This window comes from Corynebacterium nuruki S6-4 (assembly GCF_007970465.1).
GTDB lineage: Bacteria > Actinomycetota > Actinomycetes > Mycobacteriales > Mycobacteriaceae > Corynebacterium > Corynebacterium nuruki.
Window position 1 is genome coordinate 1843499 of record NZ_CP042429.1, and the last position, 115343, is coordinate 1958841.

Below are 115343 nucleotides of genomic sequence, written 5' to 3' on the forward strand. Positions count from 1 at the left end.
ACAGAACCGCCGCCCGGCTCCACGGTGTTGATGTGGGCCGGAAGACGGCGGAGAAGTCAAGGATGTATGAGTGGGTTCCCCGCCGTCAGCGGCGGGTCCAGGGCCTCACGGCGTACTGTGCGGCGTTCGCGTACATGACGACCACTGTAGCAGCAGGCCCCCTCACCCCCGTGGCAGACTGGTCCGGGTCAGCAGCACCACTACAGAAAGCAGCACCGACGTGGGACGCCACCATGCCGCCCCGGAGCCGGCACGCCGCGCCGCAGCGGCCGCCGACCGCACCCCCGACGACCCGCACAGCGGGCCGCACAATGACAGTCACGACGACAGTCACAGCAACAGTCACGGCGACCCGCTCGCCGCCGCGGCCCACAGCCACGGCCACGCGCACTCGCACGACACGGGTCCGTGGTTCTCCGACCCCCGGAACATCACGTGGACGCCGCCGCGCATCATCCTCGCCGTCTTCCTCTTCCTCGGGGCAGTCGCCACCGTCATCGCGGTCGTCGTCCAGTGGCCCAGCGGCGGCGCCACCACCAACGACGGCTTCCACCAGACCTCCAGCCTCGGCCAGGAGGTGGAGACCGGCACCGTCGCGGTCCGGACCAGCGGACCGTGCAGTTCCCCGACCGTCGGCACCGTCTTCGACACCGCCCCGCCCAGCCTCCAGCCGGGCGCGGTGGACACCGGCCAGCAGTGTCAGCAGCTCATCACCGACATCACCTCCGGCCCGGACAAGGGGAAACGCACCCTGTTCACCGACACCGATTCCGCCGGCTCCGCCGACCTGTCGGTGGGTGACGACATCCGCCTGGCGACCACCACCGGCCCCGACGGGTCCCGCTCCTACGCCTTCCAGGATTTCGAGCGCACCACCCCGCTGTGGATCTGGCTCATCGTCGCCCTGGTGGGGATCTGCATCGTCGGCGCCTGGCGCGGCGTCCGGGCGGTCATCGGTCTGGCACTGACACTCGGTGTGATCGGGGTGTTCCTGCTCCCCGCCCTGGCGCGCGGCGGCGACCCGGTGATGCTGGCGATCACCGCCTGCGCCGCCGTGCTCTACCTCGTACTGTTCCTCGTGCACGGGATGAACTGGAAGACGGCGTCCTCCCTCGGCGGGACACTCGTCGCCATGCTGCTGGGGACCGGCCTCGCCGCGCTGGCGACCAGCACCAACGAGCTGCGGGGGCTGGCCGACGAGAACAACCTGCAGATCATCCTCTATCTGCCGGGTGTGGAGGTGGCGGGGCTGCTCGTCGCCGGGTTCATCCTCGGCACGCTCGGTGTGCTCAACGACGTCACCGTCGCCCAGGCGGCGACGATCAGCGAACTGCGGGACGCCGCCCCCGACGCCTCCCGCTGGCGGCTCTTCACCACCGCGATGCGGGTCGGACGCGACCACCTGGCTTCGACGGTGTACACCCTGGTGCTCTCCTACGCCGGTGCGGCACTGCCGCTGCTGGTGCTGCTCAGCGTCTCCGGGCGGTCACTGGGTGACATCCTCACCTCGGACATCATGGCCACCGAGGTCCTGCGGTCCGTGGTCGGTGCGCTGGCCCTGGTCGCCGCCGTGCCGTTGACCACGGCCATCGCGGCGGTGACGACGTCGGCGTCCCGGGCTCCCGCGGTGGCCGGCTCCGGCCCCGACTCCGGCCCCGACATCCCGGGTGCGTGACGACCGGGTGGTCTGACCGCCGGATCCCACCCCCTCGACGGACACCTGTGGCGGGGACGGCAGGTGGCCGACGCACGTTGCCCCGGGGTCAGGTCCCCATCAGACTCGGCAGTACCGTCACCAGCCAGGGGAAGATGCAGAGAATGAAGACCACGGTGAGGTCAGAGATGATCCACGGCACAGCAGAACGGTAGATGGTGAACATCGACAGCCACGGCGCCGTCGACTTCATCACGAACAGACTCATTCCGAACGGCGGCGACACATTGCCGATCTGCAGAGTGACCAGCACGATGATGGAGAACCACACCGGATCCCATCCGAACGCGGAGACGATCGGCATCAGAAGAGGGGCAGTGATCAGCATGATCGACGCCTGGTCGATGAAACAGGACAGGATGACCAGCAACAGGACGATCAGGAACATCATGAGGACGCCGTTGGTTATGCTGCCGGAAACCCACTGGACGAGACCTGCTGTGGCACCCATGTAGGCCATGATCTGCGAATAGAGCGTCGACGCCATCACCAGGATGAAGATGGTACCGGTGATCCGCAGTGTGGACAGGGCAGAGTCCAGCAGGTCCCGAAGCGAAAAGCTGCTGCTCGCGAACGCCAGGATCAGGGCTACCAGGGCGCCGAACGCGGCCGCCTCGGTCGGGGTACCGAGGCCGGCGAAAATCACGACGAGAATCGCCACGCCGAGGATGGCCGGCAGCAGGATGTTCTTGCCGATGCCCCGCAGGATCTCCGTCCCGCTGCGCTTCGGTGGGCGGTTCTCCTCTGTGTCGGGGGAATCGGCTCCCATCACCGACGGTCGGCTCTTCCACAGGACGATGAAGACGTAGCCGAGAGCCATCAGAACGCCCGGAATGATACCGGCGATCATAAGTGGGCCGATGGACACATTGGCCACACCACCCCAGAGGATGGCGAGCGCACTCGGGGGGAACACCATGGCCAGACCACCGGCGGCGAGGATCGACCCGGCGGAGAGTCTGGTCTCGTAGCCCGCCGACTTCATCTGCGGGAGGAGCGTCCTGCTCAGCAGCGCCGTATTCGCCAACGTGGAGCCGGAGAGGACACCGAAGACACTTCCGCCGGCCACGGCGACCATCGGGAGCCGGCCCGGGACGCGCCGGAGCAGGAGGGAGATCTCACCGATGGCTTTCTGCGCGATCTGGGACCGGAACAGGATCTCACCCATCAGGACGAAGAGAGGGATCGCGGTAAATGTGAAACTGTTGACTGAGCTGATGACACTGAGACTGACGAGACTGGAGACGGTCTCCAGGTTTCTGAAGATCAGGAACGCCGATCCGATACCCACCGCAAAAATACCGAATGCGACAGGAATGCGGAGGAAGAGAACGACAATAAGGGCAACTATAAACAGAGGTAGGAATATATACCAATCCATGGCCTATTCATCCCCTTTCCGAGTCTGACGCAGGCGGGAAATATCACGGATAAGGTAGAGGACCGACGCATGCAACATGCAGACAAATCCGACGAAGACGCAGATCGACAGGTAGTACCGGGGAAGCGACAGCTCACCGGCCATCGTGGTCTTCGTGTCCAGGTCGCTGAGCATGAGGTCCATGGAGCTGAAGGTCAGGAAGACCGCCACGATGAGCTGCACCACGGCACCGAGAACCTGGCATGCTGTCACCCATGTCGGCCGGTTGAACATGTCGACGATCTCGACCTTGAAGTTGTCGTCGGCACCCACCGCGGCCGGTGCCACCAGCACGGTGATGACGACCATCGCCAGCGCCGACAGCTCAACCGAACCGAGCACCCCGTGACCGATGTAACGCATCACCACCGTCACGGCGATGAACACCGTCAGCACCAGGATGACGACGGCGCCGAGATGTTCGAGGATCCGCTCGGGAATCCATCTCCTCCCCTGCAGGGACGACGTCTCATCGGGCGCCTCCGGAAGACCGTCGATCAGGTCCGCCGCGGCGGCGGAGTTCGAGGACGCCTCATCCAGGGTGCTTTTCACCGACCGGTCTCCCCGGTCGTCCGGGGAATCGCCCCGTGATGCCGTCATGACGCATCCTCCTTGAGTAGCCGCTCCGTATCGGCCATGTAGGCGCCGCCGGGCACGCGGTCGAAACCGCCGTTCTCCAGGGGAACGTCGTAGGCGTCGCGCAGTTTCGCCGCAGCCGGCGAGGTCTCCAGGATGCGGTCCCAGTCCAGCTCATCCCATGCGTCCTTGTAGGCCATGCGGATCAGCTCCGCGGCGTCGTCGTCATTGAGCCGGGACTCGCGGACCCCGGCCTCGTGCCACTGCCCGGTCTCCTCGATCGTGCGGGAAAGGTAGTGGTTGAAGACCGGCATCTCCATGTCCGCCACTGTGTCGGAGAGGGCGTTCCGTGTCCGTTCATCGAGCGCGTCCCAGGTCTTCTCGTTCATGACGAGATTGGCGAGGGATTCGTAGAACCTCGGCGCCATGTCGTAGCTGACGACGTCCTGCAGCCCCAGGCTTGAGGGACCCACGGATGCCCAGGTCGCCCCGGAGATGACATTCCTCTCGAGTGCCGTGTAGACCTCGTTGCCGGGAATATCCACCGGCACACCGTGCAGTTGGCTGACCATGTCCGACGTCGCTGCGGACGTCCGGAAAGATTTTCCGTGGAGGTTCAGCGAACTGATCTCATTCCGGCTCAGGACAACCATCGGCATCCCCGACACCGCGCGGCCCAGGTACGTGACCCCGAGCTGTTCCCGGTGGATCTCGTCATAGATGTCCGCCACCCCGTTCTCACGTTCTTCGGCCGGCGTAAACGGGGTGAACCGCGCCAGATAGAGAGCCGGAACCTGGTCGACGTAGTAGTCGCCGGGCAACATACCCAGATCGAAGACTCCCCCGGAGACTCCCTCGATCAACAGATTGGGGGCCATCACCTCGGGCCCGCCTTTGTAGTCGATATGGATCCACGGCGCCCTCTTTTCCAACTCGTCGAGGATCATCAGAAGACCCTCATTGTTGGAGTGATTCCTGGCAAAACTGCTCGCCAGGGTCAGCGTCACTTCTCCGTTACTGTCATTCGGGGGACGCGACGCGCACCCGGTAACAACTAAAGGCACCAGCAGCAGCGCCAGAAGCCTTTTCATGAATCGTTGTGACATTCTACCTCCTCCGGTCTCCCCGTCGTCGTCTACGACGGTTCTTCGGTAGCCATGATGGTAGAGCGGCACACTACTCCGGAGAATAAGGTAAAACTTTAGCCCAGTGCAGAATTATGCATAACGGCAATACAGTTGCCCGGTTCCGGGAAACCATATTGCCGTGGTGTGAATTCTATGTTTCTGAAGCCGTCCCTGACTATCTGAACAGAACCGACTGCTCCGGGTAGCTTTCCGCGAAATTATCCGGCAGATCAGCAATGAACACGTTCTCAGTCCGGGTCCGCGACACCTTCCACTCCCCGTCAACCCGACGGAATGCATTGTTCAGTCGACTGGACCGCAGCAGAGCCGTCCCGTCGTCATACAACCAGGGCTGCATGTGGATCCATGTCCCCTCGGCGCGGTCACCCTCCACAGTGATGTTCTCCGACGTGAGGTAGTGGGCGTTGAGAATCCGCCGGGGGTTCTGGTCCGCAGGCCAGAAGCGGTTGAAATGGGCCCGCACCGCATCCTTTCCCTCGGCCCGGCCGAACTGGCCCGTGTAGTAGTCGCCGACCCCTTCCCACACCGCGTCCTCGGTGTACAGGTCGAGAATCATCTCGATACGCTCGGCATCCGTGACCGGAGGGTAGACTGGACACGGCGTATCGCACAGCAGCATGTACCTGGACTGCACCTTCCTGATCGCAGCCTCCGATTCCAGGATGTCGAGGCGCTGAGCAAGCTGCTCGATAGTGTATTTTCCGTCGATGGACATGTCGGACTCCTGTCTGGTCAATTTCCGGTAGTAAATTCCTGCAGTGACCTGATGAGGTCGCCGGGTTTCTGAACCATGCCGTCTAATACGGCATCCGGGATTCCTGTTCACTCACCTCGGCGTCACTGATCACCCTCGATCAGCGCCACAACTTCTTTCGCCTCATGGATCCAGGCTTTCACCATCGCGCCACTGACATGTGACGGCAACTGCGCCAGGCGAAGCGTCATCGTCGTCTCCCCCTGCGGATCCCGCATGGGGAACACGAGCGAGCCGATATCGTAGTATTCGTCGTCGATAATGTCGCGCTGATTGTAGTCAATGGTCGTCCCCTTCATGAGGTCCGTGACGATACGTTCCTCGGACGGAATCAACCTGCGGTCCAGGAATTCCCGGGTGGCCTCGATCATTCCCCGGTAGGCCCGGCTCCCCTCGTCCGGAAGGAAACAGACTCCGTACCGGTTCCGCTCAAGAAACTCCAGCCTCCGGAGATGATCCGTCCGAACGGTGTCGTCGGTTTTCCCGATTTTCCTGATCCACCGGTCCCGGACCTCCTGACTCTTGTCGAAAACGTACGTGTCGCCGATCGGAGGAATCGTGGGTACCCGGGTCGCCAGCTGTCCCTCCGTGGACACACCGGGCCCCAGTGCCGAGAAGATGGTGGCGAATTCGTTCTCACTGAGCGCAGCCCAGACCACCACCTCGCACCGGACGGCGTCGGCGAGTTCCTGCAGTTCGTCGTGTGCGGAGTGCGTCGAATGAATCGCCGGAAGAGCATCGTGCCGGGGATGCGGCAGTCGGGAGTTTCCGACGAAAGTCCCGTATCCGCCCTGGAAGAACAGGAGCGGCGGAGCTGACTTCGTGACATCCAGGTCCTTCACCAGACATAGGACGATCCAGTGGTCGCCGGCTTCCACCAGGTCGTAGATCGTGGTGTCGATCCAGGCGAGGGAGTTGCAGAGGACCGGGTCACCTGCCGGCGAGGGCGCCCACCGGATTCCGTCAAGTTTCTGCTCCCAGCGCTGCGCGATAGACATCAGCTCCTGTTGCTGGTCACCACCGATGATGTTGATACACAGGCTGTCGCAGTTCTGGAGGCGTTCAAAGGTCTTCGACGTCTTCATCGGCATGAAGGACACCAGTGGCGGATCGATGGATACGGAGGAGAATGTGCCGACAACCATGGCCAGAGGTTCGCCGTCCGGCGCCCTGCCGGTCACGACGGCGACTCCGGTCGGATAGTGTGACATGACTGACCTGAATTGTCCGGCATCAAGGACTGGAGCTTCTGCGATATCAGATTTCATGATATACGGATTTCCTGTTCCTGTTCTCTGTCACTCACCTCCTCCCGAATAATTCTGGGACCGCGAGGGAATCGAGTGATTTATGTTTTGATGTGACTCCATTTTCGCCCCGTCCGTCACGGGGAGACAATGGGAGTTTTCCTTAGTCACGCCTAGCGCATCTCGTTTCCGCCGTCCAGATCCCAGCAGGCCCCCGTGACGTAGGCTGCTTCCGGTTTCGCCAGATGGGTGATGACCTGCGCAAGGTAGTCTGCCGACCCGAGTCGTCCCACTGCGATCCCCTTCAGTGCGGTCGGCATGTCGTCCCCTATCGTCCTGCGGACAATCGGCACGTCGAGGGGCCCGGGTGCGACAGCGTTGACGGTGACGCCACTGCCGGCGAAAATTTTCGCGAACAGTTTGGTGATCGTGAGCGTCGGCGCCTTGGAGACGGCATAATGCGCTCCGGGGCCGATTCCACCGTTGTGGGCGGCCAATGACGCGTGGTTGATGATCCTCCCGTATCCGGTAGTACGCATTGCCGTACCGAAAACCTGTGTACCGTGAAAAACCGATGCCGAGTTGACCGACATGATCCGGTTCATCTGTTCGGTTCCGACATCCTGCCAGGGATCATCCTCGGTGATCGCCGCATTGTTGACGAGGACAGCCGGTGTGCCCCAGGTGTCGGTGACGCTGTCGAGGACCTGTTGCACGCTACGACGGCGCGAAAAGTCGCACCCGACCGGAAGACAGGTTCTCCCCGAGGGATCGATTGCGGCAGCCATGGCCACGACATCGGATTCCGGCAGATCCACCAGGAGCGTCCGGTATCCGCCGGCACGGAACCGGCGGACGATGTATCTTCCGACATCGCCGCCGGCACCCGTGATCACGGCGACCGGACCGTCCGCGGGAACCGGGCGCTTCGCGGGATTCGTCACGGGAACGCCGGAAGAGCGGGCTTCATACCCATCAGTACCGCACCGGCATTTTCCAGGGTGTTCTCCTGGAGTGCGGCATGCTGCGCCGGAACCACCGCATCCTGGAGCAGTTGCTGAAGGGGGTGCGTGGCGAATATCGCGGACGTGCCGGCCATCCGGAACGCCTGTTGCGCCACCGACGCGCCGGTCTGGGCGGCATGGGTCGCAGCAACCCGCAGGAGTCCCGCATCTTCCAGCGGGATCTCCTCATTTCTGACGGCTTTCTCCCAGGTCTGCTCCGTCGTCTCGTAGAACAGAGCCCGCGCCGAACGAAGCTCGGCTTCCGCATGCGCCAACGCCAGCTGGAAGTCCGCCCGGTCTCCCCTGGAAGGCTTCCCCGGCTGTGCACTGCTCCCGGCTTCGATCATGAGGTCGAGCGCGGCCCGCGCAGCACCGAGCGCCGTTGCAGCATGGACCTGTGCCGCGTAACCCATGACCGGGTACCGGGTGACCGGTTCGTCCACTGTTGCGGCCGCACCCCGGAGAAAGGTCATCTCGTCCGGAATGAACAGATCCTCGGCCTTCACCCCGAAGGACCCGCTCGCTCTCATTCCGGTCACGTCCCAGTCCTGGATGAACTCGACGTCCTGCGGTGGGACCATCGCAACAAGCGGCTTGCCTTCGGCCTCCGGGCCCCCGTCCAGACCGAGGCCGATGATGTCGGCGCCCATGCAGCCGGATGCGAAGGTCCAGGTCCCGGTGGCGACCCACCCGCCGTCGACGCGCTGCGCCCGGCAGAGCGGGTAGAACCCTCCTGCGAAAACGATGTCCAGGCCCTTCGCGTACATCTGCTGCTGAGTCTCCCGGGGCAGTGCAGTCAGATAGGTAAGAGCGGAACCGAAAGCCGCCACCCATCCCGTCGAGGGATCCACTTCGGAAATCCGCTCCAGTCGGCGCATGAATTCGGCAGGAGGCTCCGGGTCGCCACCGAATGTGGCGGGCGTCGCCGACCGGTAGATGCCGGCTTCTTTGAGGAGATGAACGAAATCACGTGGAACATATCCCTGCTCCCGGAACTCTTCCCGCCGTTCCACGAGCTCCGCGAGCGCACGGTCAAATGCCGCATCGCGCTCCTTTCCTGCCGGTGCGGCCACGGATTCAAGAGAGAATCTGTCAAAGAGCATGGGATCTCCGATCGGTCGAGTGACGCGTTATCGGCATCGACGCTAGTGGGCGTTCACTATTCCAGACAGATAGAAATTCCTTTACTCATGATAATTCCACATCCAATCCTCCCCTGTGCGCACAACGAACGGAATTTGCACTAGCCAAGCCTACCCTTACGCTCGGCGCTAAACCTACCTTTACGTGATTCACCCTGCAGGCGTGGGCGAACTACATTACCCTGACACCTAAGAAAACTGCATTCACATTCCCGATCATATTTATAAGATATGAAATTAGCGACATGTCTGCGCTCGCGCCGGAAGGACTGCCAATTGACTACCGAATTCCGAATCCGCTCGGCGGTGGAACGGCATGCCGCCGTCGTCGAGGGGTCCGTCTCCGTCCACACTCAGGTCCAGGAGGACCGACGCGAAATCCTCCGCTACGAGCCCAGGCTCGAGGCCTGGACCGAACTGGCTGAACTCACCGATTCTGACGCGGCGGATCTTCGTGGCGGGGATGCCGCTTCCTCCTCCCGTCCACTCGCCGGCATCTCGGTGGGAGTGAAGGACATCATCGATGTCGGGGGAATGCCGACCCGGTGCGGTTCACACACCTCCGACCCGACCCCGGCAGCTGCCGACGCCACCTGTGTCGCCCGTCTCCGGGAGTTGGGCGCCACCGTGCAGGGCAAGACGGTCACCACGGAATACGGGTACTTCGCCCCCGGCCCGACGACGAACCCCTACAGCACGTCCGCCACACCCGGCGGATCATCCAGCGGTTCCGCTGCGGCCGTCGGCGCCGGCACCGTACAACTCGCGCTCGGGACGCAGACGGCCGGATCGCTGACCCGCCCCGCCTCATACTGCGGTGCTGCCGGACTCGTCGTGACCCACGGCAGCATCCCCCTGGACGGCGTGACCGGGCTCAGCGGCACGCTGGATTCACTCGGATTCCTCACCCAGACGGTCGAGGATCTCAGCTACATATGGCATGCCTACCACGACCTGCCTGTCCCCGGAGACGACTCGACGCTTCCCGACACCGTGTACCTCTGGGAGGGCACCGGAGTCCTCAATGTGGAGAGCACCATGTCACAACTTCTCCACGAGGTCCCGTCCCTCCTCGAGGAACTCGGGATCGCGTCGACACCCCTCGACTGGGACGACCACGTCCGTTCGCTGTGTGAGGACCACCGGACCGTGATGTCCTACGAAGCCGCCCGCGGTATCGGTTTGGCGCTCGGTAACCGGACGGTTGAACTCAGCACCCAACTGCAGGAACTGCTGACCGACGGAACGGAAGTCACCGACAGTGACGCCGCTGCAGCGCTGTTCCGTCGCGACAATTCCTCCGCCTCACTGTCCCGGATGCTCGGCGACCGTGACGTGATCATCGGCCCCGCCGCGGGCGGACCCGCCCCTGACCGCACCACCGGTACCGGGTCCCCCGAGCTCAGCCGCCCCTGGCAGTTGATGGGTCTCCCGGTGCTCACTGTCCCCGGCGCCCGGACCGGCCACGGTCTCCCCCTGGGTCTCCAGATCATCGGAGGAAAACATTCCGAGGACCTTCTCCTGGCGCTCGGTTCGGCCCTGGAACCCCGCCTCAGGGCACTCCCTTCCTTCACCGGAAACACCACAAGCCCCACACTCAAGGAAATGACATGGTAGCCACACCACACACGCCAATTCCCCCTCGTCCCGTCAACCAGTACCGGATGTTCCTGACCTGCTACGGAGACGAGTTCATCTACGGATGGCATCACGTCGACCTTTTCGTCCACGATGAACTCGGTCGTGAGGTCAACTGGGTCCACTGGACCGTCCAGGCGGACGGCCCGGATGAGGCGGATGCCTCCGTCCGCCTCGAGGAACCGGATCTGCGCAGGACGACTCCCTGGGAACACCACGTCAGCGATTTCGGTATGGAGTACTGGACAGCAGAAGCGGAATGGGCCTGATGACCACCAACGCACACAGAGACCCATCCGCACGGTCGGTTCCGTCCACGTCACAGCGGGTGCGGGTCTACATCGTCGACGACAACCCCGGCCTCCGTGACTCCGTCGCCTGGCTTCTCGACAGCGCGGAGATCGAGAGCACCCCCTGCGCCAGCGCCGCGGATTTCCTCGAGAAGTTCGCTCCGGAAGAACCCGCCTGCATCATCCTGGATGTCCGCATGCCGGGTATGAGTGGCCCACGGCTCCAGGAGAAGCTCGCGGAGATTTCCCCGTCAGCGAGCATCATCTTCGTCTCCGCCCACGGAGACATCCGGATGACGGTGCGCGCTCTGAGAGCCGGCGCCCAGGACTTCCTGGAGAAACCCTACGAACCGCAGAAGCTCCTGGACGCCGTGCAGCAGGGTATCGAAGACGCTGCCGAGTGCTTCGCACGGCAACGTCAGATTTCCGAGGTCGCGGACAAGGTCGAGCTGCTCACCCCGAGGGAACGGGAGGTTCTCGACCTGGTCATCGAAGGGCTTCCGAGCAAGACCATCGGCCGGCGGCTCGGGATGAGCGTCAAGACCGTGGATGTCCACCGCACCCGGATCAAGGCGAAATCGGGCGCAGACAGTATCGGAGGCTTCGTCCGGGACATCCTCCGCTACGGGATCGCCTCCTGACCACCGGGGCATCAGTCCCCATCCCGCCCCCTGCGCCCCGCTCAGAGGGGTGCGGGCCGCCTGTGACCCCTGTGGACCTCAGTAGTAGTCGAGTACCAGTTTCGGGCATGCGGCCCGCGAGACGCAGGTCGCGATCGTCTCATTCGCTTCCTTCTCCGCGGCGGTCAACACATTGTCCCGGTGTTCCGGGGTCCCCTCCAGGACTTCCATGATGCAGGTCCCGCAGATCCCCTCGCGACAGGAGGTGTCGATCTCAGCGCCGTTCTCGTTGAGTACGTCCACGATGCTGCGGTCGGCCGGAACATCGTAGGACTCCCCGTCCAGTTCCACCACGAAGGGAGTGTTCTCGACATCATCCCCGGGTTCTGCCGCGTGGAAGTTCTCCATGTGGATTTCTTCCGGGCCGAAACGGGCTGAGCAGATCGAGACGACTTTCTCCATGAACCCCTGCGGTCCGCAGACGTAGACGTGACTGCCTTCCGGAGCTGCCCCCGTCATCCGCTCGATGATCTCGTTCTGTGCATCCCGCTGTACACCCATGTGGGCATGCAGTTTGTCAGGGCATTTCTCCATGAGCACGGGGAGAAACGCCGCCTGTTCCTCCGACGACGCGAAATAGTGCAGCTCAAAACTTCCGTCCCGGACATCCAGGTAGCGGGCGATGCTCAGCATCGGTGTAATCCCGATGCCGGCCGCCACGAGGATGTGATGGGAGGCCTCCGGCGCGATGGTGATCAGATTCCGGGACTCCGAGATCTTCAGCGCGTCCCCGACCTTCAGGTCATGCAACGCCGCCGACCCGCCGCGGGAGTCCGGCTCGCGCTTCACCGCCACCATGTACGCATCGTCACCGTCCGGTCGACCACATAACGAATACTGCCGGGTGATCGCGGTGGGCCCCTCCACATCGATATGGGCACCCGGCGTGTAGTGCCCGATCGGGGTACCGTCCGGCCTACTCAGGTAGATCGAGATGATGGACGGGGTCTCATGGACGATGTCCGAGACAATGACTTCCTTGAGGGCCATGGCGTTTATCCTGTCGCTGTGAGTCAGGGAGGTGGAACAGAGAGTTCGAGTTCGGAGGGCACTCTGACGGTGGACGGCACGTGATCACCGTGCCGGCGCTGCCCTAGCGGACGTACAGCCCACCGTTGAGGTCCCAGCACGCCCCGGTCACGAAGTAGGCGTCCGGGCGGGTGAGAAGTTCCACGGTGTCGGCGAGGAACCCGGGGTTCCCCAGCCGGTGGACCGGAATCCCCGCGATGACCGACTCAAGCTTCTCGCCGACGGTGCGGTGGACGATGTCCACATCGTGGGGACCGGGGGACAGCGCATTCACGGTGACGCCCGACGCCGCGAACTCCTTGGCGAAGATCTTGTTTGCCGTGATGATCGCACCCTTCGAGGCTGCGTAGTGCGCCCCGGTGGCTGTACCACCGTTCTGCCCTGCAAGGGACGCCATGTTGACGATGCGTCCGTACCCCTTCTCCGCCATTGCGGCACCGAAGACCTGGCAGCCGAAAAAAATGCTGTTGACGTTCGTCGTCAGCACATCATCGAAGTCTTCGGTGTCCAGGCTCATGGCATCCGCCGCTCTGGTCACGGCGGCGTTGTTGACCAGAATCTCCGGGGTACCCCAGCGGCCGGTGATCTCGGCCAGGGCATCGACGAAACCCTGCCGACCCGACACATCGAGGGACAGCCCCAGGGCCGTCTCTCCGTCCGGGGACAGCTCGGCAGCGAGAGCGCGTGCACCGTCGATGTCGATGTCGGTCACCACCGCCCGGTGACCGGCGGCGTGCAGTCGACGGGTGATGGCACTCCCGAGTCCGCCGGCGGCCCCCGTGACCACCGCAGTGGTGGGGGCAGTGGGCGTACCGGTTGAAAGGGATGATGCTGACATGGGTTTCTGCTCCTGGGCTCGAGGGTGGAGGTTTCTGACTAGATGAGGAATCCGGCGGCGGACACGGCGTCCTCACTGTCGATGAGGCGACACACTTTCTGGACGATCCGTGCCCCACCGGCCGGACTGTCCTCCACCGGTTCCGGTGTCAGTCGGATGCGGTGGGTCAGATCAGCCCCCAGGACACGTGTCTCGTGGCGCTTGTACGCCGTGATGATCTGCGCGGACCGCAGCACCACCTCGTCACCGTCGACCGCCAGGACCTCGAACCGGGTGACGGTGCGGACCGTGGTGGCCGCGGCGACCGCGCTGGGGGCATATCCCTGGATCATGCGCTGGACACGGAGCTGCCGCATCCGGGCATCGTCGTAGATCATGTTGAGAGAGTTCTCGAAATCCTCGGTCTCGGGATCGACCGGGACGATATAGTAGCCGTCTTCCGTGAAAAGCTCCTCCCACAGGGTGTAGTCCTTGCGGTCGAGAACGGCCGCCTCGAACCAGATCATTTCGATCGCCCGCTGCACCCGGGGATCAGCGAGAAATGGGGACGTCACAACACTGTCCACTGCAGTACTACTTTTCGTCATCGCTCATCATCTTCTTCCACATGTAGTACGCCTCCCGCATTCCGGTTTCATCCGTGACATGGGACGTCGGCCAGTGTTCCTTCTCTGTCTGATACTCCCGGTTGAGGCCCCGGTTGATCATGATAGGCATTGCAGGGTTACCTCCTGCGCCGATCTGGACCCGGTCCCAGCCCTCTGAGTCGTCCGGACTGCCGAATCCGAACGGCCCCTGGAAGTGTTCGTGGATCCGCAGCCTCTCCCGGTTCACGCATTCCGGTCCGCCGTCCATCCCCAGCGCCATGTGCCAGATCTCCGTCTCGTCGACGGATATGGGGATCAGGACGCGGAAGAATGCGGAGGACATCGCGATATTCGGGAACATGTCGAGGTTGAAACCGCATCCGTGCATGGAGCGCATGTACCGTCGGATCCGCTCCGGCGGTTCACCGGCTTCCTCCAGCTCCCGGACAATATGGTTGAAGCGTGGCTGGATCTCTTCCGTTCCGTCATCCACGTCGAGGTCGAGGTGCGCGGCAGCCATGATCCCGACGCTGTGCCCGTTACCCAGTGCGTGGGTCTCTGCGGCAGGGTCGTCCATGAACGACATCATGTCGGCGGTCTCCGAGTCGACGGAAGCCATCCACGACTTGTGCACCATCGGGAAGTGGTAGCCGTCGGTGGTGTTCTCGAGCTGGATCTTCCAGTTTCCCTTGAAACGGAACTTGTGGACTCCGATGACCTTGCACGGAAAGCCATTCGTCTGCTTCAGGAATCTCTCCATCCAAAGCTTTGCATCACCGAGAAAATCCTCGAGGGGTTCAATGTCATCATTGAACGTCGCGAAGATCATCCCGAGATAGCTTTCGGTCCGCAACTTCTGCAGGCCGAGCTCCTTCTTGTCGAGAATCCCCTCATAGCCGTCCGGATAGGGAACGCCCCGCAGTCTGCCGTCATGGGTGTACGACCAGTTGTGGTACGGGCAGGTGAATCCGTTGGCCTTCCCTGAGCGCTGGTCACAGACCGTGGCACCACGGTGCCGGCACCGGTTGAGCAGGGTGTTGAAATTTCCTTTCCGGTCACGGTTCACGATGACCGGCTGATCGCCGACCCAGGTCGTCTTGAAGGACCCGGATTCCGGGATCTCGCTTTCATGGGCGACCCATACCCAGGTACGGTAGAAGATCCTCTTCATCTCCTCCCGGAAGATCTCCGGATCGGTGTAGAGGCGACCGGCCACCCGGTCGTCCTCGACCAGGTCCGCGAACCGGGTTCTGTCGTCAACAGGCATTACCATGGTATTTTCCTTTCAGAAAAGGGCGGGGAAGTCGGGGGAGATGTCAGATGTCGACATCGTCGCGAATAGTCAATTCGCGCCCCATACGGGCCTCGATGCAGAAGTACCGCCACAGTGCGTGCTCACCGACCCGTTCGGTCCGCAGGAGATTGCAGCAGTCGACTACCGTCGGCTGGCCCCGGACGTCTGCCAGGATGTAGAAGGTCCAGGGCCATCCGGTGGACGGACCGACCATGTGGGCATCATCGTCGAAGGTCCCGATGATCTCGACGCCGTCCATGTTCCGGAGGTTCGTCAGGAACCGCTGCGTCGCGATCCAGACCTTGCCGATGTCGTCTTTCGGGAGGTCGAAGAAGTTCTGGTTGTTTCCGACGCAGAAGAGCGTCCGGAGTGGTGCTGTCGTGGTGTCTGCGGTGTCAGTCATCGATGTTCCTGTCTGTCTGTGTCGCTGTGGGTGAGGTGCGGATACTCAGGGGAAGCTCGGGATCCCCGGTTCCCTGCCCAGGAGCATCGCGCCAGCCGCCTCGAAGGTGTTCTCCTGGAGCATGGCGTGCTGGGCGGGGACCAGCCCGTCCTGGAGAAAGTGCTGGAGCGGATGTCCCTGAAAAATTGCCCCGGTCCCGGCCAGGTCGAAGGCGGCCAGGACAGCCCGTCTCCCGGCCTGCGCAGCATGTGAGGCTGCCAGTCGGAGCAGCGCCCGGTCCTTCTCCGTGATCTCCTCCGCCGCGACAGCCTTCTCCCAGACCTGCTCGGTGGTCCCGTAGAAGAAAGCACGGGCACCGCGGAGGTCCGCCTCCGCCCGGGCGAGTCCGAGCCGGTAGACCGGGCGCTGACCTTTCGCCGCCCCGCCGGTCACCGAACTGGTCCCGGCCCCCACCTCGCGCACGTAGTCGAGCGCACCGCGGCCGGCTCCGAGCGTGGTCACGGCAAGAACCTGGGCGGCATACGGAAGAGCCGGATAGCGGGTGACCGGCTCGTCCACCGTCGGCTCACCACCACGGATGAAGGTGAATTCCTCGGGGATGAACAGGTCGGTGACGCGGACGTTGTGTGATCCGGTGGACTTCATGCCCGCGACGTCCCAGTTGTCGATGATCTCCGCGTCCTCCGGCCGGATCAGCGCGGTGAGCGGGCGACCTTTGGCGGAGGCGTCTCCCTTGAGCCCGATGCCGAGAAGATCTGCGCCTCTGCACCCGGACGCGAAGAACCAGGTTCCGTCGGCGACCCACCCGCCTTCGACGCGCCGTGCCTCGACCATCGGGAACATCCCCCCGGCGAAGGCGATGTCCACACCGCGGCTGTAGATGGCTGCCTGGCTCTCTTCCGGCAACGCTGCGAAATAGGTCAGCGCGGATCCGAAGCTGGCCACCCATCCGGTCGCCGGATCGACGGCGGAGATCCGCTCGATCTGCCGCATGAATTCAGCCGGTGGCTGCGGCTCACCGCCGAACCGTGCGGGAGTGGAGGCACGGTAGATCCCGGCCTTCTTCAGCAGGTCGATGAAGTCCCGGGGTACATAGTGCTGATCCGCGAACTCCTGCCGCCGTTCGCGCAGGACGTCCAGCATCTGGTCGAAAGCCGCCTCCCGCTCAGGCCCTGCGGGGCGTGCGGTGGTGGTGAAACTGGTCTCGTCAAGTAACACTGGCCCTCCGGAATTCTTCGGTCGTCGCACGGTTGTCGTCTCTTCTCGTGCTGCATCTGCGACGCTATGCGGAGCCGCTGTTCCACACCATGGGAGAAACCTAGGTCGGCCGTAAAGGAATCCTTATTCGCATCAATCTGCACACCCCTACGCACTCGACGACGACTATCATCACCCCCATGGAATTCTCCATGGAAGATTTTCGACGCCTTCTGGACAGCTCAGCCAACGGATGGCTCATCCACGATGTGAAGTCAAAGAGCATCCTCTGGGCGAACCGGACCGCGTGCGAAAAGTTCCGGTACACCGTTCAGGAGCTGTGCGCTCTCAAAGCCCATCACATGAGTGCGCAGGACCCCGGCTTCAGACGCGCGACGGGCACCGCCTGGCTCCAGGCCGCCGTGGTCTACGGCAGGGACCGACGCCTGTGGAAGTACGCTGACCGGGACGGCACGGAGTTCATGACCGATGCCACCGCCACCCTGGTGAAGCTCCGTTCACCTGAAAGCCGGCCGGGGCCCGACACCGCAGATGACCTGGCAGATCAGCCGGCGCCTGACGAGGTGATCCTCGTGGAGTTCCGGGTCCTCGACCACACCTCGTCGCTCCCGGATTCCAGCAGGTGGATGGAGTATTCGCTGGACCGCCTCATGTGGCACACCTCGTCGGGCCTCCTGCTGATGGACAACGACAACAGGGTGGTCGATGTCTCGCCGTTCGCCGCGAAACTCATGGGTTCCTCCGTCCCCGACATGCTCGACCGGACACTGGACGAGATCGCCGACATCGACAGCCCGCTGGATGATGCAGCCCTTACCGCGGAAATGGAGAAGGTGGACGGATCAGCGTCCATCCGTATGAAAGTGTCCAGCACATTCGGGGAATTCCGGTGGCTGTTTGGATTCCTGGAGAATGTCATTGTCGACGGAAACTGTATCCGGGTCCTCACGGTGAGGGATATATCCACCAAAGTGCGGTGGGAGGAAAGAAACGCCTACCAGGAACAGAACCTCCAGTATCTCAGCCGGAAAAACGCCATGGGCGACATGGCCATGATCCTGGCCCACGACCTGGGTCAGCCCATCGCGGCGGCGACCAACTATCTCGACGGCGTCCGTCGCCGTCTCGGCAGAGCCACGGAGCAGGCCCCGGGAGTGGTCTACGGCCTTGAACAGGCCACCGTCCAGCTGGACAGGGTGGCAGACATTGTCTCGGCGGTGAAGAAGTACGTGCGTCGTATCGAAAGTGTGACCACCGTCGTGGACCTCAACGCCACGGTGCGCGAAAGCCTCTACTTCGTGAAACTCCGGGCCGCGGACAAGGCCGTCACCGTCAGCGAGCAGCTGTCCGAGGAGATGCTCACCGTCGTGGGCGACAGTGTGCTCATCGGACAGGTGATCATCAACATCTGTATCAATGCCATCGATGAAGCCGCTCTGCCGACCTCCGGAGCACCGCGCATCGAGATCTCCACGGAGCGCACCGGGGACACGGCATCGGTGACTGTCCGCGACTTCGGACGGGGAATGACCCCTATTCCCGCCGATATGCTGGCTGCCGGAGCCTTCTCGTCGAAGGACGACGGATCGGGGATCGGACTCGTCATCTCCGAACACATCATGCAGCGCCACGGCGGCACCATCATCTTCGATCCGGCGACACCGTGCGGAACTGCGGTCCGTATCAATATCCCTCTGAGTGACCGGACACGGTGACCTCCGGGATCATCGCCAGCAGCGACGTGGTCAGCGCCTGACGCTGCACCTGCGTCAACGACCGGTGCACGTAGTCGTGCACCCACAGCCCGTCCGCTGCGATCTGGACCAGGTAGGCGGCGCGCGCGAGTTCCCCGTCCTCCCCGTCCGCGGTGAGCTCCGCCGCCGACGGCATCCACCGGGCGTCGACCTCGTCCCAGATGCCGGCGGAGGAGGAGTCGGTGGTGGCGTCGAGCTGCACGAGCAGTTCCGCCCGGGTCGCCGAATGGCTCAGCGTCATGACGATGGCCCGCAGCCGGGTGGCGGCGTCCACCTCGTCGGCGGCACCACCCGCCGCGGTCTCCAGCTCCTTCTCCCACTCGTCGGCGAGGTACCGGTGGATGCCGAGCACCAGTTCCTGCCGCGACGGGAAGTGGTACACCAGGCCGGATTTCGACAGACCGCAGGCGTCCGAGAGTGCTTCGTAGGTCACGGCCTCGATACCGGCGTCCTCGATGAGATCGACGGCGGCGGCGAGGATCGTGTCCCGTTTACTGGTCCGCACTGACAGCCCCCTTCGGGTTGCCGCGGAAGCACCGGGCGGTGACGACCGCCGCGACCAGCGCCACCACCAGCGCAATGAGCAGGACCTGCCGGTAGGCCGTGTCGTAGGCGGCGACCGCCTGCGCCCCGAACACCGGGTGGTTCACCCCGTGGTCGACGTCGTGGGCGACCTCCGCCGGTGCATGCAGTGCGTAGAACATGGGCATCAGGCTCCCGAGGATCGAGACGGACACCAGCGTGCCGAACTCGTAGGAGACCTCCTCCACCGAGGCCGCCATCCCCGCCTTGGACGCCGGCGCCGAGTCGATGATCGCCGTCGAGGACACGGACATGACCATGCCCGCGCCCGTGCCCAGTGCCACGAGGCAGAGGACGAAGACCCACAGCGGGGCATGCAGGAAGGCCCACACCCCGACGGCCACGGCGAGCGCCATGACGAGGAAACCGCCGCTGATGAGCGTCCGGAACCCGACCTTGTAGAGGAACGCACCGCCGAGGACCGAGGCCGGGATCGCCGGCACGGCGGCACTGGCGACGAGCAGTCCGGCCTCCAGCGGGCTGAAGCCGCCGGCGGTCTGGAACCGTTGGGTGGTCATCAGTTCGGAACCGGACATGACGAACATGGCCAGGATCGCGGCGAGGGTGCCGCCGGTGAACATGGCGTTGCGGAAAATCCCGAATTCGAGCAGCGGCTCGCGCCCGACCGACCGGAGGTGGTTCTGGCGTCGGGCGAACAGGACCGCGCCGACGAGTCCGACGACGACGGCCGCGACGAGCAGCCAGACCATCCGGTCGGTGTTCGCGAGTTCCTTGATCGTCATCACGCCGCCCACCATGGCGAACATCGCCATCAGCGAGGACGGCAGGTCCCACTTCCGGCGCGGGTCCGGCGTGTTCGGCGGGGCGATGAGCACCGTCCCGACCAGGGCGATGACGGCGGCGGGCACGTTGATGAGGAAGACGGAGTGCCAGCTGAAGTGTTCCAGCAGCAGGCCGCCGAGCACCGGGCCGGACGCCGACCCCACGACCGCGACGGACACCCAGATACCGATGGCGGCGTTACGTTCCCGCTCGTCGGGGAAGGTCTGGCGGATCAGCGCCAGGGTGGCGGGCATCATCGTCGCCGCCGCGAAGCCGAGGACCGCACGGGCCGCGATGAGGCACTCGGCGTTCGGCGAGGCGGCGGCGAGCAGCGAGCCGATCCCGAAGACGCTCACGCCGACGGTGAACATGAGCCGGTGGCCGATCCGGTCACCGAGGGTGCCGGTGCCGAGCAGCAGGCCGCACAGCACCAGCGGGTAGGCGTTGATGATCCACAGTCCCTGCAGGTCGGTGGTGCCGAGCTGCTCGCGCAGGGCGGGCAGGGCGGTGTACAGCACCGAGTTGTCGGCACCGACGAGGAACAGCCCGAGACTGAGGATGACGAGGAAGGTCCAGCGCCGGGTGGCCGAGGTTGACGGGCGCGGCCGTACCGAGAGAGTAGTGGTCATTGCAGCGCCCCTCCTGTCGGACGCGTATGTGTTCGTGAAGTGTCCCCTGTTACCCCCATAACTGTACTGCACGTTCGGTACAGTTATCAAGGTCAGGAGGGGTCTTCCGTGTCACACCGCCGATGCGTCGACGACCGCGGGCGCAGCGGACGCCACCCGCCGGGGCCGGAATCACCCGGCGGAAACCCGGTGCCGCTCCTAGAATCATCGGCATCCCGCCACCGACCCAGGAGAACCGTTGCCGCCCCACGATCCGGACACCGCCGAGTCCGCCACCGCACTCGCCGCCGAGCTCACCGCACTCGCCGATGCCCGGCTCACACAGACCGACGACCTGGTCCGCGACCCCTGGGCAACCCCGGTGACCTGGCGCCAGCCGGTGCACACGGTCTACGTCCCCGCCCACCTCATCACCGGTGACGGCACACCCGGTGCCGACCTTCCGGGGACGTGGGGCCGTGCCGCACTCGCCGCCCTCGACACATTCGGCACGTCCGGCGTATCCGGCACAGTCGCCGACCTCGCCCGCGAACTCGGCGTCCCCGCGCAGGACGCCGCCACCGTCGCCGACCGCACCCTGGCCACCCTCCACGACGAACCGGTCGCCGACCTGCGCATCGACTTCGAGGACGGGTTCACCCAGCGGGGCGTCCCACCGGCGGAACGCGACGCCGACGAGGATGCCCGGGCCCGCGCCGCCGCCGGGATCCTCGCCACCTGGCTGAACCCGGCGGCACCGATCGGCCCGGCGTTCGCCGGTATCCGCTTCCGGAGTTTCGACCCGGCGGTCCGGGACCGTGGCCTGCGCACCCTCGCGATCGTCCTCACCGGACTGGCGGCCGACGGCGTGCTGCACGACATCCTCGCACACGACCGGCGGGCACTGCGCCTGACACTGCCGAAGGTGCAGCACCACAGCCAGGTCGAGGCGTTCGTCGAGGTGCTCGAGGTCCTGGAGCGGCGTCTCGACGTCCCGGAGATCCCGTTCGAGGTCCAGGTCGAGACCCCCCAGGCGATCCTCGGCCCGGACGGCACAGCGGAGCCCGCCCGGATCCTCGCCGCCGGCGCCGGACGGATCCTGTCCCTGCACTACGGCACCTACGACTACTCCGCCTCCCTCGGCATCGACGCGGCCGAACAGTCCATGGCGCACCCCGTCGCCGACCACGCCAAGGACGTGCTGCAGGTCGCCACGACGGCGGTGGGGGTGGAACTGTCCGACGGCTCGACCAACCGCATCCCGGTCGGCACCCCCGCCGAGATCCTCGACGGTTGGCGCGTGCACTTCGACCTCGTCACCCGGCACCTGCGCCGCGGCATCCGGCAGGGCTGGGACCTGCACGCCCACCAGCTCGTCACCCGCCACCTGGCGACCATCGCCTATTTCCGGGCGAACTGGCGGGTCAGCGCCGAACGGCTGCGCGACTACGTCGCCGGCGACACGAGCCGGTGGCTGGACGAGCCCGCCACCGCCAGGGCCATGGCCGGTTACCTGCTGCGCGCCCGGGAATGTGGCGCTGTCACCCCCGAGGAACTCGCCGTGACCGGGGTCGACACCGGCGGCCTGCGTAGGCTCCAGGTCAGCGGACGACTGTAGAAGGAGTGTCAACAACCCGATGAACCCCGTCACCACCATCTACCGCGCGGCACACGCGGTCCACCTCCCCGAGGGCGACACCCGCCCGGTCGAAGGCCCCGTCACCGTCCTCGTCGCCGGGGGCACCATCGTCGACGTCCTCGACGGACGGGACGCCCCCGTCCCCGCCGGCACGGTCGTCGCGCCGGACGCCGGGGTGGTCGAGGTCCCCGACGACCAGGTCCTCATCCCCGGCCTCGTCGACACCCACGTGCACGTCAACGAACCCGGACGCACCGAGTGGGAGGGCTTCGCCTCCGTCACCCGTGCCGCCGCCGCAGGCGGGGTCACCACCCTGCTCGACATGCCGTTGAACTCCGTTCCCTCCACCGTCACCACCGACGCCCTCGACCTCAAACAGGACGTCGCCCGCGACAAGGTGAAGATCAACGTCGGCTTCTGGGGTGGTGCCGTCCCGGAGAACCTCGGCACCGGCCAGCTGAAGGCCCTGTGGGACCGCGGGGTGTTCGGATTCAAGTGCTTCCTGCTCGAATCCGGCGTGGACGAGTTCCGGCCCCTGACCGTCGACCAGCTGCACCAGGCGATGACCGAGATCGCCGACTTCGACGGGCTGCTCATCGTCCACGCCGAGGACGGTGACCTCATCGACGAAGCCACCGCGAAGATGGCCGCCGCCGGCGGGGTCGACGAGACCTTCGACAGTTTCCTCGCCTCCCGCCCGTCGTCGTCGGAGGCGAAGGCCATCGCCACCGTCATCGCCGCCGCGGAACAGACCGGCTGCCGCACCCACATCCTGCACCTGTCGGACTCCGGCTCGATCGAGCAGATCGCCGCCGCCCGGGAGCGGGGCGTCCGCATCACCGCGGAAACCTGCCCGCACTACCTCGCCCTGTTCAGCGAGGAGATCCAGAACGGTGCGACCCAGTACAAGTGCTGCCCCCCGGTCCGCACCGCCGGCAACCGCGAACGACTGTGGAAGGGCCTGGTCGACGGGGTGATCTCCACCGTCGTCTCCGACCACTCCCCCTGCACCGCGGAGCTGAAGAAGTTCGCCGGGGTCGCCGAGGCGCAGGCCTCGGCAAACGAGGACAACGAACTCACCGCCTTCTCCGCCCTGGCTGCCAAGGGCAACGACCTCGGTGCCGGTGGTGCCGACGGGCGCGGCTCCGGCGGCTCCTTCGGTGAGGCGTGGGGCGGCATCGGTTCCGTCCAGCTCGGACTGCCCGTCGTCTGGTCGCAGGCACGGTTGCGCGGCCTGTCGCTGGCCGACGTGGTGACCTGGATGTGCCAGAACCCCGCCGAGTGGGCCGGCCTCACCGACCGCGGGGCCATCACCCCGGGCCGCCGCGCCGACATGGCCCTCATCAGCGCCGATGACGCCTTCGTCGTCCTGCCGGCGGAACTCCACCAGCGCAACAAGGTCACCGCCTACGCCCAGCGGGCCCTCGCCGGTGTCGTCACCCGCACCTGGGTCGGCGGCACACCGGTGTACCTGCGTCCCACCACCCCGCACGTCGCCGCCGACGACATCACCGACGCCGCCGTCTTCCCCGCCCCCGTGCAGCCCTTCACCCTCCGAGCGTCCACCCTCCACCCGTAAAGGAACCCCCATGACCACTCCGACCGACGCCCCCGATTTCCTCTCCTGGCCGGACCTCGCCAACCGCGCCCTCGCCGGCTCGGTGGTGTGGGCCAGCGACGAATCCTTCGCCGAGCGCGAGAACCTCATCCGCGCCACCGAACCCGTCTTCGACCCCGCCGAGTTCGGCAACAAGGGCAAGGTCTACGACGGCTGGGAGACCCGCCGCCGGCGCCACGACGAGATCGGCGGCAACGATTCCGCGATCGTGCGGCTGGGCGTCCCCGGTCAGATCCGCGGCATCGTCGTCGACACGGCCTGGTTCACCGGGAACTTCCCCCCGCAGATCGCCGTGTACGGCCTGACCTGCGACGACTACCTCACCGGTGAGCAGATCGCCGCACTGCCCGACTCCGAGTGGACGACCCTCGTCCCGCCGACGGACGCACAGGGCGACCACCGGCACCACTTCGAGATCTTCCCGGCGGGCCCGGCCGCCTCCCAGCGGTTCACCCACGTACGGCTCGACATGATCCCCGACGGCGGTGTGGCCCGGCTGCGGGTCCACGGCCGCCCCGTACCGGACCCCCGCTTCCTCGGCTGCACCCTCGACCTCGCGGCCCTGGAGAACGGTGGCCGGATCACCGGATGCTCGAACATGTTCTACTCCCGGCCCGACCACATCATCTCCCTCGGCCGCGCCCGCACCATGGGCGAAGGCTGGGAGAACGCCCGCCGCCGCGGCGAAGGCAATGACTCGGTCACCGTGCAGCTCGCCGGCGAGGGCCGGATCCGGTGGATCGAGCTGGACACCTCCTACTTCGTCTTCAACGCCCCCGGCGACGTGAAACTCACCGGGATCACGGCGTCCGGCGAGGAGATCGAGCTCGTCGCCCAGACGGCCGTCCTGCCGGACACCCGCCACCGCTTCCTGGTCTCCGACCCGGCCGAAGGTGAGTCCGGGCCGACCCCCGTCGTCGCCGTCCGCGCCGACGTGTACCCGGACGGCGGCATCTCCCGGCTGCGGGTCTGGGGGGAGCTCACCGACGCCGGACGACAGGACATCGAGTCGCTCTGGTAACCGGCCGGAAACACGATTGTCGCCGACGGGAGAAATTCCGCCCATAGAATGTCGGCCATGACCGTGCCGACCACCGCGCAGCAGTCCGGATCGCCCGACCCGACGACACCGGACCGCAACCGTCCCGAACCCCTGCCCGCCGACGTCGCCACCGCAAACCTCGCAGCCCTCGCCGGGCAGGCGCGTGCGGACATGGCCCTCATCGGCCACAACCACGACTGGGTGCCCGCCCCCGCCGAGGGCGCGTTCAACGTCCTCGTCCTCGGCGCCGGCCAGGCCGGACTCGGCGCCGCATTCGCCCTGTCCCGCCACCGCGTCGGCGCCGTGAAGATCCTGGAGGCCGGCCCGCCCCACGAGGTCGGCTGCTGGACCAGGTACGCGCGGATGCACACCCTGCGCAGCCCGAAGAACATGAAGGGCATCGAGCTCGACATCCCCTCGCTGCACACCGAGCGCTGGTTCGAGGCGAAGTACGGTCGCGCCGCCTGGGAGGCGACCGACCTGGTGCCGCGCGAGGACTGGAACGAGTACCTCACCTGGTACCGGGACGTCACCGGCGCCGACGTCGACTTCCACACCACCGTCACGGGCGTCACCGTCCCGGACGCCGAGGGCTACTTCCACGTCACCGCCGTCCGTGGCGACGGGCCGGACGCCGTGCAGGTCACCTACCGGGCCCGCCGGATCATCTTCGCCCTCGGCCTCAAGGGATGCGGCGGAACCTTCCTGCCCCCGGCCGTGAAAAACCTGCCGGAGAACCTGCGCGCCCACACCGAGGACGACATCGACTTCACGGCGTTGGCCGGAAAGCGCGTCATCGTGCTCGGCGGCGGTGCCTCCGGGTTCGACAACGCCTCCACCGCCCTGGAGGCCGGCGCGGCGAGTGTGGAGATGCACGTCCGCCGCCGCGAGATCCCCACCCGGAACTCCCTGCGCTGGATGGAGTTCCCGGGCATGCAGGAGCACTTCTACGATCTCACCGACGAACAGAAGTGGGACTTCGCCCTGTTCAACGGTGGTCTGCCGCAGCCGCCGACGCAGGCGTCCGTCTGGCGGGCCTTCAGCCACGACAACTTCACCATGCTCACCGACACCCGCTGGGCGTCCGCCGAGGTGCGGGTCGCCGACGGTGCCGACGGTGCCGACGAAGTCGTCGTCACCGACGACAACGGGGTGGAGCACGTCGGCGACTTCGTCATCTCCGCGACCGGGTACGCCGTTGACCTGTCGCTGCGTCCGGAACTGTCCGAGTTCCTGGCCGACATCGCCCTGTGGGCCGACGAGTACGAGCCGGCCGAGGGCCACGGCATGGGTAAGTGCCCCTATCTCGGTGACGGTTTCCAGTTCCTGGCGAAGGACGCCGCCCCGGACGCGGCGAAGGAGTACATCCCCCGCCTGATCCACCTGTCCACCGGTGCCCGTGCCTCCCACGGGGTGGCGGGCAACCAGCTCTCCGGCATCTACGCCGGGCTGACCCGGGTGGCGCAGCGGATCGCCACGGACATCACGAAGGAGAACTGGCCGACGTTCTTCCGGGAGTTCCAGGCGTTCGAACACATCGAGATCGACGAGGTCGGCCCGCACCGCGAAGGCGACGCCTGGTACCCGGACAGCCCGCGGTACTGACGTGTCTCCCTGTCCGCATCGCGCGACGTGAGGATGGTCGCGAGGGGGTCTGACCATCCTCACGTCGCGCGATGCGCACACCTCGTTCTCTGCTGCCCCGCACCGGGGGTCTGGCCAAAGCGCATGTTTTCGTCATACGATATTCCCATGTACGAGAACGAGAAGATCCATGGTCGCCCGGTCACCGAAGAACAGATCCAGGCCTGGGCGGATGAAGCTGAGGCCGGATACGACGTCGATGCACTGAAGAAGCGAGGTCGTGGTCGTCCCGGGCGGGGAGCGGAGCCGTCCCAGGTAGTCGCACTGCGGCTCACTCTCGAAGAGATCGCGGCTCTGGACGAGCGGGCCGGACGCGAGGGCAAGACCCGCTCCGAAGTGATCCGGGATGCCCTGCGCCACTCTGCCGCATGAATGTCCATAAGTCCGCGCTGAAGCACGGTGTCTCCGCCGCGGATTCCATTCAGGCCGCCACATGGCCGTCGTGGGTCGAGAACCTCGACGATGACAGCCCGTCACGGCAACTACGGCTCGGCTTCGACACCCATGGTCGGATGCTCGAGACCGTGGTCCTCGTCTTCGACAGCGGCAATGAGCTGATCATCCACGCGATGAAAGCCAGGCCGCACATGCTCGATCTCCTCCCCTGAACCGTGCCCGTCTGACATCGGTCGGCGTAGTCATCCCTGAGGCCCGACCCCATCGACATCGTGTCCGCATCGCGCGACGTGAGGATGGTCGCGAGGGGGTCCGACCATCCTCACGTCGCGCGATGCGCACACCGGATCCGGCGGCGCCCCTCCCTGCGTCCCCACGGTCCTGCTGCTACCCCTCGGCGCCGACGCGTGCCTCGGACTCGGCCGGGGTGTCGTCCTCGTCACCGGTGAGGAAGGCGTAACTGATGCCGGCGATCGCCGCACCGACCAGCGGTGCGAGGATGAACACCCACACCTGGCCGAGGGCGTCCCCGCCGGCGTACCAGGCGACGCCCAGCGACCGGGCCGGGTTCACCGACGTATTCGACACGGGGATGGAGATCAGGTGGATCAGCGTCAGCGTGAGCCCGATGGCCAGCGGCGCGAACCCGGCGGGGGCCTTCTTCGACGTCACGCCGAGGATCACCCACAGAAACACGGCGGTGAGCACGACCTCGGCGACGATGACCGCGGTCAGCGAATACCCGTCGGGCGAGTGCTCCCCGTAGCCGTTTGTGGCGAAGCCGGATCCGGAGGCACTGAACCCGTCCTTGCCGTTCGCGATGATCCAGAGGACGCCACCGGCGACCGCACCGCCGACGACCTGGGCGATCCAGTAGGGGATGACCGCGGCCCACTCGACCCGCTTCGCGACGGCGCAACCGAGGGTGACGGCCGGGTTGAAGTGTCCGCCGGAGATGTGGCCGACGGCGTAGGCGCCGGTGACGACAGTGAGGCCGAACGCGAGGGCGACACCGACAAAGCCGATGCCCATGTTGATCGTGCCGTCGGCGACGACCTTCGCGGCGAGGACCGCCGAGCCGCAGCCGCCGAAGACGAGCCAGAATGTGCCGAGGAATTCGGCCCAGAGTCGTTTACTCATGGGTATCGCCATGATGGTGCTCCTGTGGTGAGAGAAAGGAATGATACATCTGACGATTCGTGATGCTATACGGTTTCCTTCACTCCGATAACTCCCTTTTTTTCTCGCCGGCACCGACCGGACCTTCCGAAACACCCCTTTCATATTTCCGGCACCGGACTGCAACGCGTGCCCCGTACCGTGAATCGTGCACAGGCAATCACAACGGCTCAGCCGGGCTTGGCGAGCGCAGGGCGTCGGGATGACGGAGCGCGGTGCCTCAAGCCGTAGGGGAAACCGTGCAATCCGGAAGGAACATCATGACCCAGACCAGCGCACCCAACGCCGAACTCGATCTCGAATCCCGCATGGGCGGCATCGGCACCGAGACCACCGACCGCGCCGTCCCCGTCATCGACGTCAACAACTGGGACCTCACCGACGACCAGTGGGCCGCCAAGGCCGAGGAATTCTGGGACGCCGCCACCACCATCGGCTTCTTCCAGCTGAAGAACTTCGGCATCACCCGCGACGAGATCGAGGCACAGTTCAGCCAGGCGGAACGGTTCTTCGCCCTGCCGGAGGACATCCTGGCCACCGTGCAGAAGCCGAAGGGGAAGAATGTCGGCTTCGAATACCGGACGCAGGTCCGCCCCTCCACCGGCACCCCGGACGAGAAGGAGAGCTACCAGATCACCCGCCCGCTCATGGACGGACTCTGGCTCGACGAGGAGGCCGTCCCGTCCATCGCCGGTTTCCGGGACGCCTCCCTGGACTTCGAGTCGAAGGCCCACGATGTCGCCATGCGCGTCCTCGAGTTCTTCGCCGTGAAGCTCGGCTTCGAACGCGACTACTTCACCAAGGTCCACGACCCGGCGTCCCCGGAGCACCAGTGCACGCTGCGGATGATCCACTACATGGCGATGGATGCCGGGCACAATGTGCCGGACGCCGACGGCCAGCCCATCTGGCGGGCCGGGGCACACACCGACTTCAACCTGCTCACCCTGCTGTTCCAGACCGACGGGCAGTCCGGCCTGCAGGTCATGCCCGGCGCGGACGCCGGTCAGGACGTCCAGGCGTGGACCCCGGTCCCGGCCTTCACCGACATCCTCACCTGCAATATCGGTGACATGCTCATGCGGTGGTCCGATGACCGGCTGAAGTCGAACTTCCACCGGGTGAAGGCCGCCGACACCGGCGTGGACATCCCCGAGCGCTACTCCATGCCCTACTTCGCACAGGCCGACCGCAGCGCCGTCATCCAGGGCCCCGAGCACAGGTACGAGCCGATGACCGCGGGCGACTACCTGGACATGCGTATCCGGGCGAACTTCGGCGCGTCCGAGTCGAAGAAGTAGCCCTCTCCCCTCCCGGCGGGCAGCTGATCCAGCCTGACCCGCAGGTTTTTCACACCCTCCCTCCACGGTCGAAAAGAAAGTGACCAGGTCATTTTTCGGACGCCCCGGCCGGAGGTGTGAAATTCCGTCGGCCACCACCCACCCGCTCAAGCATTCCCGAAGCTCAGGAGCATCCCCATGACCGCCACCCTCCCCCAGGGCACCACCACCGACCGGCAGGACGCCACGACGACCGGCGCCCTCGACAGAACTGACGCAGCTGATGCGTCTGCCCCCTCCGACGCCTCCTTCTCCACCGACGGATCCGCCGTCGACCGCAACCTCGGTTGGCGCCAGAACCTCGTCTTCGGCGTCCAGCACGTGCTCATGATGTACGTCGGCTGCGTGTCCGTGCCGCTCACCATCGGCGCCGCCCTCGGCCTCGACCGGGCGACCGTCGCCATGCTCGTCAACGCCGACCTGCTCGTCGCCGGCGTGATCACCCTCATCCAGTCCCTCGGCGCCGGCAGACTCGCCGGCGCACGGATGCCCGTCGTCGGCGGCGCGGCGTTCGCCCAGGTCGCCACGATGATCTCCATCGGGCACACCTACGGACTGCCCGCCATCTGGGGCTGCATGCTCGCCGGCGGGGTGATCGGACTGGCGCTGGCCTGGCCGTTCAGCCGCCTGCTGCGGTTCTTCCCGCCGCTGGTCACCGGGTCGGTGCTGCTGGTGCTGGGAATCTCGCTGATCGGTGTGCCCGGCGGTCTGATCCTCGGCGAGGAGGGCACCGCCGGCTACGCCCGCCCGCTGTACATCGGCATCGCCGCGGTCGTGGTCGTCATCGCCTTCGGACTCAGCGCCCTGGCCCGCGGCATGGTCGCCAAGGCGTCCCTGCTGATCGCCGCGGTCGTCGGCGTCCTGCTGTGCTGGCCCGCCGGCCTGCTGGACTTCTCCGGTGTCGGCGATGAACCCCTCTTCGCCATGGTCACACCCCTCCACTTCGGCCACCCCGAGTTCCCCGTCGTCGGCGTGATCTCGATGACCGTGGTGATGATGTTCCTGTTCTCCGAGACGATCGCGAGCGTCGGCGCGCTCTCCGAGATCACCGGCAAGAAACTGTCCCGCGCCGACGTGGCCCGCACCCTGTCCGGGGACGCCCTCTCCGGCGTCCTCGGCGGCATCTTCAACGGCTTCTACGACACGGTCTTCACCCAGAACGTCGGTGCGATCAAGACCACCCGCGTCCACTCCCGTTTCGTCACCGCCACCTCCGGTGTGATCCTGCTGCTCATGGGGCTGATGCCTGTGACCGGTGCGGTGATCGCCGCGCTGCCCGACCCGGTGGTCGGCGGGGTGTCGATCATGCTGTTCACCTCGATCGCCTCGGTGGGTGTCGCCACGCTGCGTAAGGCGGATCTCGGGGACACGGTGAACTCGCTGATCCTGTCGGCCGCCGTGGCCCTCGGCCTGCTCTCCGAGTTCGCCGACGACATCTGGTCGAAGTTCCCGGACTGGGCGCAGACGCTGCTGTCCGACGGCGTGGTGCTCGCCGCACTGTCCGCGTTCTTCCTCAACCTGCTGTTCAACCACACCCGGATCGCGGCGAAGGCCCGCGCTTCGCGGCATGAGGAGATGCCGGAGACCGAGTCCATGTTCGCCTGAGGGCGGGGCCGGATCACCGAGGCGGCTCACCGAGGCCGCGCCGACCTGTCGGCATCGCGCGACGTGGGGATGGTCAGACCCCTCCGCGACCATCCTCATGTCGCGCGATGCCGACAGGCCCCGTAAAACCCTGCAAGAGGAACGACCCGAGGAATCATCGATGTTCTACTGACATGCCCCGGAGCGCGGGCGTACGACCGTCGGCCCGTCACAGGATCAACCATTCAGTGGCTCTGCCGGTACGCGACCGCGTTCTCCTTCCACACGACTGCGGCGTCGTCGAAGTCGGGGATAGAGTCCACATCAGGTCCACCCGCCCGATAGTGCTCAATCATGGCAGTGTTGGCCCCCTCACCCGTCCGGGCGCCACGACTGATCATGATGCCCTCATACCTGCTGATCGCACCGTCCAGGGTGCTGCCTGAGCGGACAGCCGTGATAATGGCCTGCGCGAGCTCAGCGGCGTCGAGGAGAGCAAGGTTCACGCCGTTGCCGCCGAACGGTGCCATGACATGTGCCGCATCCACCAACAGCGTGATCCCCGGCCGGTGCTGCCAGGTCATCGGGGTGGGCAGAGCGAATACCGGCCTGTTCGGCAGAGCACCTTCGCTCTCGGTGATGATCGTGCGCAGTTCAGGAGAGAAATCCGCGAACCGCTCACCGAGCAGGGCACGTACACCCTCGGTATCAGTGGTCACTGTACCGTTCGCGTCAAGAAGCCGCCCTCTGCCGTCGGACTGCCCCAGCCCAGCTTCAGCAAGCCAGTCCAGGCTGGTGCGTACGGCGATGTAGCCTCGGATCACGTCCTGACTGTTGCGTTGCAACACCAGATTCTTTCCGTCGCCGTTGGCCCACATATGCCCGTCCCCCACCAGCTGAGCGATCAGGGGATGCCGGGTCCGCGCCGCCGTAAACAGCGCCTCGACCATGGAAACGCCCAGATAACGTGGCTGTTCCGATGTGAGAGCTCTGCGGACCCTGGACCATGCGCCGTCGGCACCGATCACGAGAGCCGCCTGCACGGAGGAACCGTCGGTGAAGACTACGGCACTGTCCCGCACCTCCTCCACACGGTGACCCCAGCGAACGGTACCCGGTTCCAGGGAATCGACCAGCATCTGACGCAACTGAGTCCGGTCGATCTCCGGGGCCGCGTCCTCACCGGTCATCGGGACCTGGTCGCGCAGAACTGTTCCGTCCGGGGCAAGCAGCCGGTGCGCCTGACTCTCGGGACGGGCCAGCTCGGCGAAACGTGAGGACAGTCCGGCGGCCTCGATGGCGATCTGCCCACTGTCCGCATGGATGTCCAAGGTGCCGCCCTGTTCACGGGCATCAACAGCAGCGTCGCTGTCGTAGACCTCCACCGGGATCCCCGCCTGCTGCAGGATCCTTGCGGCCATGAGCCCTCCGGGCCCGGCACCCACAATCACGATCCGCCGGTTCCGCACTCCCTGGTTGGTCGTGTCAGTCATGATGCTCTCCCTTCATGTTCGAACCGGCCGGCCGGTCGGTTGAGGTCCATACTCCCGACCGTGCGGTCGGTTGTCAACTACTGTGTGTCTATGACCTCCACAAAGAAAAACGGCGCGCACATGAGAGAGACCATCCTTCAGACAGCAATCGAGCTGTTCACCCAGCGCGGGTATGACGCCACGTCGCTGCGGAACATCGCCGAAGCCGTCGGGCTGACGAAGTCCTCGCTGTACCACCACTTCCCACGCAAGGAAGCGATCGTCGAAGCAGTCATGGCGGGACAGAAGCAGGAGATCGATGACCTGCTGGACTGGATCGACCAGCAGCCGGACGACGGGGACCTTCTCCTGTCCGCCGCACTGCACTGGGTCGACACCACCGGTCCCCGACGCCTTGTCGGCATGCGTTTCGCACGCGCGAACCAACCTCTCATGCACAGGCTCCGGCACGAGGGCAATGACCGTTCGGAATGGTTCACCCCTGTTCTTGAGCGGGTACTTCCCGGCACTCCGACATCATCCGAGATCCTCCTCGGACGAATGACATTCGACACCGGTTACGTCCTCTAGCGTGGTGTATCTGTAACTGCCGGTGACCGCCCGTCCACGACGACGGCGACCACCGCAGGTACCTTTCGACTCAACTCCTACATATCCTCGAAAGGGACTCCACGATGGTCACCAGCCCTCATCATATCGACCCGTCAACCTACCTCGACGAACTGCTCACCCAGGCCTCCCCGGACCTGATGCGCCAGATGCTGCAGAGCTTCATCAACCAGATCCTGTCCACCCAGGCCGATCAGGTCTGCGGCGCGGACTACGCCACCACCAGCGAGTCCCGCACCAACACCCGCAACGGTTACCGTCACCGCGACCTCGACACCCGTGTCGGCACCGTCGACGTCGCCGTTCCCAAGCTCCGCTCCGGGTCGTTCTTCCCCGACTGGCTGCTGGAACGACGAAGCCGGGCCGAGCGAGCTTTGAGCACCGTCATCGCGACCTGCTACCTCAAGGGTGTCTCCACCCGAAGAATGAACGACCTGGTCGCCAGCCTGGGGATCACCAACCTGTCGAAGTCCCAGGTGTCCGAAATGGCCAGGGACCTTGACTCCATGGTTGAGGATTTCCGCCACCGCCCACTCGACACTGGGCCGTACCTGTACGTGTCCTGCGATGCGCTGACGATGAAAGTCCGCGAAGGCGGTCGGGTCGTGAAGACGTCGGTGCTGCTGGCGACCGGGGTCAACGCGGAAGGTTACCGGGAGTTATTGGGCATGCAGGTCGCCACGGCAGAGTCCGTGGCCTCCTGGACCGGCTTCTTCCGCGACCTGAAGGCCCGCGGACTGGACCAGGTGTTCCTGGTCACCAGTGATGCGCACCTGGGTATCCAGCACGCGATCGGTGAGGTCCTGCCGAACGCGTCGTGGCAGCGCTGCCGGACGCATTTCGCCAAGAACCTGTCGTCCATGGTGTCCAAGACCCAGTGGCCGACGTTGTCGGCGATGTTCCAGACGATCTTCCAGCAGCCTGATGCTGCCGCGGTGTGGGACCAGGCCCGTGAGGTCGTCAGCTTCTGTCAGAGCAAGTTCCCGCATGTCGCCGACTACCTCGAGGAAGCTCTCGACGAGCTGTTGGCGTTCACCAACACGCCGAAGGCGGTGTGGACCAAGGTCTGGTCCAACAACCCCACCGAGCGGCTGAACCGGGAGATCCGCCGGCGTACCGATGTCGTGGGGATCTTCCCTAACCGCGATGCGGTGGTCCGTCTGGTCGGGGCAGTGCTCGCAGAGCAGCATGATGACTGGATCCAGCAGAAGCGGTACATGTCGCTGACGAGTCTGGAGCATACCCGGACGGTGATAGGCGCCAACGTCATCGACGTCGACGGCGACGACCGGGTGCAGGAGGCAGCATGAGCGGAGCCCGTTATCAGGCCCGTGATGGTCCTTGACCTGGTGTCACGCGCTTTTGTTTCAGCGGAAGGGAGATACACCACTTCCCCGGACTTGACCTCGACACCATCGGAGCCGCCCTGGCTGCCGCCGACGGCCTGGACGTGACCGACCAGGAAATCCTGGACGCGGCGCATGCGTCCACCGTCTGCCTGGCTGCGTGTCTGCGCTCCGGGGGGCGCACTCCAGATCATCAGGGCAACCCCGCACCAGCTGACCAGGGCCGTCCCGAGAAAAGTAGACCTCAGCACGTCGACGGAGGAACTGCGACCACCGTCTGAGGACCGTGGCGGCGCCTACGGTTCCCTGCTCCCGGGGTGTCTACCCCTCATCCTCCGGCATCTCCCCGGGCACCACGCCGGACCGGGACAGACGCGGGATGATCTCGTCGAGCTTCTTCTGCCCCTCGTCACCGGTCCAGCCCTCGGGCTGCAGGATCTTCACCCAGGCCCGCGGGATGTCGGCGATGTAGGTGTGCCCGTGGCCGTCCGGCACACCGGTGGAGACCGCCATGTCGGCGGAGACCTGCAGGAAGGAGATCAGCGGGATCCACTGCACCGAGTCGAGCACGTCGGCCCCACGGGGCTCGGACAGCCAGTCCGGTTTCGAGAACAGCAGGTCCGGCGACCACCAGCTGATCGGATCGGAGGCGTGCTGCAGGTACACCGCCCGCGGCGCCTCCCACACGGCGTCCGGCCGGTCCAGGTCCTCGGCCGTCGCCCCGAAGCGGACGTGCTCGCCACCGTCGTACACCGGCTCGCGCTCCGGTGATCCGGGATCCCGCCGCGCGGTGATGCCCCGCCACAGGGAATTGTTGAAGGTCGGCCCGGTGAACAGGGCACCGTCGGTGCGGGCGGTCAACGTCGGCACGGTGCCGAACGCGGACTCGCCGCCGAACGACCCCAGCGACTCGCCGAACACCACCATCTTCGGACGCCGGTTCTCCGGCAGCTCCCGGATCTTCGCGTCCACCGCCTCGAACAGGTACAGACCGGCCTGGCGGGCCTGCTCCTGGTCGACGAGGAAGGACAGCCAGCTCGGCAGGTAGGAGTACTGCATCGACACGGTCGCGACATTGCCGTTGTAGAGGTACTCCAGGGAGTCGACGGTGGCCTGGTTGATCCAGCCGGAGCCGGTGGCCGAGCCGACGGCGATGAGTTCGCGGCCCAGTCCCCCGGCGCGGACGAGTTCGTCGGCGGCGAGTTCGGCGTTGGCGCGCAGGTCCACGTCGCCGGTGGATCCGGACCCCAGGCCGACGAAGGACCGGATCGGTTCCACCGCACGGCGTCCGTTGACCTCGGCGAGCTGGTCGGTGGTGGGACCGTGAGAGACGAACTTGCGTCCCTCCCGGCCCAGCGAGTCCCAGGAGACCAGCGAATCCGGGCTGCCGGAACGGTACTCGCTGGTGGGCTGTTCGGCCCCGTCGGTGGTGTTGTCGTTCGCGCTGGCGAATGAGGCGTTGAGGATCTGCAGCGAGTACTTCGCCACCACACCGTTGGCGAGGAAGACGGTGATGACGACCATCACGGCGATCGCCGAGACGCGGGCGATCCGGGGCGGAACCACCCGTGTGAAGCCGGCGTAGAGCGTCCGGACGAGTTTGCCCCAGCCCTGCCCCAGCAGGACGAGCAGGAGGAAGACCGCCACGGCGACCACGACGGTCACCGGGTAGGCCGTCCAGGTGAGATGGCCGACGCCGACGAGGTCGCGGACCTCGTCCTGCCACAGCCGGAAGCGCCACAGCATCACCCCGGTACCGACGGCGACCACCACGCCGAGGGGGATCCACCACCGTCCGGAGAGGGTGCGGCCCCGCTTGGATTCGCTGAGGTCCCGGGACAGCATGTAGCGCCACAGCCAGGACAGGAAGACGCCGATCATGTATCCGGACGCCGCAGCGGCACCGCTGACCACACCCTGGAACAGCGGGCCGCGGGGCAGCAGGGAGGGCGTCATCGACAGGAACAGCAGCACGGCGGCGACGATGGAGCCGGTGTAGCTCAGCCGCAGCCGGTAGGTGGTGAGCCGGCCGATCCGGTCCTCCAGAATCCTGGCCGGGGCCGGCGCGGCAGACGGGTCGGAGGAGTCAGACCGGCCGGCCGGGTCGGATGCCGTGGTCGGCAGCTCGTCACGCAAAGGTCTGCTCCCAGCGGGCCACGGCGTCCCCGGCGGCCTCCCCGCCCGTGCCGAGTACCAGGTCGCGGTACATCATCGTCTGCCGCAGCCCGGAGACGAGCATCGGCGAGTCCCGCAGTCCGTCCCACCCGGAGGACCAGGTGAGCCGGGATGCGAGACGCCAGACACTGATCTCCGGATTCCACTCCAGCACGTGCTGCACTTCCCGGGCGCGGCCCAGGACGTGGTCCGCGGTCTCGCGCCGCCGGGCCGCCAGCCCGGAGAAGACATAGCCGTGACCGGGGATGACGAGGAGGTCGTCGAACTCGCCGATCCGGTCCAGCGAGGTGAGGTAGTCCACCACCGGGTTACCCGGGACGTCCACCAACCCCAGTCCGATGCCCGGGTGGATCTCCGGCAGGATCATGTCGGCGGCGAGGAAGAGGCCGGCGTCCTCGTCGACGAGGCACAGGTGGCCGGGCGTGTGCCCGGGCGTGATGACGGCCCGGGCGGTAAGTTCGGCGGGGAGCCCCCGGTCAGCGAGGATGTCGCCGTCCTCGAGCAGCAGGTCCGGGGTACGGCGCGGGATGAACGGCGGCAGAGCCGGCACCCGTTCCAGCTTCTCGGCGATGCCGTCGAGGACGCCGCCGGGGGCCCCGAGGAGTTCCGGCAGCGGCGCCCACCGCCGGTCGCCGGTGCCGTGACGGGCGGCCTCGACCGTGGCCCACTCGGCGGCGCCGGCGGTGAACCGGGCACCCGTCGCCTCCAGCAGGCAGGACGCCGCCGTCACATGGTCGGGATGCATGTGGGTGACGATCACGTCGGTGATCTGCTCGAGTCGACGGCCCCGGTCGCGGAGGAAATCGTCGAGCGGCCGCAGGAAGTCCTTCTCCGTCCGTGGCCCGGTCCAGCCGGGGTCGACGACGGTCACGCCGTCCTCGCCCAGGTGGACCGTCGAGAAGATGGAGGCCATCACGCCGGAGCCGGGCATCGCCACCGGCCGCACCCAGGTCTCGGTGGCGTGTCCGTGACCTCCTGCGACGCGCACCGGGCCGGGGGTGCGGCTGTTCTGCGCGGCGGTGTACTGCGGCTTCGCGAAGGGGATCACCTGCGATGCGACCGGGGAACTCGACATGGGTTCACCGTACCGGTCGGTCTGCCCCGCCGCCGACGGTGGTCCGGGCCACAGGTGCGGTCCGGGGATCATTCCCCCGGCAGGTACGGTTCCAGGACCCTGAGGCAGTAGTCCCGGACCTTCTTCTCGTTGACGCGCTCCCGGCCCTTCGGCCCGAACTGACGGAGCAGGACGCCCTGCAGGTCACCGCGGCACTGATCCTGCTCACAGCCTCAGCGTGGCCGAGCTGCACCCCCACCGAGGCTGCCGCGGCCGCCTTCGCCGCCGACCCCGCCCTGGCCCCGCTGCACATGAGCTTCACCGACGTACTCGGTCGGACGCTCACGCTGACCATCACCGGACTGCTGGCCGAACGGGGTGTCCTGCCCGGCCGGTGACGGCGGCAGGCACCGAGAAGCGGGACGGGCGGTCTAGGGCGTGTCTCTTTAAATAGTGGCCGTGTCCCGCCATACTGGGCTCATGGCCGCCACCGACCGCTACCAGCAACTCACCGATGCCCAGTGGGCCCGCATCGAACCCCTCCTACCCTCCAGTGACGGCAGGAGGGGTCGCCCGTTCCGGGACTCCCGCCAGATCCTCGAAGGGGTGATCTACCGGTACCGCACCGGGATTCCCTGGCGTGACCTGCCCGAACACTTCGGACCCTGGCAGACGGTGTGGAAACGTCACCGCCGTTACACCGTCGACGGGACCTGGGACCGGATCCTGCAGTCACTGCTGGCCGACGCTGACGCCGCCGGCCTGATCAGCTGGATCGTCTCGGTCGACGCGACGATCAACCGTGCTCACCAGCACGCGACGAACACGACCCGCCCCGAGCAGCACACGGGGGGCCCAGTCGAATTACAGGAATCAGGCCTGTTCTGACCTTGATGAGTGCGAACCTGCAGGCCATGGGGTTGGGCGTTCGCGGGGAGGGTTGAGCACGAAGATCCATCACGCCGTCGACGGGAAGGGCCGTCCACTGTCGGTGGTGGTCACCGGAGGTCAGCGTAACGACGGCAGTATGTTGCAGGTGGTCATTGACGATATCCGGGTGCCACAGCCGGCAGGACGGTCGGGCAGGCCCCGGACCACCCCGGATGCGGTGATGGCGGACCGGGCGTACCCGAGTCGGGCGAATCGGGAGTACCTGCGGGACCGGGGGATCGTCGCGGTGATCCCGGAGAAGGTCGACCACGTCAACGCCCGCAAACGCAAAGGATCTGCCGGCGGTCGTCCACCCAAGATGGACTGGGAGGCGTACAAGGGCCGCAATGTGGTGGAGAGGTCGTTCAACCTGCTCAAACAGTGGCGGGGACTGGCGACCCGGTACGACAAGCTGGCGGTGATCTACCGCGGGGCTGCCGTCCTGGCTGCGATCGTCGCCTGGCTCAAAGCATTAGGAGACACGCCCTAGAACCGCTCCGGCTCCGCGCCGAGATTGAAGTGGCGGCCGGACACGCCGTCCTCGTTCGGGGTGATCTCCACGAAGTTGTACTTCAGGGTCGGCAGCCACGGCTTCAGCGGCAGCTCCTCGGCGGCGTTGATCTCGTCGGAGGTGGTGAGGATGCGGGCCTGACCCTTGACGATGACGGACCAGGCCTCGCCGGTGGCGTCGCCGGTCTGCTCGACATTGTCCGCCTCGAAGAGCACGTCGCCGTTGAGGTTGAGACTGAACAGCTTGGTGCCCTCCGCGGTACGGAGGTAGATCTTCCCCTCGGAGACCGTGTAGTTGAGGGGGAAGAGGTCGACATCGTTGGTGCGGTGGACGACCAGGCGACCGAAGGTCTTGGTCGCCAGCAGCTCGAGGGACTCGTCGGTGGACAGGACCTGGACAGGTGAGTTGTTGTCAGTCATGGAGCCTATTGTTCCACCACACCGGAACTTATGCATCGACCGGGGTTGCTCCGTCCGTCCGCTCCGACCTGCGCCGGAGGTTCCGCTTCACCAGCGGCCACAGCACCACCACCACACCGGTGAGGATGAGGCTGGTCCAGACCTGCGTCCGGCTGGACTCCTGCACCACCATGACGATGAAGACGGCGATGACGCCCGCGATGAGCAGGATGTTGATCCACGGGTACAGCGGCGCCTTCATCTCCAGGGCGCTGACCTCGGCGGCGGTCATCTTCCGGCGCATGTTCCAGTGCGTCGCGGCGATGATGACGTACACGAACAGGGCGACCAGGCCCGAGGAGTTCATGATGAAGTCGAAGATGCCGGTGTCCGGCAGCGCGAAGTTGACGATCGTCGCGGCCACGCCGCCGACCGTGGAGGCCAGCAGGGCGACCATCGGCACGCCCCGCCGGTTGCGGTAGCGGACGGCCTTCGGGGCGAAGCCCTGGTCACCCATCGCCGAGAGCATGCGGGACGCCGAGTACAGCCCGGAGTTCAGCACCGACAGCACGGCGGTGAAGATGACCAGCTGCATGACGGTCGAGGCACCGGGCAGGCCGATGAGTTCGAAGACGTAGGTGAACGGTGCGGTGGAGACGTCGGTCGGGTCGGGCAGTTCGTCCCACGGCACGATGGCGGCGATGACGGCGACGGAGCCGACGAAGAACAGCAGGATGCGCCAGATGACCGTGTTCGTCGCCCGCCGGACGCCCTTGCCCGGGTCCTCGGACTCGGCGGCGGCCATGACGGCGATCTCGGTGCCGAAGTAGGCGAAGATGACGATGGCCACGCCGGTGAGCGCCTGGCTGAGACCGTTCGGGGCGAAGCCGCCGTGGTTCCAGAGGTTGTCGACGGTGAAGTCGGAGCCGGGCCACACGCCGAAGGCGAAGAGCACGCCGGCGACGAGGAAGACGATGACGGCGATGACCTTGATACCGGCGAGCCAGAACTCGATCTCGCCGAAGTTGCGGACCGAGACCGCGTTCGAGCCGACGAAGACCGCCAGCAGGATCAGCGACCAGGCCCAGGAGGGCACCGCGCTGAACCAGCCGTGCATCGTCTCGCCGCCGATGACCGACTCGTAGGCCAGCACGCCGACCCAGAAGTACCAGTACAGCCAGCCGACGAGGTAGGACGCCCCGTCGCCCAGCCCGTCGCGGGCGTAGTCCATGAAGGAGCCGACGGCGGGGCGGGACGCCGCCATCTCGCCGAGCATCTTCATCGCCAGGAACACCAGCAGGCCACCGAGCAGGTAGGACAGGATCGCGGCGGGTCCCACGTCCCGGATGATGTTGCCGGAACCGATGAACAGGCTCGATCCGATGATGCCGCCGAGGGCGATCATGGTGACGTGCCGGTTGCGCAGTTTCGTGGCCTGCCGGGTGCGGACGTGTTCGCCGCCGGACGCCGTGCCGGACGCTGTGCCGGGTTGTGCACCGGATTGGGCGCCGGGTTGTGTGCCGGGCTCTGGGGAAGCCAAGATGGGGCTCCTTACGTTGTGGTGTGGCGGTCCGTCCGGACGGGCGGACGCTCGGGGTGACGTCGGGAAAGGCCTGCGGCGGGGTCGGGTGGCCCCGACCCCGCCGAGGGGGAGATCATGTGCTGACGCGCTGGTCAGCCCAGGGCGATGTAGCGGGTCTCGAGGTACTCCTCGACGCCCTCCACACCTCCTTCCCGGCCGAAGCCGGACTGCTTGATCCCGCCGAACGGGGCGGCGGCGTCCGAGATGGCACCGCGGTTGATCCCGACCATGCCGGCGGCCAGGTGCGCGGCGAGGTACTGCGCGGTCGTCGCATCCGTGGAGAAGCCGTAGCTGGCCAGCCCGAACTCCGTGTCGTTGGCGAGCCGGACGCCCTCGTCGAGGGTGGCGAAGGTCGAGACCGTCGCGACGGGGCCGAAGATCTCCTCGTGGAGGATCCGGGCGTCCGCCGGCACGTCGGTGAGCACGGTCGCCGGGTAGAAGTTGCCCGGGCCGGCCGGTACCTCACCACCGGTCGTGACGGTGGCGCCGGCGGCGACGGCGTCGTCGACCAGTGCGGCGATGCGGTCGCGCTGCTTGACGGTGATCACCGGGCCGAGGGTGGTGCCCTCGTCGAGGCCGTGGCCCATGACCACGGCGTCCATCGCGGCGGTGAGCCGGTCGGTGAACTCGGCGGCGATCGTCTCGTCGACGAGGAACCGGTTGGCGGCGATGCAGGCTTCCCCGCCGTTGCGCATCTTCGCCTGCATGGCGGCGGCGAGGACGAGGTCGAGGTCGGCGTCCGCGGCGACGACGAAGGGGGCGTTGCCGCCGAGCTCCATCGAGGTGCGCAGCAGCCGGTCGGCGGACTGGCGGACCAGCAGCCGGCCCACCGGCGAGGAGCCGGTGAAGGTGACCTTGCGCAGCCGGTCGTCGGCCATGAGCGTCGCGGAGATCTCCGCGTCGTGGGTGGACGGGAGGATGGAGACCAGGCCGTCGGGGATGCCGGCGTCCTTGAGCACCTCACCGAGCAGCAGCATGGTCAGCGGGGTCTCCGCGGCGGGCTTGACGATGACCGGGCAGCCGGCGGCGAGCGCCGGGGCGATCTTGCGGGTCGCCATGGCCAGCGGGAAGTTCCACGGGGTGATGGCGAGCACCGGGCCGACCGGGGCACGGGTGACGAGGATGTGGCCGTTGCCGCCGGGGGCGGTGGTGAACCGGCCGGGGATGCGGACGGCTTCACCGGCGAACCAGCGGAAGTAGCTGTTGCCGTAGGTGACCTCGCCGAAGGCCTCGGCCAACGGCTTGCCCATCTCGCGGGTCATGGTGCGGGCGAACTCGTCGGCACGCTCACCGATGAGCTCGAAGACGCGGGTGAGCAGGTCCGCACGCTGCTGCGGCGCAGTCTGCGCCCAGGCCTCCCCGGCGGGGACGGCCCGCTCGAGGGCGGTGAGGGCGTCCGCCACGGTCGCGTCGGCGACCGTGTCGATGACCTCACCGGTGGCGGGGTCGGTGACCTCGAAGGTGGCGCCGTCCGAGGCGGGCACCTGACTGGTGCCGAGCCAGATCTGCCGGGTCATCAGATGTTCTCCCGGACCGCACCGGCGAGCACGGTGAGGCCGTCGCGAAGCAGGTCCTCGCCGATGACCAGCGGCGGCAGCAGGCGGATGACGTTGCCGTCGAGACCGCAGGTGAGGATGAGCAGGCCGGCGGCCTGGCAGGCGGCGGCGATCTTCTTGACGACGGCGCCGTCGGGGCGACCCTCGGCGTCCACGAACTCGAGGGCGAGCATCGCACCGCGGCCGCGGACCTCGGCGACGCGGGAGCCGGACGCGCCGGCCTCGCCGACGAGCGGCTCGAGGATCTCACGGGCGACGGCCTCGATGCCGCGGGCGCGACCGGCGAGGTCGAGGTCCTCCATCTGGGACAGGGCGGCGATGGCGGCTGCGCAGGCGACCGGCGAGCCGGCGTAGGTGCCGCCGAGGGAGCCGGGGCCGGGGGCGTCCATGATCTCGGCGCGACCGGTGACCGCGGACAGCGGCATGCCGCCGGCGATGCCCTTGGCGGTGGTCATCATGTCCGGGACCACGCCCTCGTGGTTGACGGCGAACCAGTCGCCGGTGCGGCACATGCCGGCCTGGATCTCGTCGGCGATGAAGACGACGTCGTTGGCGCGGCACCACTCGGCGATGGCGGGGAGGAAGCCCTCGGCGGGGACGACGAAGCCGCCCTCACCCTGGATCGGCTCGATGACGACGCAGGCGAGGTTCTCGGCTCCGATCTCCTTCTCCATCTGGTAGATGGTCTGCTCGGCGGCCTCCGGGCCGGTGAGGCCGTCGTGCAGCGGGTAGCTCATCGGGGCGCGGTAGACCTCGGAGGCGAACGGGCCGAAACCGGACTTGTAGGGCACGTTCTTCGCGGTCATGGCCATGGTCAGGTTGGTGCGGCCGTGGTAGGCGCGGTCCATGACGACGACGGCGTTCTTCTTCGTGTACGACCGGGCGATCTTCACCGCGTTCTCGACGGCCTCGGCACCGGAGTTGAGCAGCACGGTGCGCTTGTCGAAGTCACCCGGGGTGATCTCGGCGAGCTTCTCGGCGACGGCCGTGTAGGACGCGTAGGGCGAGGTGGTGAAGTTGGTGTGGGTGAAGTGGCCGACGGCCTCACGGACGGCCGCGACGACCTTCTCGTTGGAGGCGCCGACGCTGGTCACGGCGATGCCGGAGGCGAAGTCGACGAAGGAGTTGCCGTCGGCGTCGACGAGGACGCCACCGTCGGCGTCCACGACGTAGCCGGCCAGGGCCGGGGCGATGCCGCGGGGGACGGAGGCGGCGGTGCGGGCGGCGAGGTCGGCGGACACCGGGCCGGGCAGCTGGTCGGTGACGATCTTCCGCTCCTGCGGGAGGCGGTAGGTGAGTGTCGAGAGGGTTGACGGGGTCGCAGTCATGGTTGCTCCTGGATGTCGGGTCCTGCTTCTGTCCCTGATTATGGTCACCGTCACAACCCCCCACCATGGCCGGATCGGCGAAGGTGAACTTTATTTTTGTACACTTGGGCCATGCCCGAACTGTTGCCGTTGACCTGGTTGCGCGCCCAGGAACATCTCGATCTGCGCGCCGTCGTCCCCGCCGCCCCGGCAGGTGGCACCGTCGGTTTCTCCGTCATCCAGCCGACCGAACTGCTCGACCCCCGGGAATTCCTCGAACCGCACGCGGTGGTCCTCACCGTCGGCGTGGCCCTCTCCCGCGAGACCGACCCCTTCCCCGACTACGTCGCACGCCTCGCCGAGGCGCAGGTCACCGCGATCGGCGTGGGCACCGGCCTGCTCTACCCCACCGTCCCCACGGCGCTGGCGGACGCCGCCCGGGACCACGGCATCGCCCTGTTCGAGGTACCGCGGCACACCGCGTTCATCTCCATCCTCAACACCGTCGCCGACGAGCGCGCCCGCCGGGCCCGGCGCGCCCAGGACCAGCTGCTCGCCGTCCAGGAGCAGCTCTCCGCCGCCGCGGTCCGGGGCGGACTCGAGACCCTGCTCACCGACACGGCGTCCCACCTCGCCGCGGCCGTCGCCGTCACCGACGAGGCCGGACGCCTCGAAGGCCGGTGCGACCGGACCGGAACCGACGGCACCGTGCTCAGCGCCGTCGGGACCGCCCGCGGCCTGCCCGGCAGCAGCGCCGGCCAGGACGACGGCCGGTGGTGGATCGTGCAGCGCATGACCCGGCAGGGTGACCGGCTCCACCTCATCGCCGTCCTCGCCGACCACCCCTTCAGCAGCCACGACCGGGCGGTGCTCAAGCATGCCGCCGGGCTGGCGGACATCCTGCTGCAGCGGCCCACCTACCTGCGCAGGAGCCGGAACGAGCTGAACACCCTCGCACTGCGGCTGCACCTGGGGCTCGGCAGCGCGGGCCGGTCGGCCGGGCAGGTCCTCGACCAGGCCGCCGACGGTGACGGCCGGGTGCGGCCCACCGTCGTCGCCGCCGACCGGGTCGCCGACCTGCACCGGGCGGTGGACGCGGCCGACCGGACGACCGGGGAGAGCGGACGCCACCTGTTCACCACCGACCTGGACACCGCCACCGCCGTCTTCCTCTTCCGCGGCACCCGGACGCTCGACGACATCGCCTCGACCTTCGGCACGGCGGCCCGACGGGTCCGGATCGCGGTCGGCGAACCGGTCGGCTGGGCCGATCTGGGCATGGACCGGGTGCACCGGCTGGAGACCGCGGCGCGGTCGATGGCTCCGGGGACGGTCGCCGGGCCCTACGAGGCGGGCACCGGGTGGCTCGACCGGCCGGCGGTGCGGGAGGCCCTCGACCAGCGCGCCGCCGAGACCGTGGACCGGTTGCTGGGGGCGGGCGGGACCGGGTCAGCCGGGAGCGAGTCGGACCGGGAGCTGGCGCAGACCCTCGAGACGTGGCTGCGCTCCGGCGGGAAGACCGCGGCGACGGCGGAGGCCCTGGGGGTGCACCGTCACACGGTGCGCACCCGGCTGGCGCGCATCAGCGAGATCTGCGAGGTCGACCTCGACGACCCGGTGGTCCGGGCCGAGCTGCTGCTCGTCGCGGTGACGCGGTGACGCGCATCTGACAGAAGGACGGTTGGCGGCCTGACGAAACGACGGTTAGAAACGAGGCAGGACGACGGTTAAAGGTCTGGCGAAACGACGGTTACGCATCTCAAGTGCAGCTCATGACGGACGCATACCTACAGCGGCACATTGACCGAACTGGACGGCCTGTTCCCGGATGCTCCCACGGTCATGCAAGGCGTCCGCATCAGCGGTGCCTGAGAGCCGCTGGGCGCACCGCCCTCAACCCAGCAGCGAGACCGTCCTCGCGACGAGTGCAGCGAGGCCCCACTCGAACGGTGGGTCAGCGTAGGGGTTCAGGACGTCGTCGGACACTACTGGTGACGGCGTGTCCGCCCGGGCAGTAAACGCGTCCACCGCAGCGCTGAAGACCGGCGCGTCGGACTCGTCAGGACCTGAACTGAAGATCGTCGCCGGCGCGTGGGCATCCATCGCTGAGCCGAACAAAAAGGACTCGAACGCGACAATGACCGGCACGATGTGCGGCTGAGGTATCCCCACCGCAACCAGGCCTGCAGCCACCACCTCATACATCCGTCGGGTCGCCGGGGCACCGGAGACCGGCAGGGTAGCGATGAGCGGGACCAGATCCGGATACCCCGCGAAGACCCTTCGGTAGGACCGGGCCCAATCCGTCAGCGCCGCAGCGAGGTTGTCCGATGCCACGCCACGGTCAGCAGCGGTCATGCCCGCACTGTCAGCCGCGAGCCGTCCGAGAGCGGCGGCATCCACCCGGGACATCACGGCGTCCTGGACGAGGAGCAGCAGGTCAGCTTTGCTGGCGATGTGATTGTAGAGCGCAGCGACGGTGACGCCGAGACTGTCGGCAAGGGCCTTCATCGTGAGTTTCGGCAGCCCCCGGTCAGTGACGATGGCGAGAGCGGCCTCCGCGATGCGATCGCGGTTGAGGACGGGCGTCGACGGACGCCCGACCCTCCGCCCGCTTCTGCGCTCAGCCATCGGTCTCCTCTCGTCAGTTTCACACACAATTTACATTTCGCCGCTTCCCCGAAGAAACGCAGGTGGCACCCCTGCCCGTCTCCGGTCCAGTGAGAAGCAGGAGACGATGAGCGCAGAGTTTTCCCGGCAAAAGGTGGCGCAAATCACGATCCGGTTGTACGGTGCATGGAAATAAGCGTTGCTCATTTTACCAAGGAGGACAATCCATGCACACCGCTGAAGCAGACGTCGTCGTCATCGGCGCAGGTCCGGCTGGTCTCACCGCTGCCTATACCCTGGCCAAAGCCGGCAAGAAGGTCACCGTCGTTGAGGCCCGCAACCGGGTCGGCGGCCGTACCTGGAACGGGAAGATCCTCGACGACAACGGCAGAGAGCACTTCATCGAGATCGGCGGACAGTGGATCTCCCCCGACCAGACCCGACTTACAGCACTGACCGAGGAACTCGGTCTCGAGACCTTCCCCCGGTTCCGTGAGGGCAACTCCGTCTACGTGTCCCCCGACGGCACGCGCCATACCTACACCGGCGACCGCCTCCCGGTGACCGACCACACCCTGGCCGAGATGGAGAAGCTCATCAAGCTCATGGACGACCTCGCCGAGAAGATCGGCGCCGAGACCCCCTGGGCCGCGGAGAAGGCCGAGGAACTCGACACCGTCGCCTTCCGTACCTGGCTCCATCAGCACTCCGACGACCAGGAGGCCATCGACAACGTCTCCATCTACGTCGCCTCCGGCATGCTCACCAAACCGTCCTATGCCTTCTCCACCCTGCAGGCAGTGCTCATGGCCGCGTCCGCCGGCTCTTTCTCCAACCTCGTCGACGAGGACTTCATCCTCGACCGTCGCGTGGTCGGCGGCATGATGCACGTCTCCGAAACCCTCGCCGAAAAGGTACGTGACCTGGGCGGCGAGATCATCTTCGAATCCCCGGTGCGCCAGATCGACTGGCACGACGCCGATCCAACCACCGTCGACGAGATCAACACGGTCGCCGACGTCCGCAACGGGGTCACTGACAACGGCGCCGCCGGGTCCGTCACCGTCCACGCCGACAAGGTCACCGTCCACGCAAAGAACGCCGTCCTTGCTGTCCCGCCGAACCTCTACAACCGGATCAGCTTCGTCCCGCCCATGCCGCGCGAACAACACGTCGCCCACCAGCACATCTCCATGGGTCTGGTCATCAAGGTCCACGCCGTCTACGAGACCCCGTTCTGGCGTGAGGACGGTCTGTCCGGCACCGCCTTCGGCGGCGGTCGCCTCGTCCAGGAGGTCTACGACAACACCAACTACGGCGCCAACATCACCGACGCCCCTGCGGACACCGAAGATTCCTACGGCACCCTCGTCGGCTTCGTCTCCGATCTCTATGCCGAGGAGATGTGGGCCCTGCCCGAGGAGGAACGTAAGCAGCGCATCCTCTCCGCCATGGCCGACTACCTCGGTCCGAAGACCATGGAACCGATCGCCTTCTACCTCTCCGACATGGCAGCCGAAGAGTGGACCCGCGGCGCCTACGCCACCAGCTACGATCTCGGTGGCCTGCACCGCTGGGGCCACCTGCAGAACCAGCCGACCGGACCGATCCACTACGCGTGCTCCGATATTGCCGCCGAGGGCTACCAGCATGTCGACGGTGCCGTCCGCCAGGGCGAAGCCGCCGCGCTGGCGGTGATCGCCGTCCAGAACGGGGAGCAGCAGGCATGATGACACGCAGCGGGCCCGCCGACCGCCCCCGTCAACCGATCGTCGTCGGTTACTCCGCCACCGCCACCGGGCAGGACGCTCTCGCCCTGGGTATCGCCCTGGCACGGGAGCAGAATGCCGACCTCCACATCGTCCTGGTCGCCCCGGAAGACTCTGGATTCAGCCCGTCCCACGGCTATGACCGCAGTTACGACGGGATCCTGCTCGACCAGATGCAGGACTGGCTCACCGACGCCCTCACCGGGGTCCCCGACGATGTCCGGGCAACCTGCCACGTCGCCTCGGCGACGAACGCCGCCGAGGGGTTGCTCGCCGCCGCCCGTGCCCTCGGAGCGGGCGTCATCACCATCGGATCCCGCTCCGGCGGCCTGCTGCGAAGCCACCGGATCGGCTCCATGGCCTCCGCTCTGCTGCACTCCTCCGACATCCCGGTGGCGCTCGCCCCAACCGGCTACCACCAGCCGGGACCGATCGGCCGGGTCACTACGATGTTCGGCCAACGCCGCGGTGCGACGGACGTTATCGCGGTCGGGCTGGAGACCGCCCGCGACCGGGACATCCCTCTGCGGCTCGTCTCCATCGTCATGATCGACGAGCCCGATACCGATGTTCCGTCCGACACCGCCGGTATCAACATGAAAGTCGTCAACGAAGTCCACTCCTACGCCACCGCCCGACTGGCGGCCGAGGCAGAGGAGAAGGTCACTGACAGAACCGCGACCGCCGTCGTCGCCACCGGCCGCAGCGTACCGGAGGCGCTGCACGACCTGGATTGGCGCGACGACGAGATCGTCCTCGTCGCGTCATCGCGACTCGCCGCCGACGGCCGCTTGTTCCTCGGTAAGACCGCGACGACCATGCTGCGAGCCACTCCGGTCCCGATGGTCATCGTCCCCGCCGGCTGGAGCCACCCGGGAACCACCGATCCTCGTCAGGAGGACTGATACATGACGGACACCAACACCACTGCAGCCTCCGGCAAGGGCCTCGCCGTCGGGAAGATCGGCGTCCTCGGCGCGGTCGTCGTCGGAATCTCCTGTATCGCCCCCGCCTACACGCTGACCTCCGGACTCGGCCCCACGATCTCCGAGGTCGGAACTCATGTGCCGGCGATCCTCATCCTCGGTTTCATCCCGATGCTGCTCGTCGCCTTCGGTTACCGTGAGCTCAACAACCGTGTACCTGATTCCGGAACCTCGTTCACCTGGGCGACCAAGGCCTTCAACCCCTGGATCGGCTGGATGGGCGGCTGGGGTCTGATCACCGCGACGATCATCGTCCTCTCGAACCTCGCAGCCGTGGCAGTAGACTTCTTCTACCTGCTGCTGTCGCAGATCTTCAACAACCCGGACATCGCCGGACTCACCGACAAGCTATGGGTCAACATCCCCACCACCCTCGTCCTCATCGCGGTCGCGGCGTGGATCGCCTACCGGGGCGTGGAAGCGACAAAGAACATCCAGTACTGGCTGGTCGGTTTCCAGTTGATCGTGCTCACGGTCTTCGCCGTAGTCGCCATCATGCAGTCGGACAAGGGCACGAGCTTCGATCCCACCGACATCGACCTCTCTTGGTTCAATCCGGCCGACCTGGACGGCTTCTCCACCATGGCTGCGGGCGTCTCACTGTCCATCTTCATGTTCTGGGGCTGGGACGCCACCCTCACCATGAACGAGGAGACCAAGGACCCGAAGCGTACGGCAGGCCGCGCGTCGACCATCGTCGTCATCGTCATCATTGCGATCTATGTCCTGGTCGCGGTCGGTGTGATCGCCTGGGCCGGCACCGGCACCGAGGGACTCGGCGCCGGAAACCCGGACAACCAGGAATCCATCTTCGCCGCAATGGCGGATCCGGTACTCGGGAAGTGGGGCATCCTGATGTCCCTGGCGATCCTGAGTTCCTCGTTCGCTTCACTGCAGTCGACGATGATCTCACCGTCGCGCACGATGCTGGCGATGGGCTATTACAAGGCACTCCCGGAAGTCTTCTCGCGCATCAGTCCGCGGTTCCGCACCCCGTCCGTCGCGACAGTTGCTTCCGCGGTCGCCGCCGCCGCGTTCTACACCGTGACCCGGCTACTCAGCGAGAACGCCCTCTGGGACACGATCACCGCACTCGGCCTGATGATCTGTTTCTACTACGGGATCACCGCCATCGCCTGTGTCTGGTACTTCCGCCATGAGTTGTTCACCGATGTGCGCAGCGTCCTGTTCAAGTTCGTCTGCCCGCTCATCGGTGGCGTCGTCCTGCTGGCGATGTTCTGCCAGACCGCCGTCGACTCCCTCGATCCCGCCTACGGGTCCGGGACCTCGGTCGCGGGAGTGGGAATGGTCTTCATCCTCGGCATGGGGGTGCTCGCCCTCGGCGTCATCCTGATGATCTGGACGCGCATCAAGAACCCCGAATTCTTCCGGGGCACCATCCTGTCGAAGGTCCATTCCCTGTCCGACGGCGAATTCGCCGCAGAAGACAACGCGGCAGACCAGCCGGCAGGCGCTCTCTTCGCCGAGCGCATCCTTCCGGCAGTCGACCCTGACGATCCAGACATGACACTCTGGACCCTGAACCCCGACACCACCACACAGTCCCCGACCGGGGACTCCATCGTAAAGGAGAAGAGATGAACTCCCCCGTTTACCGGAGCATCAACCCCGCGACCGGCGCGACCAACGCCGACTACCCGCACGCCACCGACGCCGAGATCGAGGCCGCCGTCGGCGCCGCCGACGCCGCCTTCAGCACCTGGGGCGCCCTGACCACCGCCGAGCGCGCCACCGTCATGCACAAGGTCGCCGACCTCTTCGCCGAGCGCAAGGACGAGCTCGGTGCCCTCGCCACCCGCGAAATGGGCAAGCCGATCGTCGAATCCGTCGGCGAGGCCGAGTTCAGCGGTGACATCATCCGCTACTTCGCCGACAACGCCGAGAAGTTCACCGCCGAGCAGGTCCTCGAGGACACCGACGAGTCCCGCACCGTCATCCAGCGCCGCCCCATCGGCCCGCTGCTGGGCATCATGCCCTGGAACTTCCCCTACTACCAGATCGCCCGTTTCATCGCCCCGAACCTCATGCTGGGCAACACCATCCTGCTCAAGCACGCCGAGGGAGTGCCCGGCTGCGCCGTCGCCGTCCAGGAACTGCTGGCCGACGCGGGCGTCCCCGAGGGTGTGTACCAGAACATCTTCGCCACCCACGAGCAGGCGTCCACCATCATCGAGAACCCCCGGATCCAGGGTGTGTCACTCACCGGCTCCGAGCGCGCCGGCGCCTCGATCGCCGCGCAGGCCGGTGCCGCACTGAAGAAGGCCGTCCTCGAGCTCGGCGGCTCCGACCCGTACGTCATCCTCTCCACCGACGACGCCCGCGCCGCCGCCCACAATGCCCTGGCGGTCCGGCTCGAGAACACCGGTCAGGCCTGCAACTCCAACAAGCGGATCATCCTGCACGAGGACGTCTACGATGACTTCCTCGCCGAGGCCGTCGCCTTCGTCAGCGACATGACCCCCGCCGATCCGACCGACATCAACGACGTCATGGAGCAGAAGGCCTACGGCCCGCTGTCCTCCGAGGCCGCCGCCGACAAGCTCGTCGGCCAGCTCGGCCGGGCCGTCGAGGCCGGCGCGACCCTCCACGTCGGTGGCGAGCGCCTGGACCGGGACGGCTTCTACGTCTCCCCCGCCGTGATCAGCGGCATCCCGGTCGGCTCCGACATCTACTACGAGGAGTTCTTCGGCCCGATCGTCGAACTGTTCAAGGTCAGCTCCGACGAGGAGGCCCTCGACCTGGCGAACAACACCCAGTACGGTCTCGGCTCCACGGTCTTCGCCGTGGAGGAGGGGCGTGCCGAGAAGCTCGCCGCCGGGATGCAGGCCGGCATGACCGGTGTGAACCAGTCCGCACCGGAGACCGAGGGCATGCCCTTCGGTGGTGTGAAGCGCTCCGGCTACGGCCGCGAGCTCGGCCCGCTCGGCATGGACGAGTTCGTCAACAAGCGGCTGTACTCGGTCAAGAAGTAGCGGCCCCCCGCCGTCTGTCGGGCGGGGGAACCTGTCTGCCCCGGCGACAGCCGACCGTCAGCAGACTCCGGGATCCTTCCGGATCTGTGCGAGGTCGACGGCGTCCGCCATGGCCCGGTAGCCGGCAGGGTTCGGGTGCAGGTGGTCCGGGCTGGCGTAGTCCGCCCGCATCACCGACGGATCGTCCGGCGACCGCAGCGCCGCATCGAAGTCGACGTAGCCGTCGGCGATGTCCTGGCTGCGGATCCAGTCGTTGATCTCGGTGCGCATCCGGTCACTCTGCGGGGCGAGCAGCGTGCCGTCCACCAGGGCGTCCGAGGCCGGGGTGATGGTGCCGAGCCAGATCTTCTTCCCGCTGTCCCGCGCCTGGCTGACGAGGTTCCGGTAGCCGTCGATCATCGCCTGCGTGGTGACCGTCGGGTTTAGCCCGAGGTCGTTGATCCCGATGAGGACGATGACCCCGTAGGCGCCGGGGAGGTCCAGCGCGTCCCGGTGGAACCGGTCGACCCCTGCCGCGCCGAGGAACAGTGGCTCGGCGTTGACGAGCAGCTGGTTGCTGCCGATGCCGGCATTGGCGACCGCAACCGGGGAACCGGCCTCGTCCAGACGGCGCTGCAGCGCGTCCGGGTAGCGGTGGTCGGAGTCATTGACTGAGGCGTCCGCGGGGATCGGGACGCGACCCGACCCCACGAATCCGTCGGTGATCGAATCACCGAAGGCGACCAGTGTGCCCGCATCGTCCGGGGCCCCGACCTCGAGTCCCGTGGTGTAGAGCCACGCCCCGGACGCGTCACTGAATGCCCCGCCCGAGGCATCTCCGGTCCTGTCCCCCGACCCGGGCGGCGCCATGTACGACGTCGCATTGGCGTTCCAGTGCTGGGTCGGTGGCCCCGCGACCCCCGACACGTAGGTGCTGACCAGCAGCGGGTCGAAGGACCCGAAGCTGAGGTCCACGGGATCGCTGACGATCTCCTCCCCCGGGCCCAGGGTCACGTCACCGGACCCCGAGAACTCCACCGGGACCGGCGTCCCGTCGGCATCCGGTCCGTCCGCCTGCCTCGCCACCGTGACATGTCCGAAGGTCACGGGTGTGGCACCGTACCGGTTCGACAGTCGGACCTTCAGGGTCGACCCGCCCATGTGCGGTGTGATCACCGACCGGAAGCTCTGGTCGGAGACGACGGTGGGGGTCACACCGAAGTTGGCGTCCACCGGTGTCACCGAGTCGGTCGGGCTTGTCGCCCACGAGGTGATGAAGTGGTTGTCCGGGCAGGAGGTCCCGGCGACTGCCGCCGGCATCCCGGTGCCGACCACCGACACCCCCAACCCCGTACTCAGGATGACGGACAGGACTGTCCCGAACGATCTCGGTCGGATTTTCATAATGGATCACCTACAAGTTGTGAGGGAGTGATACCTTTTCGCAGGAATGTACATTGTCAGTGTGATGTACGCAACAGTGAGCCGGGTTCCACCTGGTGACAGCACCCCTGACGACGCCGGTGCGCCGCACGGAAAAGTGCTCCTGTCGACCATGATCACGATTCGCTCGATCCTGGGCGAGACGGGGAAACCGACGAACTGGCGGTATTCTCCACCGTCCGGAGACTCCGCCCCGGCAGCGTCCGGCCGAACACCACCAGCGCCGACAGCACCAGCAGGAGGCCCGCCCAGTAGGGGGCCGCATGTCCCACACCGCTGTACAACACCCCGACGATCAACGGTGCCACGACACCGACACCGGTCTGCACCCCCTCGACCACACCGGCGAGCCACCCCTGCTCCGATTCGCCGACCTGTGACGACAGCACCCCGGTCAGCGTCGCCGTGACCATTCCCTCACCACCGCCGATGCACAGGGTGCCAACCACGATGAGCCACGGCTCATGGGCCAGACCCGCCACCACGGCGACCGCGGCGAACCCTGCCGCCTGGGCGGTTCCGCCGGCAAGGATGACCCGGCGTTCCCCCAGCCGCGGCAGCAGGAGCGCCAGCAGCCCGCCCTGCACCACGATGTCTAGCACACCGACCCCCGAGGTCAACAGACCGACCCGCACCGCGTCCCAGTGGACCGCATCCATGGCCACGACGCTGTAGTTGTTGATGAAGAAGCCGAAGGGGACGGCCACGAGAACCAGCCCGACGAGCGGTCCCCGCAGCCCCGGACGGGCGAACGCCGTACGGAATGACGCCACCGGGTTCACCCGGGCAAGCCGGAGAGCGGTGGTGCGGCGTCCGGCCGGGAGACTCTCCGGGAGGAGAATCAGGGCGGTGGCGCCGACGGTCGCCGCCACCGCGGCCGTGACCACCACGGGCAGCACCGTGGAATGCACCGCGAGCAGTCCGCCGAGCGCGGGACCGACCATGAAACCGGCGCCGCAGACGGCACCGAGCATCCCGTAGCGCCGGGAGCGCTGCGGCGCCGGGGTGATGTCGGCGAGGTAGGCGTAGACCGCCGGCATGTCTCCGGCGGTGACCCCCTGGATGACGCGGCCGAGCACCAGCGCCCACAGTCCCCCACCGAAACCGAAGATGAGGAACCCGACGGCCGCCCCGAAGGCGCCGAGGATGATGACAGGGCGGCGTCCGTACCGGTCGGACAGGCCGCCGAGGACCGGACTGGCGAGGAAGGCACAGAGGGCGTTGACCGCTTCGAGCAGGCCGACCCAGACCGCCAGGTCCGCTCCGTCGGGGAGGTGGTCCCGGACGATGAACGGGAGGATCGGGATGACCACGGTCATGCCGACCATGTTGAGGGCGGCGACGGTGACCAGCAGTGGCCACGACCACCGGGTGTCGGAGGTTTCTGACATGCCCGGAAACTGTACCCGATACACCTTTGTAGTCAATTCACCTTCTTACCCGGTCCACTCTCTCTGGCTGCCCAGTACCCTGGACGCCATGGCAACATCCACCTCCCCCGGCCGCCGGGAACGGAAGAAGGCGGCCACCCGGAAAGCCATCGGGGACGCCGCCCTCAAACTCTTCCTCGACCGGGGCTTCGACGCGGTCAGTGTCCGGGAGATCGCGGACGCCGCCGACGTCTCCCCCACCACCGTCTTCGCCCACTTCCCGTGCAAGGAGGCGATCGCCCTCGACGAGGACGAGACCCGGCGCGACGAACTCGTCGCCGTCGTCACCGACCGGGCGGCAGACCAGTCCATCCTCGACGCACTGCACGCCTACCTCCGGGACAACCGTCGGGAGGAACGCATGGACGCCGACTTCCTGGCCCTTTTGAACTCGTCCCTCGCCCTCAACGACTACGCACAGCGGATGTGGCTGCGCCACGGCGACGCACTCGCCACCGCAATCGCCGACGAACTCGGCACCGGAGCGCCGGACGATACCGTGCTCGCCTTCTGCCGGTTCGTCCTGCAGACCCAGATCCTCGCCGCCGAGGTCAGCGAGACACCCGGCGACATGTCCCCCGCCCTGGTCGACGCCGCATTCGACCTGCTCCGGCCCGGTTGGAAGGAGTACCTGGCGCATCTCAGCTGAGCCTGCCCGACCGAGCCCGGCCCACCCGCAGACCTGTCACCCCACCGCCACCCCCTCGGACCTCAATCGCCGACGGCGCGACGTTGCGGGACCTATCATTCGTTGGAGTATGAACCTTGTGACCGCTACCACACGATGAGGACATGATGACCGGAAGCACCCCCAGCCCCATGCACGGCCTGATGATGGACCGTCCGCTGCTCATCAGCGAGATCGCCCGCTACGCCGACCGGCTGCACGGCGACCAGGAGATCGTCTCCTTCACCGTCGACAACCCCCGCCACCGGTACACCTACCGGGAGGCCTTCGCCCGGGCCCGGCAGCTCGCCAACGCCCTCGAACGCCGCGGCCTGTCCATGGGCGACCGCATCGGCACCCTGGCCTGGAACGACTACCGCCACTTCGAGCTGTACTACGGCGTCTCCGGGGCCGGGATGGTGTGCCACACCATCAACCCCCGCCTGTTCGAGGACCAGCTCGTCTTCATCATCAACCACTCCGACGACAAGATCCTGTTCATCGACCCGATGTTCGTCGGCACCGTCGCCGCGATCCTGCCGCGGCTCGACAACACCCCCGACATCGTCGTCCTCACCGACGACGAGCACCTGGCGGGCGCCCTCGCCGGCTCCGACCTGAACGCCGTCAGCTACGAGGCCTTCATCGCCGACGAGTCCGACGTGTACGAGTGGCCGCAGTTCGACGAGCACACGGCGTCCTCCCTGTGCTACACCTCCGGCACCACCGGCAACCCGAAGGGCGTGCTGTACAGCCACCGCTCCACCGTGCTGCACAGCTACGGGGTGGCACTGCCCGACGTGTTCAACCTGGCCGCCACCGACGTCGCCATGCCCGTCGTCCCGATGTTCCACGTCAACGCGTGGGGCGTCCCCTACGCCACCGCGATGGTCGGCACGAAGATCGTCTTCCCCGGGCCGAAGATGGGCGACCCCGAGGAGCTGCAGAAACTCATCGAGGAGGAGGGGGTCACCACCTCCGCCGCCGTGCCGACGGTCTGGCAGGGCCTGATCGCCTACCTCGAGAAGAGCGGCAAGCGCATCGACAGCGTCCGCACCCTCATCGGTGGCGGCTCCGCCGTCCCGTTCTCCCTGATGGAAGCCTACGAGCAGCGCTACAACGTGGACCTCGTCCACGCCTGGGGCATGAGCGAGACCAGCCCGCTGGGCACCATGTACCACCCGACCACCGCCCTGCAGAAGGAGTCCGAGGAGGTGCAGACCGCGGCGCGGGCCAGCCAGGGTGCCCCGCCGTTCGGTGTGGAACTGCGCATCGTCGACGAGGACGGCACCGTGCTCGCCAACGATGACGAGGAGGTCGGCGCCCTGCAGATCCGCGGACCGTGGATCGCCTCCGGCTACTTCGGTGGCGGCGGCGAGGACTCGTTCACCGACGACGGCTGGTTCGACACCGGCGACGTCGCCGCCATCTCCCCGCTGGGCTACATGCGCATCGAGGACCGGGCCAAGGACCTCGTGAAATCCGGCGGCGAATGGATCAGCTCCATCGACCTGGAGAACACGGCCGTCGCCCACCCGGCCGTGCGGCAGGCCGCCGTCATCGCCATGCCCGACGAGAAGTGGCAGGAGCGTCCGCTGCTCATCGTCGTGCCGGAGGAGGGCGCGACCATCGACACCGCGGACCTGCTCGGCTTCTTCACCGGCAAGGTGGCCAAGTGGTGGATCCCGGACGCCGTCGCCGTCGTCGACACGATCCCGCTGACCGCCACCGGCAAGATCAGCAAGCTGACGCTGCGCAAGCAGCTCAAGGACGGTCAGCTCACGCTGCAGCGCTAGTCACGTCCGTATCCTGCTACGCTCGCATCCTGACACGGGGTGCCGCCCGATCCGGGCGGCTGAGATCACACCCGTTGAACCTGAACCAGTTCGTACTGGCGGAGGGACTGTCAGGGTCCGGGCATGTCCGGGCGTACCCGTGCACACCGGTGCACGTCAGCACATGCCGGCCCGAGGGTCCTTACCGCTTGTGACCGAAAGGCATGAGCATGAACCTCACCGATCAGACCGTCCTCGTCACCGGGGGCGCCCGCGGCCTCGGCCGGGCACTCACCGACGCCTTCCTCCGTGAAGGCGCGACCGTGATCGTCAACTACTTCTCCAGCGGGGACGCCGCGGCGTCCCTCATGGCGGACCACCCCGGACGCGTCCTCGCCGTGCGGGCCGACGTCCGGGACCGGGAGCAGGTGGACGCCCTGTTCACTGCGGTCGCGGACGCCGGTCTCGGCCCGGTCACCACGGTCGTCAACAACGCCCTGGTCGACTTCTCGTTCAACGGGGACGCCCGCCCGAAAGCCGCCGACATCACCTGGTCCGACTTCCACCGTCAGTTCGAGGGCTCGGTCGCCGGCGCGGTGAACGTCATCCAGGCCGCCCTGCCCGGCTTCCGGGCGGCCGGCGGTGGACGGGTGGTGAACATCGGCACGAACCTGTTCCAGAACCCGGTCGTCCCCTACCACGACTACACCGCCGCCAAGGCCGCACTCCTGTCTCTGACCAGGACCTTCGCCGATGATCTCGGGCCGGAGAACATCACCGTCAACATGATCTCCGGTGGTCTGCTGCGCACCACGGACGCCTCCGCCGCCACGCCGGACGCCGTCTTCGACACCATCGCCGCCGGGACGCCCCTGCGCGAGGTCACCACCCCGGAACAGTTCGCGGACACGGCCCTGTTCTTCGCCTCCCCGTGGGCCCGGGCGGTCACCGGGCAGAATCTCGTCGTCGACGGTGGGCTGGTGAAGAACTGATGCACCTCAACCTCTTCGCCTACGGCTGCGGCCACCACTCCGCCGCCTGGCGCGCCCCGGATTCCGCGTTCGACCGGATCGGGGATGTGACCTGGTGGGAGGACCTGGCGCGGACCGCGGAACGAGGGCACCTCGACGCCTTCTTCCTCGCCGACGGCCAGTCCCTGAGCCCGGTCCCCGGACCGTCGTGGTTCCTCGAACCGCTCACCACGCTGACCGCCCTGGCGCGGGCGACCGGCCGGATCGGCCTGGTCAGCACCATCTCCTCGACCTTCTGGGACCCGTTCCACGCCGCCCGGCTCAGTGCGGGCCTCGACCACATCTCCGCCGGCCGCGCCGGCATCAACGTGGTGACCTCCATGACGGACGCCGAGGCCCGCAACCACGGGATGGACCGTCTCCCCGACCATGCGGAGCGCTATGCCCGCGCGGCGGAGTTCATCGGTGCCGTGACCGCACTGTGGGAGTCCTGGCCGACCGGGGCGTCGCCGGAGCAGGCGGTACCGGTGGACCACCACGGCCGGTTCTTCGACGTCGACGGGCCGTTGAACATCCCCGCTACACCACAGGGTCACCCGGTGCTGTTCCAGGCCGGGGCGTCCGAACCGGGCCGTGACCTGGCCGCCCGGTACGCCGAGGGGGTCTACGCCGTGGCGTGGGACCTGGAATCCGCCCGCGACTACCGTCTGGATCTGCGCCGACGCGCCGCCGAGTACGGCCGTGACCCGGATGACCTGGTGATCATGCCGGGACTGGTGACCTTCGTCGGGGAGACGGAGGAGCAGGCGAGGGCACAGCAGCGGGAGCTCAACGAGCTGCTGCCGGTGCAGGATTCCCTGGATCAGCTGTCCTTCTTCGTCGGGCAGGACACCTCCGGGTGGGACCTCGATGCACCGGTCCCGGAGCTGCCGCCGCTGGCGGAATTCACCGGCCCGGCCGGACGCTACGGCACGGTCCTGCGGATCCTCGCCTCCTCCCCCGGCGGCCGGCCCACCGTCCGTGACCTGCTGGGTTACCTGGCCGCCGGGGGTGGTCACGCCACCTTCGTCGGTACCCCTGAGCAGATCGCGGACGAGATGGAACGGTGGATCGTCGACGGTGCTGCCGACGGGTTCAACCTCATGCCGCCGACCCTGCCCGGCAGTCTCGACTCCTTCGTCGACCTGGTCATCCCGGTGCTGCAGGACCGTGGCCTGTTCCGCCGGGAGTACACCACCGGCACGCTGCGGGGGCATCTCACGGCCTAGCCCGCACCGGGGATGTCGGCATCGCGCGACGCCAGGATGGTCGGGGGACCTCGCCACCGACCTCACGTCGCGCGATGCGGACATGCCCCGGGCGTCCACCACGGCCGTGCCGGGCTCCGCCGGCGGACGCAGCACCGAAACCCCGCCGAAACACCGGCACCGTAGCCTCTGACCTGTCACGCGGTGCACGACCGCTGCCGGGCCCGTTGACGGGCACTTCCGGCACAAGAGAGCATTCCTGCACACCGCCGACCGACCGTCGCCCGACGGCCGGTTCCCCGGTCTGACCAGGAGGTCCCCCATGAGCACCCTGTACACCGACGCCGTCATCATCCCCGTCGACCCCGCCCTGCCCCGCTGGTTCACCGGCTGGCTCGCCGTCGACGACGCCGGCCGCATCAGCGGTCTCGGTGAGGGGACACCCCCGACCGGGAGCACGGCGTCCGGAAGTGAACCCGAGGTCGTCGACCTCCACGGCGCGTTCCTCACCCCCGGCTTCGTCTCCGCGCACAGTCACATCTACACCGGCGGGATGCGCGGCATCGCCCACTCCGAACCGCTGTACACCTGGGTCACACAGAACTCCGCCATGCTCGCCGAGGCCGACCCGGAGATCATGTACTGGCTCTCCCGCGCCGGCGGCCTCGACCACCTCGCCGCCGGCATCACCAGCGTCTACAACTTCACCCAGTCCCGGGTGGTGTGCCGGTTCGACTACGCCTCCTCCACCCTGAAGGCGGTGAAGGTCCACGAGCCGGACTTCGTCACCCGCCAGATCGACGGGGTGGCGGACGCCGGCATCCGCTCGGTCACCTCCGTCCGCGTCGACGACGAACAGCTCCCCGAGCAGGACGCCGTCGCCGGATTCGACGCCGCCATGTCCCACCTGGCCACGATCGACGCCAAGTCGCCGGCACTCAATCTCGGCGGCTCGGTCTACGGGGCGGTGCAGTGGGCGTCCGGCCGGCGCACCGCCGAGCTGGAGAAGGAGCTGATGGAGAAGTGGCGCATCACCAACCAGGCACACTTCGTGGAGACCGCGGAGCAGATCGACATCCAGCAGGCGAAGTTCGACTGGTACGACGGTGCCGGGGTCCTGGGCCGGGATTTCGCCTTCGGCCACTTCGTCCACCCGACGGAGAAGATGGTGGACCGGGTGGTCGAGTCCGGCACGTCGGTGGTGTGGCAGGCGATGTCCAACGGGCGTCTCGGCTCCGGCATCGCCGACATCACCGGACTGCTCGCCCGGGATGTCACCGTGGGGATGGGGGTGGACGACCAGTCCTGCACCGACGGCTCCGACCCCTTCGAGAACATGCGGCACGGCCTGTTCACCCAGCGTGCCGTGCATTCGGACGCCGCCGTCCTCGCCGTCGACGACGTCCTGCGGCTGCACACCCTGGGTTCGGCGTCCTCGGTCGGGGTGGCGGACAGGGTGGGCTCACTGACGGTCGGCAAGTACGCCGACCTGCTCGTCGTCGACCCCCGGGACCCTGCGACCGGCCCGGTGTGGGATCCGGTGGCGACCTATGTGCTCGCCTGCCGGCAGCGTCACCTGAAGAAGGTCATCGTCGGCGGGCAGGTGGTGTGGGGTGCCGGGGCCGTCACGGCCGCCGACGGCGTCCCCGCCGAGGAGGTCAACCGCCTAGCCGACGAGGGGATGGTCCGTTCCGCCGCGGCGTCCGGGTTCACCCCGGCGCTGTGACCGCGGGCCACCGCCTACCCTGTAACCCATGAGAATCACCGTCATCGGGGCCGGCGTCATCGGCCTCTCCTGCGCCCACGACCTGGCCGAGGACGGCCACGAGGTCACCGTCGTCGCCGACCACGGCCCCGGGGACACCGTCTCCGCGCTCTCGGCCGCCCTCTGGTTCCCGTTCGCCGCCGAGAAATCCCCGACGGTCGACCGGATCCTCGAGCGGTCGTTGGCCCGGTTCGCCGAGCTCGCCGGCCAGGCGTCCGACGCGGAGGGTGCCGGCGCCGACCAGGTCACCGACGACATCCCGCCGGTCGAGATGCGCACCGGCACCGTCTTCGAGCGGGCCACCCCGCCCGACCGTTCCTGGGTGGATCCGGTCGTCGCCGTGCTCGGGCAGGACGCCGTCCGCCCGGTCGACGGCGGTATGGAGACCACACTGCCGATGATCATGATGCCGACGTACCTTGCCTGGCTGATGGACTCCTGCCGCATCGCCGGGGTGCGGTTCCGGTGGGAGAAGGTGGAGTCGCTCGCCGCTCTGGCGGGCACCGCCGATGCGGTGGTCGTCGCCGGTGGGCTGCGCGGCGGTGAACTGCTCGGCGGCGATGACGAGGTCACGCCGATCCGTGGGCAGGTCGTCGTGCTCGCCAACGGGTACGAGGCCGACGACGAAGACGGCGCGGATGGCGAGGACGGCGCCGACCCGGGCGTCGCGCCGCTGACCCGGTGGGCGACCGACAACGACCACCCCGACGGCGAGACCTATGTCCTGCCGCGGGTCGATTCCGTCGTCGTCGGCGGCACCGCGGACGTCGGGTCGTGGGACGAGGAGCCGTCGGCCGAGACCGCGGAGGCGATCCTGGCCCGGGCGGCGGTGCTGGTGCCGGAGACCGCGACACTGCCGATCCTCGGCCACGGGGTGGGGCTGCGTCCGGGGCGCACCACGCTGCGGGTGGAGCAGGTCGACCCGACCGACCTGCCGTCGGTCGGGGTCCCGGTCATCGCCGCCTACGGGCACGGCGGATCGGGTGTCACCCTGAGCTGGGGTACCGCCGAGCGCGTCGTGGAGCTCGTCGACGGGCTCTGAGCCGCGGAACGGGCGAGCCGCTCCCCTCCGCGCGTCCGCGCGTCCACGCGTCCGCTCCTCGCCAAGTTAGTCCGGGGAGAGGTCACTCCGGAGGCCGGATCGTGACCTCTCCCCGGACTAACTTCCGGGCGTCCGGGTTATCCACAGGCGCACCCCGCAGCCGGCCGACAGTTGTCCACAGAATCCGCACCCCTCTACCGTTGCGCGCCGTTTTCCGCTTCACTGGACAGTGCACACCACGGGGGACTACGGAGGAGGGGCCGTGGAACACGACGGAACGGGATACGACAGCACACCCGAAGCACCGGATGAGGGAGGGGACGACCGGCAGGACCAGCGTCGCCGGGCATTCAGGCAGAAGAAGCGCCGACGGCGCGCGTGGCTGTCGCAGGCGGAACGCGACGGCCGTATCCCCGCCGGTCGCGGGCTCGAACACTCCCGGCGCGTCTATCCGCGTCCGGCCCCGGTCAGACGCACCACGCTCACCGGACAGGGGCTCACGCGGACCCGGATCAGCCGGTTGTTCCGGCCGCTCACCAAAGGGGTGGTCGTCGCCGTCGAGCAGGAGGACATGCCGGAGGAGTTCCGCGTGACCCCGGAGGACTGCGACGGCTTCCATGCCGACATCGTCACCCGGGCGCGGGCCCACTGGCTGCTGAACATGCTGACGGTGATCGGGTACTGGGCCGCGCTCGCCTACCACGGTGTGCCCTACTGGTGCGACGGAGCTCCCGTCGTCCTGCTGACATCCGGGTCCCCACGCGGTGAGGCCAGATCCTGGCTGGCCAGGCTGACTCCGACGGTGCCGGTGTTCCGTCGGTTCCGGTCGGGGACGCCGACGGTGTGCCCGGATCCGGAATTCCCCCGAATGAAGGTGGTCACGGCCCCCGTCGCTGCGGCCCAGTGCCTGAAGTCACTGCTGCGCGGCACGTTCGGGTGGACGGTGCCCGGAAATGTCCCCGGTCTCACTGTCCGGGAGGTCCGTGCCGTCCAACTGTTGGACGCCGTCTACCAATGCACCTACCTCACCGCGGCGGCCGTCCGTGAGGGTGCCCGACGACTCGTCGACCGGGAGGTGCTGGACCGGCTGCTGGCGCTGGCGGACACCGGCGCCCAGTCCCCGCGGGAGACTCTCCTCCGGCTCTACGTGCGGGACGCCCTGCCGCCGGGTTTCCACTGGACATCCCAGGTCACTGTCCGCCTCGACCCGGACGGGCGGCCGTGGAAACACCTCATCGCCGACCTGGCCTGCGAGGAGTTGAAGATCGCGCTGTTCTACGACGGTTCGTACCACCGTGCCGAGGAGCGGCGCAGTATCGACTTCTCCCAGGTGCAGCAGCTCCGGGCCCTCGGGTGGGAGGCGGTGCGGGTCGATGCGGCGCTGATGCGCGATGTGGCGGAGATGATGGAGCAGGTCACTGCGTCGATCGCTCGTGCGCGCGACGGCGGGTCCGGAAGTTAGTCCGGGGAGAGGTCACTCCGGAGGCCGGATCGTGACCTCTCCCCGGACTAACTTTGGGGCGCGGTCGGGCGCGGTCGGGCGGGCCGGGCTTTTCGCTCAGCTGCCGCGGTAGGTGGAGTAACCGAACGGGTTGAGCAGCAGCGGGATGTGCAGGTGCCGCGGGGCGTCCGGGTGGTCCGCCGGATCGTCGACGGTGAAGGTCACGTCGACCCACGGGTACAGGGTCTCCCGCCCCTGCGCCGCCAGGTGGTCGCCGGTGAGGAAGCGTAGCCGGTACGTCCCGGGCTCCGGGTCGGTGACGAAGCGGTAGCGCCCGTCGGCGTCCGTGGTGGCGGATTCGAGCACCTCGGTCCCGGCGGTCACCTCCGCTCCGGTCTTGTGCACCGTCAGTGCGACCAGTTCGACCTGGAGGCCTTCCGCGGGGCGTCCGGTGGTGGTGTCGAGGCAGTGGGTGGACAGGCTCATGGTTCTACTCTTCTCTGTTCTTCTCTCCGGTTACCCGGTGATCCAGCCGCGCAGGCGCAGCTGGTTGATGGCGTCCAGGTTGGCGACGGTGACGGGCCATTCGTCGGCCGGCGCGTTGTCCAGCCGGGCGAGCAGGTCGTCACGGATCTCCCGGGCGGAGCGCCCGGCCGCGCGGACCAGGTAGTTCCAGCCGAACTGTTCCCGGTAGCGGGGCTGCAGGTCCCGCAGGGCGTCGAGCTCGGCGTCCCCGGTCGCGCCGAGCGCCGCCGCCTGCTCGCTGGCCGACCGGGTGCCGGCGGCGACCGTCCCGCCGATCGGGGGGTGGGCGTTGACCGCGTCGCACACGGTCCGCCGACTCTCCCGGTCCTGCGCGGTGAGCAGGGCGGACGCCGTGGCGCACAGCTGGTCGACACTGTCGTACGGGCGGGACGCCGCCACCGATTCCGCCAGTGCGGGGCTGCCGAACAGGTCCGCGAGGTCCGTGGTCAACCGGTCGACGGGGGCGGCGTTGAAGTCCGCGAGAGTGAAGGCCATGGTCCCCATTATGCGGCCCTGTCGACGGTGTCGCCTGCGACGGCGACGGCACTGACCGCCCGGTCGTCGCCGAGGATCATCAGCGCGAACAGGAGCTCCGCGGTGGTGGTGCACTGCTCGGCGCGTTGCTCGAGCACGGGTGAGGAGGCCGGGTCGAGAACGACGAGATCGGCGTCCTTGCCCACCTCGAGGCTGCCGACCGAGTCCGCCACGCCCAGTGCCTCCGCACCGCCGAGGGTGGACAGCCGCAGCAGTTCGGCGACGGACAACGGGGAGCCGAGCAGCCGGGAGACCTTGTAGGCCTCCCCCGCGGTGGTCAGCGGTGACAGCGAGGTGCCGGCGCCGACATCGGAGCCGAGGCCGATGCGCAGGTCGTCACCACCGGCGAAGGCGGTGTCGTGCAGCGGGAACAGTCCGGAGCCGAGGAAACTGTTGGACGTCGGGCAGTGTGCGAGGGAGGCGTGCGCCTCGGCGAGGCGTCCGGTCTCCCGGTCGGAGAGGTGGACGGCGTGGCCGAAGACCGCACGACGGCGGACGAGTCCGGCGGCATCGTAGACGTCGGTGTAGTCGGCGGCGTCCGGGAAGAGTTCGGCGACCCACCGGCACTCGCCGAGGTTCTCCGCGAGGTGCGTCTGGATGACGACGTCGGGGTGGGCGGCGGCGAGTTCGCCGAGGGCACGCAGCTGGGCGTCCGAGGAGGTCGGGGCGAACCGCGGGGAGACCGCGTATTCGAGGCGCCCCACCCCGTGCCAGCGTTCCAGCAGGTCGAGACTGTCGGCGACGGCACTGTCGGGGGTGTCGAGCAGCTCGTCGGGGGCGTTGCGGTCCATGCAGGTCTTGCCGGTGATGATCCGGAGGTTGCGGTCGTGGGCGGCGCGGAACAGGGCGTCCGCACTGCCCTTGTGCACGGTGGAGAACACGCAGGCGGTCGTCACACCGTGGGCGATGAGCTGGTCGGTGAACAGGCGGGCGCGGGTCTGCGCCCATGCCTCGTCGGCGAACCGTGCCTCGGCGGGGAAGGTGTAGCGGTCGAGCCAGTCGAGCAGTTCCTCACCGGGTGAGGCGATCATGCCGAGCTGCGGGTAATGGACGTGGCAGTCGACGAAGCCGGGGACGATGAGACGGTCGCCGTGGTCGGCGACAGTGGCGTCCGGGTAGGCCTTGCGCAGGTCGGACGCCTTCCCCACCGCCTCCACGGTGCCGTCGGAGCGGTCGACGACGACACCCCCGCCGGGCAGGTCGAGGAGGTCGTCCACCCCGGTGAGCGGGGTGACGACATGGCCGGTGTGCAGGGTGTACATCACAGCTCCAGTATGGGGGCTCGGCGGGGTCGGGGGTGGACATTCCGGATCATCTGCTGCCCTCCGCCGCCCGGATCTCCGCGGCCCGCACCTGCGCGTCACGTGCCTCCGCCACGGCGATGCGGGCCTCCGCCGCCTTGCGCTCGGCCCACGCCGCAGCACGTTCGGAGTTGTTGAGGACCACCTCATAGGATTCCGAGTCCCCGGTCGGACCCAGTTTCTCCGACGGCTCCTTCCCCGCCGGTGCCGGGGCGAGGTGCCCGCCGTCCTGCCGGTTGAGCAGCAGGTTCAGCACGATGACGACGACGGCACCGGCGGAGATGCCGGAATCCAGGATCATGCCGAGTTCATCGGGCAGCTTCCCGTACAGTCCGGGCTGCACGCTGGGCAGCATCGCCACGGCAACGGACACGCCGACGATGAGGGCACGGGTCTCATTCCACGCGACCGTGGACAGCGTCCTGATTCCGGACGCCGTGACCATGCCGAACAGTGCCACTCCCGCACCACCGAGGACGGGGGCCGGGATGCCGGTGACGACCGCACCCATCTTCGGCAGCAGGCCGAGCAGCACCAGGATCACACCGGCGGCGGTGACGACGTAGCGTGAGGCGATGCGGGACAGGGACACCAGCCCGACGTTCTGGGCGAAAGCCGTGTAGGGGAACGTGTTGAAGATGCCGCCGAGGACGGTGGACAGGCCGTCGGCACGCAGGCCGTCCGACAGGGTCTTCCCGTCGACGGGTTTCTTCACGACATCGCCGATCGCGATGATGTCGCCGGTGGTCTCGGTCATGATGACCAGACCGACGAGCACCATCGTCAGGATCGAGGCGATCTCGAACGTGGGGGCGCCGAACTGGAACGGGGTGGGCACCCCGACCCACTCCGCCGGGCCGACCTGCGACCAGTCGGTCGCGCCGAGGAACTGGCCGACGACGGTGCCGACAATGATGCCGCCGAGCACGGCGAGTGACCGGAACGCCGGCGGGGCGAAGCGGTGGATGAGGATCACCACGACCAGGGCGATGATGGCGAGGATGAAGTTCTGCGTGGTGCCCTGGTCGGACTCGGCCGCGGAACTGTTGAACACCCAGCCGGAGGCGACGGACAGCAGTGACAGGCCGACGACCGTGATGATGGTTCCGGTGACCAGGGGCGGGAAGTAGCGGACGATCTTCGCGAACAGTGGGGCGACGAGGATCATCACCACACCGGTGACGATCACCGAGCCGTAGATCGCCGTCACGCCGTGTTCCGAGCCGATGGAGATCATCGGGGCGACGGCGACGAAACTCACCCCCTGCATGAGCGGCAGTTTCGCGCCGAACCGCCACAGGCCGACGGACTGGACCACCGAGGCGATGCCGGCGACGAACAGGTCGGCGACGACGAGGTGGTGCAGGTCCCCGGCATTGAACTGGCCGGCCTGGATCAGGGCGCCGCCGACGATCAGGGGGACGGCGACCGCCCCCGCGTACATCGCCAGCACGTGCTGGAGACCCAGGATGATCAGCCGGCCCAGTGGTGGTCGCTGATCGACCGGATGCGGCAGGTCCGGGGTGTCGTGGGAGGAAACGGTCATGCCGGACAGTGTTCCTGTCGGGTGTTACAGCGCGGTGACACCTGTGTTGCGGCGTCCGGTAACGGTCACCAAGTGCGGCGTCCGGCGTCTCCGAACTGACCCGGATCGGACAGGATCGTCGGGGAATTCCGGCAGATCCGGGTCAGCTCGCGTCACCGCACGGTACGGTGGCCCCACACAACGGGGTGGGGGAACCATGGACGGCAACAGACGCATCTGGACGACGGCGGACCTGCGCGCGGCGGGACTGGACCGGGGAAAGGTGTCCGCAGCGGTGGAGCAGAAGAAACTCCACGTGATCAGACGGGGACTCTACGTCACGGACGACGACGCGCACCTGATACTCCAGGCGCTGGCCCGGGGATACCCGGGCATCACCTTCACCGGACGCACCGCCGCGTTCCTCTACCGGGCGCTCCCGATGACGTGGCCGGCGACGGCGGAACACCCGACCAACCGGCACCGTGACCACCTCATCGACATCCGCCGACGGGTGGGCCGGCCCACCAGGCAGGTCGGCTGGACGACCGTCGCCGCCCCGGTGCTGGTCGCCCTCGACCTCCCGGAACCGGACGCCGTGCGCGTCCTGGAGAACGGCTACGCCGGATTCACGGGCTCGCGCCGGCTCGAGGAGGACCTGGCGCAGTTGTCGCGGCGGGAGCGGACGCTGCTGGAGCCGGTGCTGCGCACAGTGGTTCTGGGTACGGCGAGCCAGCTGGAGCAGACGGCGGTGACCGCCATCAGGAAGGCGCTGGCGGCGGAGGTGGACGCGGGGACGGTCACCGTCGAGACGAACAAGCTGTTCCGGGGGTACTGGTTCGACGTGATGATCCGGGAGGCACGCGTCCTCGTCGAGATCGACAGTTACGCCTTCCACGGTGAGGGGAAGGCCAGGAAGTCCGCCTTCGTCAGGGACCGGCACAAGGGCAATCAGGTGACCAGGTGGGGATGGTTACTGCTGCGCTATCCGGATCATGCGGTGAAGAACCTGCCGGAGTACGTGGGGGCGGAGGTGGCGGACACCGTCCGGTTCACGCTGGCACACGACCGGGGACGCCGCGGGGACGAGGCGCTCGACACGGACCGGCCGGTGCAGGAATGGTATCCGGAGGTGTGACGGGTCAGGGTGACCCGGGGCGTCCCGGAATGACCCGGGATGTCCCGGGTTGTCCCGAGCTGACCCGGATCGGGCGGATTCGCCGGACGAAACCGGCAGATCCGGGTCAGCTCGCGTCGGACCCTGCCGAGGACGCAGCCACGGACCCTGCCACGGACTCAGCCACGTCCACCGCGGTCCAGGCCATCGCCGTGGCCCCGTCGAGCAGTGTCCGCTCTGCCACCGCCCCGACACAGGCGTCCGCGAACTCGGCCTGGTGGTTGAGCACCGGGAACGAGTCCACCCCGATGTACGGGTGGATCGCCGGCACCGCCCAGGAGACGTTGGCGAAATCGGTGGAGGCGCGGCACATCTCCGCCGCCGGGTCGTCGCCTTCGGTGTGCAGGTCCCGGCCGAGGGCGGTGGCGTTGGCACGGTAGAACCCGAGGGCATCCTCGCAGGTCCGCATGTCGGAGTACGGCTTCGACTCGTCCACGATCTCCACCTCGCACCCGGTGGCCAGCGCGCCGGCGCGGAAGCAGTTCTTCACCTTCTCAGCGGTCTCCGCCAGTTCGGCCATGTCCCCGGCGCGGACGTACCAGCGTCCACGGGTCTTCCCGGGGATGGCGTTGGGGGCGTCCCCGGCGTGGGTGACGATGCCGTGCACCCGGACCGAGGCGGGGAGCTGCTGGCGCAGCAGTCCGACGGCCACCTCGGCGACGGTGAAGGCGTCCGCCGCGTTCACGCCCTCGGTCGGGTAGGACCCGGCGTGGGAGGCGTGGCCGGTGTAGGTGATCTCCCAGTGCTCCACGGCGAACGGCCGGGCGCGGACGACGTCGACGGGGGCGGGGTGGACCATCATGGCGAACCCGAGACCGTCGAAGGCCCCGCGGTCGAGCATCTCGATCTTGCCGCCGCCGCCTTCCTCGGCCGGGGTGCCGAAGACCTCGACGGTCAGGCCGAGGTCGTCGGCGCTCTCCGCCAGCGCCACGGCGGCGCCCAGCGACATCGTGGCGATGAGGTTGTGGCCGCAGGCGTGACCGATGTTGGGCAGGGCGTCGTACTCGGCCATGAGGGCGAGCCGGAACGGGCCGGAGCCGGCGACGGCGTGGAAGGCGGTCTCGAGTCCGACGTAGTTCTCCTCGACCGCGAAGCCGTGGTCGCGCAGGTAGGCGGCGCACCGGGCGGCGGAGGCGTGTTCCTGCCAGGCGGTCTCCGGGTGGGCGTGCAGCCACTCCGACAGGTCCACCAGCGACGGCTGCAGTTCGGCGATCCGCGCCTGCAGGGCGGCCTTGCGGTCATCCACCTCACTCATCGCCGGGCACCCCGTAGGAGGGGGAGGACGCCGGGTCGGTGCCGCGGGCGACATAGTCGTCCCGCTGCGGCAGCCAGAGTTCCAGCAGGGCGGCGAGGTCGCCGAGCGGGGTCTCCGACCAGTCGACCCGCAGATCGGTCTCCGCCCAGCCGGCGCCGCGGATGACGGCCAGTCCTGCGGAGTGCACCGGGCCCGCTTCGCCGCCGGCGGCGAGGCCGGCCTGCATCGCGGTGAGCAGCCGGGTCTCCAGGTCCCCGTCCGCGGCGTCGAAGGCGGCCAGCATCTGCGCCGGGACCCGGTCGTCGGCGAGCATGTTGCCGGCGCAGACGGCGTCCTGCCCGACGGCCGAGGCGTAGGTGCCGAGGGTGTGCGGTCCGGACCAGGCGACCGGGGCGCCGGTCGGGCCGAGGACGCTGATCTGGCGGTAGTCGAGGGTGGTGTCGGCGGCACGCAGGGCGTCCAGTGCCCCGTCGGCGGACGCCCCGGAAGCGAGGGCGTCCAGCAGGAATCCGCCGAACCGCGGGTCGGTGATGTTCTGCGAGGCGACGGCGCCGACCCCGCCACGCAGGTGCAGGCAGCGGGCGGCGACCGCGGGCGAGGAGGAGCTGACGGCCATGCCGAAGGCCACGGAGCCGTCGGGGGCGACCTCGCGGGCGACGATGGAGAAGGTCATCTACAGCACCGCCGTCGCGTCGATCTCGACGAGCCATTCCGGGCGGGCCAGGGCGGAGACGACGAGGCCGGTGGAGACCGGGTGCACGCCCTTGAGCCAGCGGCCCATGACGCGGTAGACGGCTTCGCGGTAGCGGATGTCGACGAGGTAGACGGTGACCTTGACGATGTCCTCGAGGGTGCCGCCGGCCTCCTCCATGAGCATGGCGATGTTCGCCATCGCCTTCTCCGCCTGGGCCTCGACGTCGCCGACGCCGACGTTCTCGCGGGTGTCGAGGTCCTGGCCGATCTGGCCGCGGAGGTACACCACCCCGTTCGCGACGACGGCCTGGCAGAGGTCGTTGTCGAGGTTCTGCTCCGGGTAGGTGTCGGCGGTGTTGAACGGGCGGATGCGGGTGTGCTTCATCGGATGGTCTCCTGTGCGGTGGCGGGGGTGGGGCGGTAGGCGGCGTAGCCGCGCTGGATCTGGATCTCGTCGACGACGTACTTCGCGTCGTGCCAGCAGCCCCAGATGAAGCTGGAGCCGCGGCGCGACAGCCACGGCAGGCCGACGAAGTACACCCCGTTGACGGGGCTCACGCCACGCTGGTGGGCGGGGCGTCCGGCGGTGTCGAGCACGCCGTCGACCTGCAGCCACGAGTAGTCGACGCCGTAGCCGGTCGCCCAGATGACGGTGGTGATGCCGGCGGCGGCGAGGTCGAGTTCCAGGGTGGGGTCGGTGACGTCGGCCGGGTCGGGGCCGAGGACCCACGCCTCCGGCTCCTCGGGCAGGTCCAGACCGTTGGCGGCGATGTAGGCGTCCGCGTCGGCGAAGAGTTCGAGGAGGTTGCGGTCGCCGGCGTGGATGTTGTCGGCGAGGTCCTCCCGGATGCGCAGGACGCCCCGGTCGTCGCAGGCCTCGGCACGGCCGACCAGGTGGATGCCGTCGGCGGCGAGGTCGCGGAAGTCGACGGTGTAGCCGCCGTCGGCACCGGTGACGGCGATGGTGACGTGCTCCGCGCCGACCGGCGGCGCGGCCATGTCCCACTTGCCGAGCACGCCGAGCCACCACACGTTGTCCCGGCCGCGGTACCGGCGCGGCGGGCGGTCGTGTTCGCCGACGGCGAGGGTGACGTCGCGGCCGGCCCTGTTGAGCTCGACGGCGATCTGGAGTCCGGAGGAGCCGGCGCCGACGACGAGGACGCCGCCGTCGGCGAGCTGCTCCGGGTTGTCGTAGTCGGCGGAGTGGATCTGGGTGATGCCCCGCCGCTCCGCGACGGTCGCCGGGATGACCGGCGGGATGACGGGGGTCTGGAACGGGCCGGTGGCGGCGACGACGTGGTCGGCGATGATCCGGCCCAGGTCACCGGTGGCGGTCTGCCGGGTGGTGACCAGGTAGCCGCCCTCGCCGGTGCGCGGGGTGACGGAGATGACCTCCACCCCGGTACGCAGCGGGGCGCCGATGAGGGCGGCGTAGTCCTCGAAGTACTGTGCGACGCGGTCGTGGTGGGCGAACTCGTCCGGGTCGACCGGTGCGGCCCCGGAGGCGGTGGGGGCGTCGAAGGTGAGGCCCGGGAAGCGGTCGTGCCAGGCGGGGCCGTTGGCGCAGAGGGAATCCCACCGGCCGGTGCGCCACTTCTCGGCGATGCGGTCGCGTTCCAGGACGATGTGGGGAATTCCGGCGGTGGTGAGGTGCTCACTGGTGGCGATGCCGGACTGGCCGCCGCCGATGACGACGACCTCGGTCTTTTCGGCGCCGGCTGCCGTGTCGAATGCTGTGCCGGATACAGGGCCGGCTGCTGGGGATGTGTCAGGGGTTGTCATGGAATTCAGTGTCTGCAGCACACCGCGACATAGCAACCATGATTTAATGAGATTCTGCATCACTTAAATTGATTTACAATTCTGTTACACATCACCTGCAGGTATCGACCGAGGAGCGCACCATGCCGAAATCCCGCGACGCCCTGACCCTCACCCAGCTGCGCTACTTCGCCCGCGTCGCCGAGCTCGGGTCGATGACCGCAGCCGCCGACGAACTGTTCGTCGCCCAGTCCGCGGTGAGCACCGCCATGCACCAGCTGGAGAAGACCCTCGGCGCCACGCTGTTCATCCGGCGCCGCTCCCGGGGTGTGCTGCTCACCGAACAGGGCCACGCCTTCCACACCGCGGCGCTGCGGGTCCTCGACTCGGTCGACGAGGCGGTGGGCGCCCTCTCCCCCGGCCAGCTCAGCGGATCCCTCACCGCCGGCTGCTTCACCACCCTCGCCCCCTACTGGCTGCCGGAGGTCCTCGAACGGCTGCAGTCCTCCTCACCCGGACTGACCTGCACCATCCGGGAGGTGACGGGTGACCAGGTGGTCTCCCTGCTGCAGCGCCGCGAGATCGAGGTCGCCCTCACCTACGACTTCGACTACGGCCGCGGCATCGATTTCGAGCGCATCATCGAGGCGCCGATCTACGCGGCGGTCGCCGCCGACGACCCGCTGGCGCGGCGGACCTCGGTGACCCTGGCCGAGCTGGCGTCCCGCCCCCTGGTCCTGCTGGACATGGACAAGTCCACCAACTACTTCCTGTCGCTGTTCCGGGACGCCCATCTGCGGCCGCTCATCCACCAGCGGTTCGAGTCGATGGAGGTGGTGCGGTCGATGGTGGCCCGCGGCCACGGCTACACGATCCTCAACCAGCGTCCCGCCCACGATCTCACCAACGACGGACGCCACCTGGTCCGGCTGCCGATCGACGGGGTGCGCTCCCGGCTGCAGACCGGGGTCGCCCACCGGTCGGGTGAACCGCTGTCCCGGAAGGGGCAGGCTTTTCTCGACGCCTGCCGGGACACTCTGTCACAGGAATGATGCTTCATTGTTTCCGGAATGTGTCTTCAGATTATGCGAACCCTCATTCGGATAATTGTGATGGCCAACACAGTCGGCGCAATTTAGCATTAGCCCCCTGAAGCCGGAATTCCCTGACGATTCCGGATTATTCGACAAGGAGGCTCCATGACCGCCACCACCCCCACCCGGGATCCGCACAGTACGGATCCACATGACGTGGACAGTGCCACGCTGCGCCGGAGTATCGTCGCCGGTTCCGTCGGCGTGCTGGTGCACTGGTTCGACTGGGCCGTGTACGCCTACCTGGCCACGACCATCTCCGACGTGTTCTTCCCCGACGCCGGCGGCGCCACCGGCCTGCTCGCCGTCTTCGGCGTCTTCGCCGTCGCGTTCTTCTTCCGCCCGGTCGGCTCGCTGATCTTCGGCCACCTCGGGGACACCCTCGGCCGCAAGAAGACCCTGTCGGTCGTCATCATCATGATGGCGCTCGGCACCCTGATGCTCGGCCTGACCCCCTCCTACGACTCGATCGGTGTCTGGGCGCCGGTGCTGCTCGTCGTCGGCCGCATCATCCAGGGCATCGCCGCCGGCGGCGAGTTCGGCTCCGCCACGGCCTTCCTCGCCGAGTACTCGAGGCCGACGAAGCGCGGTTTCAACTGCTCGTGGATCGAGTTCGGTTCCGTCATGGGATTCCTGCTCGCCTCCGGTGTCGTCGCGGTCCTCTTCGCCGTCTTCGACGACCGGACCGTCACCGACTGGGCGTGGCGGATCCCCTTCCTCATCACCGTCCCGCTCGCCGCCGTCGGCTACTACATCCGTACGACGATCGAGGACACGCCCGACTACCGGGCCCTGGAGGAGGCCGAGGAGGTCCCGACCGCCCCGATCAAGGAGGTCTTCCAGCACAACAGGAAGCAGTTCTTCCAGACCGTCGGTGTGGAGATCTTCATGAACTGCACGTTCTACGTGGTGCTCACCTACCTGCTCACCTACCAGGAGGACACGGTCGGCTTCAACGCCGGGACCGCCGCCCGACTTTCAGTGATCGCCTCCCTCACCGCCGCAGTGATCATCCCGCTGTCCGGTAAGGCCGCCGACCGGTGGGGACGCAAGCCTGTTCTCCTCACCGCCGGCGTCCTGCTGCTGGTGCTGTCCTGGCCGATGTTCCAGTGGATGAACCAGGGCACCGCCGTCGCCGGTTTCTGCTCGACCTTCGTGCTCTCCGCCGTGCTCGCGCTCATCCTCGGTACCCACACCTCGGCCGTCGCCGAACTGTTCCCGACCCGGACGCGCCAGTCCGGACTGTCGATGGCCTACAGCATCGCCGGCGCCCTCTTCGCCGGGACGCTGCCCTACGTCAACACCTGGCTGATCGACTGGACCGGCAACATCATGGTGCCCGCCTTCACCCTCATGATCGTCGCCGTCGTCGGCCTCATCACCGTCTCCTCCATGCCGGAGACGAAGGGGATCGGCTTCATCGCCGACAAGGAACCGAATGCTGCACCGGACGCTGCACCGGACGCCGCGTCGGCCACTGCACCGGCCACCCGGTCCGACGACGAACCCGAACCCGAGCCGCAGGGCGCCGCGACCCGCTGACGGTACCGTGTAACAGTGACCATCACCCTCCGCCAGCTGGACTACTTCGTCGCCGTCGCCGATGCGGGAAGTATCACCGCCGCCGCCCAGCACCTGTACCTCTCCGCCTCCGCGGTCTCCACCACGGTCACGGAGCTGGAGAGCACGCTGGGCGTCCGGCTGTTCACCCGGCACGCCCGTGGCCTGTCGCTGACCGGGGAGGGCCGCACCGTCCTCGGCCGGGCCCGGTCCCTGCTGCGCGAGGCGGAGGACCTGGAGCACAACGCCACTGCGCTGGGCAGTGCGGTCTCCGGCACGCTGACCGTCGGCTGTTATTCGACGATCGCCCCGCTGCTGCTGCCCCGCATCATCGCGGAGTTCTCGGAGCATTTCCCTGATCTGACGGTGAGATTCGCCGAGGGCTCCCGTAGCGAACTGCTCGAGGGTTTCGCGCTGGGGCGGTTCGACCTGCTGGTGGTGTACGACTACCCGTTCAAGGACGACCTCCCCGACCGCGGGACGCTGCTCCCGTTGGGCGCGTTCCCGCCGTATGTGCTGCTGCCGGACTCCCACCGGCTGGCGGGGACCGGTCCGGTCGCGCTGCCGGACCTTGCGGAGGACCCGCTGATCCTGTTCGACCTGGAGCCCGCCGACCAGTACTTCCTGTCCCTGTTCGGTGCCGAGGGGGTGGAGCCCGATGTGCGTTACCGGACCGGGGATTTCGAGGTCATCCGTGGTCTCGTGGCCCGGGGTCTGGGGTATTCACTGCTCACCCAGCGGACGCTGCAGCCGGTGAGTTACGAGGGGATCTCCTATGTGCCCGCGGAGCTGGCCTGCGACCACGGGCCGCTGAATGTCGTGGCGCTCGCGCCGTCCGCCTCCCGGCTCACCGAGCGGGCGCAGGCGTTCGTCGGCGCCGCACGCGACATCCTCGCCGACCCGGTCCGCTACCCGAACCGGTGACGCGGGGTATCCCGAGCTGACCCGGATCAGCCGGGGTCAGCTGTCGAAGCCCATCTTCAGGGCGTCCATCACCTTGAGGAACGGCCCACGGCGTCCCTCATTCTGGTCCGCCTTCACCAGTGCCTTCGTCATCAGTTGCACGCTGAGCCAGGCGACGGGCTCCGGCGGGAACGGCTTCGGCAGCTTCTTCACCATCGCCAGTTCCGTCAGCTCGGTCCTCTCCCCCGACAGCAGGTCAAGCATCACCCGGCCGGCGAAGCGGGAGGCGCCCACCCCCAGGCCGGTGAATCCGGCGGTGTAGGCGACCCTGCCGTGGAAGGCGGTGGTGAAGAAGGGGAAGAACCGGGAGCAGGTGTCGATCGCGCCGCCCCACTTGTTGCTGAACACCACTCCCCCGTCGACGGCTTCCGGCGAGGTGCCGTCGAGCTGCGGGAACATCGCGTAGAACTGCCCGGCCAACGTCTCGAAGGTCTCCGGACGCTGGTCGTACTTCGGCAGGACCTTCTTGCCGAAGTGGTAGACGGCGTCCCACCCGCCCCACAGGATGCGGTTGTCGGCGGTGAGCCGGAAGTAGTGGAAGCGGTTGGTGACGTCGTCGAGGCCTTCCCTGCCCGCCCAGCCGACGGCGTCCAGCTGGGCGTCGGTGAGCGGCTGGGTCATCAGGGCGTAGTCGTAGACCGGCACGGTGTGCAGGGCGACTTTCTTCAGCAGCGACGGGAAGACGTTGGTGGCCAGCGCGACCGCCGGCGCGGTGACGGAGCCGAGGTCGGTCTCCACGGCGACCGCGGTACCGGACTCCACCTCCCGCAGGTCCTTGACCAGCGAGTGTTCGTGGATCTCCACGCCCTTCTCCAGCAGTACCCGTCGGAGTCCGAGGACCAGTTTCGCGGGGTGGAGCAGGGCGTTGTTGCGTTCGTCGAGCAGGCCGCCGAGGGCGCCGGCGGCGTGGATGTGGTCGCGGACCTCGTCGGCGTCGAGGTAGTGGTAGCCGTGCGCCGGGTCGTCGGCCTTCTTCAGCTGCTCGACCTGCCAGTCCTCGAAGGCGAGGGAGATTTCCCCGGTGCGCTCGAAGTCGCAGTCGATGCCGAGGCGGGCGACGGTCTCCTGGATCGCGTCGAGGTTGGCCAGTCCGAGCTCGTTGAGCCGGGCGGCCTCGTCGGGAAAGTGGTGGATGCCGTTGGCGACCCCGTGGGTGAGGCTGGCGGAGCAGAATCCGCCGTTTCTGCCGGACGCCGCCCAGCCGGTCTCGGTCCCTTCGAGGAGGACGATGTGGCGGGCGCGCCCGGAGGCGGCGTCCTGCGATTCGTCCTGTGCCTCGTCCTGTTCGACGGCCTGGAGGGCGGTCCACAGGCCGGTGAAGCCGCCGCCGACGATGACGAGGTCGGCGGTGGTGTGGCCGCGCAGCGGGGGCTGCGGGTCGGGCAGCTCGACCGAGTCGAGCCAGTACGGGGTGGTGGAGGCGCCGGTCAGGGCGGTGGTGATGTGCGGGTCAGTCTGAATTGTCGGCATGAGTATCTCAGGCCGAGTCTAGGCGCGTCCCCGCGGCGGGGGTGACGTCAGGCGGCCCGCAGGTGCCGGACCCGCGTCCGGCGGGTGAGGATGCGTCGGATGATGAAGCCGAGATAGCCGAGCTGACTGTTCATGGTGACCTCCGTGGAGTGTCGGTGGAACGGATTCGTCCGTCGGTTGCCCCCGACCCTACGTCGCACTGTGCGCTGTGTCACCTCACTGTGGCACGCCCACCGTCTCACGCGGGGCCTCCCCCGCCACGGTCGTCCCCTCGTGCAGCGCCTGGCCCGCCCACCGGGAGGACGCCGTCAACCGGGCCGCCCACACCGTCGCCGCCACCGAGATGACCGCGGTGACCGCGAGGTACCCGGCGGCCGTCCACGGTTCCCCGCCGCTGGAGTGCATCAGTGCGGTGAGGATCATCGGGGTGATCCCCGAGGCGTAGATGCCGGAGAACTGGTAGACGACCGACAGTCCGGTGTAGCGCACCTCGGTGGGGAACAGTTCGGCGAAGAAGGTGCCCTGGGCGGAGTAGAACAGGCCGTGGACGAGGCCGAAGACGACGACCAGGCCGATCACCAGCCATACGACGGACGCCGTGTGGATCAGCGCGAACACCGGGATCACGGCCACCCCGTACAGGGCGATACCCACCCCGTAGATGAGCGCGGGACTGTACCGGTCGACGAGGATGCCGGCCAGCGGGATGACGACGGCCATCACCCCGGCGGCGACGGCGACGGCGAGGAGTACCTGTACCTGGTCCATCGCCAGGCTGGCGGTGGCGTAGGTGATGACGAACACGCCCCACGTGTTGAAGGAGCTGCCCTCGCCCCAGCGGGCCAGGCAGCCGGCGAGGGTGTTCTTCCGCAGCTGCGGGTCGGTGAGCAGCAGGCGGACCGGGGCGCGACGGGTGTTGAGGTGCCGCTGCGCGGCGACGAAGGCGGGGGTCTCGTCGACGGCGAGGCGCACCACCACCCCGACGATGACGAGGATGACCGAGATGCCGAAGGCGATGCGCCAGCCGTAGGCGAGGAACCGGTCGTCGTCGAAGACGGCCTGCAGCAGGGCGAAGACGGCGGTCCCGAGACCCAGCCCGAGGGCGAGTCCGATCTGGGGGACGGCGCCGAAGCGCCCTTTCTTCCCGTCGGGGGCGTGTTCGACGGCGAGCAGGACGGCGCCGGCCCATTCGCCGCCGAGGGCGAAGCCCTGCACGATGCGAAGCAGCAGGAGCAGCACCGGGGCGAGGACGCCCACCTGGTCGGCGGTGGGCAGTGCACCCATGAGTGTGGTGGCGACGCCCATGAGGGCCATGGTGAGCGCGAGGGTGCGGCGGCGTCCGATCCGGTCCCCGATGTGGCCGAAGACCAGCCCGCCGACCGGACGCATCACGAAGCCGACGGCGAAGGTGGCGAAGCTGAGCATGGTGCCGACGAAGGAACTGGCGTCCGGGAAGAACAGCCTGTTGAACACGACCGCGGCGGCGGTGGAGTACAGGAAGAAGTCGTACCACTCGACCGTCGTGCCGAGCAGGGACGCCGCGATCACCCGTCCGAGGTGGGGTTGTCCGGGTTGTCCGGGTTGTCCGGGTTGTCCGGCCGGTGTCTGCGCGGTCATGGGCACACCTTGCCACCGCGGGCACCGCGGGGGCGTCCGATCGGTTCGCGGTGAGCGGAACCGGGGCGCGTCCGTGACGGGGGTCCGCAGTGGTCTGTGACGGTCAGCCGAGTTCGTGGCGGAGCAGGTCGCGCACGGTGGCGGTGCGGAACGGCTGGCCGGCGCGTTCCAGCACGTCCGGGCGGGTGTGCTGGTCGGCCAGTGCGAGTTCGTCGGCGCCGAGGGCGCCCAGCAGGATCCGTGGGCCGGCCGCCGGCACGGGGATCCGCAGCGGCACGCGGACGCGCTGCAGGTCGGCGAGGGTCGCGGCGAACTCCGCTTCAGTGATGTCCTCCGGGGCGACGGCGTTGACCGGTCCGGACAGGGTCGGGTCGACGGCGGCCCGGTGGTAGATGTCGGTGAGGTCGTCGATGCCGATCCAGGGGAAGTGCTGTGTTCCTGCGCCGAGGCGTCCGCCGCCGGCACGGGAAGACGCCGCCAGCAGGGTGAGCAGCGGCGATCCACCCGCCAGGACGAGCCCGGTGCGGATGTTCACGACGCGCAGGCCGGCCCGGCGGGCGGGGTCGCAGTCGGCCTCCCAGTCTCTGACAACGTCGGCGAGGAAACCGTCGCCGCGTGGGGCGTCCTCCCCCACCGGTTCCGGACGCCGCGCCCCGTAGAAGCCGACGGCGGAGGCGCTGACGAAGGTCGTCACGCCGGAGGTGGCGGCGAGCTCGGCGAGCCGGCGGGTGGGGCCGACCCGTGAGTCGCGGACGGCGGCGCGGTGGGTGTCGGTGAAGCGGCCGAAGATCGGGGCACCGGCGAGGTGGATGACGGTATCGACCCCGGTCAGCAGGTCGGGGGCGGGGGCGGCGGGGTTCCAGCGGCGGCCGCCGGGGACCTCGTGGCGCGACAGCGGGATGACGGTGTGGCCGGCGGTGCGCAGCAGGGCGACGAGGCGGGTGCCGACGAGCCCGGTGGGTCCGGTGACGGCGATGGTGCGCGCGGGTGTGTCGAGGTGCCGCAGGTCGGCGAGGTGGGTGAGGTCGGCGGTGAGCTGCCGGCCCCGGTAGCCGATGATGCGACGGAGCAGGGCGGCGGGGACGCGCGCGGTGATCCGGTCGGTGACGGTGGTGGTGGCGGTGCCGGTGGCGGTACCGTCGGCCTCCCCGTCGGCGGGGGCGATGAGGTGCTCGTGGCGCCAGCCGGTGAGGTTCGCCGGCGGGTTGACGCACACGTCGGTGAACCGGTGCCCGGCCCGGAAGCCGGCGGGGTCGTGCCGGGCGGTCCAGTGCAGGCCGCCGGGGAGGCGGAAGGTGGTGGTGCCGTCGCGCAGGTTGTCCGCCTCCCCGGTGACCTGCATGTGTGCGGCGCCGGGGGTCAGGCGGACGACGGCGCCGGGCCGGGTGTGCCAGTCCCAGACGTCGGCGGCCGGGTACGCGACGGTGGTGTGGAATTCTTGGGTACGGGGCGTGGTGAGGCCGGTGGCGGGGCTCATAGCGGCCGAGGGTACGCGTCGGAGAACACCCCTCTCCTGCACCCCCGTTCTTTCGCATGGTGAAAGTGTTTCCATTCTGCGGGACACCGGCCCCGTAGCTGTGCCAACATGTACGCAGGCTAACCTTTGACATGTATCCCCTGGCTTCACACGTGAAGGCGGGGGCGGAACGGAAAGGATGACAGGACGCCGTGCACACCATCACCGAAGAAGACCGCACCCACCACATCAACGCCGCCGTCGAGGCCCTCCGGGCCCGGATGACGAAGCGCTTCATCGACCTCGACGAGGCCTTCGCCCAGCTGGGCAAAGACCTGGCATGGCAGACCGAGCAGGCGTCCTGGGCACTGCGCCGGGCGCGGCGTCAGCTGCAGGGCGCAAGGTAGGGGTCACGGCAGGGGTCACACCCCGGCGCAGTACCCCTGCCCGGCGAGGATGTCCCGGACGACTTCGGCGATGTGCTTCGCGGTCCTTCCGGTGCCCTGACTGATCTGGGTGCGGCAGGAGAAACCGTCGGCGATGACCTCGCCGGTCGCCTCGCGGACCTTCGGGAACAGTTCCCGCTCGCCGAGCGCGAGGGACATCTCCGCGTGCCCCTTCTCGAAGCCCCAGTTGCCGGCGAGGCCGCAGCAGCCGGTCTCGATCCGCGACTCGTGGACGCCGAGTGCGGCGAGCACATCCGCCGAATCCTGCGGGTCGCCGAGCGACCGCTCGTGGCAGTGGATCTGGGTCAGGGCGGTGGTGTCCCCCGGGACCAAGGTGCCGGCATCCACCAGTTCGCGGATGACCGGGGCGACGAGGGCGGAGAAGGAGCGGGTCGCCGCGGCGAGCCTGGCGATGTCGGCACCGTCGGACAGCTCGGCCGCCTCGTCGGTGAGCATCACCGTGCAGGAGGGTTCCAGTCCGACGACCGGCAGACCGCGGTCGAGGTAGGGCCGCATCACCCGGGCAGTGTGGGCGAGGACCTTCTGTGTCATCGCCAGTTGCCCGGTCGAGTGCCAGGTCAGACCGCAGCAGACGAAACCGTCGGGGATCTCGACGGTGAAGCCGAGCGCTTCGAGGACCTCGACGGCCGCGCGGGCGGGGCCGGTGCCGAGGGAGGAGTTGAACGAATCCGGCCAGAGCACGACGGTGCCGCGGTCCGGCGCCTGTGCCGTCTGTACCGTCTGTACCGTCTGTGCTGATCGCGACGAGGCCCTGCGTTTCCCGAACCAGCTCTGCAGCGACTGGTGCGCGAAGTTGATCAGCGGCCGGGAGGTGTCCAGGCCACCGACCTTCGCCAGGGCGGTGGAGATTCCCGGGGTGTGCATGGCGGCGTCCACCAGGCGGGGCAGCAGCGGAATCCTGTGGGCCACGTGTCCGAGCAGCGGCAGCCAACCCATCATGTAGTGGGCGGCCGGGCGGATCCGGCCCTTGTAGTGCTCGTTGAGGAATTCGGCCTTGTAGGTCGCCATGTCGACGTTGACGGGGCATTCCGAGGCGCAGGCCTTGCAGGACAGGCACAGGTCGAGGGCTTCCTCGACCTCGCTGGAGCGGTAGCCGTCGACGATCGAGTCGCCGCGGAACATCTCCGACAGGATCCGCGACCGGCCGCGGGTGGAGTGGATCTCGTCCCCGGTGATCTGGAACGAGGGGCACATCGCCCCCTCGTCGCTGCGGCAGGCGGACACGCCCACACACCGGTTGACCGCGTTGACGAAGTCGCCCTTGTCCCGGCTGAATCTGTGGACCGGGGTGATCTCGAATTTCCGCTGCTGCGGGTCCATGCGCAGCCCGTCGGTGACCTCGTCCGGCCAGACGAGGACGCCGGGGTTGAAGACCCGGTCCGGGTCGAAGATCAGCTTGAACTGCTCGAACAGCCGCAGCATCTCCGGGGAGTACATCTCGGTCAGCAGGCTGGAGCGGGCCCGGCCGTCGCCGTGTTCGCCGGAGAGACTGCCGTCGTAGGAGGTGACCAGCGCCGCGGCCTCCTGCATGAAGCCGCGGAAGGCGGCGACGCCGGCGGTGCTCTGGAAGTCGAAGCTGATCCGCAGGTGCACGCAGCCCTCACCGAAGTGGCCGAAGGGGATCCCGCGCAGGTCGTAGCGGTCCATCAGGGCGTAGAGGTCACGGAGATAGTCCGCCAGGTGCTGCGGCGGGACGGCGGAATCCTCCCAGTTCGGCCAGGCCTCACCGCCGTCGGGCAGACGGGTGACCGTGCCGGCGGAGGATTCCCGGATCTTCCACAGGTCACGCATCTCGGCAGCATCCGTCACCACGACGTGGTCGATGGTGGTCACCGTGCCGGCGACGCGTTCGGCGGCGGCGCGGGCCTCATCGAGTGTGTCTCCGGTGGTCTCGCAGTAGAGCCAGCCGCCGGCGGTGATGCCCTTCCGGATGCCCGGAAGGTTGGCGCCGGCGTTGCCCTGTCCCTGTTTGCTCCGCAGGGCCTCGAGCAGGTCGCCGCCCATGCCCTCGATCGTGGCGACGCCGGGCAGCCGCAGTGCGTAGGCGGCGGCCGCCGCATCGTAGACGGTCTCGAACGCGAGGACGCCGAGGGCTTTCTGGGCCGGCACCGGGACGAGCTTGACCGTCATCCGGGTGATGATGCCGATGGTCCCCTCGGATCCGGCGACGGCCTTCGCCATGTCGTGACCGAGGTAGTGCAGGCCGTAGCCGGAGACCTGGCGGGGGAACCGCCCGAGCTCCCGGTTGATGCGGTCGGCGTTCCCGTCGTAGAGCTCCCGCAGGGCACGGTCGATCGTGGGATCGTCGCAGCCGTCGGCGGTGACGGTCACCTCGCGGCCGTCGGCGAGCATGAGGGTGACATCGACGAGGTTCTGGGCGGCGGTGCCGTAGGCGACGGAGTGCGAACCGCAGGCGTTGTTGGCCACCATGCCGCCGATGGTGCAGCGGGAGTGTGTGGAGGGGTCCGGGCCGTAGGTGAGGTGGTACGGCGCGGCGGCGGCCCGCAGGTCGTCGCAGATCACGCCGGGTTCCACGACCGCCTCCCCGCGGTCCGGGTCGAGGGAGAGGATCCGGTTGAAGTGGGTTGAGGTGTCAATGACCAGACCGTTGCCGATGGCGTTGCCGGCGACGGAGGAGCCGCCGCCGCGGCCGACGATCGACCAGCCGCGTTCGCGGGCGGAGGCCAGAGCTTCCCGGACTTCGTCGACCGTCGCCGGTTCCACCACGCCGCGCGGGACACGTCGGAAGATGCCCGCATCCGAACTGTAGGCGGCCCGGGTGGTCATGTCCGTCCGGATGCCGGCCCGAGACTGCCGGGCGTAGGCCCCCGGGGCGAGTCGCGGATGACCGGTGGGGTGGACGGGAGCAGACATCGGGGACCTTTCTGCTGGTGGTGTGGCAGATGCTACGCCCGGGGGCGGAGACCTGACGGAGGGCGTCGGCAGCCACCGGGGATACAGCCCGGACCTGACCTGAGGAGTCTGGCGGAACGGACCACGCTCGTGCCACAGGAGCACCGTACCGACCCATTTCGGGGGGTAATGAAACTTCCCCCCGTTCCCCGCATATCCACCATAAACATGCAGTTCAAAGGCAGTTCCAGAGCCCCTCCCCCACATTTTTTTCGAACGCTCGTATGGTTGCTTCTTACGCTGTCCTTCCCCTCCCCTAGTGTTTCCCGATGTAACCACACCCCACACCGAGGAGACGACATGGATCTCGACCTCACTCCTGAAGAAAAGGCCGAGTGGCTGGAGGAAGCCGCCGACGCAATCCGCGGCCGGATGAAGCTCCACGGCGCCACACCGACCGAGGCCGCCGCACAGCTTTCAACGCAGAGGAGCTGGCGCAGCCCGGATGCAGCACAGATCCTGCAGGAGTCCCTGACCGAGATCCTCGACTTCATCAACGTCATCCGCAAACCGACCGACTGGCCCATCCTGGTCGATGACAGCACACGGACCGTTGACAACGGCTGGTACGAAGGTCCTGATCTTGACCATGACCGCTTCTGGCCGCCGGTGCGCACCTCCATTGCCGAGGATCTCGGCGAAGGCGCCCTGGAAAAAATCGACGAGTCCAGCAACAAGATCATCGCCAGCGCGGGCATGCCCGCCATCCAGGACCTGAGGACCCGCGGACTCGTCGTCGGCTTCGTACAGAGCGGTAAGACAACGAACTTCCTGTCCGTCATCGCGAAGGCCGCCGATGAGGGTTACCGGCTCATTGTCGTTCTCGCGGGAATGACGAACAGTCTCCGGGAACAGACCCAGGCTCGCCTCGAGCAGAGCCTGACCGCGTACACCCAGAAGGACTGGACCGTCCACACGCAGATGGGGGAGGACTTCCGGCCGAACAACAACGGCTACAAGCTGACCAACGACAATGAGCGACAGCTTGTCGTCATCAAGAAGAACGGCTCCCGGCTCAAGAAACTCAACAGGTGGCTCGACGACATCACCCGGAAGGAAGGGAAACTCACCGCACCGATTCTGGTGATCGACGATGAGGCGGACCAGGCGAGTGTCAACGTGATGACCTCCGCCAAAGAGAAGAACCGGCGCAGCGCCATCAATGCCCAGATCAGCAATCTCCTCAACCGTCCGCGGACCTCCTACATCGCCTACACCGCGACCCCGTTCGCCAACATCCTCATCGATCCGAACGACGAGTCCGACCTCTACCCGGAGAACTTCATCACCGTTCTTCCCCGCCCGGACGGCTACTTCGGAGCCGCCCAGCTGTTCGGACGGGACCCGGTCATCGGCGAAACGGTTGACGACGTCGACGACCGGACCGTCGCGGCCATCCGCGACATCCTTCCGTCGGATGTCGATGCCGTGCGCCCGCCGAGCAGAGGAATCGAGTCATGGAGTCCGACGCTCCCCGACTCCCTGCGCGACGCGGTCCGTTGGTTCCTTCTCGCGACAGCGACCCGGTGGGTCCGCGGCCAGCGTGACAGGCACTCCTCGATGCTCGTCCACAGTTCCCCGCGAATCCAGGCCCACGAGCAGCTCGCTGCCGTGGTCGAGGAAGCGGTCAACGACTTCTCCAGGGCCATGAATGATCCGGCGTTCCGGGATGAGCTTGAGGAGTTCTGGGACACGGAGACGGCCATCCAGCCGCAGAACCCGGACTACGCGCCGCCCGTAACCTTCGATCAGGTGTGGGAGGTCCTCCACGAGGTGCTCGACGAGGTGAAGTTCGTCGTCGACAACGGGCAGTCCGACCAGCGCCTGGATTACAGCAACGGGACACAGACCGTGATCGCGGTCGGCGGCAACACTCTCTCCCGTGGCCTCACGCTCGAAGGTCTCGTCTGCAGCTACTTCGCCCGGGTCTCACGTACCTACGACACTCTCCTGCAGATGGGACGCTGGTTCGGTTTCCGGAAGGGATACGAGGACCTGGTCCGCATCTGGATGACACCGCAGCTCTCCGAGTGGTTCAAGGATCTGGCGACCGTTGAAGAGGATCTCCGGCGCGATATCGGGCGTTATGCAGAGGAAGACCTCACTCCGGCCCAGTTCCGGGCGAAGATCCGTCTGCACCCCGCCATGCAGGTCACCAGTGCCGCGAAGATGCGCAACCACAAGAAGGCCTCGATGAGCTTCGCCGGGTCCCGGGCACAGACCATCGTCTTCCACGAGAAGGACGCCGATTTCCTCGGGCACAACATCAAGGTCACGAAGGACTTCCTCAGCGGCCTTCGGAAGGCCGGCAAGCGCAGCTGGACCAGGAGCTCCAACGGCTCGACCGTTTTCGCGGGACTTTCCAACCAGGAGGTCCTGAACTTCCTCGAGGACTACCGATTCGTCGAAGATGTCGAGGACACGCCGCAGGGCAACAAGTGGGATCTCCTGTCCGAGTACATCAGGAAGGAAGCGGAGAACGGCGGTCTCCGTTCCTGGAATGTATCGGTCATCGGCCAGAAAGAGGACGTACGGGGAACCCTCGACCTCGGTCTTGCAGAAGCTGTCAACCTGGTCAAACGAACAAGGGTCAGTTCCTCCACCGTCGGCCGGGCGAGCATCAACACCCTTGTGGGGCCGAAAGACCGTATCAACGACCTCCCGTTCACTGATGCAGATCAGTGGTCGGCGCTCGACGAGGAACTGAAACAGGTCGGAAAGAGCTCGACTGACGCCGTGCTGATCAAGAAGCACGCCAAGTATGCCGGAGAGGGCGTCGGCCACCTGACGATCTACGCCATCGACAAAGACTCGGCACCGACCCGACCGCTCAGCACAGAGGAAGCCGCCAAGGTGAAGGACACCGGCCGGATACGCCGCGCCCTCGCGGCCGAAGACCATGTCATCGCCCTCGGAGTGTTCCTGCCTGAGTCCGACAGCGAGTCCACCGTGGAATACATCTGCGGCATCGACAGCACCGCCCCCGGTATTTCCCAGGATGAGCTTGAGGAAGCCCAGGCCGACCAGGAGCAGTTCGAGACCACTGTGGACAGGGAAGAAGACGCCGACCGCCAGGAGGATGTCAACAATGAAGATTAACCCTGACCAGAACACGAGCCTCGAACAGCTGAAGAACCTGGATGCGTACCGTGCCAGCCAGCGGACGCCTGAAGAGTTCTTCCCGATCGACCTCGATCTCGGTACCGGTTTCCCGTACCTGGTGGCCTCTATCGACCACACCTACGGAGTTGCCGTTCCCGTCGGTCGGGACTGGATGGACCACTACGACCAGCTCCCGCAGAAGACGACGTTGAAGCTGGTCTCCACCTCGACCTTCCACCGCGACGGCACCGACTACCTCCAGGTCACGCTCACCGATGAGAACCTGCTCCGGACCTTCGGCGACTTCGTGGACAACCTCTTCGAAGCTCTCGGCGACAACGAGGGCACCGATCCCGGCGAAGTGACTGTACAGCTGCTCACGGAAAGCCAGCGACTCTTCCGCGCCGCCGGCACCGCGGTCCCCAGCAATGAGGTTCAGGCGGGGCTTCTGCTGGAACTGGAGACACTCCGACGGCTCTATGACGGAATCGGAGCGGACGCTCTGCGTCGCTGGACCGGCCCCGACAATGAGCGACATGACTTCGAACTGGCCGACCTCTCCCTCGAGTGCAAGGCCACGCTGTCACGGGAGAACTTGGCCGTGACCATCCACGGTGCCCACCAACTCTCACCGATGGGCGACAAACCGCTTGTCCTCCTCGTCCGCAAGTACGAGAAGACCATCGACGGCGGCCTGTCAGTCCCCGATCTGATCCGGGAAATTTCCGCGCTCCCGGGCATCGACACCGAAGAGTTCGCCCGCAAGCTCGGCGAAGCAGGTCTGTCGCCCGAGGTCCTCGAGAAAGACGCCGAGTTCACCCGTTTCAACCACGTTGAATCCCATGAGTTCGACATCACCGAAGCTTTCCCGCATGTAGAAGCCGAACATCTCTCAAACAGGATCAACCAGGTCTCCTACACCGTTGATCTCCGTGACCCGTCATCGATCCCCGGACACCGGGACTCCCTCAAGATTCTCAAGGAGGACAACTGATGGGCGTCTACCCACTCTTCCCCGACCACGACGGAGGTTCCGCCTCCTCGTTCACCCACGGCCGTTCAGCCTCTACCGCCCTCGGCCGGCCCAACCTCACCAACTGGGAACTCTTCGTCCGGGAGTCCCTGCAGAACAGCTGGGATGCCCGGGACAGGACCAGCGCCGATGACGGGGTGACCTTCGCCATCGACTACCGCCTGTTGGATGACCACAGCAGCAAGATCCTCCGCAAGCAGGTCTTCGGTCAAGGAACATCTCACGTCCCCGGGCTGAGTAAGTCTCTGGAGAAAAAGAACATTCCACTGCTCATTGTCTCCGACTCCGGCACCACCGGTCTCCGCGGTCCGACGAACGCAGCGGTCGCTGCGGAAGGTCCCTCGGACTTCAACAGTTTCGTCCGGGAGATCGGTCGCAGCGCATCCAAGGAGGTCAAGGGCGGCTCCTACGGATTCGGTAAGGGAGTGTTCTTCACTGCAGGACGTTCGCGCACCATCCTCGTCTACACCCGTACCGTCGACGAGCACGGTGAACGGGTCAACCGGTTCATCGCCGTCGCCAACGACGACTCCTACGAGTACGAGGGTTTCAAGTACACCGGCCGACACTGGTGGGGCATCAAGGAGCCTTTCAAGGACCCTCGTACAGGGAACACCTCGTTCTTTGCCGAGCCCATGACCGGCTGGCAGGCGGACAACGCCGCGGCGTTCTTCAAAATGGACCAGCACTTCACGGACGAGAAGCCGACGGGGACGTCGGTCGCCGTCATCGACCCCGCCTTCGAGGACTCCTCCGAGCAGCAGATGGACCAGATCGCCCGCGCGCTCACCCGCTGGGCCTGGCCGCACATGGTCCACACTCCCGAGGATGAGGACGCACTGCACTTCGCTGTCACCCATAACGAGGACCGGGTCTCTGTCCCGGATCCGAAAGCTGATCCTGTCCTCACTGAATTCGTGACGGCCTACCTGGACAGCCTCTCAGTCGACCCGTCCACAGCGGAGGGCTTCAGTTTCCGGAGGTCCACCGAGGTGTCCTCCGTCCGCTCCGGTCGACCTGTCCACGGTCTCGGACGGATCGGCATCCGGGAAATTCCGGGGCGGGCTTCCGCACAGAAGAGCGTCATAGAGCACACCGCCGGATCCATCGCCCTGATGCGTGGCCCGCGCATGGTCGTCGAGTACCGGCAGGGTCCCGCGGACAGATTCGGCCGTAACTACGCCGCAGTCTTCTCCGCCGCCGACGACCTCGACCGCGAATTCGCACTCAGTGAACCGACAACCCACGACGCTTGGCACCCCCGGACCCTCACAGACCGGGACCTCATCGGTTCCACCTGGAAAAGCAGGAACAACCCGGTCAAGATCGCCCTGGACCACATGGACAAACTGATCCAGTCCTGGGGCACCGATGGTGAGGGAGACAAGGACTCCCCCTACGACAACGCCAGCCGACAGATCGCGTCGATGCTCGGCGGGGTCCTCGGCAGCATTCCGGGCACCTCCATGTCCGCGAAGCCGGAGCCCAAAGGCAGGAAATCCACTGCCGGCCCCGGCAAGTCCGGGGAAAGGAAGGGCACTCCCCGGACCAGTCTCGTCAATCTGCTTCCGGACGGCGACGAGCTCTGTGCCGTCTTCCAGCTCTCCATGGACATGCCCTCCGGTACACCGCCTGCAGCACTCGAGGTCAGCGTCCAGGTGGAGACCGACACCGGCCCCACCCGGAACTGGGATGACCTCGGTTACCGTCCGGTGATCGAGAGCTGGCGTTTCACCGACGCCCGGAGTTCGCCCAAGGAACTCCGTCCGTCCCGGCACACCACCGGAACCGGTGATTCGGACATCGTCACCCTCTCGCCCGGACATGACACCGCAGTGCTGTTCGTCCGGCAACAACGGGGCCTCGCAGTGAGCCTGAAGATCACCCGCACTCAGAACGACGCCGAGGAGGACTGACCCCATGGCCAACGACATCAGTTACGGCTTTCTCCGGCCGCAGGACAATGACTTCACGGACATCTCGCTCACCGTGGAATGCGGTACCGACGTCACGACTGTCGCCTGCGATTCGGAAAACCGCCAGAATACCGAGCTCGCGTCCTGGGGACGGGGAAACAGCGTCCTCGTGAAAGCAGAGTTCTCCACCGATCTGGCAGCAGTGGTGGCGGACTGTGATCTGCCGCTGCAGAACTCCCGTCTGGGGGCACTGCTGCGGTGGAACTGCCCCTCCACCTCGATACGCGGTTACGGGAACACCGTCCCGGTCACGGACGGTGTCAGTCGGCCTACCGTTCTGGTCCCGGGTGATCAGATAGCGGGCGCGATCTCGGTGGAGCTCGACGTGGTACTGCTGGACAACCCGGTCGCCGACCCCGACTCAGTTGCTCCGGTCCGCCCCGGGAGCGTGCTCTGGTCAAGGTCCCTCCGTATCCATCTTGAAGGGGTCGGGGCCACGGTCCACACCTCCTCCTACGACTTCGCCGAGATGCACGAACTCGATCCAGGTGCCATGTGGAGGATCCACCTCGAATCTGATCCGGAACTCCACGTCACCCGCGCCATCCGTGTCTGTCTCAACACCTCGAACAAGATCACGAAAGTCGCACTGGACAACATCAACTCGGGGAAGGGCCCGACGAAGGAGACGCAGATGTGGCAGCGCTTCCTCGCCATCGACCTCCGCACCCACCTACTGTGGGCTGCACTGGGACTTTCCCAGGAGCATGCTCTCGCGGAATACGAGTATGACGAGGAAAGCTACGGCCAGATGCTCTACGGAATCCTGCGTTCCTACTTCCCCGACGACGACCCTGCGTCGCTGCTCCAGAAAGCGGTGACAGACCCGGGCCTCATTTCCGCCCGGGTACAGAACAACTACGGCGACAAGAGGTAGTCGACGATGAAATCCTTCCCCCTGCTCGACACCCGGTTCGCCGAAGATATCGTCCGTACCAGCGTCGACGAGAACAAGTCGATCACGACGCTCGCCGAAGAGGCGTCGACCAGCCATCCGAAGTCACGCTTGTCCGAGACAGGCCTCTCCTGCGCGACAGATGCAGACCTGCAGTCCCTGCGGGACGACATCATTTCCGTCGCAAAGCAGTACGGGTACCCGAACCGGTCCGCGGAAAAGAGTCACGCCTTCTCCGACTTCGACCGTGAAGCGACCCATGTCTTCATGGCACATGTCGACGCGCCCGTGAATGACGCACGGTCCACGGAACTCTGGAACTTCATCACCACTGTTCTCCTCCTTGACGTCGCCAGCTGGCGGTTCCCCAACACCAAGAATGACCCGAAGTTCAATCGCTACCTGGGATCCTCACCCAAGAGCACCTTCAAGAAGCTCTGGTGGCGCGGTCACGTCCTCGGGGACCTCAGCGACAAAATCGGTGAGGACCAGTCGGTGGCACTGCTCGAGCGAACCTCGGTCGCCGGCGATCCCCGACTCCCGAAGACGATCATCCGCGAGTTCCTCGACCGCACCGCAACCAAGGACGCCTCCAAGAACCTCTCGGACCAGTTCCGGTCGACCATGCTCATCACCAAGGCCCGACTGGCCACGGTCTGTGTCGAAGCATTGGACGACGATCAGGTCGCCCAGCTCGTGCGGGATTGCGTCGACGTCGCCCTTGCCCGGTAACCTGGTCCCTGGATTCCACCCCACAAGCCCTGACGCTCCCCGTCGCCGACCGGAGCACTGTCGTCCGGCAGGGTGCTGCAGCAGAAAGAAGAACATGAAGTCGTCCGGAATCAAGGTCGCACCGTCCGCAAAGCGCCTTACCAGCTCCCTGCGTGACATCGGTTACAGCTTCGAGTCCGCCGTCGCCGACCTGATCGACAACAGCATCGCAGCTGGTGCCACCGACGTCGATGTCGTCGTCAACTACAACGGCAGTGATTCGCGCGTCTTCATCATCGACAATGGTCGCGGCATGGATACCGAAGGCCTCACCGAGGCTCTCCGGTTCGGTACCAAACGTGGCTATGAGCAGGGAGAGCTGGGCCGGTACGGTCTCGGTCTGAAGACCGCGTCACTGTCCCAGTGCCGACGTGTTGTCGTCTATTCCAGGGATCCGGCGGACGGTCACCTCGACGCACTGTCCCTCGACCTCGACTTCATCGAGACCGTCGATGACTGGATGGTCACCTACCCGGATGACAAGGATCTGGAGGAACGGGTCCGCTCCCTGTTCAGGAGCCCGACCGGGACCGTCGTGGTCTGGGAGAAGCTGGACCGTCTGCTCCCCGCCAAAAATCCCGAGAGCAGCTGGGCCCGCCAGAAGTTCCTGAGGATCGCCGACCGGCTGCAGCAGCACCTGGAAATGGTGTTCCACCGTTTCCTCGCCGGCGACGGTGCCGATCCGGTGACGATCCGTGTCAACGGTGAAGAAATCTCTCCCTGGGACCCGTTCGTGACCGACGAGGAGAAGACCGAGCTGGTCAGCAACGATGTCCTCGACCTCCCCACCTCAACCGGGCAGCTCGGCAAGGTGAAGGTCCGGGCGTACTGTCTCCCCGCACGCTCCCAGTTCTCCTCCCACGACGCCTTCGAGCGCGCCGCCGGGCCGCGGAAATGGAACCGACAGCAGGGCCTGTACATCTACCGTGCCAACCGTCTGGTCCAGTGGGGCGGCTGGGACGGCATCCGCACCATCGACGAGCACATCAAGCTCGCCCGCGTGTCCCTGGACTTCGACACCGATCTCGACGACGAGTTCAACATCAATGTCGCGAAGATGCGCGTCACCATGCCCCACCAGCTCAAGAAGATGCTGGCCCGGTCCATCGCCGATGTCTGCGCCCAGGCCGGTGCCCGGTACCGCCGTGACCAGAACCGCGGCAGTGGCGAACAGCTCGAACTAGGAGATCGCGCTGCCGATTCAATCTCGATCTCCAACGGTGCAGAGGTCGGTCTGGCCCTGAAGTCCGCCGCTGCCCAGTCGGGTCACTACGACGCCTTCCTGGAGATGTCGAAGATCATAAAGAAGAATTCCCCGGACCTGGCCAGGCAACTGGGACTCTGACCATGTACAGGAATTCAGGAGACGATGGGTCAAGAGCCTTCGGGGAAATCACCACTGACTAATCGTCAGTGCGGGAAAGAGTCCTCTTGAGCGGAATTCCTGCCGAATACGCATTTCCCGCAGTGGTCCGGAGCCGCGACGCCTTCCGGACGCTGGACTGAGAGGTATTAACCCCTCCACTCAACCGATCTCGTCCTGTTCGACCGCGAACCGGTCGCAGGTACCGAACAACGGGCACCCACTGCAGACCGGGTTCTTGATCCGGCAGTGTGCCTGAGCCACCTCGATGAGTGCCAGGTGCGCCTCACGGGAGGATATACCCATCCCGAGCATCCGCGCCACGGCGATCCGACCATCCGTGAGCTGGTTCCGACGCTCCATGGAGATCGACTGGAACCGGGAGGTCACCCGCAGGACACCGCGGGTGGTCAGCACCGGTTCCTCCGACTTCTCACCGCCCGAGCGCCAGGGGGCGATAAGGTCGATCATCTCGGCGTCAGCCTTGCCGACCGCCTTGACGACGGACCGGTCGATGCTCAGTGCCCAGAACGCTTCCGGCGCGGCACTGGTCTGCTCGTGGAACTCACGGAGCTTCTTCGCCCGGTTCCGCTGGCCGATCCCTTCGAGCATGTCGGTCAGGACCGCCACCGTCGCATCGGCCACCGACGGATCATCGGCGGTACCGGACGGCATCGCGTTGATGACGGGCCACAGCTGGTCCACCAGGGATTTCTTCATCCTGGACAGGACGATTTCACCGACCGCGGCCCTCCACCGGTCGTCCGTCCACAGCCACGGCAGCACCCTCTGATTTTTGGCACGGTCACGGAACCATCTGCCGAGCGAGGTGGAGATGACCTTGGACGACCGCTTCTTGGGCTCGTTCCGCTCGATGGCCTCGACCATCCTCTTCGCGATGGCACCTGCCGCACGCGGAGGAACCGCATTGCCGATCTGTTTGAATGCGGCGCTGGGCGGACCGTTGAAGCGGAAGTCGTCGGGGAAGGTCTGGATACGTGCGGCTTCACGCACGGTCAGCGTCCGGGGCTGCCGCGGGTGGATGAACCCGTAACCGTCCTTGGCGATGTGCGCGGTGATGGTGCGGGACAGATCGTTCTCGTCCAGTCGCTTGTACTTGTCGTCGTAGATGTCCGCGCGGTACCTGCGGAGATGTTCCGGCAGGTCGGAGTACTTCGTCGATGAGTCCATCATCTCGAAGATCTCCCGGTCATCCTCACGGACAGGCCGCGTGATGTGGTCGAAGACCTTGTGTGCGTCCTCGGGACGCACACGCCGGCGGATGTACCGCTGGAACTCGGTGAGCGGTTCATCGTATTCGGCCCAGCCGTCAGCACCTCCTACCGGGCGCCAGCCACCCTCCACCTCCGGGAGATCCCCGATAGCGTTCCAGAGCGACACCTTCTCCGGGTAGTCCGCCGGCCACTCGAACTCCAGACCGTCGCGGAAGGCCACGACGATGAGCCGCTGACGGTGCTGCGGTACGCCGTACCGCCAGGTCTCGATGACCTTCGCGTAGACCGAGTACCCGATCTGCTCCAGTTCCTCCACCAGGGAGCGGAAGATGAACATCTCGGCGTCCAACGCCATGTCGGGGACGTTCTCCATGATGATCGCCTGCGGGCGGGCTCGTTCGACGATCTCGATGTAGGAACGCCACAGTTCACGTCGGGCGTCCTTCGGCTCCCGCCGTCCCTCCTCGACCAGTTTCCGGATGCCGTTCCGGCCGGCCTTGGAGAACGGTTGGCAAGGGGGACCACCTGCGAGGATCTGGATCCCGCAGTCCTTCATGAGGTCAGCGACACCGATGATCGAATCCTCCGTGGAAAGGTCCCAGTCAACCGACATTCCGGCAAAGTGGTGGGCATGGGTCTTCACCGCCTCCGTGTAGTGGTCGACGCCGAGCACGACCTCGAAACCCGCTTCCTCGAGACCGAGGGAGATCCCTCCGGCACCGGAGAACAGGTCGGCTGCGAGCACCTGACCGGTCGCCCTCCGTTTGCTGCAGTACGCCTTCAACTCTTCGCGGGTGGAGCAGTGGTCAAGGTGTTTCGGCAGCTTGAGAAACGGGCCACGGATCTGGGAGACCGCGTAGCGGTCCCCGCTCCTCGTCTTGTCGCTGTCTTCCAGAACTCCAGTCACCCGTGAAAGTGTAGGCGGCGGTCGCCCGTGGAAGAAACGGGGAAACGCAGGTCAGAAAGGCACCTCGGCAAAGGACCAGGTCGCGGGGCCCGTACTGCAGACCCGCTCCCAGGAAAAGAACATACGTTCATATTTATGCGCTGGAGTCAGAGCCCAGCACTGAGTCCCTCACCCACTGGATCTCATCGGCGACCTCCTCGATGTCGTCATGCTCCCAGTAGTGAAGAGGGATCCACCCGAGATCGATGAGGGCTGCATCCTTCTCCCGGTCCCGCTCCACGTTCCGGTCCAACTTCGCCTTCCACCACCCCCTGTTGTTCTTCGGCAGACTGCCGTGGACCGGGCAGGCGTGCCAGAAACAACCGTCGACAAAGACGGCAATCTTCGCCCGGGTGAGAGCAATGTCCGGTCGTCCCGGAAGGTCCCTGTAGTTGACCCGGTACCGCATCCCCCGTCGGTACAGTTCCTTCCGCAGTGACAGTTCGGGTTTCGTGTTCCGGCTCGGCATCTTCCGCATCTCGTCACGGACATGCTCGTTGAGCGGGGTGACGGTCCGGGCAATCTGCCGATCCGGGCCACCCGCGGCGCTGTCCTTCCCGCTGCCCGTCATGCCCCGGACAGTACCCGGGTGATGCCGCGGCCCGAAGAGCGGATCCGAGAAACTCAGCCTGTCCTCCGTTACCCGTGGGACTGCGGGGACCGTCGGACCGCCGTGGCTAAACTGAGATCGTTTTCAACGGTCAACGCATCTCCTGAGGTCCGCATGTCAAACCCCCAGCTTTCCACCCTCGGCTTCGGCCCCCGGACCTTCAATGAGGTGGAGACCAAGGTGATCAATCAGGTATCACTGAACCCCGGGGTCACGGCGGTGTTCGACGATCCCTCGGGGATCCGGGTAGTCCTGCCGGCAGCGGACGCCCATGTCCGGGCGGACACAGTGCTGGTCCGTTCCAAGGAGACCGTCCCGGGTCGACTGACCCAGGAGAGCGACACCGTCGCGAAGGTACGGTTGACGCCCGCCAACGCGGATCCGGTTGAGTTCAATGCCGCAGTCGGCGACTGGTCTCTCGCAGACCCGGCCGCATCCCGGATTACGGAACTGGAGATCGGCGCCACTGCCGTGAATGCGAACATCGAGCGGATGCATGTCATCAATCTGCGAAGGAAGCGCCGAGCGGGGAGGAACGGACTGCCCGCTGTCCTCAAGCCGTCCCCGACGACAACGGAATGCCACCTGGCCGGAACAGTCGTGGCGTGGGCACTGAAGACCAACAAGCTGACGAGTGGCACCTGGTACCAGGTCCTTGTCGAGTCAGCTGTCCCGGTGACGGTCGCAGTGCCGGTGACTGTCGGAAAGATCGCGATCGGTGACTACCTCGTCTGCGACGCCGTGATGAGCGTGACCGTGGCTGGTTCGACCGAGACGGAGGTGACCGTCAACCCGGTCGAGAGCATCGACTCTGTCGAGGAAACCTGGGCGGAACAGATTTCGGACGGGAACACAGAGTCAAGCGTGCCAGCACCGGCAGTGGACCTCACCACCTCCCTCAACGAGAGGAAGCTGCTCGCGCTGGGGTTCGCCGCCGGTTCCCCCGACGCCCTGATCTCCGAGGTACGCGGCTCAAGCCAGCTGCACCGCATCTTCGGGGACGTTCACGGGGACACCGCCGAAATCCACCGGTACGAGGACCCCTCCGGTGCCGTGCTTATGCTGGTCGACGAGAAGGCCGGGGGCTTCCGAACGATCCCGCTGATCAGCGGGGACTCCGCCGACCGGCTGGAGGTGACTGCCGGGCCGTCCCACGGGGACACCACCCTGGATATCTACTCCGGGGAGGCCTCCGTCACCGGACTGCCCGCAGACAGTGACGACTACTGGTCGGCATCCGGGACCACCGAGCACCTGACACCCGGCCAGCACACCGGGGCCGGTGCGCTGGCCGTCGATGTCCGGGTCTCGGAAACAACCGGGTCCGTCCTCCGGAAGACCATCCGGGGTCAGGACGCTCGGGGCCTCGTCTGGATCAGCGGTCGCGTCATCGCCAATGAGCCCCAGCTCAATGAGCTGACAGGGCTGGAGTGGTACCGGGTGACCGTGGATGTCGGTGTCACGGTCACGGTCGCGGTACCGGAAACGGTCGACATGATCCCCGAGATCGGTACCTGGCTCCGGGGCGATGTTCGCTTCTGTGTGCAGAGCAGCGCATGGAAGACCCAGGAGAAGCACGAAGGGGAAACCATCGGGGAAGTAGTCACAGAGCAGGCTCCGGAACCTGCCCCTGCCTCCACAGCACTTGTGATCACCGATCCGGAGGTCTTCGAGGATATCGATAACATCGCTGACGAGGACGATGAGCTCGCTGATACCGACGATTCCCCGTCGGGCGCCGCGGCGCAGCCTGCCATGGAGTCGAAGGTGACCGAGACGGGGCCCGACCCGGCGCGATCCCCGGTTCCGCCTGTCTCCGACACTTCTGAGGATTCTGACTTTTCCGGAGGCACCATCGCTGACCGGGGCCCACTCCCCCGGGGCTGGCTCTTCTACGTTGAGAAGGCTCTCGGGGCCGTCCACGGAAGCCCTGACAACTGCAGTTCCCCGCATGTCACCCGGCCGTCCTGGTCGGCACCGTTCGCGGTGACCGAGGTCAGGAACACCCCCGGAGACCCGTACGTCCACACCGTCCACGTCGATCCACGGTTCCCGCTCACCGCGTCCTTCTGCGACTGTGAGGAATTCGCGGAGCACGCCTCCTGCAGTCACCTGTTCCCCGCGTTCCGGCACCTCCATGATGCTCTCGGCGAAGAGGGCCCGTCGGCGGAGGAGCTCTTCGACCGACTCGGCGCCAACCCTGTCGAGGCTTTCTTCGCGCGGTACGCGTCCGACGGGCACGCCCTGGCGCAGTTCACTGCAACAATCCAGAAGAACGGCGGGGACAGTCGGCAGGCTGTCCGGGATGTCATCACCGGCATCGCCGGCCCTCAGAACCCAGGGGCCCCGGAGGTCCGGAAGTCTGTCGACGACGCCGTTTCCAATGACCTCGACATGCTGCCGGTCCTCGGCAAGGTCACAGAGCATGTTGCAGGGAACCCGGACGACGGATCCCGGAACGACCTGTTCCGCGTCATCGATATGGTCCTCAGTCAGAAACCCACTTCTGAACTCCGGCGGTCGGCGTTGCAGGCACTGCCGACACTGTTCACCGCGTCCGATGTGCCCGAGGACGACCGAAGGTCCCTCGCCGCGCTGGTCGCTGCGCTCTTCCGTCAGGGAAATTCCGGAGACTCACTGCCGTTCCTGGTGGCAGAGGACCATCTCAGAAAGCCCGGGGTCCATGTACTTCGGTCCCTGCTCGGCAGCTGGCGGAACGAACTGTCCGCAGAATCCGGGGACGGTGCAGCCGCAGTCACCGGCGACACGCGGTTCCAACAGTTGTACCGGCTCACGGCCGAAGCCTTCGGCACCGTGCAGGAGCGTGTCGCGTCACTGCTGGAGGCCGATCCCCCGGAGCTCGCAACCGCGGTGGTTCTGCTGGAAGGTCACAGTGACCATGCGAAAGCCCTGGAAGTCCTGCAGATCCTGCTCAAGGATCTGCCAGCGAACGTGACCACCATGACCCCGTACCAGATGCCGCTGCACGATGCCCTGCAGATACTGGAAAAGTGCGGCAGAAAGCAGGGCGCCGCGAAGATCGCCCGGCGCCAGTTCCGGGAGAATCCGTGCTGGGACTCCTACGTCGATCTCGAGGACGCCAGGCGGATGTCAGGAGTGTCCGCGGTGCTCCAGGAACGGGACCGAATACTGTTCCAACTGGACAACACCGATGAACTCACCCTGGACGAGGTGGAGATCCTGGTCCGCCTCAGACTCCGGGCCCGGAAATTCGACGAGGCTCTGGCCGTCATGGAGAGTCGTGGCCTTTACGAGCGGGAGTGGGCTGCAGACACCGAGGACCTCCGGGAATTCATCCGTACCACCATCGGCGGGAACCTGCCCGACAGGATCGTCGACATTGCGTTCCAGGATGCGGAACTCGCGGCAGAGTCCGACGAATCTGTCGGCGCCGACGGCCTGAAGACCGCCGTCGGGATCCTGTCCACTGCCCGGGATGTCGCCGACCAGGTCAAGCGGGCCGAGGAGTTCGACAATGCTTTGACGACGTTCCGGAGAACACACCGGAGCAACTCCCTGTTCATGGCACTGCTCGATGCGCGAGGTCTGACCGGAAAGCGCTGACGGGCGGGCCGCACACACCGGATGTTTCAACAAGCCGCCCGCTGGAACGCGCTCGTCGAGACCTCCGCGGACCAGTTCCGTCGGTGAGCAGGGACAGACTCCTTCACCGACATCGACCAGCACGTTCTCTCATCACTGCCCCCACTCCCCTCCGCCACGCCCTAGACTCGCCGGTAGAGACATTCCGTCACACCCCGGCACCGAGGAGCCCGCCATGTCCGGCATGATCGTCACCACCACCAGCACCGTCGACGGCCACGAGGTCGCCGAGTACATCCGCGTCGTCTCCGGCGAGACCGTCGTGGGCATCAACATGTTCAAGGACATCGGCGCCGGCATCCGCAACATCGTCGGTGGACGCAGCGCCGGCTACGAGGGCGAGGTCATCAACGCCCGGGAAGCCGCACTCGGCGAGATGGTGCAACGCGCCATCGAGCTCGGCGTCGAAGGCGTGATCGGCGTGGACATGTCCTACGAGAACCTCGGCCAGGGCGGCATGATGATGGTCTGTGCCACCGGCACCGCGGTGCGCTTCAAGAACTGACCGTCACGCACTGAGCCCCGGCGCAAGGTGAAGATGGAGACCGAGCTTCGCCCCGATATTCACCAGTGCATCCAGCGAGAACTTGTCCAGTTTCCCGTTCACGAGATCGGATGTCCGTGGTTGGGTGAGTCCCAGCTCTGTGGCCGCGTGGCGCTGCGACCAGCCGTTGCGCGTGATGGTCGCGGTGATCTCCATCATCAGCATCGAGCGGACACGGAGGTTCTCCGCTTCTTCAGGGGTGTCTGCGAGGGCTTCCCAGACGTCCCGGGTGATGATCGGCTCGTCACTCATCTGTACTCCTCCATCTGCTGTTTGACCTGGGCCAACCGTCGCCCGGCCGTCTTCACGATGCCGGATGGCGTCTTCCCGGTCTTCTTGACGAACGCTGCGAGCGGAACCACATACCGGGGATCTTTCCCGAGGTAGACGTACAGGCTCCGCGCTATCCCGTCGTCGAAATGAATCCTGATTTCACGACAACCGTCGCCGATGGCCTTCATCGGCTTCCAGTCGTCCGGGTCCTCACCCTGCTGGACCTTCGACAACTGATAACCCAGCCGCTGCTGCGCACCTTGCGGCAACCTCCGGAACTCATCCAGCACTGCGGTCAACCACCACACGTCCATCCATACCCCCAAATATATCAGAATCGATATAACCCTGCGGTCCCCTCACATCCACCCACGGTAGCTGGCCGACACCGACCCCGGGTACCCCCTGAACCTCGCCCGAACCCCTGCACGCACCCTGTCAGGTCCCGCACCCCTGCAGGCCCCGCACCCCGGAGTCCACGGCGTCCCCTACGCCCGCACCTTCGGCGGCATCTTCTTCGCGAAGACCAGACCCAGGCACATCACCGCACCGAGCGCCGCGATCACCCAGCCGATGAGGTGCAGGCCGGAATCGGTCGCCACGGCGTCCGACCCGGCCGATGCCCCGCCACCGCCGAACCCGATGCTCATGCACAGTGCCACGATCACCGCGGACAGGTTCGCCGCGATGTACTGCACCGTCTTGTAGATCCCCGTCGCGGTACCGACCTTCTCCACCGAGGTCACCGTGTTGATCAGCGCCTGGTTGCCGATGTTGTTGAACCCGTTCGGCACACCCGCGACCAGCGCCACGAGCACGAGCACCCACACCGGCGTCCCGCTGTCCTCCACCAGGGCGATGAGCAGCCCGGTCGCCAGCAGGAACGCCCCGCCGACAGCCAGCGTCAGCCGCGGTCCCCGGATCGTCAGCATGCGGGAGGCGACGACCGTCGACCCCACCGAGATCAGCGCCATCGGGAACATCAGCAGGCCGGACTGCATCGCCGTGAACCCCGCCGCCTGCTCGAACCACTGCGGCAGCCCGTAGTACAGGCAGTAGAAGGCCGCGTAGGTGACCACGGTGCGGCCCAGGGTGTTCGCCAGCTGCCGGTTCGCCGCGACCGCCCGCAGGTCGATGAACGGCACCGACGCGCGCTGCATCTCCCACCAGACCCACACCGCGCCGACGACGAGGATGACCGGCACCGTCCACCACCGCGGCTCACCGGTGAGCGACAGCAGGAAGACCATCAGGGCGGTGACCGAGGCGCCGAACAGCAGCGCGCCGACGAGGTCGAGCCGGCGGACCAGGCCCATCTCGGGGCGTCCCTCCCCCTCGATGTGCGGCACCTTGAGCAGCACCCATGCCCCGGACACGGCGACGAGCAGGACGTTGATCCACAGGGTGGACTGCCAGCCCGCCACCCCGACGAGCAGGCCGCCGAGGGTCGGCCCCACCGCACTCATCGACTGGCCGCAGACCGTCAGGGTGGAGATCGCCGAGGTGGTGCGGTACCGGTGCCGGCGGGCCAGCACGCGGACGACGGTCATGGCGTTCGGCATCTGGGCGGCCACACCGATACCGATGAGCAGGCGTCCTGCGACGAGGACGCCGAGGGTCGGGGCCAGTGCCCCCAGCACCGACCCGACGAGCACGATACCCAGGCCGGCGACGTACACCCGGCGCGCACCGAAGACCACACCGAGCACCCCGGCCATCGGCGAGACGATGGCGGTGGCGATGTAGAACGCGGAGAGAACCCACGAGACCTCGGAGCCCGCCCCGAAGTGGCTGCCGATGGAGACGATCGCCACGGCGATCATCGAGGAGTTCAGTGCCTGCAGCATCACCCCGGTGCCGAGGCCGAGCCGGACGGCTGCAGGGACGTCCAGGCGCGGCGGTGCGGCAGGAGCGACAGGGGCGCTGCCCGCGGCAGACGCGGCAGGCACAGCAGCAGAGCGCTCAGGTTGTTCGGGGTGATCTGGCTGGTCGGACGACGGCTCGGGGGTACTCACGTACCCCCACCTTAGACCCCGGTCAGATGTTCGCCATGAACTGGTACATGTTGCCCTGGTCGAAGGCGGCCCGGTGCCAGGTGTCCCAGGCGTGCGCGCCGATGAGGTCGTACTTGAACTGGATGTTCGTCCGGCCGGCGAGCAGTGCCCGCGCCTGGAACTCCCCGGTCATCACCAGCGACCCGGCCTCGTAGGGCCCGCCCTTCACCACGGTGGCGATGGGGTCCGGTCCCATGTCCCCGGCGAAGTTCGGGATTCCGGACGAGGCGCTGACCAGCACCGGCATGGTGAGGTTGTCGATGTTGAGCGTCGGATTGTTCGCCGCCCGCTGCCCTTCATCGGCCCACGGGACACCTTCCATGTTGTTGTTCGCCATGGCGGTGCCGTCGGTGACCACGCGCTGCACCGGCATGCCCGGATCGTAGAGCCCGGACAGGGCGTACACGGAGCTGTAGATGTCGTTGTGCTTGGCCGCGAGGTTCATCGCCCCGTACGCGCCGGAGCTCAGACCGGTGACTCCGGTGGTGCCGCGCCCGCCGTTCGGCACGCCGAAGGCGTCCTGCAGGTACTGGGGCAGTTCGGCGGTCATGAAGGTCTCGAACTGCTTGCCGCGGTCACCGGCCCAGTCCTGGACCCAGGTGAAGGGGTCCATGGCGGGGAAGACGAGCGTGGCGTCCTCGTTGGCGAGGGCGGGCAGCGCGCCGCCGGCGGTGACCCAGCCGTTGACGTCCCCGGAGTCCGCGCCATCGATGAACTGGGCGACCTTCGGGTTGCCGGGGGTCAGCGACGGCCGGACGACGACCTGGATGTCACGGTCCATCGACGGCGAGTACACGGCGCAGTTCAGCGCGCCAGTGTCCGCGAAGGGGGCGCAGCCGGGCGGCGGGCCGGGGGCGGGTTCGTCGGCGAGGGCGCTCGGGGCGACGGCGAGGGACGCCGCGATGCCCGCCGCGCTGACGATTCCGACGGCGCGGGCGCGGTGTGCGCTCGGCCGACGGTGGCGGCCGACGTAGGCGCGACCGGTACGGGTGATGTGTTGTGACATGGGAAACCTCCGGGCGCGACGCTAGCAAGCCGGTGACCGGGAACGCGAGAAAATCCGGGTCCCGGTGCCGAACTGACAGCGGGCGTTCGACTCACCGGCCCCAGTTGTTACCACACGGCACCATCTGTCACAGTGTCGGGCGCCGCTGCGTCACACTCAGCTACCCTCGGGCGCCATGAAGTTCCGTCAGATCGATCTTCCGGTGGATGACCCGTCCGGATGGACCTCATGGATGGCCCGGGAACTGGGACTGCCACCGCACCCCGTCATGCCGGACGCCGTCGTCGTCGGCTGGTCCACCCTGCGCTTCCGGTACATGCCCTCCGCCGATAGTGCCGCTGATGCCGGTGATGCCGGTGGCGCCGGTGATGGCGGTGGCGCTGCCGCCGGTGGCGCTGCCGGGCCGGCGGGAACTGCAGGAGCTGCCGAGCCAGAGGTGAAGCGCGGCCACCACATCGCCTTCGCCATCCCCACCGGCACCGTCGACGACTACGCCGCCGCCTTCGGTACCGACATCGTCGACCGGCCCGGCGGCCCGTTCGCTATGCGGTCGGTGTACCTCACCGGGCCGGAGAACTCCGTCCTCGAACTTGTCGAGCACGAACACCGGCCCGCCGACGTCGGCGTCCCCACCGGTGCTACCGGTGCTGCCGGTGCTGCCGGTGCCGGCCCACAGCTGCTGGGCGTCGTCGAAGTCGGCCTGGGTGTGCCGGATGTCCGCGCCGCCGGGGATGCCCTGGCCGCGCACTACGGTGACCGGCTCCCGCACGGTTTCGGCGACCCGGACCGGCGGATCATCGCGGCCTACGGGGACATCGACGGCGCGGTCATCCTCACCGTCGACGACCGGCCCTGGTTCCCCACCGAGGACACCTTCCCGGTGACGACCCGCCCCCGCATCCTCGTCGCGGCATAGCCCGGCACCGGGTGAACGGCGGATACTTACTCCCCCAGCACCGTCCGGACCCCGGCAGCGGTGCTGCCGAGTGCAGTATCCGGCGTTCACCGGGCGGCGGCAGCGCAGCTGTGTGGCGTCGCCCGCGCTGCCGGCAGGCCAGGTGTTCGGTCGGCAGGCCAGGTGTTCGGTCGGCAGGCCAGGTGTTCGTGTGGCAGGCCAAAACGGTGCTCTGACCCGTCTTCGGCGCCGTTTTGGCCTGCCGCTGTGACAGTTGCGCTGCCGGCAGGGGCCCGGGACCCGGACGCCTTCAGTTCGGGTCACGTGCCATCAGTTACGGTCGCACGCAGCCCTGATCACCGACACGGAGTGAAGGCAGCTGACCGGAAGTGAAGGCAGGGGCGGGGCGGGGCGACGGGGGCGCCTGCAACAGCGGCACCTCCAGCAGCGACGACGAGAAGGCGGACGGCGACACCGACAGTGCCTGCAGCGGCGACGACAACAGCAGCGACGGCAACACCGGCGGCATCAGCGCGACCAGAGCCGCCGCAAACGCCACAAACGCCACAAACGCCACAAACTCCGCAATCACAGAAATCACAGAATCCCGGACATGTAATTAGTGAAGTAATACTATCTCCGCATGACGATCCTCCGGAGGCTGACCCGCTCAGCGACCCTCACCGCCCTGTCCGCCTCGACCGCCGCCGCCATCGCGGCGTCCTGCCTGGTCCCCACCGCCACCGCCGACCCTGTCGACCGCTCCTCCCTCCCGCTGCAGACGCAGCTGCTGGGCGGGATGTGGGACAACGTCCGCCCCCTCATCGACCGCGACAGCCTCGGCGACGACCAGGACTTCTACACCGCCCCCGAGGGCACCGACCTGCAGTCCCTCGCCCCCGGCACGGTGCTGAAGGAACGCACCGTCCCCTACCACGTCGCCGGCATCGAGATCCCGCTCACCGCCGTCCAGATCCTGTACACCACCACCAACGCCCGCGGCGAGATCGAACCCAACGTCACCTCCGTCATCGCCCCGCCGGACGGGAAGGGCGACGGCAATGTCGTCGCCTACCAGTCCGCCTATGACTCGGCGAACCCGAAGGACAACCCGTCGCGCATCATCGCCGGCAACATGACCCTCGGCGGCATCATCCCCACCGCCGAGACCACGATCCTCGCCCCCGCCCTGCTCGCCGGCCACCCCGTCGTCCTCGCCGACACCGAAGGCGCGGGCGCGAACTTCGCCGCCGGACCCGTCTACGGCCGTGCCACCCTCGACTCACTGCGTGCCGCGGGCGCGGCCGCATCCTCCCCGGTCAACGACACGGACCACATCGGCTTCCTCGGCTACTCCGGCGGCTCCATCGCCAGTGGCTGGGCCGCCGCACTCATGCCCTCCTACGCCCCCGAGCTCACCGACCGCACCGTGGGTGTGACCGAGGGCGGTGTGCTGGTCAACCCCGTCAGCAACCTGACCTACGCCGGCGACGGGATCATCTGGTCCGGCGTGGTCGGGTTCGCCCTGACCACCCTCGCCCGCACCTACGGCATCGACATCGACCAGTACCTCACCGACTACGGCGTGACGGTCCTGCAGGACCTGTCGAATCTGTCGATCGTCGAGGCCGCCGCCCGCTACCCGGGCCTGCACTGGAGTGACCTGGCGAAGCCGGAGTACCCGACGCCGGAATCCGCCCCCGAGGTCAAGAAGGTCATCGACGAGATCAACCTCGGCAACTCCGGGACGCCGCAGGTGCCGATGTTCATGGGCCAGGCCACCGGCGGGTTCTGGGAGGGGACGCCGAACACCGGTTCCCAGGGCCAGGGTGACGGCATCATGGTCGCCGGCGACGTGCGGTCGATCGCCCGGCAGTACTGCGACGACGGCGCCGACATCACCTACCACGAGTACCAGCTGCTCAGCCACACCATGGGGATGGTGCCGTGGATCGCCGAAGCGCTGCCGTGGCTTCAGGGCCGCTTCGACGGCGCCGCGGTAACGAACAACTGCGGCAACATCCTGCCCGGCAACGAACTGTAGAGAAGACAAGAGAGAACAGACGACATCCTCGACAGCCTGTCCCGCTCCGGCGCTCCGACCGCGGCGGCGAAACTGCGGAGATGACCGGTCACTCCGCCGCGCGGGGGCGCGTCCAGGCGGCGGTCGGCAGGGTGACGGCGACGGGGATGAGCAGCACCGCGACGACAATGGAGACCACCGGGAAGCTGCTCACCGCCATCAGCGGTCCGGCGGCGAAGGCCCCGGCGGCGCTGACGAGGTTCGAGGAGGCGTCCAGCCCGCCCTGGGCGGTGGCGCGGTGGTCCTCGGTGAGGGCCTGACTGAATGTCGCCGAGCCCGCCACGTTGACGAACGACCAGCCGAGCCCCAGCAGGAACAGGGCCACCACCACCCCGGCGGTGCTGTCGGACGCCACCCCGGCGACGACGAGTGAGGCCACCAGCACCACCACGCCCGTCACCACGGCCGGACGCGGCCCCCGCCGGTCGGTGAGCTGGCCGACCACCGGCGCCAGGGCGTACATGCCGAGGATGTGCAGGCTGATCGTGATGCCCACGAGCGTCACCGAGTCGCCACGGTGGGACATGTGGACGGGTGTCATCGTCATGACGACGACCATGACGACCTGGGCGATGACGACCGCACCGGCGGCGGCCCGGGCCCGCCGGTTGGTCCGTACCTCCGCCAGCAGCAGGCGGACCCGCGGGAATCTGCGGCGGGTGGCGGCCTCCTTCACGACGGGTCCGGACGCCGTGTGCCCGGCCAGCGGATCGGGACGCAGCCACAGGAAGATCACGAGTCCGGCCAGGGCGAGACAGACCGCGGCGATGAGGAAGGCACCGGCGAACACCGTCAGTCCGGTGGCGCGGTGCAGTGCCTGGCCGGGCAGGCCGAGGTTCGGGCCGAGGACGTTGCCGAGCGTGCCGACCCACACGACCAGGGAGAGGGCGCGGGCCCGGTCCGCCGGCCGTGCCCGGTCGGTGGCGGCGAAGCGGGACTGCAGGCTGGTGGCCTGGCCGGCACCGATGAGCAGCAATCCGAGGAACATCGGGACGACGAGGGACCACTGGGCGGCGGCGACGAGGACCGCGGCGCCGGCGGCGGAGACCCACCAGCCGGAGGCGAGGGCGGTGCGGCGTCCCCACCGGGCGGCGGTGGCGCCGAGCGGGATGCCGAGCAGGGCGGCGCCGAGGGTGCTGGCGGTGCGGGCGAGTCCGGACCACACCTCGCTGTCGGTGACCTCGGTGGCGAGCAGGATGCCGATGGAGGGGGCGATGCCCACCCCGACGGTGCCGATGACCTGTGAGACGGCGAGGACGGCGAGGGTGCGGCGCTGAATGTCGTGTCCGGTGTCTGTCATCCCCTGCTCATCCGCTGTCACTACATTTGTCATGAAAATCAGTATAGGGGACACAGCGGCGGGGGCGCTGCCGTGATGCTGCCGCTCGGACATGACCCGTGAAAAACCGGTCCGGTCCGGGGGCGCCGACACACTCGGTGCCCCCGGACCGGACCGGTTTTTCACGCAGCCCCGTCACAGAACAGGTGGAAGGACAGGACGCCTAGAAGTGGCGTCCCACGTGGGCCTCTTCCCGCATGGTCTGCACCATGTGCGGGTAGTGCAGTTCGAAGGCCGGACGCTCCGACCGGATCTTCGGCATGGTGGCGAAGTTGTGCGCCGGCGGCGGGCAGCTGGTGGCCCACTCCAGGGAGTTTCCGTAACCCCACGGATCATCGACGGTCACGACCTCGCCGTAGCGCCAGGAGCTGAACACGTTCCAGATGAACGGCAGGACCGAAATGCCCAGGACCAGGGCACCGATCGTGGAGACCTGGTTCAGTGCGGTGAAGCCGTCGGAATCCAGGTAGTCGGCGTAGCGGCGCGGCATACCCATGTTGCCCAGCCAGTGCTGCACCAGGAAGGTCATGTGGAAACCGATGAAGGTCAGCCAGAAGTGCCAGGTGGCGAGACGCTCATTGAGCATCCGGCCGGTCATCTTCGGGAACCAGAAGTACACGCCGGCGTAGGAGGCGAAGACCACCGTGCCGAACAGCGTGTAGTGGAAGTGCGCGACCACGAAGTAGGTGTCCGTCAGGTGGAAGTCCAGCCCCGGTGCGGCGAGCATGATGCCGGTCAGACCACCGAACAGGAAGGTCGCGAAGAACCCGAGCGCGAACTTCATCGGCGACTCGAAGGTGATCCGGCCCTTCCACATCGTGCCGAGCCAGTTGAAGAACTTCATGCCGGTCGGCACCGAGATCAGGAAGGTCATGAAGGAGAAGAACGGCAGCAGCACCGCACCGGTGGCGAACATGTGGTGCGCCCACACCGTCATCGACAGGGCCGCGATCGACAGGGTGGCGAAGATCAGCCCGACGTAACCGAACATCGGCTTGCGACTGAAGACCGGGAAGATCTCCGAGACGATGCCGAAGAACGGCAGCGCCAGGACGTAGACCTCGGGGTGGCCGAAGAACCAGAACAGGTGCTGCCACAGGATCGCCCCGCCGTTGGCCGGGTCGAAGATGTGCCCGCCGAGCAGCCGGTCGTAGAGGACGCCGAGGGCGGCGGAGGTCAGCATCGGGAAGATCAGCAGCGCGATGAGGGAGGTGACCAGGATGTTCCAGGTGAAGATCGGCATCCGGAACATCGTCATGCCCGGGGCCCGCAGGCACAGGATCGTGGTCATGAGGTTCACCGCGGAGGCGATGGTCCCCACACCGGTCAGACCCACACCGACGATCCACAGGTTCGAGCCGACGCCCGGCGAGTGGATGGCGTCCGCCAGCGGCATGTACATCGTCCAGCCGAAGTCAGCCGCACCGCCCGGGGTGAGGAACCCGGACAGCATGATGATGCCGCCCATGGTCGTGATCCAGAATCCGAAGGCGTTGAGCCGGGGGAAGGCGACGTCAGGCGCGCCGATCTGCAGCGGCATGACGTAGTTGGCGAACCCCCAGATCACGGGGGTGCCGTAGAGCAGGAGCATCACGGTGCCGTGCATCGTGAACAGCTGGTTGAACTGCTCGTTCGAGAGGAACTGCAGACCCGGGTGGAACAGCTCCACCCGGATCAGCAGTGCCATGAGACCTCCCAGGAAGAAGAAACAGAAGGCCATCACGATGTACATGATGCCGAGCTTCTTGTGGTCGGTCGTGACGATCATGTCCCATGCATGTCCGCCCTTACGGGACTGTCCGCCGTGCGGGGCGGGTCGGGCGGGAAGAGTTGTCTGCCTCTTCGGAGCTACTGCGGTCATGCTCCTGACGGTAGGGCCGCCGGATCTGCGCTGGTAGGACCGTGATTGTTATGGGGTGATCGGTGACAGTTATGGCTGCGGGGCGGCGTCCGGCAGGAACGGGCAGGAACAGACAGGAACGGGCAGGAACCGGCCGAGTCAGTCGGCGAGCCGGGCGGCGAGGGCGTCGAAGTACAGGGAATCGGCGGAACCCGGATCCCACACCATCTCGTTGAACATCTCGGCGTAGGTGCCGTCGGCGCGCACGATCCGGCGCACCGGGACGCCCTCGGGGACGTTGCGTTCCGGCAGCACCACCGAGCCCATCCCCTTGTCCACCCAGCTCAGCAGGGTGCTGCAGTTGGCGACCTCCACCTCGGAGTGCTTCACCGTCAGGCCGTCCTCGGTGAACAGGCTCTCCACGCTGCGGGTGATGCCGCAGCCGTTGCGGGACAGGATCAGCTCCCGGTCGGCGAGATCCGCGACGGGGATGGGCTCACTGCCGCCGGCGTCGTCGACGAGCACGAGGAAATCGGCGTTGAGCAGGTGGTGACTGTAGGTCGGCAGCAGGCCGAGGGCGGGGACGATGATCATGTCGAGGACGCCGACCTGCAGGTACTCCTCCAGCTGGTCGAGTTCGGTCTCCAGCAGGGTGGCGTCCCGCCCCGGGCTGAGCGGGTCGGGACCGTAGATGGTGGAGCGCAGCCGGGTGACCAGGTCCTTCTCGATCTGCGGGGAGGTGCCGATGCGGATCGTGCCCTTGCCGGCGGTGGCGAACGCCTCCGCCTCCGATTCGATCCGGTCGACGTCGGTGACGGTCTGGTGGATGCGCGGGAGGACGGCGTCGCCGAAGGCGGTGGCGGAGGTGCCGCGGGGGTTGCGGAGGAAGAGCCGGCCGCCGAGGTGGTCCTCGAGTTTCGCGATGGACGAGGACAGGGCCGGCTGGGTGACGCCGAAGCGACGGGCGGCGGAACTGAAGGACCCGGCATCGGCGACGGCGTCCGCGTACCGCAGCGATTCAAGGGTGAGGCGACCATTCATGATGCTTCTAGGGTAATGCGCTGACCACTACCGTCGGAACGGGGGTATAACCGTCGATGATGGAGTGAATGGCTCCCGCTATGCACCGTCTCGCATCCGTCTCGCATTCCGCCGCACGCCCGGTCCCTCACCCGCCGGTCAACTGCTCCCAGAGCCGCACGTCGAACCGGGTCCCGGCCGTCGCCGCCATGTGCCGCACCGCATTGTCGAGCTTCGACCGCCACGTCCACACCGCACGGCCCGCATCACCGTTGACCAGGGCGGCCACGATCTGCCGGTCATCGGCGAGGATGCGCCGCACCGCCGGTGAATAGTCCAGCTGCAGCACGGAGATGAACATCTGCAGCCGCAGCGTGAGGGCGTGGAAGGTGCGGGCGGACTGCACCAGACCGCTGGCGTCCGCCACCTCCTGCTGGAAGTACAGGTCCGCCTGGTCGACCTCCCGCACGTCCCCGCTCTCCCCCGCGGCCTCCAGCCGCCGCAGTGCGGTCTGCACCCCCAGCATCCGGTACCGGGGACGCCCTGCGCAGGCCCGCAGCAGCAGCGATCCGACCTGCAGGCGCGCGGCGTAGAGGTCCACGATGTCCACCCCGGTCACCTGCGGCAGCCAGTAGACACCGCCCCGGGAATCCAGCAGGCCGTCGTCGGCGAGCCGGCGCAGTGCCGCCCGGGCGGTCGCCTGGGTGATGCCGAGGTGGGAGGCGAGCAGGGTGCTCGTCAGCCGGTCCCCGGACCGGTAGCCGGCGTCCATGATCTCCTTGCGCAGCGCGACGGCGACCTGTTCCGCCGGGGACATCACACTGTGCCCCGGTCCCTGCAGTGCACTGTTGCGGACCGCCGCGGGAGGGGGGAATGTCGTCACCGGGGCACGGTCTGAGTCAGAATTACGGTCAGTTCCTGAGCGATGCGAAACATCCCGGAAACGTTCCGGACTGTCACCGGGCCTGTCGCCGTACCTGTCACGGCGCCGCCGACGACGGTGCCAGTCGAGGCCGTGCAGCCCCCGCCCGGCCCGGACCGACAGGGCCGCGAGCAGTTCCCCGGGAATCGCGTCGACCGAGCGTGCGCAGGAACCGAGCAGCCGGGAGACCTGGTCGAGGAAGCTCTGCCACGACTGCTGACCGGGCTCCCACACCACCCGGACCTCCTCGGCCGCCAGATTCTGTCCGGCCGCCGCGTCCCCCTCCCCGACCGGCCCCTCCGTCGCCCACGCCGCCGCCCCGGAGACCCACAGGGCCGCCATCAGTGAGGTGGCGCGGCGCTCGAAGGCACGTTTCTCGCCGGGGACGTCCACGCCCCCGGCGGCGAATTCGACGGTGATGTGGGGGTGCCCGACGACGAAGGCGGTGATGCGCAGGTCACCGTGCCCCGGCACCTCCTCCCCCGCCGCCGCCCCGCGGATCCGCCGCATCGACCGGCTGACCAGCGGCTGACTCAGGCCGGTCATGAGGGCGACCCGGCGGGTGGAGTACTCCCGGCTGCCGACCCGCGGTCCGGCACCGGCGAGGACGCCGGCCACGATCTCGTCCGCCTGCTCCTGCATCCGCGGCCGGCCCCGGCCGGACTGGCCGGACTGGCCGGACTGGCCGGACTGGCCCGCTCCCCCGGCGCGGCCCGCACCGCCGGCCGCCTGAGTTTCCGGTGTGTGACCGGTCGGCATGCGCCTCCACCTTCCTGCCGGGATCTTTCTGACTCATTATGACCAGAACTCCGCACCGCCGGCTACCCGATCCGCGACAACCGACCCCACACTGGCCGACAACACAGTCAAGACAGAAGAGAGGCGAGGTCACCCGTGACGACAGCATCAGGATCCCCCACCAACATCAGCTCCACCGATCTCGCCGCCCTGGCGGACCAGGCCACCGCCAAGGTGACCACCTGGCTGACCGCCGCCCGCGCCGACAGCACCCACGCGAAGAACACCGGAGCGGCCAAGCGCCTCGCCGCCGTACTCTCCGACCCGAACGGCCTCGACTTCACCGTCGGATTCGTCGACCGGGTCGTGCGGACCGAGGACCGGGACGCCGCCGCCACCGCCCTCGCCGACCTCGGGGAGATCACCCCGAAGACCCTGTCCTGGCTCGACCGGGCCCAGATCCGGGCCGGCGCCACCCTCGCCACGACCCTGCCGCAGATCGTCATCCCCGTGGCGAAGAACCGGATCCGCTCCATGGTCGGCCACATGATCGTCGACGCCAACGACCGGCCGCTGGGCAAGGCCGTCGCCGAGCTCACCGCCGGTGGCCACCGGCTCAACATCAACCTGCTCGGCGAGGCCGTACTCGGTGAGGAGGAGGCCGACCACCACCTCGCCGAGACCCGGCGCCTCGTCAGCCGCCCCGATGTCGACTACGTGTCGATCAAGGCCTCCTCCGTGGCGTCCCAGATCAACCTGTGGGGCTACGACGAGACCGTCGACTACATCGTCGAGCGCCTCACCCCGCTGTACATCGAGGCGGCGAAGGCGCCGCAGGGCTCCAAGTTCATCAACCTCGACATGGAGGAGTACCGCGACCTGCGGCTCACCATCGACGTCTTCAAGCGGCTGCTCAGCCTGCCGGAGACGAAGGACCTCGAGGCCGGCATCGTGCTGCAGGCCTACCTGCCGGACGCCCTCGGCGCGATGCAGGAACTCTCCGCCTTCGGCGCCGCCCGCGTGGCCGACGGCGGCGCGGGCATCAAGGTACGCCTGGTCAAGGGCGCGAACCTGGCGATGGAGACCGTCCACGCCGAGATGCAGGGCTGGCCCAACGTCACCTGCGCCTCCAAGCAGGCCACCGACGCGAACTACAAGCGGGTGCTGCACTGGGCCTTCGACCGGGAGAACCTCGCCGGCCTGCGGCTGGGCGTGGCCGGCCACAACCTGTTCGACATCGCCTTCGCCCACACCCTGTCGGTGCAGCGCGGCGTGGCCGACCGGGTCGAGTTCGAGATGCTGCAGGGCATGGCCAACGACCAGGCCGAGGCCGTGAGCAAGGATGTCGGCCAGCTGCTGCTCTACGTCCCGGCGGTGCGTCCCGCCGAATTCGACGTGGCCGTGTCCTACCTGGTGCGGCGGCTCGAGGAGAACTCGGCGAACGTGAACTTCATGTCGGGTGTGTTCGACATCGCCCCGGGCAACGACATCTTCCGCCGCGAGGAGAAGCGCTTCCGCGCCTCACTGGCCGACCTGGAGGTGCTGCTCGCCGAGTACGGCTACAGTGCCCCGGAACCGAACCAGCGGCAGGACCGCTCCACCGAGACCCTGCCGGAGACCGGGGTCGACGACTACATCGCCGCCCCGCTGCCCGCCTTCGCCAACGAGCCGGACACCAACCCGGCCCTGCCCGCCAACCAGGCGTGGGCCGCCGAGGCGATCACCCGCTCGACCGGTGACGGCTTCCTCGACAGTCTCGCCGCCCCCGAATCCGTGACGGACGCCGACATCGACCCGCTGGTCGCCTCGGTCACCGCCGCGGCGTCCGACTGGGCCGCCCGCCCCGCCCACGAGCGTGCCGCGGTGCTCTACCGTGCCGCGGACATCCTGGCGTCCCGCCGCGGCCACCTCATCTCCGTCGCCGCCGCCGAGGTCGGCAAGTCGGTCCAGCAGGCCGACGTGGAGATCTCCGAGGCCATCGACTTCGCCCGCTACTACGCGCACGGTGCCGAAGCCCTGGCGGAAGTCCGCAACGCCACCTTCACCCCGGACCGGGTCGTGCTCGTCACCCCGCCGTGGAACTTCCCGCTGGCCATCCCCGCCGGCGGCACCTTCGCCGCCCTCGCCGCGGGTGCCGGCGTGATCCACAAGCCGTCGAAGCCCACCCCGCACTGCTCCATGGCGATCCTCGAGGCACTGTGGGACGCCGGGGTGCCGCGCGACCTGCTGCGCGGCGTGTACCCCGCCGAGCGTCCGGTCGGGAAGACACTGGTCAGCCACCCCGGCATCGACCGTGTCATCCTCACCGGCTCCTCGGAGACCGCCGCCATGTTCAGCTCGTGGCGGCCCGGCCTGCAGATCAACGGCGAGACCTCCGGCAAGAACGCCGTCATCGTCACCCCCTCGGCCGACCGTGACCTCGCGGTCGCCGACATCATCCAGTCCGCGTTCGGGCACGCCGGGCAGAAATGTTCGGCGTCCTCCCTGGCGATCCTCGTCGGCTCGGTCTACGAGTCGGAGCGATTCCTGCGGC

General features: G+C 67.3%; 94 protein-coding genes, 1 pseudogene and 1 riboswitch (1 of these 96 cut by a window edge). Of the genes and pseudogenes, 45 read left to right on the forward strand and 50 right to left on the reverse strand.

The genetic code is table 11. The annotated features are described in order from the left end of the window. Window positions 1-220 precede the first annotated feature (220 nt). Window positions 221-1675: a YibE/F family protein gene (locus FSW06_RS08305; RefSeq protein ID WP_010121234.1), complete on the forward strand. Its 1455-nt coding sequence runs from the start codon at window positions 221-223 to the stop codon at window positions 1673-1675. 88 nt (window positions 1676-1763) lie between these two features. On the opposite strand, the gene FSW06_RS08310 is transcribed toward FSW06_RS08305, so the two are convergent. The 7 genes from FSW06_RS08310 to FSW06_RS08340 all read right to left on the reverse strand — a co-directional run bounded on the left by FSW06_RS08310 (window position 1764) and on the right by FSW06_RS08340 (window position 8966). After that, complete coding sequence (locus FSW06_RS08310) at window positions 1764-3095, reverse strand: TRAP transporter large permease (RefSeq protein WP_029449753.1); 1332 nt, start codon at window positions 3093-3095, stop codon at window positions 1764-1766. A 3-nt stretch (window positions 3096-3098) separates the two neighbouring features. Beyond that, window positions 3099-3734: a TRAP transporter small permease gene (locus FSW06_RS08315; protein ID WP_010121237.1), complete on the reverse strand. Its 636-nt coding sequence runs from the start codon at window positions 3732-3734 to the stop codon at window positions 3099-3101. After that, entirely contained in the window at window positions 3731-4816 is a 1086-nt protein-coding gene (locus tag FSW06_RS08320) for a type 2 periplasmic-binding domain-containing protein (protein ID WP_040430393.1), read from the reverse strand. The genes FSW06_RS08315 and FSW06_RS08320 overlap by 4 nt, the downstream gene beginning before the upstream one ends. Window positions 4817-5012: 196 nt before the next feature. Beyond that, complete coding sequence (locus tag FSW06_RS08325) at window positions 5013-5573, reverse strand: nuclear transport factor 2 family protein (protein WP_010121240.1); 561 nt, start codon at window positions 5571-5573, stop codon at window positions 5013-5015. A gap of 122 nt (window positions 5574-5695) precedes the next feature. Next, window positions 5696-6880, reverse strand: coding sequence for a flavin reductase family protein (locus tag FSW06_RS08330; RefSeq protein WP_040430396.1), 1185 nt, complete (start codon window positions 6878-6880; stop codon window positions 5696-5698). Window positions 6881-7032: 152 nt separating this feature from the next. Then, a complete protein-coding gene (locus tag FSW06_RS08335; RefSeq protein WP_010121244.1) occupies window positions 7033-7803 on the reverse strand; it encodes an SDR family NAD(P)-dependent oxidoreductase in 771 nt (256 codons plus the stop codon). Beyond that, a complete protein-coding gene (locus tag FSW06_RS08340) occupies window positions 7800-8966 on the reverse strand; it encodes an acyl-CoA dehydrogenase family protein (RefSeq protein ID WP_010121245.1) in 1167 nt (388 codons plus the stop codon). Before FSW06_RS08340 ends, FSW06_RS08335 begins: the two co-directional genes overlap by 4 nt. A gap of 315 nt (window positions 8967-9281) precedes the next feature. On the opposite strand from FSW06_RS08340, the gene FSW06_RS08345 reads away from it, so the two are divergent. Genes FSW06_RS08345 through FSW06_RS08355 form a run of 3 tightly spaced genes read left to right on the forward strand, consistent with a single transcriptional unit; the run spans window position 9282 to window position 11574 of the window. Then, window positions 9282-10622 (forward strand): amidase, encoded by a 1341-nt coding sequence (locus tag FSW06_RS08345; protein ID WP_040430399.1) that lies wholly within the window; start codon window positions 9282-9284, stop codon window positions 10620-10622. Continuing rightward, window positions 10616-10912 (forward strand): hypothetical protein, encoded by a 297-nt coding sequence (locus FSW06_RS08350; RefSeq protein ID WP_040430402.1) that lies wholly within the window; start codon window positions 10616-10618, stop codon window positions 10910-10912. Before FSW06_RS08345 ends, FSW06_RS08350 begins: the two co-directional genes overlap by 7 nt. A gap of 59 nt (window positions 10913-10971) precedes the next feature. Then, window positions 10972-11574: a response regulator transcription factor gene (locus FSW06_RS08355; protein WP_010121248.1), complete on the forward strand. Its 603-nt coding sequence runs from the start codon at window positions 10972-10974 to the stop codon at window positions 11572-11574. 78 nt (window positions 11575-11652) lie between these two features. Here FSW06_RS08355 and FSW06_RS08360 read toward each other — a convergent pair whose 3' ends face one another. The 6 genes from FSW06_RS08360 to FSW06_RS08385 all read right to left on the reverse strand — a co-directional run bounded on the left by FSW06_RS08360 (window position 11653) and on the right by FSW06_RS08385 (window position 16982). Continuing rightward, the gene (locus tag FSW06_RS08360; protein WP_010121249.1) at window positions 11653-12603 is read right to left on the reverse strand and encodes a PDR/VanB family oxidoreductase; all 951 of its coding nucleotides are present in this window, start codon (window positions 12601-12603) and stop codon (window positions 11653-11655) included. Between the two features lie 103 nt (window positions 12604-12706). Beyond that, window positions 12707-13480 carry an SDR family NAD(P)-dependent oxidoreductase gene (locus FSW06_RS08365; protein WP_050801986.1) on the reverse strand — a complete coding sequence of 258 codons (774 nt, stop codon included), beginning with the start codon at window positions 13478-13480 and terminating at the stop codon, window positions 12707-12709. Window positions 13481-13518: 38 nt separating this feature from the next. After that, window positions 13519-14067, reverse strand: a complete 549-nt coding sequence (locus tag FSW06_RS08370) for an aromatic-ring-hydroxylating dioxygenase subunit beta (RefSeq protein WP_050801987.1) — start codon at window positions 14065-14067, stop codon at window positions 13519-13521. Further along, complete coding sequence (locus tag FSW06_RS08375) at window positions 14054-15334, reverse strand: aromatic ring-hydroxylating oxygenase subunit alpha (protein WP_010121253.1); 1281 nt, start codon at window positions 15332-15334, stop codon at window positions 14054-14056. The genes FSW06_RS08370 and FSW06_RS08375 overlap by 14 nt, the downstream gene beginning before the upstream one ends. A gap of 49 nt (window positions 15335-15383) precedes the next feature. Further along, the gene (locus FSW06_RS08380) at window positions 15384-15764 is read right to left on the reverse strand and encodes a hypothetical protein (protein ID WP_010121255.1); all 381 of its coding nucleotides are present in this window, start codon (window positions 15762-15764) and stop codon (window positions 15384-15386) included. Window positions 15765-15809: 45 nt separating this feature from the next. Beyond that, window positions 15810-16982 carry an acyl-CoA dehydrogenase family protein gene (locus tag FSW06_RS08385; protein ID WP_029449769.1) on the reverse strand — a complete coding sequence of 391 codons (1173 nt, stop codon included), beginning with the start codon at window positions 16980-16982 and terminating at the stop codon, window positions 15810-15812. A 191-nt stretch (window positions 16983-17173) separates the two neighbouring features. Between FSW06_RS08385 and FSW06_RS08390 the strand changes: the two genes are divergently transcribed. Beyond that, window positions 17174-18697, forward strand: coding sequence for an ATP-binding protein (locus FSW06_RS08390; RefSeq protein ID WP_162829274.1), 1524 nt, complete (start codon window positions 17174-17176; stop codon window positions 18695-18697). On the opposite strand, the gene FSW06_RS08395 is transcribed toward FSW06_RS08390, so the two are convergent. Next, window positions 18666-19241, reverse strand: coding sequence for a TetR/AcrR family transcriptional regulator (locus FSW06_RS08395; protein ID WP_010121260.1), 576 nt, complete (start codon window positions 19239-19241; stop codon window positions 18666-18668). The genes FSW06_RS08390 and FSW06_RS08395 overlap by 32 nt on opposite strands. Then, window positions 19228-20730 carry an MFS transporter gene (locus FSW06_RS08400; protein ID WP_010121263.1) on the reverse strand — a complete coding sequence of 501 codons (1503 nt, stop codon included), beginning with the start codon at window positions 20728-20730 and terminating at the stop codon, window positions 19228-19230. The genes FSW06_RS08395 and FSW06_RS08400 overlap by 14 nt, the downstream gene beginning before the upstream one ends. 238 nt (window positions 20731-20968) lie before the next feature. On the opposite strand from FSW06_RS08400, the gene FSW06_RS08405 reads away from it, so the two are divergent. The 6 genes from FSW06_RS08405 (at window position 20969) to FSW06_RS08430 (ending at window position 27260) form a co-directional block, all read left to right on the forward strand. Continuing rightward, the gene (locus tag FSW06_RS08405) at window positions 20969-22327 is read left to right on the forward strand and encodes a DUF6986 family protein (RefSeq protein ID WP_010121266.1); all 1359 of its coding nucleotides are present in this window, start codon (window positions 20969-20971) and stop codon (window positions 22325-22327) included. A 19-nt stretch (window positions 22328-22346) separates the two neighbouring features. Next, complete coding sequence (allB, locus tag FSW06_RS08410; RefSeq protein ID WP_010121268.1) at window positions 22347-23927, forward strand: allantoinase AllB; 1581 nt, start codon at window positions 22347-22349, stop codon at window positions 23925-23927. 10 nt (window positions 23928-23937) lie between these two features. After that, window positions 23938-24987: an allantoicase gene (gene alc, locus FSW06_RS08415; RefSeq protein WP_010121270.1), complete on the forward strand. Its 1050-nt coding sequence runs from the start codon at window positions 23938-23940 to the stop codon at window positions 24985-24987. A 57-nt stretch (window positions 24988-25044) separates the two neighbouring features. Then, window positions 25045-26613 (forward strand): NAD(P)-binding domain-containing protein, encoded by a 1569-nt coding sequence (locus FSW06_RS08420; protein WP_139024512.1) that lies wholly within the window; start codon window positions 25045-25047, stop codon window positions 26611-26613. Window positions 26614-26760: 147 nt separating this feature from the next. After that, the gene (locus FSW06_RS08425; protein WP_010121274.1) at window positions 26761-27024 is read left to right on the forward strand and encodes a ribbon-helix-helix domain-containing protein; all 264 of its coding nucleotides are present in this window, start codon (window positions 26761-26763) and stop codon (window positions 27022-27024) included. Then, window positions 27021-27260, forward strand: coding sequence for a hypothetical protein (locus tag FSW06_RS08430; protein WP_010121276.1), 240 nt, complete (start codon window positions 27021-27023; stop codon window positions 27258-27260). Before FSW06_RS08425 ends, FSW06_RS08430 begins: the two co-directional genes overlap by 4 nt. Window positions 27261-27435: 175 nt before the next feature. Here the strand turns inward: FSW06_RS08430 and aqpZ are convergent, their stop codons facing one another. Further along, on the reverse strand, window positions 27436-28188 hold the full coding sequence (aqpZ, locus tag FSW06_RS08435; RefSeq protein WP_010121278.1) for an aquaporin Z: 753 nt from the start codon (window positions 28186-28188) through the stop codon (window positions 27436-27438). 299 nt (window positions 28189-28487) lie between these two features. Here aqpZ and FSW06_RS08440 point away from each other — a divergent pair, with 299 nt between their 5' ends. Beyond that, entirely contained in the window at window positions 28488-29528 is a 1041-nt protein-coding gene (locus FSW06_RS08440; protein WP_010121281.1) for an isopenicillin N synthase family dioxygenase, read from the forward strand. A gap of 177 nt (window positions 29529-29705) precedes the next feature. Continuing rightward, window positions 29706-31172: a uracil-xanthine permease family protein gene (locus FSW06_RS08445; RefSeq protein WP_010121283.1), complete on the forward strand. Its 1467-nt coding sequence runs from the start codon at window positions 29706-29708 to the stop codon at window positions 31170-31172. A gap of 224 nt (window positions 31173-31396) precedes the next feature. Here the strand turns inward: FSW06_RS08445 and FSW06_RS08450 are convergent, their stop codons facing one another. Then, complete coding sequence (locus FSW06_RS08450) at window positions 31397-32644, reverse strand: FAD-dependent oxidoreductase (protein ID WP_010121285.1); 1248 nt, start codon at window positions 32642-32644, stop codon at window positions 31397-31399. Between the two features lie 90 nt (window positions 32645-32734). On the opposite strand from FSW06_RS08450, the gene FSW06_RS08455 reads away from it, so the two are divergent. Together FSW06_RS08455 and FSW06_RS08460 are read left to right on the forward strand one after the other, a co-directional pair. After that, the gene (locus FSW06_RS08455) at window positions 32735-33214 is read left to right on the forward strand and encodes a TetR/AcrR family transcriptional regulator (protein ID WP_146881329.1); all 480 of its coding nucleotides are present in this window, start codon (window positions 32735-32737) and stop codon (window positions 33212-33214) included. 104 nt (window positions 33215-33318) lie between these two features. Beyond that, the gene (locus tag FSW06_RS08460) at window positions 33319-34563 is read left to right on the forward strand and encodes an IS256 family transposase (protein WP_010122907.1); all 1245 of its coding nucleotides are present in this window, start codon (window positions 33319-33321) and stop codon (window positions 34561-34563) included. A 357-nt stretch (window positions 34564-34920) separates the two neighbouring features. Here FSW06_RS08460 and FSW06_RS08465 read toward each other — a convergent pair whose 3' ends face one another. Together FSW06_RS08465 and FSW06_RS08470 are read right to left on the reverse strand one after the other, a co-directional pair. Then, complete coding sequence (locus FSW06_RS08465; RefSeq protein ID WP_010121297.1) at window positions 34921-36735, reverse strand: alpha/beta hydrolase; 1815 nt, start codon at window positions 36733-36735, stop codon at window positions 34921-34923. Then, window positions 36728-37849: an MBL fold metallo-hydrolase gene (locus FSW06_RS08470; protein WP_010121299.1), complete on the reverse strand. Its 1122-nt coding sequence runs from the start codon at window positions 37847-37849 to the stop codon at window positions 36728-36730. Before FSW06_RS08470 ends, FSW06_RS08465 begins: the two co-directional genes overlap by 8 nt. Before the next feature lie 38 nt (window positions 37850-37887). Here FSW06_RS08470 and FSW06_RS08475 point away from each other — a divergent pair, with 38 nt between their 5' ends. Continuing rightward, window positions 37888-38226 carry a hypothetical protein gene (locus FSW06_RS08475; RefSeq protein WP_010121301.1) on the forward strand — a complete coding sequence of 113 codons (339 nt, stop codon included), beginning with the start codon at window positions 37888-37890 and terminating at the stop codon, window positions 38224-38226. Window positions 38227-38308: 82 nt separating this feature from the next. After that, window positions 38309-39248: pseudogene (locus tag FSW06_RS08480) on the forward strand (IS5 family transposase). Here FSW06_RS08480 and FSW06_RS08485 read toward each other — a convergent pair. From FSW06_RS08485 to gabT, 4 genes are all read right to left on the reverse strand, one after another. Beyond that, window positions 39245-39688, reverse strand: a complete 444-nt coding sequence (locus FSW06_RS08485) for a pyridoxamine 5'-phosphate oxidase family protein (protein ID WP_010121306.1) — start codon at window positions 39686-39688, stop codon at window positions 39245-39247. The pseudogene FSW06_RS08480 and the gene FSW06_RS08485 sit on opposite strands and share 4 nt — an antisense overlap. Before the next feature lie 28 nt (window positions 39689-39716). Further along, entirely contained in the window at window positions 39717-41207 is a 1491-nt protein-coding gene (locus tag FSW06_RS08490) for an amino acid permease (protein WP_050801995.1), read from the reverse strand. Window positions 41208-41341: 134 nt separating this feature from the next. Then, window positions 41342-42766, reverse strand: a complete 1425-nt coding sequence (locus FSW06_RS08495) for an NAD-dependent succinate-semialdehyde dehydrogenase (protein WP_010121310.1) — start codon at window positions 42764-42766, stop codon at window positions 41342-41344. Continuing rightward, the gene (gabT, locus tag FSW06_RS08500) at window positions 42766-44133 is read right to left on the reverse strand and encodes a 4-aminobutyrate--2-oxoglutarate transaminase (RefSeq protein ID WP_010121312.1); all 1368 of its coding nucleotides are present in this window, start codon (window positions 44131-44133) and stop codon (window positions 42766-42768) included. The genes FSW06_RS08495 and gabT overlap by 1 nt, the downstream gene beginning before the upstream one ends. Before the next feature lie 111 nt (window positions 44134-44244). On the opposite strand from gabT, the gene FSW06_RS08505 reads away from it, so the two are divergent. After that, window positions 44245-45771: a PucR family transcriptional regulator gene (locus FSW06_RS08505; protein WP_010121315.1), complete on the forward strand. Its 1527-nt coding sequence runs from the start codon at window positions 44245-44247 to the stop codon at window positions 45769-45771. A gap of 234 nt (window positions 45772-46005) precedes the next feature. Here the strand turns inward: FSW06_RS08505 and FSW06_RS08510 are convergent, their stop codons facing one another. Then, complete coding sequence (locus FSW06_RS08510; protein WP_010121317.1) at window positions 46006-46743, reverse strand: TetR/AcrR family transcriptional regulator; 738 nt, start codon at window positions 46741-46743, stop codon at window positions 46006-46008. 206 nt (window positions 46744-46949) lie between these two features. On the opposite strand from FSW06_RS08510, the gene FSW06_RS08515 reads away from it, so the two are divergent. Genes FSW06_RS08515 through FSW06_RS08530 form a run of 4 tightly spaced genes read left to right on the forward strand, consistent with a single transcriptional unit; the run spans window position 46950 to window position 52470 of the window. Next, the gene (locus tag FSW06_RS08515) at window positions 46950-48452 is read left to right on the forward strand and encodes a flavin monoamine oxidase family protein (RefSeq protein WP_010121319.1); all 1503 of its coding nucleotides are present in this window, start codon (window positions 46950-46952) and stop codon (window positions 48450-48452) included. Next, window positions 48449-49396, forward strand: coding sequence for a universal stress protein (locus FSW06_RS08520; protein WP_010121321.1), 948 nt, complete (start codon window positions 48449-48451; stop codon window positions 49394-49396). The genes FSW06_RS08515 and FSW06_RS08520 overlap by 4 nt, the downstream gene beginning before the upstream one ends. 3 nt (window positions 49397-49399) lie before the next feature. Beyond that, on the forward strand, window positions 49400-51079 hold the full coding sequence (locus FSW06_RS08525) for an APC family permease (RefSeq protein ID WP_010121323.1): 1680 nt from the start codon (window positions 49400-49402) through the stop codon (window positions 51077-51079). Next, window positions 51076-52470 carry an aldehyde dehydrogenase family protein gene (locus tag FSW06_RS08530; protein ID WP_010121325.1) on the forward strand — a complete coding sequence of 465 codons (1395 nt, stop codon included), beginning with the start codon at window positions 51076-51078 and terminating at the stop codon, window positions 52468-52470. The genes FSW06_RS08525 and FSW06_RS08530 overlap by 4 nt, the downstream gene beginning before the upstream one ends. 57 nt (window positions 52471-52527) lie before the next feature. Here FSW06_RS08530 and FSW06_RS08535 read toward each other — a convergent pair whose 3' ends face one another. Both FSW06_RS08535 and FSW06_RS08540 read right to left on the reverse strand, forming a co-directional pair. Then, complete coding sequence (locus FSW06_RS08535) at window positions 52528-53769, reverse strand: GDSL-type esterase/lipase family protein (RefSeq protein ID WP_202945435.1); 1242 nt, start codon at window positions 53767-53769, stop codon at window positions 52528-52530. 239 nt (window positions 53770-54008) lie between these two features. Next, on the reverse strand, window positions 54009-55283 hold the full coding sequence (locus FSW06_RS08540; RefSeq protein WP_010121329.1) for an MFS transporter: 1275 nt from the start codon (window positions 55281-55283) through the stop codon (window positions 54009-54011). An 88-nt stretch (window positions 55284-55371) separates the two neighbouring features. On the opposite strand from FSW06_RS08540, the gene FSW06_RS08545 reads away from it, so the two are divergent. From FSW06_RS08545 to FSW06_RS08575, 7 genes are all read left to right on the forward strand, one after another. Beyond that, window positions 55372-55971, forward strand: coding sequence for a TetR/AcrR family transcriptional regulator (locus FSW06_RS08545; protein WP_010121331.1), 600 nt, complete (start codon window positions 55372-55374; stop codon window positions 55969-55971). 146 nt (window positions 55972-56117) lie between these two features. Next, window positions 56118-57785, forward strand: a complete 1668-nt coding sequence (locus FSW06_RS08550) for a long-chain fatty acid--CoA ligase (protein ID WP_238525984.1) — start codon at window positions 56118-56120, stop codon at window positions 57783-57785. 25 nt (window positions 57786-57810) lie between these two features. Next, window positions 57811-57910: riboswitch (TPP riboswitch) on the forward strand. Window positions 57911-57994: 84 nt separating this feature from the next. Further along, window positions 57995-58756, forward strand: coding sequence for a 3-oxoacyl-ACP reductase (locus FSW06_RS08555; RefSeq protein WP_010121334.1), 762 nt, complete (start codon window positions 57995-57997; stop codon window positions 58754-58756). Further along, on the forward strand, window positions 58756-60003 hold the full coding sequence (locus FSW06_RS08560; RefSeq protein ID WP_010121336.1) for an LLM class flavin-dependent oxidoreductase: 1248 nt from the start codon (window positions 58756-58758) through the stop codon (window positions 60001-60003). The genes FSW06_RS08555 and FSW06_RS08560 overlap by 1 nt, the downstream gene beginning before the upstream one ends. A gap of 301 nt (window positions 60004-60304) precedes the next feature. After that, window positions 60305-61708 carry an amidohydrolase family protein gene (locus FSW06_RS08565; protein ID WP_010121338.1) on the forward strand — a complete coding sequence of 468 codons (1404 nt, stop codon included), beginning with the start codon at window positions 60305-60307 and terminating at the stop codon, window positions 61706-61708. A 28-nt stretch (window positions 61709-61736) separates the two neighbouring features. Then, the gene (locus tag FSW06_RS08570; RefSeq protein WP_010121340.1) at window positions 61737-62789 is read left to right on the forward strand and encodes an FAD-dependent oxidoreductase; all 1053 of its coding nucleotides are present in this window, start codon (window positions 61737-61739) and stop codon (window positions 62787-62789) included. A gap of 262 nt (window positions 62790-63051) precedes the next feature. After that, a complete protein-coding gene (locus FSW06_RS08575; protein WP_010121342.1) occupies window positions 63052-64251 on the forward strand; it encodes a DUF559 domain-containing protein in 1200 nt (399 codons plus the stop codon). A gap of 96 nt (window positions 64252-64347) precedes the next feature. Here FSW06_RS08575 and uraH read toward each other — a convergent pair whose 3' ends face one another. From uraH to FSW06_RS08595, 4 genes are read right to left on the reverse strand one after another with little or no spacing between them, the layout of a single operon-like run. Next, window positions 64348-64716: a hydroxyisourate hydrolase gene (gene uraH, locus FSW06_RS08580; protein WP_010121344.1), complete on the reverse strand. Its 369-nt coding sequence runs from the start codon at window positions 64714-64716 to the stop codon at window positions 64348-64350. A gap of 30 nt (window positions 64717-64746) precedes the next feature. After that, complete coding sequence (locus FSW06_RS08585; protein ID WP_139024526.1) at window positions 64747-65250, reverse strand: 2-oxo-4-hydroxy-4-carboxy-5-ureidoimidazoline decarboxylase; 504 nt, start codon at window positions 65248-65250, stop codon at window positions 64747-64749. An 8-nt stretch (window positions 65251-65258) separates the two neighbouring features. Beyond that, a complete protein-coding gene (gene guaD / locus FSW06_RS08590) occupies window positions 65259-66551 on the reverse strand; it encodes a guanine deaminase (RefSeq protein ID WP_010121348.1) in 1293 nt (430 codons plus the stop codon). 49 nt (window positions 66552-66600) lie between these two features. After that, complete coding sequence (locus tag FSW06_RS08595) at window positions 66601-68136, reverse strand: nucleobase:cation symporter-2 family protein (RefSeq protein WP_010121350.1); 1536 nt, start codon at window positions 68134-68136, stop codon at window positions 66601-66603. A 196-nt stretch (window positions 68137-68332) separates the two neighbouring features. Here FSW06_RS08595 and FSW06_RS08600 point away from each other — a divergent pair, with 196 nt between their 5' ends. Beyond that, a complete protein-coding gene (locus tag FSW06_RS08600; RefSeq protein ID WP_010121352.1) occupies window positions 68333-69253 on the forward strand; it encodes a type IV toxin-antitoxin system AbiEi family antitoxin domain-containing protein in 921 nt (306 codons plus the stop codon). Window positions 69254-69359: 106 nt separating this feature from the next. Here FSW06_RS08600 and FSW06_RS08605 read toward each other — a convergent pair whose 3' ends face one another. The 4 genes from FSW06_RS08605 to FSW06_RS08620 are packed head-to-tail and all read right to left on the reverse strand — an operon-like array spanning window position 69360 to window position 73022. Beyond that, on the reverse strand, window positions 69360-70547 hold the full coding sequence (locus FSW06_RS08605) for a M20 family metallopeptidase (RefSeq protein ID WP_010121355.1): 1188 nt from the start codon (window positions 70545-70547) through the stop codon (window positions 69360-69362). Next, entirely contained in the window at window positions 70540-71220 is a 681-nt protein-coding gene (locus tag FSW06_RS08610; protein WP_010121357.1) for a DUF1028 domain-containing protein, read from the reverse strand. The genes FSW06_RS08605 and FSW06_RS08610 overlap by 8 nt, the downstream gene beginning before the upstream one ends. Beyond that, complete coding sequence (locus FSW06_RS08615; protein WP_010121359.1) at window positions 71221-71625, reverse strand: RidA family protein; 405 nt, start codon at window positions 71623-71625, stop codon at window positions 71221-71223. Beyond that, window positions 71622-73022, reverse strand: a complete 1401-nt coding sequence (locus FSW06_RS08620) for a flavin-containing monooxygenase (RefSeq protein WP_083827076.1) — start codon at window positions 73020-73022, stop codon at window positions 71622-71624. Before FSW06_RS08620 ends, FSW06_RS08615 begins: the two co-directional genes overlap by 4 nt. A gap of 122 nt (window positions 73023-73144) precedes the next feature. Here FSW06_RS08620 and FSW06_RS08625 point away from each other — a divergent pair, with 122 nt between their 5' ends. From FSW06_RS08625 to FSW06_RS08635, 3 genes are all read left to right on the forward strand, one after another. Then, window positions 73145-74053 (forward strand): LysR family transcriptional regulator, encoded by a 909-nt coding sequence (locus FSW06_RS08625; RefSeq protein WP_010121363.1) that lies wholly within the window; start codon window positions 73145-73147, stop codon window positions 74051-74053. Window positions 74054-74200: 147 nt separating this feature from the next. Further along, entirely contained in the window at window positions 74201-75637 is a 1437-nt protein-coding gene (locus FSW06_RS08630) for an MFS transporter (RefSeq protein WP_010121365.1), read from the forward strand. Between the two features lie 15 nt (window positions 75638-75652). Beyond that, window positions 75653-76579, forward strand: a complete 927-nt coding sequence (locus FSW06_RS08635) for a LysR family transcriptional regulator (protein ID WP_010121367.1) — start codon at window positions 75653-75655, stop codon at window positions 76577-76579. Between the two features lie 36 nt (window positions 76580-76615). Here the strand turns inward: FSW06_RS08635 and FSW06_RS08640 are convergent, their stop codons facing one another. The 4 genes from FSW06_RS08640 to FSW06_RS08650 all read right to left on the reverse strand — a co-directional run bounded on the left by FSW06_RS08640 (window position 76616) and on the right by FSW06_RS08650 (window position 81182). Further along, entirely contained in the window at window positions 76616-78088 is a 1473-nt protein-coding gene (locus FSW06_RS08640) for an NAD(P)/FAD-dependent oxidoreductase (protein ID WP_010121368.1), read from the reverse strand. Between the two features lie 47 nt (window positions 78089-78135). Continuing rightward, on the reverse strand, window positions 78136-78288 hold the full coding sequence (locus FSW06_RS14520) for a hypothetical protein (RefSeq protein ID WP_158005222.1): 153 nt from the start codon (window positions 78286-78288) through the stop codon (window positions 78136-78138). 16 nt (window positions 78289-78304) lie between these two features. Further along, complete coding sequence (locus FSW06_RS08645) at window positions 78305-79705, reverse strand: MFS transporter (RefSeq protein WP_083827077.1); 1401 nt, start codon at window positions 79703-79705, stop codon at window positions 78305-78307. A gap of 103 nt (window positions 79706-79808) precedes the next feature. Further along, a complete protein-coding gene (locus tag FSW06_RS08650) occupies window positions 79809-81182 on the reverse strand; it encodes a TIGR01777 family oxidoreductase (RefSeq protein ID WP_010121372.1) in 1374 nt (457 codons plus the stop codon). Between the two features lie 191 nt (window positions 81183-81373). On the opposite strand from FSW06_RS08650, the gene FSW06_RS08655 reads away from it, so the two are divergent. Then, window positions 81374-81568: a hypothetical protein gene (locus FSW06_RS08655; protein ID WP_010121374.1), complete on the forward strand. Its 195-nt coding sequence runs from the start codon at window positions 81374-81376 to the stop codon at window positions 81566-81568. Window positions 81569-81583: 15 nt separating this feature from the next. Here FSW06_RS08655 and FSW06_RS08660 read toward each other — a convergent pair whose 3' ends face one another. Continuing rightward, window positions 81584-84502: an FAD-binding and (Fe-S)-binding domain-containing protein gene (locus tag FSW06_RS08660; RefSeq protein WP_029449819.1), complete on the reverse strand. Its 2919-nt coding sequence runs from the start codon at window positions 84500-84502 to the stop codon at window positions 81584-81586. A 339-nt stretch (window positions 84503-84841) separates the two neighbouring features. On the opposite strand from FSW06_RS08660, the gene FSW06_RS08665 reads away from it, so the two are divergent. The 6 genes from FSW06_RS08665 to FSW06_RS08690 all read left to right on the forward strand — a co-directional run bounded on the left by FSW06_RS08665 (window position 84842) and on the right by FSW06_RS08690 (window position 93663). After that, a complete protein-coding gene (locus tag FSW06_RS08665; RefSeq protein WP_010121378.1) occupies window positions 84842-87640 on the forward strand; it encodes a Z1 domain-containing protein in 2799 nt (932 codons plus the stop codon). Beyond that, window positions 87630-88637: a PD-(D/E)XK motif protein gene (locus tag FSW06_RS08670; protein WP_010121380.1), complete on the forward strand. Its 1008-nt coding sequence runs from the start codon at window positions 87630-87632 to the stop codon at window positions 88635-88637. Before FSW06_RS08665 ends, FSW06_RS08670 begins: the two co-directional genes overlap by 11 nt. Further along, window positions 88637-90592 carry a hypothetical protein gene (locus FSW06_RS08675; protein ID WP_010121382.1) on the forward strand — a complete coding sequence of 652 codons (1956 nt, stop codon included), beginning with the start codon at window positions 88637-88639 and terminating at the stop codon, window positions 90590-90592. Before FSW06_RS08670 ends, FSW06_RS08675 begins: the two co-directional genes overlap by 1 nt. Window positions 90593-90596: 4 nt before the next feature. Beyond that, entirely contained in the window at window positions 90597-91529 is a 933-nt protein-coding gene (locus FSW06_RS08680) for a hypothetical protein (protein ID WP_010121384.1), read from the forward strand. A 6-nt stretch (window positions 91530-91535) separates the two neighbouring features. Continuing rightward, window positions 91536-92279, forward strand: coding sequence for a DUF6339 family protein (locus tag FSW06_RS08685; RefSeq protein ID WP_010121386.1), 744 nt, complete (start codon window positions 91536-91538; stop codon window positions 92277-92279). 94 nt (window positions 92280-92373) lie between these two features. Beyond that, complete coding sequence (locus FSW06_RS08690) at window positions 92374-93663, forward strand: ATP-binding protein (protein ID WP_010121387.1); 1290 nt, start codon at window positions 92374-92376, stop codon at window positions 93661-93663. A 180-nt stretch (window positions 93664-93843) separates the two neighbouring features. On the opposite strand, the gene FSW06_RS08695 is transcribed toward FSW06_RS08690, so the two are convergent. Then, a complete protein-coding gene (locus tag FSW06_RS08695) occupies window positions 93844-95823 on the reverse strand; it encodes a DNA cytosine methyltransferase (protein ID WP_238525985.1) in 1980 nt (659 codons plus the stop codon). Between the two features lie 133 nt (window positions 95824-95956). Then, a complete protein-coding gene (locus tag FSW06_RS08700) occupies window positions 95957-96433 on the reverse strand; it encodes a very short patch repair endonuclease (protein WP_010121390.1) in 477 nt (158 codons plus the stop codon). Between the two features lie 153 nt (window positions 96434-96586). On the opposite strand from FSW06_RS08700, the gene FSW06_RS08705 reads away from it, so the two are divergent. Together FSW06_RS08705 and FSW06_RS08710 are read left to right on the forward strand one after the other, a co-directional pair. Continuing rightward, window positions 96587-100057, forward strand: coding sequence for a hypothetical protein (locus FSW06_RS08705; protein WP_010121392.1), 3471 nt, complete (start codon window positions 96587-96589; stop codon window positions 100055-100057). Between the two features lie 223 nt (window positions 100058-100280). Continuing rightward, window positions 100281-100601 (forward strand): YbjQ family protein, encoded by a 321-nt coding sequence (locus FSW06_RS08710; RefSeq protein WP_029449828.1) that lies wholly within the window; start codon window positions 100281-100283, stop codon window positions 100599-100601. Between the two features lie 3 nt (window positions 100602-100604). Here the strand turns inward: FSW06_RS08710 and FSW06_RS08715 are convergent, their stop codons facing one another. The 4 genes from FSW06_RS08715 to FSW06_RS08730 form a co-directional block, all read right to left on the reverse strand. Next, window positions 100605-100892, reverse strand: coding sequence for a helix-turn-helix domain-containing protein (locus FSW06_RS08715; RefSeq protein ID WP_010121397.1), 288 nt, complete (start codon window positions 100890-100892; stop codon window positions 100605-100607). Next, a complete protein-coding gene (locus FSW06_RS08720; protein WP_158005223.1) occupies window positions 100889-101203 on the reverse strand; it encodes a type II toxin-antitoxin system RelE/ParE family toxin in 315 nt (104 codons plus the stop codon). The genes FSW06_RS08715 and FSW06_RS08720 overlap by 4 nt, the downstream gene beginning before the upstream one ends. Before the next feature lie 198 nt (window positions 101204-101401). Beyond that, entirely contained in the window at window positions 101402-102760 is a 1359-nt protein-coding gene (locus tag FSW06_RS08725; RefSeq protein ID WP_010121402.1) for an MFS transporter, read from the reverse strand. Window positions 102761-102950: 190 nt separating this feature from the next. Next, window positions 102951-103973, reverse strand: a complete 1023-nt coding sequence (locus FSW06_RS08730) for an alpha/beta hydrolase-fold protein (RefSeq protein ID WP_010121403.1) — start codon at window positions 103971-103973, stop codon at window positions 102951-102953. Between the two features lie 175 nt (window positions 103974-104148). Here FSW06_RS08730 and FSW06_RS08735 point away from each other — a divergent pair, with 175 nt between their 5' ends. Beyond that, entirely contained in the window at window positions 104149-104889 is a 741-nt protein-coding gene (locus tag FSW06_RS08735) for a hypothetical protein (protein ID WP_010121405.1), read from the forward strand. Window positions 104890-105202: 313 nt separating this feature from the next. Here the strand turns inward: FSW06_RS08735 and FSW06_RS14525 are convergent, their stop codons facing one another. Further along, complete coding sequence (locus tag FSW06_RS14525; RefSeq protein ID WP_010121406.1) at window positions 105203-105460, reverse strand: hypothetical protein; 258 nt, start codon at window positions 105458-105460, stop codon at window positions 105203-105205. A gap of 51 nt (window positions 105461-105511) precedes the next feature. Between FSW06_RS14525 and FSW06_RS08745 the strand changes: the two genes are divergently transcribed. Further along, window positions 105512-106912, forward strand: coding sequence for a lipase family protein (locus FSW06_RS08745; protein WP_010121408.1), 1401 nt, complete (start codon window positions 105512-105514; stop codon window positions 106910-106912). A gap of 88 nt (window positions 106913-107000) precedes the next feature. On the opposite strand, the gene FSW06_RS08750 is transcribed toward FSW06_RS08745, so the two are convergent. From FSW06_RS08750 to FSW06_RS08765, 4 genes are all read right to left on the reverse strand, one after another. Continuing rightward, window positions 107001-108251, reverse strand: coding sequence for an MFS transporter (locus FSW06_RS08750; RefSeq protein ID WP_010121410.1), 1251 nt, complete (start codon window positions 108249-108251; stop codon window positions 107001-107003). A 202-nt stretch (window positions 108252-108453) separates the two neighbouring features. After that, window positions 108454-110151 (reverse strand): aa3-type cytochrome oxidase subunit I, encoded by a 1698-nt coding sequence (gene ctaD / locus FSW06_RS08755; protein WP_029449841.1) that lies wholly within the window; start codon window positions 110149-110151, stop codon window positions 108454-108456. A 138-nt stretch (window positions 110152-110289) separates the two neighbouring features. Continuing rightward, window positions 110290-111171, reverse strand: coding sequence for a LysR family transcriptional regulator (locus FSW06_RS08760; RefSeq protein ID WP_010121413.1), 882 nt, complete (start codon window positions 111169-111171; stop codon window positions 110290-110292). A gap of 127 nt (window positions 111172-111298) precedes the next feature. Beyond that, window positions 111299-112831 carry a GntR family transcriptional regulator gene (locus FSW06_RS08765; protein ID WP_010121414.1) on the reverse strand — a complete coding sequence of 511 codons (1533 nt, stop codon included), beginning with the start codon at window positions 112829-112831 and terminating at the stop codon, window positions 111299-111301. A gap of 135 nt (window positions 112832-112966) precedes the next feature. Here FSW06_RS08765 and FSW06_RS08770 point away from each other — a divergent pair, with 135 nt between their 5' ends. Beyond that, a protein-coding gene (locus FSW06_RS08770; RefSeq protein ID WP_010121415.1) for a proline dehydrogenase family protein crosses the window boundary here: on the forward strand, window positions 112967-115343 show its 5' portion. The gene runs 1187 nt beyond the window's last position; only the first 2377 of its 3564 coding nucleotides appear in the window; the start codon lies at window positions 112967-112969; the stop codon falls past the right edge of the window.

What these genes read in the sequence shown, in the direction of transcription:
- FSW06_RS08570 (WP_010121340.1), top strand. Translation starts at nt 61,737, where the DNA reads ATGAGAATCACCGTCATCGGGGCCGGCGTCATCGGCCTCTCCTGCGCC.
- FSW06_RS08535 (WP_202945435.1), bottom strand. Translation starts at nt 53,769, where the DNA reads ATGCCGGCGGCAGTCGCCGGGACCTCCTGCCCGGACAACCACTTCATC.
- FSW06_RS08505 (WP_010121315.1), top strand. Translation starts at nt 44,245, where the DNA reads ATGCCCGAACTGTTGCCGTTGACCTGGTTGCGCGCCCAGGAACATCTC.
- FSW06_RS08470 (WP_010121299.1), bottom strand. Translation starts at nt 37,849, where the DNA reads ATGTCGAGTTCCCCGGTCGCATCGCAGGTGATCCCCTTCGCGAAGCCG.
- FSW06_RS08715 (WP_010121397.1), bottom strand. Translation starts at nt 100,892, where the DNA reads ATGAGTGACGAGCCGATCATCACCCGGGACGTCTGGGAAGCCCTCGCA.
- FSW06_RS08685 (WP_010121386.1), top strand. Translation starts at nt 91,536, where the DNA reads ATGAAATCCTTCCCCCTGCTCGACACCCGGTTCGCCGAAGATATCGTC.
- FSW06_RS08700 (WP_010121390.1), bottom strand. Translation starts at nt 96,433, where the DNA reads ATGACGGGCAGCGGGAAGGACAGCGCCGCGGGTGGCCCGGATCGGCAG.
- ctaD (WP_029449841.1), bottom strand. Translation starts at nt 110,151, where the DNA reads ATGACCGCAGTAGCTCCGAAGAGGCAGACAACTCTTCCCGCCCGACCC.
- FSW06_RS08525 (WP_010121323.1), top strand. Translation starts at nt 49,400, where the DNA reads ATGACGGACACCAACACCACTGCAGCCTCCGGCAAGGGCCTCGCCGTC.
- FSW06_RS08560 (WP_010121336.1), top strand. Translation starts at nt 58,756, where the DNA reads ATGCACCTCAACCTCTTCGCCTACGGCTGCGGCCACCACTCCGCCGCC.
- FSW06_RS08530 (WP_010121325.1), top strand. Translation starts at nt 51,076, where the DNA reads ATGAACTCCCCCGTTTACCGGAGCATCAACCCCGCGACCGGCGCGACC.
- FSW06_RS08600 (WP_010121352.1), top strand. Translation starts at nt 68,333, where the DNA reads ATGGACGGCAACAGACGCATCTGGACGACGGCGGACCTGCGCGCGGCG.
- FSW06_RS08675 (WP_010121382.1), top strand. Translation starts at nt 88,637, where the DNA reads ATGGGCGTCTACCCACTCTTCCCCGACCACGACGGAGGTTCCGCCTCC.
- FSW06_RS08450 (WP_010121285.1), bottom strand. Translation starts at nt 32,644, where the DNA reads ATGACTGACACGACCAACCAGGGAGTGCGGAACCGGCGGATCGTGATT.
- guaD (WP_010121348.1), bottom strand. Translation starts at nt 66,551, where the DNA reads ATGTACACCCTGCACACCGGCCATGTCGTCACCCCGCTCACCGGGGTG.
- FSW06_RS08605 (WP_010121355.1), bottom strand. Translation starts at nt 70,547, where the DNA reads ATGAGTGAGGTGGATGACCGCAAGGCCGCCCTGCAGGCGCGGATCGCC.
- gabT (WP_010121312.1), bottom strand. Translation starts at nt 44,133, where the DNA reads ATGACTGCGACCCCGTCAACCCTCTCGACACTCACCTACCGCCTCCCG.
- FSW06_RS08310 (WP_029449753.1), bottom strand. Translation starts at nt 3,095, where the DNA reads ATGGATTGGTATATATTCCTACCTCTGTTTATAGTTGCCCTTATTGTC.
- FSW06_RS08545 (WP_010121331.1), top strand. Translation starts at nt 55,372, where the DNA reads ATGGCAACATCCACCTCCCCCGGCCGCCGGGAACGGAAGAAGGCGGCC.
- FSW06_RS08390 (WP_162829274.1), top strand. Translation starts at nt 17,174, where the DNA reads ATGGAAGATTTTCGACGCCTTCTGGACAGCTCAGCCAACGGATGGCTC.
- FSW06_RS08360 (WP_010121249.1), bottom strand. Translation starts at nt 12,603, where the DNA reads ATGGCCCTCAAGGAAGTCATTGTCTCGGACATCGTCCATGAGACCCCG.
- FSW06_RS08370 (WP_050801987.1), bottom strand. Translation starts at nt 14,067, where the DNA reads ATGACGAAAAGTAGTACTGCAGTGGACAGTGTTGTGACGTCCCCATTT.
- FSW06_RS08375 (WP_010121253.1), bottom strand. Translation starts at nt 15,334, where the DNA reads ATGCCTGTTGACGACAGAACCCGGTTCGCGGACCTGGTCGAGGACGAC.
- FSW06_RS08330 (WP_040430396.1), bottom strand. Translation starts at nt 6,880, where the DNA reads ATGAAATCTGATATCGCAGAAGCTCCAGTCCTTGATGCCGGACAATTC.
- FSW06_RS08485 (WP_010121306.1), bottom strand. Translation starts at nt 39,688, where the DNA reads ATGACTGACAACAACTCACCTGTCCAGGTCCTGTCCACCGACGAGTCC.
- FSW06_RS08550 (WP_238525984.1), top strand. Translation starts at nt 56,118, where the DNA reads ATGACCGGAAGCACCCCCAGCCCCATGCACGGCCTGATGATGGACCGT.
- aqpZ (WP_010121278.1), bottom strand. Translation starts at nt 28,188, where the DNA reads ATGAGTAAACGACTCTGGGCCGAATTCCTCGGCACATTCTGGCTCGTC.
- FSW06_RS08750 (WP_010121410.1), bottom strand. Translation starts at nt 108,251, where the DNA reads ATGACAGACACCGGACACGACATTCAGCGCCGCACCCTCGCCGTCCTC.
- FSW06_RS08445 (WP_010121283.1), top strand. Translation starts at nt 29,706, where the DNA reads ATGACCGCCACCCTCCCCCAGGGCACCACCACCGACCGGCAGGACGCC.
- FSW06_RS08430 (WP_010121276.1), top strand. Translation starts at nt 27,021, where the DNA reads ATGAATGTCCATAAGTCCGCGCTGAAGCACGGTGTCTCCGCCGCGGAT.
- FSW06_RS08425 (WP_010121274.1), top strand. Translation starts at nt 26,761, where the DNA reads ATGTACGAGAACGAGAAGATCCATGGTCGCCCGGTCACCGAAGAACAG.
- FSW06_RS08710 (WP_029449828.1), top strand. Translation starts at nt 100,281, where the DNA reads ATGATCGTCACCACCACCAGCACCGTCGACGGCCACGAGGTCGCCGAG.
- FSW06_RS08320 (WP_040430393.1), bottom strand. Translation starts at nt 4,816, where the DNA reads ATGTCACAACGATTCATGAAAAGGCTTCTGGCGCTGCTGCTGGTGCCT.
- FSW06_RS08620 (WP_083827076.1), bottom strand. Translation starts at nt 73,022, where the DNA reads ATGACAACCCCTGACACATCCCCAGCAGCCGGCCCTGTATCCGGCACA.
- FSW06_RS08350 (WP_040430402.1), top strand. Translation starts at nt 10,616, where the DNA reads ATGGTAGCCACACCACACACGCCAATTCCCCCTCGTCCCGTCAACCAG.
- FSW06_RS08515 (WP_010121319.1), top strand. Translation starts at nt 46,950, where the DNA reads ATGCACACCGCTGAAGCAGACGTCGTCGTCATCGGCGCAGGTCCGGCT.
- FSW06_RS08745 (WP_010121408.1), top strand. Translation starts at nt 105,512, where the DNA reads ATGACGATCCTCCGGAGGCTGACCCGCTCAGCGACCCTCACCGCCCTG.
- FSW06_RS08315 (WP_010121237.1), bottom strand. Translation starts at nt 3,734, where the DNA reads ATGACGGCATCACGGGGCGATTCCCCGGACGACCGGGGAGACCGGTCG.
- FSW06_RS08365 (WP_050801986.1), bottom strand. Translation starts at nt 13,480, where the DNA reads ATGTCAGCATCATCCCTTTCAACCGGTACGCCCACTGCCCCCACCACT.
- FSW06_RS08400 (WP_010121263.1), bottom strand. Translation starts at nt 20,730, where the DNA reads ATGACCACTACTCTCTCGGTACGGCCGCGCCCGTCAACCTCGGCCACC.
- FSW06_RS08440 (WP_010121281.1), top strand. Translation starts at nt 28,488, where the DNA reads ATGACCCAGACCAGCGCACCCAACGCCGAACTCGATCTCGAATCCCGC.
- FSW06_RS08325 (WP_010121240.1), bottom strand. Translation starts at nt 5,573, where the DNA reads ATGTCCATCGACGGAAAATACACTATCGAGCAGCTTGCTCAGCGCCTC.
- FSW06_RS08595 (WP_010121350.1), bottom strand. Translation starts at nt 68,136, where the DNA reads ATGACCGTTTCCTCCCACGACACCCCGGACCTGCCGCATCCGGTCGAT.
- FSW06_RS08730 (WP_010121403.1), bottom strand. Translation starts at nt 103,973, where the DNA reads ATGTCACAACACATCACCCGTACCGGTCGCGCCTACGTCGGCCGCCAC.
- uraH (WP_010121344.1), bottom strand. Translation starts at nt 64,716, where the DNA reads ATGAGCCTGTCCACCCACTGCCTCGACACCACCACCGGACGCCCCGCG.
- FSW06_RS08680 (WP_010121384.1), top strand. Translation starts at nt 90,597, where the DNA reads ATGGCCAACGACATCAGTTACGGCTTTCTCCGGCCGCAGGACAATGAC.
- FSW06_RS08640 (WP_010121368.1), bottom strand. Translation starts at nt 78,088, where the DNA reads ATGCCGACAATTCAGACTGACCCGCACATCACCACCGCCCTGACCGGC.
- FSW06_RS08555 (WP_010121334.1), top strand. Translation starts at nt 57,995, where the DNA reads ATGAACCTCACCGATCAGACCGTCCTCGTCACCGGGGGCGCCCGCGGC.
- FSW06_RS08420 (WP_139024512.1), top strand. Translation starts at nt 25,045, where the DNA reads ATGACCGTGCCGACCACCGCGCAGCAGTCCGGATCGCCCGACCCGACG.
- FSW06_RS08455 (WP_146881329.1), top strand. Translation starts at nt 32,735, where the DNA reads ATGACCTCCACAAAGAAAAACGGCGCGCACATGAGAGAGACCATCCTT.
- FSW06_RS08625 (WP_010121363.1), top strand. Translation starts at nt 73,145, where the DNA reads ATGCCGAAATCCCGCGACGCCCTGACCCTCACCCAGCTGCGCTACTTC.
- FSW06_RS08690 (WP_010121387.1), top strand. Translation starts at nt 92,374, where the DNA reads ATGAAGTCGTCCGGAATCAAGGTCGCACCGTCCGCAAAGCGCCTTACC.
- FSW06_RS08585 (WP_139024526.1), bottom strand. Translation starts at nt 65,250, where the DNA reads ATGGCCTTCACTCTCGCGGACTTCAACGCCGCCCCCGTCGACCGGTTG.
- FSW06_RS08725 (WP_010121402.1), bottom strand. Translation starts at nt 102,760, where the DNA reads ATGCTGCAGGCACTGAACTCCTCGATGATCGCCGTGGCGATCGTCTCC.
- FSW06_RS08660 (WP_029449819.1), bottom strand. Translation starts at nt 84,502, where the DNA reads ATGTCTGCTCCCGTCCACCCCACCGGTCATCCGCGACTCGCCCCGGGG.
- FSW06_RS08665 (WP_010121378.1), top strand. Translation starts at nt 84,842, where the DNA reads ATGGATCTCGACCTCACTCCTGAAGAAAAGGCCGAGTGGCTGGAGGAA.
- FSW06_RS08765 (WP_010121414.1), bottom strand. Translation starts at nt 112,831, where the DNA reads ATGCCGACCGGTCACACACCGGAAACTCAGGCGGCCGGCGGTGCGGGC.
- FSW06_RS08645 (WP_083827077.1), bottom strand. Translation starts at nt 79,705, where the DNA reads ATGACCGCGCAGACACCGGCCGGACAACCCGGACAACCCGGACAACCC.
- FSW06_RS08670 (WP_010121380.1), top strand. Translation starts at nt 87,630, where the DNA reads ATGAAGATTAACCCTGACCAGAACACGAGCCTCGAACAGCTGAAGAAC.
- FSW06_RS08565 (WP_010121338.1), top strand. Translation starts at nt 60,305, where the DNA reads ATGAGCACCCTGTACACCGACGCCGTCATCATCCCCGTCGACCCCGCC.
- allB (WP_010121268.1), top strand. Translation starts at nt 22,347, where the DNA reads ATGAACCCCGTCACCACCATCTACCGCGCGGCACACGCGGTCCACCTC.
- FSW06_RS08460 (WP_010122907.1), top strand. Translation starts at nt 33,319, where the DNA reads ATGGTCACCAGCCCTCATCATATCGACCCGTCAACCTACCTCGACGAA.
- alc (WP_010121270.1), top strand. Translation starts at nt 23,938, where the DNA reads ATGACCACTCCGACCGACGCCCCCGATTTCCTCTCCTGGCCGGACCTC.
- FSW06_RS08705 (WP_010121392.1), top strand. Translation starts at nt 96,587, where the DNA reads ATGTCAAACCCCCAGCTTTCCACCCTCGGCTTCGGCCCCCGGACCTTC.
- FSW06_RS08610 (WP_010121357.1), bottom strand. Translation starts at nt 71,220, where the DNA reads ATGACCTTCTCCATCGTCGCCCGCGAGGTCGCCCCCGACGGCTCCGTG.
- FSW06_RS08615 (WP_010121359.1), bottom strand. Translation starts at nt 71,625, where the DNA reads ATGAAGCACACCCGCATCCGCCCGTTCAACACCGCCGACACCTACCCG.
- FSW06_RS08540 (WP_010121329.1), bottom strand. Translation starts at nt 55,283, where the DNA reads ATGTCAGAAACCTCCGACACCCGGTGGTCGTGGCCACTGCTGGTCACC.
- FSW06_RS08495 (WP_010121310.1), bottom strand. Translation starts at nt 42,766, where the DNA reads ATGACCCGGCAGATCTGGCTCGGCACCAGTCAGGTGCCCGCCTCGGAC.
- FSW06_RS08630 (WP_010121365.1), top strand. Translation starts at nt 74,201, where the DNA reads ATGACCGCCACCACCCCCACCCGGGATCCGCACAGTACGGATCCACAT.
- FSW06_RS08340 (WP_010121245.1), bottom strand. Translation starts at nt 8,966, where the DNA reads ATGCTCTTTGACAGATTCTCTCTTGAATCCGTGGCCGCACCGGCAGGA.
- FSW06_RS08650 (WP_010121372.1), bottom strand. Translation starts at nt 81,182, where the DNA reads ATGAGCCCCGCCACCGGCCTCACCACGCCCCGTACCCAAGAATTCCAC.
- FSW06_RS08760 (WP_010121413.1), bottom strand. Translation starts at nt 111,171, where the DNA reads ATGAATGGTCGCCTCACCCTTGAATCGCTGCGGTACGCGGACGCCGTC.
- FSW06_RS08380 (WP_010121255.1), bottom strand. Translation starts at nt 15,764, where the DNA reads ATGACTGACACCGCAGACACCACGACAGCACCACTCCGGACGCTCTTC.
- FSW06_RS08510 (WP_010121317.1), bottom strand. Translation starts at nt 46,743, where the DNA reads ATGGCTGAGCGCAGAAGCGGGCGGAGGGTCGGGCGTCCGTCGACGCCC.
- FSW06_RS08520 (WP_010121321.1), top strand. Translation starts at nt 48,449, where the DNA reads ATGATGACACGCAGCGGGCCCGCCGACCGCCCCCGTCAACCGATCGTC.
- FSW06_RS08735 (WP_010121405.1), top strand. Translation starts at nt 104,149, where the DNA reads ATGAAGTTCCGTCAGATCGATCTTCCGGTGGATGACCCGTCCGGATGG.